We start from the raw sequence: 115343 nt of genomic DNA on the forward strand, positions 1-115343 counted from the left end.
GCCACGAGGCAAACCGATTACTTCTCAAACCGCATTAGCGCCTTAGAAGGGAGACTGGAACAGGCTCCAAGTAATAAGCAACTGCTAACACGTCTGTTATATTTCAATTTAGTAGAAAAACTCTGTTGAAGATATTAACAAATAAACCTCTTTTAAATTCTTGAAAATAAAAAAGGAGACCCTCCGAAAAGAATCTCCTTTTTTATTATTCTATTCGCTAAATCTACATAGAAACTTGCTTTTTCAATAGCGTAATTTCCTGATTTAATTCGGCCACCCGATTAGACTCGGTTTGCAGGTCGCGTTTAATTTTGAGTTCTCTTTCGCGGGCGCTTTGTTTATGCACCGTAAACTCCTGGCTTACTTCTTCAAAGGCTTTAATTTTTTCGTCGGTAATAATTTTACTCTTTTTATACAAATAAGAAAATACCAATGCCATAACCAGTAAGCCTATAATAATAACCCAGCTGAGTATTACATATAACTGCTTATCCATATCTAAACCAAATACCGAAAGGCTGGCAACTTCGTGCGCGTTTTGCTGAATTTGTTGTTCTTTGCGCAAATTGGCCTGCTTTAAACTTTGCAGTTCTGCTTTATGTTGGGCTAACTCTTGTTGGGTTTTCTTGAGGGCCTGCTCGGTAGCTTTGCCTGCTTTCCGAACAGTAGATTCGCGGGCTCGTAGGCTATCCTGCACATTTTTCCAAAAAGCATCCAGGCGTTTTACCTGTACTACCTTAAAATCTTGATTATACTCTTTATACGAAGTAGAGCGGCTTTTTAAAGCATTAAACTGATTTTGTAAAGCATTATAGGTTGGTTTAACGGGAGCTGGTTGTTGGGCCCGGACTCCTGTAATCAACATAAAAATGGTTGCGATAAAAAGAGCGATTACCTTCATAAAACAAAAATAAAGTTCAACAATTTTACCTGGATGAATAAAAGTAGTAATTTTTAACTATCCTGAAAAGGGAAATTTACCTAAACCTTCCGAATCGGATAAAGAAAAGTCTTACTTGCAGAGTACCTGGCCGTTATTTTTTTAATCTATCCCACCAACCGCCGAACCATCACCTCTGCCGCAAACAGATTACTCGCCGCATCTTTAACTTTACGCTTTTTTTCTCTAACGAAGCTTTCCGATGAACCAGTACTGCGCCGGCAACCAGTTAAAATTTATCTTTCATACTTGTTAAGAAAATTCCGGAAAATAAAAAAACCGTTCCCCAACTATAAATAGGATGGGAAACGGCTAAAATAAAAGGTTTTAAGTAGCAAACCGACTTACCGCAACGATAGAATGTATTGCGCCATTGCTTTAGCATCAGCCGGCGGAAGAGTTGGATGCGGGCTCATGGGCACATCGCCCCAAACTCCGGCCCCGCCTTTAATAATCTTATTGGTGAGGTAAGTAATATTTTTATCGTTGGCTTCGTACTTTTTAGCCACATCCTGGTAGGCCGGTCCCACTACTTTCTGGTCTACTTTATGGCAAGCCAAACAGTCGGATTTTGCCAGCAGCGCTTTGCCTTTTTCAAAATTACCGCCCGTTGCAGCCGGTTTGGTTTGGGTCGGGGCGGCCCCGCTATTACCCTCCGTGGGAGTAGTTCCCGCAATTTTGCCGGGCGCACTGGCCTGCGATTTATCGGCTTGGGCGGCCGGTGCTTCGGAAGCAGCCGAATGCGTACTGGCATTTGGCCCAAACTTCTCGGAGTTAGTATCGCGGGTAGCGGGCTGCGCTTGCGCTACGGGTTGGTTTTTCTGGTTTTCTTCGTAAGCACTATCGGCTTTGGCGCGGTAATCCGGGTCGTAAAACTCTTCCCCCGGTTGCTTGGTTTGGCTACCGCAGCCGGTTAAAAAAGTAAAACTAAAGGCAGCCGCTAAAAGAATAACTTGTTTGTTCATCATGGCAGAAATAAGAACGTGTAAATAAATTTAATTTTTTGATTATAATTTTTTAAACCGAGTGGCAAGATTTAACTTTTTCCGGGTTTTACCAATCAGTTTTTCCGATAAAGCTTTATTTCTTTTCAGGTACGTACCGGAAGGGATTCCTGTTACCGTTACCTGCATCGGTATCTTTATAAACACTTTATATGGTGAGGTGTGCAGCCAATCTTTATGAAAATAGCACCTCGATTTCACTCTTGGTTTATCCGGCGTAAAAACTAAATTGTTCATTTTCTGAGCTATAACCGGGAAGAACAACCAGCCGGTTTGGCAGCCGTAAAACCGGCATTACCCCAAATTATCCTAAACTACAATGACGATATCTTTTTACGGCGCGGCGCAAACAGTAACGGGCAGCAAGCATTTAGTAACTCTGGAAAATGGTACGCGCATTTTGCTCGATTGCGGTTTATTGCAAGGCAAAGGCGAAAAGACCGATGATTATAACCGCGAATTTGATTTTGAACCGGAAAATATTAACTATTTAATTCTTTCGCACGCGCACATCGACCATTCGGGCTTAATACCTCGCTTAGTGAAAATGGGCTTTTCCGGTCCTGTTTTCTGTACACCGCCTACTCTCGAACTATGCGAATTATTGCTCCGCGACAGTGCCCGCATTCAGGAAAACAATAGCAGCCATGGTACAACCACTACTCCCTTGTACACCGAAGCCGATGTAGAAAGCGCCTTACAGCTTTTTAAAACCGTACCTTACGACCAACCTTATCGCATTGACGATAGGATTGAATTACTTTTTACCGATACCGGCCACGTGCTGGGCAGCGCCGCCATAAATTTAAAATTGCAGGACGAAGAACAGGAACGTACCCTTTGTTTTAGCGGCGATATCGGCCGATTTGCCAACCGCATTTTAAAAGAGCCGCAGCCATTTCCGGCCGCTGAAATTATTTTGTGCGAATCTACGTACGGCGATAAAATACACGATAGCCTGGAACATACCGAAGAGCGCCTGGAGCAAATTGTACAAACCGTTTGCGTAGAACGCCAGGGCAAACTGCTTATTCCAGCCTTTAGCATTGGCCGCACCCAGGAACTTATTTACTCCCTTAACTACCTCGCCGAAGAAGGTCGCCTGCCCGAAAACGTGAAAGTATTTGTGGATAGCCCGCTTTCGGTTTACGCTACCGATATTTTACGAAGCAACCCGGACTATTTTAACGATACCATGCAGGAATACCTTAAAATTGACTCCGACCCGTTTGGCTTTCCGCAACTCCATTATATTATCGAAGCCGAAGATTCGAAAGAGTTAAATAACTTTATGGAGCCTTGCGTTATTATTTCCTCGTCCGGGATGATGGAAGCGGGCCGGATTCAGCACCATTTGAAAAACAATTTATCGGATCCGAACAGTGCCGTGCTTATTACCGGTTATTGCGAACCCAGTACTTTGGGCGGACAATTGCTGAAAGGCGCCGAAACTGTACGCATTTTAGGCGAAGAAGTAGCGGTAAAAGCGGAAATGATCGTGATGAAAGAATACAGCGCACACGCGGATTACAGCGATATTGCCAAATTTCTGATTTGCCAGGATAAAGAAAAATTGCAGAAAATATTTCAGGTGCACGGTGAAAAACCGGTAATGGTGCAATTAAAAGAAGATTTAACCGAGTTAGGTTACTCAAACATCGAAATTACTGATTTTCGTTTGTCGTACGTAGTCTGATCGATTCAAAACGAAATTATTACATCTAATGAAAGAGGAAAGTAATTTCCTCTTTTACTAAAACCTTATTTCTGCTTTAGGATATATTATTCGCGTTGTAACTTGTCTCGCTTACGGGCAGCGCCCTTTATTTTCATGCGATTATTTTTACCCATTTTACTACTATTTATCTTTTTGCTGGCGTTAAGTACTTCACCGGTTTACGCCCAAATTGTGAATATTGAAGAAGGACGAACCGGCGCAGATTCTACGAATAGTTTTTCCGGTAAAGCAGGTCTCAACTTTTCTATTTATAACCAAAATGCGGGTAAAAACCGACCGAATAATTACCTGCAGCTTACTTTGAACGGCGATGTAACCTACCAATCGCGGCTACATACTTATTTGTGGGTCAATTACCTGAATTACTTGCTGGTAAATTATAACAATAAAGAACAACGCAATACCGTAGCCCAGCAAGGCTATTCTCATGTCCGGGTAAACTGGTTTTGGGCGCGGCAATTGTCTTACGAGCTTTTCACGCAAATACAAACCGATAAAGCGCGAGGTTTGCAGTGGCGTACTTTAGGCGGGGGTTATTTGCGTTACCGGTTAATGCCCGACGAAGATAAAAAGATACATGTATTTCTGGGAACGGGACTGATGCACGAGCACGAAGAATGGGAAAACCCGGAACAGTTCGATCGCTTACAAGTTTCTAATTTACTCAAATCTACCAGTTACGTCAGCGCCAAAATGAAAGTGAGAGAAAACCTGGAGATAAACGCGATTACGTATTACCAGGTAGGATACAGCCGTTTAATTGACCGGTTCCGCAATCGAATAAGTGGCGACATAAGCATTGGGGTAAATATTACCAAGGTGTTTGCTCTAAAAACTAAATTTAATTGCACCTACGAAGATCAACCCATTGTGCCGGTTACCAAATTTGTTTACACCGTTGTCAACGGAATAGAAGTGCATTTTTAGTTTTCCAGGTATTACTTATTGTTAGCTAAACATAGGAAACCGGTTCATAATTAAAAGCTGTCAGCGACAAAATAGAAAACTTACGTCAGTTAAAATAATGCATCTGGCATTTTAATTACTACTTTTATTTTAAAGTTTTAAAGAAAAAGATCCATCCCATTTGGTGCATTTTCTAAGAAGTTCTTGCGGCAAAGCGTAACTCCAACATCTCATGAAAATAAATTTAATTTCTACTATTTTCCGACGAGTAGTACTTTTAATCCTGGCAACTTTGCCCTTTAGCCAAGTATGGGCGCAGCAAAAACCAACTTTTACCCGCCAGGATACTTTACGCGGTTCCATTACGCCGGAAAGAGCCTGGTGGGATTTAACGCACTATCACTTGGATATCCGGGTAAATCCTACTGAAAAATCTATAAAAGGAGTAAACACTATTTCGTACCGGGTGGTGCAGCCTCAAAAAACCATGCAAATCGATTTGCAGCCGCCTTTAAACATTGAGAAAATTATTCAAAATAATAAATCGTTGACCTTCCGGCGCGACGGCAATGCTTTTTTTGTTACTTTAACCGAACCTCAGCAAGCCGGTACTCTGCATAAGCTAGCGGTTTATTATGGGGGTATTCCGCAAGTAAGCAGCAATCCGCCGTGGAGTGGCGGCGTAACCTGGCAGAAAGATAAGAACAGCAATCCGTTTGTGGCTACTTCGTGCCAGGGCGATGGGGCCAGTTTGTGGTGGCCCTGCAAAGACCACATGTACGACGAACCCGATAGCATGCAAATAAGCGTAACGGTACCTCAAAAATTAATGGATGTTTCGAACGGCCGTTTACGAAAAGTAGTGCAAAATGCCGATGGTACTAAAACTTTTCACTGGTTTGTTACCAATCCAATTAATAATTACGGCGTGAACGTAAACATTGGTGATTATGTAAATTTCTCCGAAAAATTCCGCGGCGAAAAAGGTATTTTGGATTGTGATTATTACGTGCTGCGCGATGATGTAGAAAAAGCTCAAAAACAATTTAAAGAAGTACCGCGCATGTTGCAGGCCTTTGAACATTGGTTTGGCCCTTATCCTTTTTACGCAGATAGTTACAAGCTGGTACAAGTGCCTTACCTGGGCATGGAGCACCAAAGCTCGGTTACTTACGGCAACAAATTCGCGAATGGTTATTTAGGTAAAGATTTAAGCGGCTCGGGTTGGGGACTCAAATTTGATTTTATTATTGTGCACGAATCGGGACACGAGTGGTTTGCCAACAACATTACCTATAAAGATATTGCCGATATGTGGATTCACGAGAGCTTCACCGCTTACTCCGAGAACTTGTTTCTGGATTATCATTTCGGCAAAAAGGCCAGCAGCGAATACGTAATTGGTACCCGCAAAAATATTAAAAACGACCGGCCTATTGTCGGCGTTTACGAGGTGAATTACAGCGGCTCCGGCGATATGTATTACAAAGGCGCTAACATGCTGCATACCTTACGCCAGGTGGTAAATAACGACGAAAAATGGCGTACCATCCTGCGCGGTCTTAACAAAGAATTTTATCACCAAACGGTTACCGCCGCCCAAATAGAAAATTATCTGAGTCAGCAAATTGGCCGGGATTTATCGTCTTTCTTTGGACAATATTTACGCGATGTGCGCATTCCGCAGCTCGAATACCAACTCCGGAACAATAAGCTGGCGTATCGCTGGACCAATTGCGTAGCTAATTTTAAGCTACCAGTAAAAGTTTACCTGAACAACCAGGAAAAATGGCTGGAACCAAATACCGCTTGGCAGGAATTACCCAACGTGCCGGCGAACACCACTGTACAAGTAGATACTAATTTTTACGTAACTGCTGCCCAAAGTAGCGGCAGCTAATTTACAAATCACGCTATTAAAATACATTCTAATTCTTATGATTCAAGTAAACGAATATTTCGACGGAGCTGTAAAATCGTTAGCCTATCACACGCCGATGGGTAAATCTTCGGTAGGCGTTATAAACCCCGGAACTTATGCATTCGGTACCGCACAACCTGAAATTATGACTATTATTGAAGGTAGTTTAGAAGTTTTGTTATCCGGAGCGGATAACTGGCAAACGTATACTTCCGGGCAATTTTTTGAAGTACCCGGCAACTCGTCGTTTCAGGTGAAAACAGAAGAACAAGCCGCTTATTTGTGTCAGTACCGGTAAATAGTAAGGTTATCAGGTATTGTTGCGTTTTTAGTTGTCCACTACTAAAAATGGTATGAATAGTCAGCTTAAATCCATTACTAAACTTTGGTTTAAATAATTTTCCCCTCTTCTATCGGCCATAGTTTTTTTCTTGCGTAAAAGGAAAAACTTAAATTTATTTCACGTAACCAATGGAATTATCAGGGAATACGGTATTAATTACCGGTGGCGCATCGGGTATTGGCCTGGCTTTGGCCGGACGTTTTTTGGAGGCAGGCAGCACCGTTATTGTTTGCGGGCGCCGCGAAGATAAGCTGCAGGAAGCCCAACAAAAGCATCCGGAACTACATACCCGCGTGTGCGACGTAGCGAAAGAAGCCGACCGGCAAGATTTATTTAACTGGGTTACCCAGTCTTTTCCGGAGGTGAATGTACTGTTAAATAATGCTGGTATCCAGAACCGGCAACCACTAGTAGGAAACTCCCAACCCTGGTCTTTTCACCAGGCCGAGATTGTTATTAATTTGGAAGCGCCGCTTCATTTAACGCTGTTATTTATTCCGCATCTGCAGCAAAAAGCTAAAAGTTATATTATAAACGTAACCTCCGGCTTAGCGTTTGCGCCTTTAGCCCAGGCGGCTATTTACAGTGCTACTAAAGCTGCTTTGCATTCCTTCACCTTATCGTTACGCCGGCAGCTACGCGATACTACCGTTAAAGTGCTGGAAATTGTACCGCCCGCTGTGCAAACGGATTTAGGCGGAGCCGGTTTGCATACTTTTGGCGCACCGTTAAACGATTTTGCCGATGGCATTATGGCTGGCTTAGCCCGGGGCGAAGAAGAAGTAGGATATGGCACCTCCGAAATTAACCGTAAAGCTTCCCGCGAACAGTTAAACGAAATTTTCAACCGCATGAATGGATAATCTATCCGCAGAAATAGAGTGCTGGTTAAGCAAAATGTGAAATAATGTACCTTGTTTAACTTCTGAAAAAGGTTTCTGTGCGGTGTCTGGCTTGTACTTCTCTTAAATTTAACTTTAATTTTACCTAAATAAGCCCAATCGTTTGTTATTTAGCGGGTATACCAGTAGTAAAAAGTATTAATGAAAAAAGTAATCAGTTTATTCCTTTTATTTCCTTTTCTTATCAGCCAGGTGTTTGCTTACGGCCAAACGGGGCACCGGGTGGTAGGTTTAATAGCCGAGCAGCATTTAAATAAAAAAGCTCGCAAGAAAGTGCGGCAGCTACTAGGCAACAACTCTCTGGCCGAAGTAGCCAATTACATGGACGATGTAAAATCGGACCCGGCTTACAATTATACCCACGACTGGCATTGGGTTACCATTCCGGACGGTATGAAGTACGAGCAAACGCAGAAAAATCCCAACGGCGACCTGATCATGAAAATGGAAGAATTGGTGCAAACTTTAAAAGCGCACAATTTATCGCCGGCTCAGGAACAAGAAAATTTAAAATTCTTAATTCATTTAGTGGGCGATTTGCACCAACCACTGCACGTTGGCGGTCAGGACGATTCGGGTGGCAATACTGTAAAGCTACAATGGTTTGGTCAGCCTTCTAATTTGCACCGGGTTTGGGACAGCGATATAATTGAGGGAAAAGAATTAAGTTATACCGAGTTAGCTTCTTTTTTAGATAAGCCGGATATAGCGCAGATAAAAAACTGGCAAAGCACCAGCGTTAGAGATTGGGCCTATGGCATGATGCCATTGCGGTCCCAGGTATACGCTATTCCTGCCGACGGCAAATTAGGTTACCGGTACTCGTACGATAATTTTGGTACTATTCAGAAACTACTCATGCAAGGGGGAATTAGGCTAGCTGGTTTGTTAAATCAAATATATGGGTAGTTAAATTACTTATTGCTAAAAACAAAATAGCACCTGTTAGATAAATTTAAACAGGTGCTATTTTGTTTTAACAACTATTGTTTTGCGTTAAAATTTATCTTTCAATCGCTCTTCCAATTGAGCTAGCAGATGCAAAAAATGTTCAGATTTCTTTTCGATAACTTTCAGGCCATCGTAAGCCTGGTCGATTTTGCCAAATTTATAGAGCTGAAATAAATTACTAGCCGTGGAACTTAGGTCTTGGTGTACGCGTGCGAGTTCGGTCATTTCTACCTCCTGCCGATACTTAATCATCCCGACGCTACTAAACCAGGTGCTTACCGGTCCGGCAGGCGAAAAAAAAGCCTCATCGAACGAACCACCAAATAGTACCGAGCGGACTTTTGATTTGTATAAAATATGCTTAATCCGAAGTTGCTGAAAGTCTACTTGTGCGGCATTCATGCGTACCTGCTATTCATTTTAATTTGAGCTGTCATTCTTCTTATTTAGCTGCTTCGTTAACGGAACGACCTGACTCCTGCAGTTGCTTTCTTAATTTAATTACTTCGTTTACTTCAAACCCAAAAACCAAAATTCCTGATACTTTTTCGGTTTCATCCAGTATAGGCTGATACAAGAAATTTACGTAAACGTCGTCTAATTTACCTATATCGTGCTGGTCTAGCTTTACCAAAATTTCTTTTGCTTCGTACGATTTGCCCGTTTGATAAACGGAATCTAATAACTGAACAAAGCCTTGCTCTACTACTTCGGGTAAAGCTTCGGCTACAGGTTTGTGTAACAACTCCCGGTTAGGAAAAAGTTTCTGGTAATGCGCATTTACCAGTTCGAAACGGTGTTCGGGACCTTCTAAGATGCAAAAGAAAGCGGGCGCTTCCATAATAAAGCGTTCCAGAATTTTCCGTTCCGCTTCGGCCTTCTGGTAAGCTATCTGCACCTGATCGGCTAGAAGCGCCATTTGCTCGTTAGTCGTTACTAGTTCCTGTACCAGCAACCGGGTATCATGAATATCAGTGGAAGAGCCCAGCCACATAGTTATATTGCCGTCTTCGCCCCGCATGGGCAAAATACGGCACAAATGCCAGCGGTAATTACCTTCTTTATCGCGTTTGCGCAACTCCACCTGCATTTCGGTTTTAGTAGCAAAAGCTTCTGTACCGCGCTTTTCCACTTCGGGTAAATCTTCGGGATGAATAATTTGCTGCCAGCCCGTAGCCAGTAATTTGTCTATAGAAATGTTACTATAAACCGACCAACGTTGGTTCAGATACGTCAATTTTCCTTCCGGATCAGTAGTAAAAACCAGCTGCGGCATAGCATCGGCCATAAACCGGAACTTGTTTTCGCTCTCGCGTTGGGCTTGCTTCGCCAGTTCCCGGGCGGTAACATCCATTGTTTTTTGAATAACGTATTTTACCTCCCCTGCTTCATCCAGTACCGGCGTATGCGAAGCTTCCCAATACCGTACTTCGAAGCCGCCACCTTCGGTTTCTGGTTTCGGTAAATCATAGCGTAATACGTCCAGGTAATCTACTTGTTTGGTGGCTATTGCTTTAACTAAAGATATACGCACCGGATTTTGTTCGTAAGAAATTGCCGGGTCCGGAAATGCTTCCAGTATAAAAGATAGCCCCACAATTTCTTCCCGTTTCCGCATCGTAACCTGTAGGTAAGCATTGGTGCAGGTAATTATTTTAAAATCAGGCTCCGGCGCTACTACCACAATGGCATCCGGAAGGTGAATAAATAATTCAGAAAAGTCCATAAAAATGAGAAATACCGCTTATAACGGTTAAAAATACCATGGGTTTAAAAGTTAACTAAATTATTAGGCGGAATATTAAATAAATATTTGCTTTTAAATAGCAAGTAAGCTTCTTAATTAAAAGATGGGCAAAGTACCTGTTTTGGCCGGCATAAAGATAATAAAAAAAGCGCAGGCGCTGCTTTTCTTCAGAACCGGCGCTTTCCAGCAATTAATTTTTTAGCGAACTATTTACCTAACAGTTTAATACCTAAACTAACAATTATTTGTTGGTTTTTTAAATCGAAGGAAGCGTTTTGGTTGGTATAATCTCGTTTCACGTTTTCGTACCGAACATCAAAAGTAAGATTACTAATATCGAATCCCGCTCCCACCTGAAAACCCCAATCTGTTTTATTTAGGTAATCTTTCACACGTTGGTCGCCAATTTTACTGCCTACTAGCACCGAAGCTACCGGCCCGGCCTGCACCCGGGCAATTTTTAAAAAATTAACTCCTACTAGTAAAGGCACATCTAAACGGGTAAAGCGGGCTTTTACCTCGTCTATCGTATTATTCTGAACATCGGTTTGCTGGAGTTTGCCCCCGGAAGTAGCAAAGTAAGCTTCTGGCTGCAGAAAAATATTAGATACCTTAATTCGGGTAAAAGCGCCCAAATGATAGCCGGTAATATTATCCGAATCTTTTAACTGATTAATTGTATTTTTTGCATTTTTTACATCTATCCCGGAGGAACTTAATCCACCTTTTATACCAACAGTAAATTGAGCATGGGCAGCGAATTCTGCACTAACAAGTAATACTAAAAGCAATACTAACTTTTTCATAGAAAATCAAATTAGGGAGTAATACATATAAAAAGTCTAATAAATAAGCGAAATAGTTAAATTAACCTATAAATACTAACGCAAAATGCAAGCCATATTATGCTGTAGCTATTGGTCTTTTTAATAAGCCAACTGATTGATGTGCTATACCTTTCTGGTTGAAATACTTACTTATTCAATCCTTGTAAATAAAAAATTAAATGGTAAACGTATTTGTTGTCTGAAAAAAAATGCTGGAAATCGGCACCCTGGTTAGTTCTTTTCTGCCACTTTCAATTGCCTTAACTGGATGCAGGATACATAGCTTTTACACACACACGAAAAATTATTTTTTGCATTTAGGTGCTAACAGCAAAAACGACGGAGTAATCTGAGATGGAAAATAAGAAAGGGTTTTACAGTACCGGTTGATAACTACGCCCTTCTATTCAGGCAAAGAATTGAGAGTCTGAATTTTTAGCTTTAAACCGATTGAATTTGTTTTAACCTTTGACGCGCCATTATTCGTAAAACCCTAAAAACGGCATTATGAAAGAAACCAGTGACGTATACCAACCCGTAGACACATCCTTTCGGGAAGAGTTATTGACTTACGCCAAAAAACGGAAATACGTGAGCATACAATACTTAACCGATATTCGTGAATACATGTCTGCCCGGGCTATAATTAAAGAAATTCGGGCCGATGAAGGGGCGGAACTCCTGCTTTTAAATACCGGCGAAGAAATCCGCCTCGACCGGATTATACGCGTAGAAGGCAAACCGGCCCCCGGCTTTGAGGATTATTTTGCCTGCGCTTGCTAAATACAAAAGCATTCTTAGTGCGTAGATTAATGAAAATTTTACGCATGAAAAAAATAAAATTAGCTAGTTGGTTAACGCTGATAGTGGTATGTTTAGCCTGTAACAACAAAGATTCCTTTATGTACCAGGAACCAGCTTCCCCAACTATAGCGGCAAAATATACTTATTTAGCGCTCGGCGACTCTTATACCATTGGCGAAAGTGTTGCTACGGAAAACCGCTGGACTTATTATTTAGTTGCTTACTTGCGGCAGTCTGGTATAGCCATAAATTATCCAGTAACAATAGCCCGTACCGGTTGGACAACGGCAGAGTTACAAGAAGGCATTCGCGCGAATAATATTACTACTACTTATGATTTAGTAACCTTACTGATTGGGGTAAATAATCAATATCGGGGTCAGAGCCTGGAAACGTACCGGACGGAGTTCCGGGAATTAATAAGTACTTCCGTAAAATTTGCGGCCAATCAGCCTACCCACGTTTTGGTTCTTTCTATTCCGGATTGGGGAGTTACGCCTTTTGCCGAAGGCCGGGACCGAGCTAAAATAACCCAGGAAATTATAGCTTTTAATTTAGTAGCAAAAGAAGAATGCCAGCAGGCTGGTGTTGGATTTGTAGATATTACCCCGGCCTCCTATAAAGCTATCCAAGACGAATCTTACGTAGCTACGGACAAGCTGCATTTTTCCGGCAAAATGTACAACGAATGGGCTGCTTTAGCTTTACCTGCCGCCAGAGCTGTTTTTGGCAAGTAGTTATAGTCCATAGTCCATGGTCGATAGTCCACGGTACATAGATTGTTGAATTGCTAGATGGTTGAATTGTTCTTAGTTCAAAGACTTTATAGTCCCTAGTCGATGGTCCATAGTTTTAACATGGAATGGTGAAAAATTGGCTGGTTTAGGAAAACGTATGATGTAAAACTAAAATAACTTGCAACCTGCAACTTAACTTTTCAACCTTCCAACTTTCTAAGCCTCCAACTTGCAACTTATAACTGGCCATTTTAAAACAAAACCGAAACCTGCATGCGGCCCGAGTGAAAAGCGCGTAAACTGCTGGGCTTACGGCCATCGTAATTAAATGACAAGTTTAGGCCGTTACTGAGGCGTTGTTGCAGGTTCAGATTCCAAGTAAAATTATTGCCGGGCCGCAGCGCATTTAACATTTCGTAACCCACCGGGCTATTTACTTCACCTTTAAAAAATACGTGCGTGTAGTGCAACTGCCCCGAGAAAGTACGTTTATTTACCTGGCTTAAGCGGCTTTCTACTCCTAAATCGTTAAAAACAGCTTTCTCCGAATCTTCTACCCGGTAAATATTTTTTTTGGCGGCGTATTGATAGGTGCTGGTAAATCTAAGTTTATTATTGGGCTGAAAAGCAAACTCCGGTAGGGCTTCGTAGGATTGAATCTGGTAATTACGGGTATTTAAATAATTAGAATTATTGCCGCGCTCGGTACGATTTATTTGCAACTTAGAAGTAAAATATTCATTTAAGTTATACCGGCCGCTGATGGAATGAACGAGCAAGTTTCGGGTGTCGGTACCATTCGTTAGTAATATTTTTTGCTGATTTTGCTGCAAAGTAAATTCCAGGCCAAATTTTGAATTACTGCGGTTATAAAAAATAGTATTCCGGAAGGAATTAAGCATGGAAAGCAGCAAGCTATCTTCGATATTCTGGCTGAACGGATTAAAACGGGTAATCAAATTTGGATCGGTTGTTTTCCGGTCCATGGTTAAAGTAGTTAAGGCAGTAAGACGAGAAGCAAATTTTTGGATGGCCGAAGGTGCTTCTTGCCAAGCTCGCGGCAAACTCGAATTTAAGCGGTAGTTCAACCGGTTGGTATAAGCAATAATATATTGATCGGTCGGTAAAAAAACTTTTATGTACGTGCGGTACTGGGCATCCGGCGTTTGGGCTTCGTAGTAATCGTTTAAATCGCGCGGATTGCCGCCGGGCATTAAATAATGAGTACCCTGCCCAGGTACCGTTTGGATAAACTCATATTCGCGTTTTACTTCCCGACCAGTTGCTACGGTATAGCTTAACTCCGAACGCAGGTGCCGCTGCAATAAATCGCCATTCCAATTAATACTGGATAAAACAGTGGCTTTATTTAAACTATCTACGCTGTTTACTTCTCGGTAAGTAAGCTGGGCTTGAATGTCCTGGGTGCCTCCTACCCGGGTTTGCAGATAACCATTGTAGGTTTGAGCGGTTTCGGGCTGGCTTAACTCGCCTTGCCGAGGCCGGCGATCCTGCCGGTAACCATAACTTAAACCGTAGCGGGTGGTGGCACTATCTTTACTGCGTACAAAAAATAGGTGCTCATCAAAGTAAATAGCCGAACTAGCCAGCGAATCCGGATTTAAAACGGAATCTTCCCGGTTTTTATCAAAACGATAGGTATAACCCGGTACAATTTTTTTGGTGGGATAAGTTATTTCCGCTAAGCCACGTACCCAGGCCGATTTAATTTTATTTAACCGGGTACTACTCAGAGTAAAAAGATTGCCTTTTAAGGATAAGCCTTTAAACGTTTGCACCACATCTACATAATGCTGTACCCCATCTACTTCGTGGGGGCGGTAACGGCGGCTGATACGGTAATTAATAGCGTGGGTATTATCTTTTACTACTCCCACCGAAAAGTTTACAATATTATCGCTCTGGCGGGATTCGGCCGTAACTCCGTTGCTCCAGTCGCGGTCAAATTCAATGTCGCGGTAACGATCAATGGGAACAAAGTTGCGGTCGGTAAATTCGTAATTAAACGTACTTTGTAATTTATATTTCCCTAAAATGGGCAAGGATTTTTCCCGAACCGTGTAGCCAACCTTAATAGCTTTACCATTATCATCCTGAGAGCCTTTTTCCGAAAAGCGATTTACGTCGTATTTTGAGGCGGCTGCTTCTAAGTAAATACTGGTTTCTTTATTTGCCTGGTAGGCTGCCCCCACTGTAGCCATTTGCTTTCGGATAGGGGTAGGTAAAATTCGTACCGGTAAATACCTACCTTGGGGTCGCCCGTCCACGGGAGCTACCCATTTAAAGGACCGGCCGTTTACCGAAGTAGTTATGGGTACGTAATCGCCCTTTCCCTGACCCACATCGGTAAAGCGCAGCGAATAATAAGCTGATAAAGTAGAATCTTCGGTGTACACGTAAATCTGCTTGGCCAGGCCATTCACCAGGGCCGTAGAGTCTTTGTATAAGACTTGCTGCGGATCGTAAGGAATTATTTCTACGCCCGGAGTATACGCCAATTGCAAGCTATCGCCTATCTCGCGCAATAATTGTTTGTCGCTCGGCTTTAAATCCAGGTTCAGTAAATTATTGGGGTTGTCCGATTCGTTGTAAATATTGGCGTGGATACTTACTTTTTTAAATTCCTGGTAATGACTGGCTTGGTAAATGGCGCGGTTGTAGTTCCGGTCGGAGTATTCAAAATCAACGCGGATGCGGGAAGTGCGAATAATAACGTTACGGGTGGTAAACGTGATTTCGGCCTGGTTATAATCGATCACGTAATCGTAGTTGAAGCCCCGGGTAAGGAGTTTCCCATCCAAGTAAACTCTTTCCGAATTTGCCAGCACAATAATGTATTTTTCCGATGCCGGTCCCGTTAACCGGTAAGGACCTTGCACATTTTCGATGGGCCTGATTTGAATAGAAGAAAATTTACCTTTTGCCACCGAGGCTACCGCCGAAGTACTGGCTTTTTGGTTTGGTTTAGGAGAATAATTTACTTCAAAAGCCGCGCCCTGTACGTTTTTATAATACCGTAAAAAGTAATCGGGTTTGTTGCGCAATACAATATCGCCAGCTGTTACATTCCAGAGCCGATGTTGCAGGGTAATAAAAATACGGTCAAATTCCTGCAGTTGCTGCGTGTTGCCCTGGGGCTGAAAAGGTACATTTTGGTCAGAGATAGAAGCCGTTATGCCAATCTCTTCGGATAATTTTCCTTCTAACTGTAAATTTAGAGCCGAGTTAACAAATACATTCTGAGTATTTCCGAAAGAAATGCCGCGGGTAATAGCTCCGTTTTTACTTAAACCCGGCGTGCGGAATAATTCTTCTTTTTTAATGGCAATTTCTTCGGTGTAGATTTTGGTACCCGGTAAGTAAACCGAATCAGTAGCGGTTATTTTCCGGCGGTACCGGGCCATGGCCAGGTTAAACGGCAACACCCGGTAACACACCAATACCGAGTCGCGGGTGGTATTTTTTCTGGCCGCAATTCCACCTAAACTATCTAACCGGATAGCAGGCACCGGCGGGCGGATTACCTGAAATTGATTTAGCGAGGGATTGTATAAAAACTTGAGCGTATCGGATGCAGGGCCTTGCAGCGTAATAGAACCGGGCAAAATAGTAAGTGAATCCAGTTGAACAGGCGCATCGGAAAGATTTACCCATTTACACCGTTGATTGGAATATTGGGCCTGGGCCGACCAGGAAAGAATTACCCATAAAACTCCCGCCAACCACCATTTAATCATCTGCCACCGCCGGTAATTGAATAAAGAAGGTGGTACCCTCATCTTCGGTAGTATGGAACCATATCCGGCCGCCAGCACTTTCAATGCCCCGCTTCGCCACAGCTAAGCCAATTCCCGACCCGGAGAATTTAGTGCTGAAATTCGGGATAAATACTTTGTGCGTAATATCAGCCGGAATACCAGTGCCGTTATCCTGCACCGAAATAAGCACTTTGTCGGGTGAGGTTTTCTGCAATGAAACCAAAATGCAAGGTGTGCGGCCCGCCGGAATGGCTTGTAAAGCATTAATAAATAAGTTATTAAAAGTTCGCACCATCAGGCTTTCGTCGGCCAATACATGGTAGTCGCCCGCCGGAATATGAATTTGAATGCGATTGTTCGCGTCTTGGTGCAACTCCGCACATTGCTGTAAAATACCCGCAATATTTATTTTTTCGGGTTTTAAATCCGGGAGGGTAGTAAAACTGGAAAAAGAAGTGGCAATATCACTCAAGGTATTGATTTGGGTAATTAAAGTACCGGAAATTTTACTGATTAAGGCTTCGGTATTTTCCCGCTTTTCGGCAATAGCTTTCTGCAAGTACTGCAAGGAGAGCTTCATGGGCGTTAGCGGATTTTTAATTTCGTGCGCTACTTGCCGGGCCATTTCGCGCCAGGCGGCTTCTTTCTCCCGGGTAGCCAGTTCTTTTTTACTTTCTTCCAGCTTCAGCAGCATATTGTTGTATTCACTTACCAGCAGGCCAATCTCATCCGCCGAATGATAATCTAACTTTTCGTTCTGGCCGGTCAGCGTCGTTTGTTTCAACTTCTGCGTAACTAACTTTAAAGGCACCGTTAATGCGCGCGAGGCTATGTAAGTAAGTACCATAAATACAATGAACATAGAAGTGAAAATGTTCATTATAGTGGTAAAAAGCTCGATTAGCTTGGAATCAAGCTCTTTTTCTGAATCGAAAAATGGCAACCCAATAAAAGCTTTCACGACATCTTTGTGCCCATCGGCGTAAAGCGGCAAATACAAAGCATTAAAACGGATATTACCGGCTTGTTCCTGTAATAAAACTTTACGGGCCTGGGCTTCCTCAATGCTCACAAAGGCTTCCGGATTAATGTAGCGCGACAAAAGTCCGGCATCAAAAATCAAAGGCTGGCTGGAGTACAGTAGTTTACCCTGATTATCATATAAATTAATATCCGTTTCGGATAAGTCGGCGAGTTGCCGAACCTGATCGCCTAATCGCTCTTGATTGTTGCGGTCGCCTTTTCTGGTAATGGTATTTAAGAAGTTCTCCTGAATCAGTTTACCGCGTTTATTATACGTGTCTTCTAAATCGCGGCGGTAAGAACCCGTAACTAAACTGGCAGTAGCAATACTTATTAATACCAGCGGAATGAGGATGCCAAAATTAAGGTATAACTGAATTTTAGTACTGAAATTGGTGCTGAATTCCCGAATGTAACGAGCCCGCATGAGTAAAAACAGCAGCATGTACAGCAGCAAACAAAGGGTATGCACCAGAAATAAGGCCGAAAAGTTAGAGGCCACATCGCGCAACGAATAATGCGCCGTTGTTACCACCAGTATTTTACCGTCTTTCGTCGGGAAACCTAAATGATGGTAACCATTTACCTGCAAACCATTGCCTTTTAATTCCGGATTGTCGAGGATGGCCGGCGAAAAGAACCGGGTATAGTTATAATCGCCTTCGTTGTAAGTGAGTCGTTTATTTTGATAAAAGGCATAACTAAAATCCCGGTTATATAAGGGCTGAAAGAATTTTTGATCGACTAATAACTCCGGAATAACGCTGTAAGGCGTTAACTTTTTTAAATTAAGCTCCAGCACAATGGTAGCCAGCGTTTTATGCACGGTTCGCAGCCGGATGAACTGAATGTATTTACGCGAATTCTGTTCTTCTTCTTCTTTTATGAGAAATAATCCTTCGTGTTCCGTAGGAACCGCCTTCTCCAGAAAATATTTAACATAAAGTGGCAAAGTAATATTATCATCTTCTTCGTCTATTTCTAAGCCTTTAGTATCCAGGGTTAAGCCGTTCGCATCAAATAGCCGGACGTTTACTTCGTACTTATCAAAATAATCGCGTAAATAATACCGCTCTATTTTTTGCTTCACAAAGTCAACGTTTACGAACGGGTCTAAAATAAATTTATTCCGGATGGAAGGATCGGCCTGTACTTTCAGGGATATGTCGTTTAATAAATACTCGCCTTGGATATCATTGTCCAGTAAAATACCCGAAGCAAACTTTTGTTTATTTACCAGCAGCAAATTTTGATAATGCACGTACATGGCCAGGCTGCCCGCTACGGAACTCATGCCAATAATCCAGAAAATAAATAAATAGGTTTGGTACGGATTAGCCGTGATGTTCCGGCGAAAGCGAACGTAAATAACGGCCACAAAAAACAGGAGACTCAAACCAAATAAAATAACATCGGCTTTGTTGCTGAAAGCTCCCAGAATAACCCCAATTCCCCCGGAGCCAGTTAACAGGTAATACCAGTAAGGAGCCGTATTATCGGGTTGAACCGCATGAAAAATTTGGGTGAGCAAATGCACAAAGATAAAAAAGATAGCCGTGTGCAGAATAAAAGCCGTATAGAGCAAAAATTTATAAAAAGAAAAATCCAGGCTTTGCGATACATCCAGGACTAGTAAGGAGTTCGTGAAGGAATCCAGGTAAAATTCATAAAGCCCGTGGAGCATAATGTAAAAAGCTACTCCACAACCCACTTTAACTAAAACCCGACCCGTCCGGGTTAGTTTTCTAAGGTAGCTGGTTATTTGCAGATGCCGGAAAATATAGGCTATGTTAAAAGTAAGCACCGCCAATAACACGGCGTTCAAGAGCAAATCCCCAATGGACGGCGACCAAAAGGAAGCCGCGTATAGTTTAGGATTGAAAACTTCCAATTCTAACACTGAAAATGGGAAGTTAAAATATAGCAGTACCAGCCTTAAAATAAATAAAGGTACTATGAGAATGGTTAAGCCTTTTAAATAACTTCCCCGGCGTAAGTACGACCGACTAACAAATACTAAGCAGTACACCAAAAAACCAATTCCCAGCGTAATAACGGCTATGGCCGCCTGGCTACTCTTGCGAACATCCGTTTCCACTAATTGCTGTAAGGAGAACAAATAAGTGCCCTCTGAGGTGCGTAATTTGGGAAAGGCGGAGTTAGGATCTATAATTATCCGGGCTTGCATGCTCCCAAAAATAGCTTCGTTTAAGCCTGATTGCAGATACGTGTTATTGATGCCAAAACTAACTTCGAGCGGAATATATAGCAGAATAGTAAAATTCTGGTAGTTCTCCTTATTGACCAGGTATTTTCCGTGCTTAGATTCTACTACACTAAACTCATCTTTTATAGCCGCATTATCAAAATCAGTAACCGTGGTATGATCCGACCAGAAAATAAGCTGATCTCCTTTCATAATAAAACACGGATATTGTGTTTTACCAAGTAACTTGGAGAATAGAACCGTGTCTTCCCGCAAATAAGTTTTGGCTACAATTACATCTTGCTCAGCAGCATTTATGGCTTTAGTAATGTTGTCTGCAACAAAAGAAATGTTTTTATCCGTCGAAGACTGCGAAAAATAAGTATACAGGTTAAGCAAGGCGGCAGCAGCAAAACAAAGTACCGCGGCAATTAAATGAATATATGGGAAAGATCGGGATTTCAATTTTTAAAGGAATGGTTACGCAAATTTATTCAAAAATTGTGCTAAGTCCCACATAATTTAAAAGTAATCCGGGCGCAGTAATGTTGTAACTCAAATTGTCAGAAGTAGTAATAAATAGATTTTGTTATTGCATCTTACTCGTGCTCCATTAACTGAAAATAGCGGTTTGTTACCTTTGAAATATGCTAATTTACAACAAATTATGACTATGAACTATTGTCTGACGACTATGGACTAAACACTAGATTCATTATCCTATGAGTACGCTTATAACTCCCCTGCAAGAAAAAGATTGGCCCGTTGTGGCAGCTATTTACCGGGAAGGAATATTAACCGGCCATGCTACCTTCCAGAAAGAGATTCCTGACTGGCTGGATTGGAATAAAGCGCACGTGCCCGCTTGCCGCTTTGTGGCTAAAATTAATGATGGAATTGTAGGCTGGGCCGCTCTGGCTCCAATTTCGGTGCGCGAGGTGTACCGCGGGGTAGCCGAGGTAAGTATTTACATTAAACAAAATAATCGGGGCCAACGCCTCGGCGAAAACTTGTTAAAACATTTAGTAACCGCCAGTGAACTGGCAGGTTTCTGGACCCTGCAAGCAGTTATTTTCCCCGAGAATGTGGCTAGTATAAAAATTCACGAAAAGGCTGGTTTTAGAATTGTGGGCCGACGGGAGAAAATCGGGAAAATGGATACTAGCTGGCGCGATACCTTACTCCTGGAAAGGCGCAGTGTAATCGTTGGTGTAGATTAACAACCTTTATGAGGAATGATTTGCCCGATTATTTTGCTTACGAATTACTTTTATTGAGACCAAAAAGCTTTTATTTCTACTTTTAGAAGGCGAAAGTCGGGCTTAGCTTTAACTGGCTAAAAAGAAATCCAGGTACTTTTACAAAATACTAAAAGGTGTGTTTATCTACGCAGTTCGTAACATGCCGGCAAATTCATTCGGTAATGGGCTGTTTTCGATGGCTGCAGCCGCTTTTTCTACATCGTAGGCAATCCGCACAAATTGCACTTGAATACTTTCCGGATTAGTTAATGTACTCTCAGGGGTTAATTCCAAGATAACATAGCAGCTCCGCGAGTCGCTGTCTTTGGGTTTGCCCACCGAACCAATATTAACAGCGTGCCGGTAACGGGTTTGTCCTTCGTGTTCATAAGGCAGTACCCGGTGGTAAGGTTTGTGCGTATGACCGAAAAACAGTAAATCTGCTTGGGCTTCTTCCATCATCCGCAGAAAGCTTTTTTCCGGCCGGTCTTCAAACAAGTATTCATTAGTTTTCCGCGGGCTGCCGTGGACTAGTAGCATTTCTATTTTATTGGCTTCATCCGAGTTATCCATAAAGGTTACCCGCAGATGCCGGGGCAGCATCCGCAGGTAATTCTGGGTTTCTTCCGTTACTACTAAATTGGTATAATCAATGGACTGTTGACCTAAAGTTTGTTCCGTATCTGTCTTGTAGGCGCAACCACAGTTCGGGCTACTTAATCCTACTCCTTCATCGTAATTGCCGGCAATGGTAGGAATTTTTCTTTTCCGGATTTCGGTTACTACTTCGTTGGGCCAGGTGGCATAACCTACCAGGTCGCCTAAGCAATAAATAGCATCTAAATTCTGCTTATCCATATCGGCAAAAACTGCTTCTAAAGCGGGTAAATTGGCATGGATATCACTAAAAAGAGCTATTCTCATGTTTTACTAGTTTCTGAGAGAAAGATTAGCAGCAGCCGGAACTGGGAGAGCAGCAAGTAGAATCGGGTTTTTCGGCGTATACGGTAATACTGTAAATACCGGTTCCGCTGGCTTTGTAGGTTTTTAATTCAGCATCAGAAAGGTAATTAGAGAGTAAATCATCCGGTAGAGTAATAAGCCGTTTCTTCTGGACTTGCACATTTTCAAAACCTGTTTCTTTAATCAGGCGCAAATAGTCCTCCTGTTGGATAGCTCCGGAAACACAGCCGGCATACATTTCCGCCGCTTTTTGTAAACCGACGGGTAACTCGCCTTTCAATACCACATCCGAAATACTGAAATGGCCCTTTGGCTTTAACACTCTATAGGTTTCTTTAAAAGCTTGCTCTTTGTTGGGTACTAAGTTTAATACGCAATTGCTCACCACTACATCTACCCGGTTGGCAGCCAGGGGCAAATCTTCAATTTCACCTAACCGAAACTCTACGTTGGTAAATCCTAATTTTTGCGCGTTGGCTTTTGCTTTTTGAATCATGGCTTCGGTCATATCTACGCCAATAACTTTACCGGATTCACCTACAACAGACCGGGCCACAAAGCAATCGTTACCCGCGCCGGAACCCAAGTCCAATACGGTATCGCCTGCTTTCATGCGCGCGTACTCGGTAGGTAATCCGCAGCCCAGGCCTAAATCAGCGTCTGTTTGGTAACCAGCAAGCTTTGAATAATCTTCGGCCATAAGGGTGATATCCGTAGCGCAACCACCAGTAGCTCCGCAGCAGGAAGTTTCGTTTTGCTCTTTGCTTTGTAAAGCGATTTCGCTGTACTTTTCTTTTACAATTTGTTTAAGTTCTTCGGCGGTTGGCATAATATTAATTTTTATCGGTTTATAGTAATATTGCGATGAATAAAAAGCCAATTTTTAATCTATTTTCTGATACATAATGGTAGCAGACGAAGGACACACGGAGCTAAACTGGGCGGTACCTTGAATAGTTGCCGGTACCCTGGAACGTTCGACGGGAGTAAAACCTAATTTAGTAAAGAAGACTGCTGCCGTATTCGTGATCAGAAAAACTTCTTTCACATTCTTTTCCTTCGCTAAGTGTAATGCCGCCGCATAAAGAGCGTTTCCCAAGCCTTTACCTTCAAAGTCGGCCGAAACGGCTAAAGACCTAAGCAAAGCAATGGCATCATATATTTCCAATCCGCAGGTGCCCATTAGCGAATCCGCATTTTTGATAACGACAAAATTTTCCAGAGTTGGCGGTAAATCAATAGTTGGCAGATTACAGGAACTCAACAAATGCACGATGGCGGCTCGGTCGGTAGTGCGTGCTCGTTCTACTAGGGCTTTCATGGGTGAATTAACAGCAGTTTTTAGTAGCAATAGGTAAGGTAAACAAATTAAGGAGGATATCTTTCGCCTGTTCCCACACCGGCTCGTTGATACAATAGCAGACACTGGTTCCTTCTATTTCGCCTTTAATTAAACCTACGGCTTTTAATTCTTTTAAGTGCTGCGAAATAGTGGCTTGCGCTAAGGGTAGTTCTTCCACCAGGTTGCTGCAAATACAAGTCTGTTGCTTTAACAAATACTGCAAAATAGCTACCCGGGCCGGATGCGCAATGGCTTTGGCGTAAGCAGCCAGTTGATTTTGCGTATCGGTAAAGTTTTGGGTTTTCGTCACTCCCATATTGATTTCTTACGTTATATCGTAATGTTACGATGATAACTGGTATTTAACAAGTCTTGTTTAAAGAAATTTACCATACGTAGCTCCTAATTGCGCTAAAATGTTTACTTACGCTTTTCCTTAACTGATGAAACCATGGAAAGTTGGTATGCCAGTACAATTGAAGCGCTTTTAGTTCAGCTGAATACTTCCACCTTAGGTGTTTCGGAGGAAGAAGCCAGGCTTCGTTTGCAAAAATACGGCGCTAATAAACTAGCGGATAAAAAGCAAAAAAGCCCGTTTAAAATGCTTATGCAGCAGTTTACCGAGGTAATGGTATTGCTATTAATTGCCGCTGCCCTGCTATCCGCTTTTCTGGGAAAAACTACGGAAGCCATAGCTATTTTAGCTATTGTTCTGTTATTTGGTTTCCTTGGTTTCTTCCAGGAATATCGGGCCGAGAATGCCATGACTGCCTTAAATCAACTGGTAGTTCCTATGGTTAGAGTACGCCGGAACGGAGTAGTAAAAGAACTGCCGGCCAGCGACCTGGTTCCCGGGGATATAGTAGAGTTTGAAGCAGGCAATGTTATTCCGGCCGATCTACGCCTATTGGAATCGTTTAATTTAAAAATCCAGGAAGCCACTTTAACCGGGGAATCGGAACCGGTTGATAAAATTATTGAGCCAATTTTTAAAGAAAACCTGCCCTTAGGCGACCGCAAAAATATGGCTTATATGGGTACCATGGTATCTTACGGGAGAGGTTCCGGAATAACGGTGGCAACCGGAATGGCCACGGAACTAGGGAAAATTGCCAACCTGATTGGGGCCGTTGAAACCACAAAAACGCCCTTACAAGAAAAACTAGATAAATTAGGGAAGCTTTTAGCCCTGGTAGGAGTGATAGCGGCCGCCATCATTTTTGTAGCCGGAATAATTAAAGGCGAGGCCTGGCCGGAAATGTTCCTGACGGCGGTAAGTGTGGCTGTGGCCGTAATTCCGGAAGGTTTACCGGCAGTAGTAACGATTACCCTGGCTATTGGCGGCCAAAGAATGCTGAAACGAAATGCTTTAATTCGCAAACTCCCGGCCGTTGAAACTCTGGGTTCAGTTACCGTTATCTGCTCGGATAAAACCGGCACGCTTACCCAAAATAAAATGACGGTAATAGTAGTTGACTTACCGGAATCTACAATTAAATTTAAAGCGTCGGGTTTAACGCTGGAAAATGAGGAAACCGCTAACGCCCTGGATTTTGCGCTCACCGTCTCCGTTTTGTGTAATGATGCTCTGCTGGAATTAGATGATACTACTACCGGACCCGAAAAGGTAATTGGTGATCCTACCGAAACGGCCTTACTGGTAGCGGGTGCCCAGAGGCACATCTATAAACAAGAATTATCTAAAGCTTTTCCGCGGGTGAATGAAATACCTTTCGATAGTGTCCGAAAAAGAATGTCTACTATTCACCGCATGGCCGGTGATTTACCGGGATACATAAATTTAATACCTGATGCTTCCAGAATACTGCTTACCAAAGGCGCTCCCGATTCGGTAGTAACTATTTGTACCCACGTTTTGGTGCGAAATAAACGGATTTTGTTGAAGGAAGAATGGCAGGAAAAAATTGTAAAAGCAAACACCCGCTTGGCGCAGCAAGGAATCCGGGTTCTGGGAATTGCTTACCGGATACTCAATGAGGAAAATACTAATTTCCATCCGGAAAAAGAGTTGACATTTATTGGTTTAATCGGAATGATGGACCCGCCCCGGCTGGAAGTGAAAGCGGCCGTTGCTAAGTGCAAAGGCGCAGGTATCCGACCCATTATGATTACGGGCGACCATCCTTTAACCGCCGCCGCAATTGCTACTACCTTAGAAATTGCTTATCAGCCGGAAGCTGTTTCGGGCGATAGGCTGCACGAAATAAGCGAAAACGAATTACAAGCTTTAGCCGCCACCACGGCTGTTTACGCGCGGGTTTCTCCGGAAGATAAGTTAAGAATTGTAGATGCGCTGCAAAAAACCGGGCACGTAGTAGCTATGACCGGCGACGGAGTGAATGATTCCCCGGCCTTAAAGAAAGCCGACATTGGGGTTGCCATGGGAATAACCGGAACGGACGTAGCCAAAGAAGCCGCCGATATGGTTTTATTAGACGATAATTTTTCTACCATTGTGGCGGCAGTGGAGGAAGGTAGAGTAATTTTTACGAACCTGCGCCGCTTTATTAAATTCTCCCTGGCCAGAAATATTGGAAAAGTAATTATCATGTTGCTGGCGCCCTTCTTCGGCATGACCATAGCCCTGCGGCCTTTGCAACTTTTATGGCTAAATTTATTAACGGATGGTTTACTGGGCCTGGGTTTAGGAACCGAGCCCGCGGAAGAAGGTATTATGAACCGGCCGCCCCGTAACCCGGAAAAAGGAGCGCTTAGTAAAAGAGATTTTCTGCAACTAAGTACCGTCGGAATTATTATTGGGGCGATTGCGCTCGTCTTAGCCATAATTTATTATAACCCGCAGAATCCCGACGATTTAACCTGGCAGACCATGATTTTTGCTACGGTGGGTTTTGCTCAAATTTTTCAGACCATTGCGCTACGGTCTTCCGCACATTCCCCTTTTGCCTTGTTTACCAATCCTTTAATGACGGTAGTAGTTATGAGTACCCTCTTATTGCAGGGCGCAGTAATTTACATTCCTTTTATGAAAAGCTTTTTTGGGCTGGTACCTTTACCCGTTTCTGATTTGTTTATTTCGGTGGCGGCAAGCAGTATTGTTTTCTTTGTGATTCTACTGGATAGAAAACGCCATAAAAGATCCGCTTCAAAATATAAAGACAATTACAGTACTAGCTGATTTCTGAACGAAAAATACCTTCTCCTTAACGGGTTGTGTTATTACGGGAATGGGTTTAGGGTTGAAAGAACGGGGAGGTGCCTAATAAAACGAAGTATATTTTTGTGTGGGTGTGCCAAAATTTTAACCTTATTCTGTTTATGTAAAACATTAGAAAAGAAAAAGCACTCAGCAGAATTTTATAGCTGCCGGGTGCTTGGGAATTGACATTATTAAAAGACTTTAAATCAGGAAGTTTATTCCTGCTACTTGTGTCTAACGGTTAAGTCTTCTTTTTTTGGGCGTTTTGGGCACTGGCTTTAGAACCTTTGGGTAACGTAATCTTCCAGATATTAGCTTCCGACTGGCCGGCATATTCCATAATGTAAACTTCGTTCCCAACCATTACCGCATCTACCGGCGCGTTAAAATTATCGACCAAACGGTACGTTTTAACAAAGTAATTATCTGTGGCTGGGTCGTAAGTTAATTTTAGATGCAGCAAATCTCTTCCTTCTTTCCGGAGTGGGTTATTAGCGCCCGCTCTGCCGCCACCCGTGTAACGCATTACAAATCCATCTCCTTTAAATTCATCGGAAAGTACTTTTTTGGTATCAAATAATATGGCGAGGGGAGAGGAATGGGCATTAAAAGTACTAACAGCCTGACCGGTTATATTGCCATCGGTAACTTTGCCGGAAGCAATATCGCGGTATTCGTTCGCATCTGGTCCTAAGTTTTGTACGCCGGGCGTAAATTTTACGCCGGCCGGCGGTTTCGGGAAATTAGGGTCGTCGTGGAAATATTTTACAATCCAGGCGTGAGCAGTTTTGCTGATGAAAGGGTCAGTTTCGGGGCTAGGATTCCAACCGGGATATTGCTGCGGATTATCGATGCCGCCAAATATCCACGGGAAACCATAATGGCGACCTTGCCGGAGCCAGAACATATCTTCGGGCGCATCATAATCCGGCGAATTAGACACCCCGAATAAATTACCGTTGGGGTCAAATGCCATGTCAAATACATTCCGCACTCCTTCGGCAAAAAGATACCCCTCGGCTTTTAACTTTTGTACATCGTCCGGCAGTAACAGGTTTTTTGCGTCTACCGGGAAGCGGTAAATTTTAGCGGTTAAAGCATTATCGCGGGCGTTCGGGTAGGCGCCCCGGTTATCCTGTACTTCGCCGTGGTCGGTGCGGGCGCCGGTATTTACGTAAATATATTTCCCATCCGGACTTACTTCCAGCGCATTCCAGCCGTGGTCGAAAGTAGTGGCATTGGTGCCGTATTCTACGGTGTTAAATACTTCTGTTAAAGTAGGTTTGCCACTGGCATTTAAATCGAAGCGTACCATACGGCCAGTGGTGCCTTTGCCATTATTTACGCTGGTATTGCCGCACAAAAACAAACTGTTATGATGAAAAACGGCTCCTTGCAAACGCGTTATGCCATGGTCTGCCGCCGAAAATATTTTCTGGTAACGGGCATCTTTTTTATCGATGTTGCTGATTTTGTACACGTCGCCTTCAAAAGTATTATACCAGAATTCGCCGGTTTGCGGATGCCGGAACAAACGAATGGCCGAAGGACCAATCTTCATCACGTGTGAAACTTTAATATCCGGCCGTAAAGCCGTAGGAGTCTTAATTTCTGGTCCAGCTTTCTGCGCTTCAGCGGCGGGCGTATTCGCCGTGGAAGCGGGCGGAGTGGCGGGGGCAATATTTTGGTTCGGTTCCGGTGATTTAGCCGGGGCAGCGGCAGTTTTTGTTTCTTTAGGATTCGTAGAGCTTGAAGCTGGTTTTGTGGCCGGTTTAGAGGCAGAAGTAGTAGCAGGAGTAGCAGCTGTGGCGGAATTATCTACCGTTTCGCCTAATTTCCGGAGGTAAGCTACTAATTGCCATCTTTGCTCTTCCGATAAAGATTCTTTAAAAGGAGGCATGTTGCCCCGGCCTTCCGATAATTTCCAAAAAAGAGCGCCATCGCTTTGCTTTTGCACCACCGGCGAATGGAAATTGGCCGGCTTTATTCCCATGGCACCCCCAGCAGCGCCATCGCCGTAGCCATTTTCGCCGTGGCAAGGAGAACAATACAGCACAAAAAGCTCTTCGCCCTGCGTTAAGGTAAGGGGCTCCACCGGATAAGGATTTTTTATTTTATCGGCGGTAGGTGGTGCTACCCACCGGCCGCCATCCTGAAAGAGGGAAGAAGGATCCGTAACCGAAATGTAGGACGACAGACCCCCCATACAAATACTGGCAGCTAATAAATACTTGGTTAAGGTTGGTTTAAGCATTTATACGATCAAAGTTTGTAACTCTTGCTATTTTTTAATTCTGGCAACTACCCATGTAAGGTTTATAAAACAAACACCGGCCCATTCATGAGGGATGGTCTAATTTATCCTATGTACTTCGACGAAAGTAATTTAGACTACTATTTAAAGTAGCTTACTGATTACCAAATAATTATTAGTTGAGCAACGAACAACTAATAACTACTTATATTCCGGTACTTACTCTATCGTTTTCTCATTTACAAAAAGAAAGTCCCCTGTAATTGCTAGCTGGATAATGGCGGCCCAATAGGTACGAATATGGTCTGGTGCGAATCCGGGTAAACGTATTTCTTGGCGGTAAATTTCGCCGTTAAATATTCGCCCATGTGGATGTCGCCGGACATGGTATCGCCGGAAACGGTACCGGAAAAAGTAAAGTTGATGCCATCACCGGGCGCCTGGTACACGCTCCGAAATTTTATTTGATCACCTTCAATAGAACCCGATAAATTGCGTACATCAAAGTCTCCTTTGTGCGAACCTTGCAGCCAGTTGCCATCCTGTTTTTCAATAAACAAAGTATGCTGGCTCTGGCTGGTAAAAAAGTTAATGGTAGCATCCCAACGACCGGTAAGATTGGTGCTCGGCGCTTTCATGGTAGTAATTCGCGGCGGGCGCTTCCGGGAAAGTACGTCGTAAATCCGATCGGCCACAATTTTATCGTTGCCGGGTTGCATCATCCAGGAACTAATGGAAAGACCCGTTACATTCGGATCGGGAACGCCATTGCGGTTACCGTTATAGGTACTCAGGGCAATGCGAGGTTTGGTGCTGGATAGTTCGTTCGCTAGTTCTATCCCGATAAGGTTTAATTTAGCCGGATCCCAGGAAATAATTAGGGTAGGCGTGCGGTTAGCTAAGCCGGTTGGTTCTTTCACGGTGGTCTGAACCCCCTCAATTTTTTTAACCCGATTGGCAATAGTATCTAAATAACCCATCCAGGTTTTGTATTCTTTTTCGTGGTCGCGTTTTACCCAAGTTTCCACGGCGGCTAACATGCCCATCACTTCTTCGCGACCCACTTTATTATCGCGGCCCGGTCCGTGGTGCGGCGCGCTGGCTTGCCAGGCAGCCATTAAGATATCTTTTTTACCCAGCAGTAAACCGGCGCATTGCGGCCCTCGAATCCCTTTTCCGCCGCTGTACGCTACCACCGAAGCGCCTTTCTGCAAGTGTACATTCGGAATAGTCAGAATCTCCGCGGCTGCATCTACCAGAATCGGAACATTTTTAGGTTTGGCAATCGCCGCAATACTTTCCAGCGAAAGCGGTCCGGAAGCCGGTAAGCCATCGGCATTCGCGTAAATCATGGCAGTACGCGGGCTAATGGCGCTACGCAGTTCATCCTCCGAATCTACCATTATAATTGTTACCCCAATATTGCGGATTGCGTGGTCGTACACGTTCCGGGAATCTTTCGGGATAATTACTTCGGTCTTGTCGAAACCGGCTAAATTGGGAATCCGGATTAGTTTTTCCGGATTGCCACCGGTTACACACGCCGCCGTAACGTGTTTCATACCGGCCGCACAACCCGACGAAACCATCCCCCATTCGGCCCCGGTAATTTCGGCAAGCCGCTTTCCTACGCCCAAGGCTAGTTCATCTAATTGTACAAAATAACGACAAGCATATTCCATGGCTTCCCGTACTTCGGGCAACTCTACCGAAGCGCCAATAATAGTGAAGGTACCACGGCAATTAATAATCGGTTCCACTCCAATAGATTGGTAAATATTGGTTCCGGCTTTTAGCGGTCCCATTACTTCCGGACTTTCGGTACTTTTCATGTAATCTAGTAAATCAAATTCGGTTGGCGTAGCCGAATGCGCCATAGCCGATTGTCCGGCGGCTACTACGCCGCTAATCGGAAGAACGGATAAGCCTTTTAAAATATCTCTGCGTTTCATATAATCATTTAAGATGAGGCAATTTTCTGATTTAAGTATGGGGACTGTAAGTTACGGGACACAAGTATCAAGAGAGTAGGTAGTATTTTCTTAAGCTAAGCAACTGAATAGTAATAATTTCTTGCAATAATAGTGGTATTGAGTATAGTAAATTGTTTTACCTGGGTACTTATTTAAAAGAGAAAAATACTTTGCTCGCTGATTCGTAGCTTAAAGCAAAATACAAAATTTAATGGATAAACAAATGCCCGATTCAATAAAGAAAGTATCGGAGTTCCTGCTACTAAGTAAAGAGACACAAGTATCAAGATATTAGATATTAGACTTTTTAATAATTAACCCATTAATTAGGAACAGTTTATTTCAGCAATCTCGACAGCAGGTATATTTAATGGATTTTGTCCTGTGACTTATTCATTTAATTTATATACTCCTGTTGTTTGCACGCACCCGCTTGGTAATTGCTTTTAAATTAGTTGTAGGTAAAAGTCCAAAAAATCAATTTTGCAGGTACCTACTATTTTTATTGTTCGGTAAGCAGCTATTTGACTTTGCAGGTAATTACTTCTCTTTTGAGTAACAACTATTCTAGCTTATTCTAATTTTTTACTCAGCTGAAAGCCGGTGCCTTTTAATTCAATAATTCTAACTTCTTTCTATATGGAGACACCTAAGGATGCAGTTCGGGTGAAAGGAAATTTAAATTATTTGATAAAAAGGAAATCTGCGCGGTTTAATGAATAGGACCAATTTATTGTATGTGGCAGGATGGTAATTAAATTTAAAGATAGAGGCGGCACAAACCAGCACAAAAAGGTGAAGTCTATTGGTATTTATAATTTAAAAATAACAGAATAATGGAACATGATTTATTCTTATTCCGGTAAATTAAAATTCAGAAATTTACCAGAAAATCCTCTTATCTGTTTTGTGTTACATCCAATAAATAGTTTTTAGCAGAACGGATTATCCAACAGCAGGAAGGCTAATAAAGTAAAAGTTTCCGGATTGAGGCGCAGGCGGAGTAATTGCATGGCCCGTTGTTTTTGCGTTTTAACGGTATTAATAGAAATGCCCAAGGTAGCCGCAATTTCGTGGTTTTTCATGCCTTCCAGGTAGCCCATCCGGGAAATGCGCTGGCAACTTTCGGGCAGCGTTTGAATGGCCTGGTGAATTTCCGCTAATACTTCTGATTGAATAATGTAATTAATGACAGTAGTTTCTTCTACTTCAGAAGGGGCAAAATTAAATTTGTATTTTTCTACTACCTTCTCGTGACGAACGATGTTTAAGCTGGAGTTTTTAACAATGGAGTATAGGTAGTTTTTGATAGCAACTGAGTTTAAAGTAATTTCTTCTTTATGGTCCCAGAATTTAATAAATGCTTCCTGTACAATATCCTCGGCTTTTGGTTTGTCCGCTAAAATCTGAAAAGCAAAATAAACCAACCTGGGATAAAAGCTTTTAAAAAATTGCTCGAAAACTTCTTCTTTGGATAATTCTGCCAGGTTAGCTTCAGATTTTAGACTTAGTTTCATAACCTTTTAAAATGAGGTAAGTTAAAATTTTTAGGTGTTTAGTTTAAAACTATAACTTTTATCTAAATATAAGGGATAATATTAATGTATTTTGCAATAAAACAAACTTTTTTCTAGAACGACGCTTTTAAATAGAAGCCATGTATCAGAAATAGTAGTTTAGAAACTAAAGAATCTTAAGCACCGCCTAACCAAGTTAAGATTACTCGTAATTTATTAAATTACCATTAAATTAAGAAATGCCTTCTTGAAATTAATTTTATAAGGGGTGAAACTTTTAAAAAAATTTATCAAAAGTTAATAGTTGACTCATTAACAAGCAAACTGCTTACTAGATTAAAAGGATATTTATTAAAATTCAGATTAAGGACAATGCAGGTACAAGTTTTAAGAGACACTGAAAAATATACCTTTAGAAAAGCTAAACTTTTAAGCATAAAAATCCCAGATGATACCCAATATAAGTGGGGTATTATCTGGGATAAGGATTTAAAATTACTAACTATTTAAAGGTTCCTATTCAGAATAAAAGCCTAGAATTTAGGTTAGGAATTCATTTTTTAAGAAAACGAATAATCTATTTCGACTTTACAAACTCCGTTATCTTAGCTTTCGAATCTTTGGGCAAATTTATTTTCCATAGATTAGCTTTATTCCGGCCACTGTATTCAATTACGTATACCTCATTGCCCACTAGTACAGCATCCGTCGCTTCTTTAAATCCGTCTACTAAGCGGGTCGTTTTTACATAATAGTTGTCGGCCGTTTTATTATAGGCTAAATCCAGGTGCAATAAATCAGCTCCTTCCTCGGTGAAGGGTTTCATTAAACTGGAGCGGGCACCTAAAGTATACCGAATAACAAAGCCATCGCCTTTTAAATCAGTGGCTAATACTTTCTTTTTGTCAAAAAACAAACCTAACGGCGAAGCATGCGGGGTAAAGGTGCTGATAGTTACTCCGGTTTGGTCGCCGTCTACTATTTTACCGGCGTTGGTCCGGTACTCGTTGGCCGCTGGCCCTACGTTTTGTACGCCCGGGGTAAATTTTATGCCTTCCGGTCTTTTTGGAAAATCGGGGTCATTGTGAAAGTAGCGCACCTGCCAGGCGTGGGCAAATTTGTTAATGAAAGGATCGGTTTCCGGGCTGGGCTGCCAATCAGGATATTGCTGCGGGTTTTCGATGCCGCCCATCACCCACGGAAAACCGTAATGGTGCCCTTCCCGGATCCAGAACATATCTTCGGGCATGTCATAATCCGGCGAATTAGAAACCCCGAATAAGTTGCCTTCGCCATCGAAAGCTAAATCGTACGCGTTGCGAATACCTTCGGCGTAGAGGTAGCCATCAGCCTTTAACTTGGCGGCATCGTTGGGTAAAACTAAATCATGGGCATTAACGGGAAAACGAAAAATATTGGCAGTTAGAGCACCGTTGCGGGCATTCGGGTAAAGTCCGCCGTTATCCTGTACTTCGCCGTGGTCGGTACGGGCTCCACTGTTAACGTAGATGTATTTTCCATCCGGGCTAATTTCCAAAGCGTTCCAGCCGTGGTCGAAAACGGTTTTGTTAGTGCCGTATTCCACGGTATTAAATACTTCCGTCATTTTTGGTTTGCCAGCAGGCGAAATATCCAACCGTACCATTCTGCCTTTTGTGCCTTTATTATCATTAACGCTGATATTGCCGCATAAAAACAAACTATTATTTAAAAAAATGGCTCCTTGTAAACGAGTAATGGCGTGGTCGGCCACCGAAAATACTTTCTGACTGGTAGGAGTAGTTCCTTTGTTGTTTTTTATTTGGTACACATCGCCTTCAAAAGTAGTATACCATAAATCCCCGGTATTAGCATGATAGAGTAAACGCACAGCTTGAGGTTCTACTAGCATCACGTGCGTTATTTGTATGTCCGGCCGCAAAGCCCGCAATGATTTTACGGCCGGAGCTTTGCCGTCCTGAATATTAGGAGTTGTTCTTGCGGGACTGGAGGGTTTAATATCCTGGGCAATTGCCCAAACGGGTAAAGCCCACACGGCCCCGAAAAAACAAACTCTGGTTAATAAAGTAGAAAAAAGAGTCATAGAATGATGAAGGGGATTTTCTAAACTTCGCGCGTAAACCATTTCATTCAATACCAGATTAAGCAATTTTTTTAAATTCTTTCGTTGGGAAAGCTTTGCATTCCGCTTACTACTTAAAAAATTCGCTTCCTAAAATTGCTAGTGGAGCAATCCACCATTCTAATGCGTAGCGGGTCGGGAAGTGGTAGCCGTACGCGGTAAAACCACGGGAGTAGTAATGCCATTTAAATTATAAACGACTTTACCGTCCCGGATAGTCAATTCGCACTCCAGTTTTTTATCCGTGTCAATTTTATAGCCGGTATAGTCAAACAATCCAAATTTACCTTTCCGCACGCCTAGTACCGCCAAATCGGCAGGAGCGCCAACCGATAAATGACCTAGTTCTTCGTGTTTAATTACTTGGGCGGGAGTCCAGGAACTGGCTTTGATTACGCTTTGTAAGTCCATGCCCATCGCTAGAAACTTAGACATGGTAGTGAGCATATCTTTCATGGACTCGTTCATGCTGCCAATATGAATATCGGTGCTGATAGTGTTGGGGTAAAATTTGCTGGCTAAGGCCGGTACCGCTTGAGAAAAGGCAAAGCTAATCCCACCGTAACCCACGTCAAACACAATTCCGCGCTTTTGCGCTTCCCACACGAAAGGCTTTACTTTTTTAGTGTTGATATCCACAATAGCTTCGCGGCTGGCCAATTGGCCAAAAGCATGGGTAAAAATATCGCCCGGCCGAAGGTGCTTAAAAAATAATTCTTCGATAGATAGGGGTGGGTTGCTACCGCCAAAATCAATCATTACCGGGAGTCCGCCCGCTAACTTACCCGCTTCCACGGCCCGGTCTACCGGGGTCCAATCCGGACCTTCGAAGTGCGCTACTTTGAAGCCTACAATGTAATCTTTGTACTGGCGGGCGGTATTCGCCGATAATTTAGAATCCATGTCGTTGGTATTTTGCTCGTAATTGCCGCCCCGCATGCCTTCGCCGGAAATATTTAAAAACGCCAGTACCCGCGTTTTAGAAGCATCAATGGTTTGTCTTTTATAAATAGGAAAAGTGCGCCAACCCGGACTGCCCGCATCTACCACCGTCGTTACGCCGTTCCGAAAAGTAAAGCCGTCCGGGGGAAAAGCGTTAGGACCATTCATATACGTCTGGTCCATGTTGGTGCCGTAAAAATGATGGGTATGAATATCAATCAAGCCTGGGGTCACGTATAATCCTTTTGCATCCACTACCTGAAGGCCTTGCTTCGGATCGATGTTTTTCGCTACCAGGGCTATTTTACCTTCTTTAATGGCCACATCCATCGGGCCATCAATATTATTCTTCGGATCAATTACATGGCCGCCTTTTATAACCAAGTTATAAGGTTGATTCTGAGCCAATAAAAGAATGTGTGCTAGTAGTAAAAAGGTTGTAAATAAAGTTTTTAACATAAGTTCAAAGTTAAATTTTAAATTATAGTCAACCGATCCTTGAGGGGAAGTTAAAAATAAGGATTGTGGTAGCCTTAACTCTTAAATAATCTAACTTGCGAAAGATAAATTGTAAGAGGACTAATTGCTTCTAATAACTGGGTGAGTAAATTCTAATAGAGAGGGTGAATCAGGCACAGACAATTATTCCAGCGGAAAATCAATCACCCTTTTCCTTCCTAAGCTTAGTTTGCCATTAGGATATATCTCTTTTCCCCTTTTTCCAGTTTTCAACTTGGAACTCCCTATAGAGCCGCCAGTTTAAAACTGGCGTGTCAGAAAGAAGAAAATCCACCAAGTTTCGCCAGTTAGAAACTGGCTGGATAAATTGCTCCCAGTTCCAAACTGGAAGCAGGGGAATTCACACAAATGTTTATTTTTATTAAGTATCCTAATCGTAAAGAACAAAAACCGTAACAATGAAACAACCTAGCTATAATCAAAGCAGAAGCAGCAGCTAGTGCAACAGCTTAGCCTACTAATAAACCTGGTCTTTCTGTTGCCCAAAAGCTTCACTCATTCACGTACTCGAAGCGAAGAACAAAGCTTTCGGGCAACAGGAAAATAAAATTTAACATCTACACGTAGGCAATGCAATCCATTTCCACGAGCGAATCGCCGGGTACCCCGCCGTAGGTGGCAACAGTAGTCCGTACCGGAGGTTTGCTGCCAAAACGACCTTTGTACACTTCATTCATGGCTTTGTAATCGTTTAAATCCGCGAGGTAAACGTTTACTTTTAATACCTTCTGCATCGAAGAACCTGCTTTGGTTAACTCGGTTTCCAGTTCTTTTAATACGTGTTCGGTATGCGCTTTAATATCACCCTCGAAGTGCGCTCCTTTACCCGCTACAAAAATTAAATTACCGTGCTTGGTAGAACCGGAAAATAAGGGAACATCCTGGAAAGTGGTGATATTAAAGGCTTCTTTTTCTTCACTTTCTAACTCTTTGGCTTTGGCAACTAAACCAAACCCGCTAATACCAGCCACCGAGGCAAGTAATTTTTTTAAGATGGATCTTCTAGGCGTCTTGTTCATTTTAATAATTTTAAGTTAATTTTTATCTGAAATGTACTAAATGCTTTTCTATTTATCCCACCAAATCCGGGTTAAAAAGGTGTTGCCGCCTAACCGGGTAATTGCTTCCTGCAAATTTTCCGGATTTAAGCTTTCCTCGATGGAAGGATATAACATGCGCCGGAAAATAGTGCCGTTGGTGGCATTACCCGGAACGTTGTTCGGAATTAATATTGGATAACCGGTACGCCGCCAGTTCGAAAATACTTCCTGCGAATCGGGGTACAGGGAAGCCCAGAACTGCGTATGAATTTGCTCCATTTGCTGTTCTATAGTGCCGGCAGCATTAAAAGGATGGGCGGCTAAATACGTATTGATGCGGGTATCGGAAATAACCCCGGTACTTCCCCAGGCGCTCCATTGTTTCATGGCGGAGCGTACGCCGTTGTTATATAACTGCTCCGTGGTTTCGCCGGTATACCAGCCGCGTAAAGAAGCTTCGGCGAGTAAAAAATTTACTTCGGCGCTGGTCATTAATAATACCGGCGTATCTAAGCGCAGCAAAGTGGCTGGGTTTGGCTCGGAATACGTGACAAAATCGGCGGGTTTGGTCTGGAAATTCTGCGGCATGCCTTTTTGAATAGCGGCGGTGGTATCGGCTTTGCCGTTTTGCCAGACTACCGAAAGTACTCCCAGGCGCGGATCGTTATTATTTTTTAGAAAATTTATAAAAGTATTGGCGTATTTGCCGCCCTCGCGGTTGGTGCTGCCATTCGCCGAAGAATAATCGCTGGATAGGTAAGCGTTAGCCAAGGGGTTTTGATTAATGGCCTGACCACCGGCCACAAACATGATCTGGGCAATATCGGCATCCGTGGTAATTACGCCGCCCGCAATGGCTTTTTTTACCCAGGTTTCGGCCAAGGCTGCATCTACTTTGGTCAGGCGCATTCCCAGGCGCAGCATCAGAGAATAGGCGAATTTTTTCCATTTTTCCATATTGCCACCGTAAATAACATCGGCGGCGCCGAAAGTTGGTTTAGCCGCATCGAACTGGCTGGTAGCTTCTTCAAGTTCTTTGAGCAGGTCTTTGTAAATATCTTCTTGCTTATCGTATTTGGGTTTTAGAATGCCTTCGCGGTAACCTAAACCCGCCTGACTGTACGGAATATCACCGTATAAATCGGTAACGCGGTGGTAGCTGTAAGCCCGCCAGATACGCGCGGTAGCTAATTTATTCGCGTTAATCGGGTCGTCCTGAATACTTAAAATAACATCGGTAATTTCCTGAATTTCGTTGGTGTAGGCGCTGGTAAATACTCCGTACGGAGCCGAACCTTGCAGGAAAATGTATTTAGAACCAAACCCGGCCACTTCGTTAAAACTGGTCGTGTACTGCATGGCCCCATCGGCTCCGCCCAAGCGGTTGCGGGCGCCATCGTATAAAGCCTTGCTGAACATAAATTCCGGAACTACTTTTTCGTAAGCGTTGGGGTTCACGTTCATTTCTTCAAAGCCATCGTCGCAGGCCGTAACCATGCACAAAGAAGTAAAGAGGGTAATGCTGGATATAATTGAGGATAATTTGCTATTTATTTTCATGATTCGTGTTCCTCCTGATTAAAATTTAACCATAAAATTTAAACCCATGGTGCGCGTGCGGGGCAAACCAAACGATTCAAAACCTTGGGCATTGCCGTTGGTAAAGCTGGCTTCCGGGTCAAAATTGTCGGTTTTCCGGTACAGAATGGCTAGGTTACGCGCCACAAAAGAGATAGAAGCACCTTGTAACTTGATAAATGGAATTTTAGCAGCCGGAATATTATAAGTGAAAATAACCTGACGCAGCTTTACAAAACTGCCGTCGTGTAAAAACACATCGGAGTAGTTCTTGTAGTTATCGTACCATACCCGTAAATCCTTTACGGCTACCGTACGGGAATAAGGAGCGCCTTCCGGCGTTACGCCACTAACCTCCAAGCCATTTTCCCGGCCGGGTAAAGTCATTTTAAGCAAACCCATCCGGATGCCGTACACTTCCATCATCGAGAAAACTTTATTGCCGAATTTCCCGTCGAGCAAAACATTTAAGGAGAAATTTTTATAGGTAAACTCGTTGGTTAAGCCCATGGTAAGCGGGGCGACGCCGTTGCCCAATTGTTTTAAAGGCGAGCGCACCGGAAAGCCGGATTTAGGATCGAAAATGATATTGCCGTTAGCATCGCGGGCCATGGTATAACCGGTAATTACCCCGTAAGGCTGACCTACGGTACTGTTTACGTTGGCGTAGTTGTTCACCGTAGTAGCCATCTGAATAGTATTTAAACCTTCGGCTAAGCTTACTACCTCGTTTTTATTGTAAGCAAAATTGTAGCTGGTATTCCAGGCGAAGTTGTTGGTTTTAACGGGGGTGCCGGTTAGTAAAGTCTCAATTCCTTTATTGTACATTTCGCCCACGTTTAAAATTATGTTCTCAAAACCGGAAGTAGGGCTAATAGCGGTAGATACTATATCATTGGTGGTTTTGCGGTTGTAAAGCGTGAGGTCTAAACCTAAGCGGCGGTTAAAGAATTGTAAATCCAAGCCTACTTCGGCGGTGGTAGAGGTTAAAGGACCTAAAACGGGATTAGAAATAGTAGTGCTGGTTACGTCCTGCAACGGCACGGTACTACTGGGCACCATGCTGTACGATAAATTAATCTGGTACGGATTAGGTCCGCCACCGCCTACCTGGGCCCACGAAGCCCGTATCTTGGCTAAGCTAATAACCCGCGGTAATTGCAAGGCTTGCGATAAAATAAAGCTACCACCAACCGACGGATAAAAAATACTGTTGTTCTTCGGGCTTAAAGTCGAAAACCAATCGTTACGGCCGGTAAAAGTTAAGTAAGCAAAGCCTTTGTAATCTAAATCGACGGAGCCGAAAAGGGAGTTAGTAGCGGTTTCGGAGTAGCTCTGCGATTGTGTGGTATTGGTTAAGTTAGAGAAAGTATAGAAAAAAGGAATAATAAACTGATTACCGGCTAAATTATAGCTCCGGATGTAATTGTTACGGCGGTTGGCACCCGCTAATACATTCAGGCCAAAGTTTTCGCTAAGGTTGGTGTTGTAATTGGCGGTAACCATGGCGTTGGTTTCGCTGGATTCGTTCGTGAACTGGCTCATTTCGCCTTTGCTGCCCGTGGTGTAAATAGTACCGGTAGGAATAACCGACTCGAAATTGTAATTACTAAAATCGCGGGCTACCTGGCCTTTAATGTATAAGTTGTCGAGCAAATTAAACTGAATGCTGGCCTGCCCGATAAAGCGATTTTTGGTATCGTTATTCTTAAATTTATTTACCACAAAATAAGCGTTGGTAGCTACCCCGGCATCGTTCCAGGGAGTTTCCATGCCTGCCTCGTTGTAACCGGGGCTTAACCAGCGCATATCTACAGTATTGGCAATCATGTAAGGCGTCCAGTTGGGATTACCCGTTGCATCACCAGCACTCGGGCGGTTATGCGCTTTTTCGTTGTTGTACTGAGCTAAACCTTCAATGCTGATTCTTTTACCAATTTTGCTGTTCAGGCTTAAAGTAGCGTTTTTGCGGTCGTAAGTAGAGTTAGGTAAAATGGCTTTGCTGTCGAGGTTAGATAAAGAAAGCCGGAAATTCAAAGCTTCGGTGCCGCCGTTAAAAGCCAAGGTATTGGTAAAGGTTTTACCGGTCTGGTAGAAATTTTTAATGTTATTCTTCTGCGCCACGTAGGGGTGGGTTTTGCCATCGGCGGCAATAAACTCCGAACCATCCATCTTCGCTCCCCAGGACCAACGGCCGGTTTGTACGGCTTGTGAGGCATCGGCGGGTTTACGGCCTTCCAAACCCTGACCATATTCGTATTGCCAGTCCGGAAAAACAGCCACGTTTTCGGCGGTAAAAGTCGAGTTGTATTGTACGCCAATGCCTTGCTGCGCCCGGCCTTTTTTAGTGGTAATTAAAATCACCCCGTTCGCTGCCCGGGAACCGTACAAGGCCGCCGCGGTACCGCCTTTTAACACGGAAATACTCTCAATATCGTCGGGGTTAATACCGGCAATGCCATCGCCGCGGTCCACGTTATTGCCCCCGCCGTTGGTAGTAGCGCTACCGCCCGGGGTAGAGTTATCCAGGGGCATTCCGTTAATGACGTATAAAGGCGTGTTAGAACCCGCCAAAGAACCATTACCCCGGATAATTACTCGGCTAGAACCTCCCGGACCGGTAGATAAACCCGTGGCATTTACGCCGGCAATTTTACCGGTTAACGCATTGGCAATGTTGTTTTCGCGGGCTTGAGTAAATTCATCACCTTTTACTTCCGAAACGGAATAAGCCAAGGCTTTCTTTTCCCGGGAAATACCTAAGGCAGTTACCACTACTTCGTTTAACACCTTTTCATCGGCAGCCATGGTAATAGTAATTTCGGCCCGGCCATTTACCGCTACCGTTTGATTCGCATAACCAATGTAGGAAAAAATGAGACTGGCATTTTCGGGAGCGTTAATCGAAAAATTACCCGTGGCATCGGTAACCGTACCTTGCGTAGTTCCGCTTACTTGGATGCTTACCCCCGGCAAGGGCTCGCCTTTCTCGTCCTGCACTTTTCCTTTTACATCCATATTTAATAGAGCCGCTTTGGGGGAGCATTTCTAGGTTTGATAATAATAGTTTTATCCAGCAAGGTATAGGTGAGAGGTTGTCCTTCCAGGATAGTGTTTAAAGCTTGTTTCAGCGATACGGCTTTTAAATGTAAACTTACCGGTTTGGCCGTTTTTAATAATTCGTTGTTGTAGATAAATAAATAGCCGCTTTGCTGATGAATTATTTCAAAAACTTTTTCCAGGGAGGTGTTTTTTTTCGTAATGGAAATACTTTGAGAAGAGGCTTTGGCACTTACTTGCAGAAAGGCTACGGTGAGCAGCATTACTATTAGTTTCATAAGTAGAAGCTTTTTGAAAGAGTGCACATAGGGATTTTGTCTGCTCTTGCAGGGTAATTTTACTTTCATAAATTTGCATTAGGATGAATGGATTTAGTACTGGGAATTATTAAGTCTACTGGATTAGTCCTGTTTATACCAGTAGCGTTGGCGCGCTACTGGTCTTTTTTTAAGCTAATCTTTTTAAATGTTATCTGGTTGAATAATTACTTTTTTACCCTCCGTTTTAAAGTGAATATCGCCGGATAGCTCCAGCATTTTTAAGATTTTGGCCACTTCGGTTTTCCGGGAAATAATGCCGGTAAAATGTTGATTCTGCAGGCGACCGGGATTTACAAACTCTACTCCGTACCATCTTTCCAGTTGCCGCATAATAATTTTCAGCTCCGCATTCTGAAAATGGAAAAAGCCATTTTTCCAGGCTACGGCCGCGTTCACATCTACTTTTTCTACCTCAATGGTTGTACCGGCTTTGGCCTGGAAACCGGGTTGTAAAATTTTATGGCTGCTGGTGTTGCTAACTTTAACCGAACCTTCCAGTAAGGTAGTGTTGATGGAATTTTCCTCGGGATAAGCCATTACGTTAAAATGCGTTCCCAGTACTTCCACGGTGGTGCCCTTGGCTTTTACCAGAAAAGGTTGGTGTTTATTCTTTGCTACTTCAAAATAAGCTTCGCCGGTTAACGCTACCACGCGCTTCTTTTCCGTGGAAAAATCGGAAAAACTTAAAGTAGATGCCGCGTTTAACCACACCTGGCTGCCATCGGGTAAAGTAATTTTATATTGACTGCCGGTTGGGATAGTTAAAGTAGTAAGGCCTTTTCTATCCGTATTGTGGCTGGCCTCAGGCGAAAATGAAAAATGTAATTCTTTGTCCTGCTTCGTAATCCAGGTACCGTTTTTATGCCAGATAGTGCCATTTTTTTGATTATCTAAATCGATAACCGAACCGTTAGATAAAGTAAGCTGGGCTTTATTTCTATCAACCTTACTAGCGGGTATTATAGCCTTTGGTTGATGGCTAGCCATCGGGGTGGCTGGATTTCCGGCATTTTGGGTTAAACTAATTTTATAAGCGAATCCTCCCGCCAGGCAAACCAGTAAAAGAACTGCCGCGTATTTCAGGTATTCAGAATTTTGCCAAAAGCTAATTTTCTTTCTTGGATTCTGAATTTTGGGCGCTACTTTTTGCCAGGCGGCTTCTGTATCCACCGAAGCAAGAAAGTCTAAGGGCTCTTGTATTTGGTCTTCCTCTTTTAAGCTTTCGGCAAATTGTTGGTTCGTTTCATCTTCGGCTAACCATTGCTCTACTTTTTCTCTTTCCTGGGTAGTTAATTCTCCTTGGTAGTAGCGCAAAATCAGGTTTGCTTTTTCAAAAATGCGCGGATCCAATGGTTGTTCCGTATTTTCCATAATTCCTCTTCTGTTTGTAAAGACACGCCACTGACTGATTAGGGTGAAATGCTCTATAATTTATTTTTTAGCTTGAGTTTTAAGTGTTGGTTCGGCAGGTAAAGTAGAAGGCAGAGCCTAATTCTGTTGGATTAACTTATTCTCTCGCGAGCGTCCCGCTCGTGAGTAGTTTCGTCCGGCCTCTGGCCGGTAGTAAATTAATGCTGATTTGCTTTTAAGGAAAGGTATATCGGATAGCCCAGCCAGAGGCCTACCAAATAGTTAGACACGAGGCTAGAGCCGCGCGCTAATCAAATTACCGGAGAAGGTAAGCGGTATAAGGTGCTAGAGGTAGAGGCGTTCAGGATAAACTATTGTTTATTCCATTAGTCAGATTTATTTCGGGTAGCTTCAGAATTTGCACAAATTTGGGCTTTAGCTTAGCGGGCGTTGACTTAAAATAATTTTTTTCCGTAACAATAACCCTAGCCTAATTCAATCTAATACGCTTATCACCTGTTAATTAAAAATGCAAAAGTTTTTACTCCTGTTATTTTGTGGCTGTTTTAGTGTTTTTCAAGCTTACTCTCAACGTCTGGCGGTTTTTGGCTCGGTGCAAAGTGCCGCCGATAAAAGTGCGCTGCCCGGCGCTACCGTAATTATCACCAAAGAAACCGACTCGGTACCTATCGCAGGCGGCACTTCTGATGTGGAAGGAAAATTCAGGTTAGAACCCGTATTACCCGGTAAGTACATGCTGCGCGTGCAGTTTATTGGCTATTACCCTTTAGCTAAACCCATCGAAATTGGGCAAACTTCTTTAAACGTTGGAACCTTGGCTATTCAGGAGGAAGCGGTTACTTTGAGCGCCGTGGAAATTGTGGGCCGCACTCCCCCGGGCGAGTTAAAAGGCGATACCGCCCAGTTTAACGCGGCGGCCTTTAAAACCGCGGCCGATGCTAATGCCCAGGATTTGGTGCAGAAAATGCCCGGTATCATGATTCAGGATGGGGCTATTCAGGCGCAGGGCGAAAATGTGCAGCAAATCTTAATTGACGGCAAGCCTTTTTTTGGTACTGATGTCAATACCGCTTTGCAGAATTTACCCGCCGATGTAATTGCCAATATTCAAGTATTCGATAAGAAAAGCGATAAAGCCGAGTTAAGCGGCTTCGACGACGGCGAAAGAATTAAAACCATTAATATCGTTACCAAACCTACCCGCAAAATAGGTCGGTTTGGCCGGGTATCGGGCGGATATGGTTCCAATAACCGGTATTTGGCCGGCGCTAGCGTTAACTTTTTCAGCGACGACCGGCGCATTACCGTTACCGGGTTGGGCAACAATATTAATACCTTAAATTTTTCCGCGGATCCTAATTCCGGGGATCAAAGACCCCAGAACGGCATTATTAATACTAACGCTATTGGGTTGAACTACGCCAACAAATGGGGGAAAAAGATAGACGTTTCGGGAAGTTACTTTTACAATAACCGCCGCAATCTTACCACGCAAAGCCGCTACCGCGATTATATTATTCCGTCGGACGTAGAACAAGCCAACGCCGATTCGGGGCAGGTATATACCGAAAATAGCCGTTCCACGAACGTAGATGCCAATCACCGTTTTGCCATGCGATTTGAATATAAAATAGATGACCGTAACCGCATTCTTTTCCGGCCCAACCTGAATCTACAAAATTATGATTTTGACTCGTATTTTCTGGGCCGCACCGATTACGATTTAGGAAGTTTAAATCAAACCGAAAACCGGTCTAATGGCGACCAGTTAAATGGTGATTTTGATAATACCTTTTTGTATAGCCACCGTTTTTTAAAGGAAGGCCGGAGCATTAGTTTTAATTTAAGAAGCGGCTACCATACCGATGGCGGCGATAGTTACCGCTTAGCTACGAATTTGTTTTATAATCCCGATAGCAGCCAGACTTTAAATCAATATACCAACCTGGATCGGAAAGGGTATAACTGGGAAGGCGAAGTTTCCTTTACTGAGCCCGTTGGTAAGAACGGACAGGTAGAGCTGGAGTACGAAATTGGTAACCGAATAAACGATTCCGATAAACGTACTTACGATTACCTCGAGCAAATGGGCGATTATACCTTGCTTAGCCCGGGTTTGAGTAATACCTTTAACAATGCTTATTTAACCCAGGAAGCCGAAGCCGGTTACCGCTATAATACCGAAAAAATTAGGTTGCAGGTCGAGGCTTCGTACCAGCAGGCTACCCTGCAAAACGAGCAGGAATACCCGAGCAATTACAATATCAACCGTACTTTTGAAAGTATTTTGCCTAATGCCCGCTTGGAATACCGGTTTTCTAAATCCAACAACATTCAATTAAATTACCGGGCTTCTACCAGCGCTCCTTCTATCAACCAGTTGCAGGATGTAATTGATTACTCGAACCCCTTGCAGGTAAGAAGGGGCAATACGGAGCTGCAGCAATCTTACCAGAACTGGGCCAGGTTAGAATACCGGGCGCATAACCCGGAAACCAACAAGTCTTTTTACGCGAATGTGTCCGGTACTTTTATTCAGGATTATATTACCAATAGCACTTTAATTGTACGAGAACCCTTGCAACTAAACGAAAGCGTAACTTTGGGCCGGGGCGCTCAACTTATCCGGCCGGTTAACTTAAACGGGTACTACGAAGTTCGTTCTTATTTCAGCTACGGGCAGCCGATTAATTTTATTTCGTCTAACGTTAATTTTAATGGTTCGGTGGGGCATACCCGGCGGCCCGGGTTGATTGATAACGAGCTAAACCTAGCCAACTCCAGCAATTTCCGTTTAGGTTTATCGGTGAGTAGTAATATCAGCGAAAATGTAGATTTTACCGTTTCTACCAACTCCCGGTACAACATTGTAAAAAACACGCTGCGCCCGAACATGAATAATAATTATTTCATGCAGAATACCCGCATGCGGTTTAACTGGTTGTTCTGGAAAGGCTTTGTTTACCGCACCGATTTAAGTCACCAGGCCAACGTAGGCCTTTCAAATATCAGCAACAATTTCTTGCTCTGGAACATGAGTGTAGGTAAAAAAGTATTCCAGAATAAACGCGGCGAAATAAACTTAAGCGTGTATGATTTATTAAAGCAAAACAACAGTATCTGGCGCAACATTTCCGATGCGTACGTGGAAGACATCCAAACCAACGTGCTGCAGCGGTATTTTATGCTCACCTTTACCTACAATATCCGCTATTTTGGCGTAGGCGCCAGCGCTAAAGATTTTGAGAATAACAACAACGGTAATAACCCCAACCGGAATTAAGCAATAATAATTTTATTCCTGTAAAGTGTATTGGGACGAACAGGTACCCTGATGCACTTTTTATTTCTAAATAAAAGAGCTACTAGTTGGGCTATAAGCCGGCGGGCATTAGAAGCTACCACTTGTTAGTCGAAGGTAAATTTTTTAATAAGAATAAAATGAGAAATAACTTTTCTATTCTTCAAAATTGCATATACCGGACTGGGCTAAAAACGCTTTAGTGTTTTTTAGGTGTGGTTGGGTAGGGTATTTTTTATTACAATTCAAATAGAGTTTTTAGTTTAGTCTCTATTTCTGCCTGCTGATTTGCAGGAAAAACACCTAATTGTCTTTTGATTAAGCTTTTTGGTATGGTTACCAGTCGATGAAGTTTTATAACTGAATCAACTGAAAGTCCGGTTGCTTTAAAAGCTTGGCCTTTCATTTCGATAAGTAAGTCCGATTCTTCAAGTGAAGGAGGGATTCGACAACTAATAAAGGCAATTACCACATGATTGTAAAAGCCTATTTCATTGGTTAAACAAATAGCTGGTCTTACTTTGGTTCCACTAAAGTTATCAAATGGAAAAGGAACCAGAATAATTTTCCCTTTAGTCATGGAAAGGTTGTCCGTCTGTCAGTTTATAAATATTCTCTTGGTCGTCACCTAAAAATTCAAAAGCTGGATTATTGGTCATAGATTTTAGCCATAGCTTTTCTTCTATTTCTTCCTCTTCTTCTGATAGGAGAATTATTACTTTTACTTTCTTTTCTCTCATTATTAAAGGATTATCTAACTTTAGCATTCCTTTTTTGTCAATCTTTCCGGTAACTTCAATTGCTCTCATAGTATATTCTATCTTTTTATGAAGATACGTAACTTCTCTTTAAATATTTTATTTCCTTATATACCACCCAACGAGCCGCGTGTATGCTAAGCCCGCAGGGTTTAGTATACACGCGGCTCGTTGATGGTTGTTATTTTTCGCTTTCTTTTCTTGTTATACTGTCTTTATCTATAATCACTTTGCCCTTCTTTTGGAAAAAAGTAGTATCGCCAGGTCCTTTGGTTATAGTTAATGTGCCTGGTTTCTCTCCAACAATTAAGTATTCAGAATCATTATTGCTTAAATTACTTTTATATTTACTTTGTATTATTACTACAGCAATGAAAATCCCTGAGCTACCTAAAATAAGTGCGTGAACTAAAATTGACCCTTTTTCTCTGTTTCTGTTGGAAGCATTTTTTAATAGGAGTAAATTAAACAAAAGCAGTAAAATTCCACCTATTAAGAATAATGCAGCAACCAAGAAAGGAGGTCCTGGAGCATGAGCATACTCATTCTTCCATATTAATGTGGTGATAATGGCTAAAGCAAGACCAACCCCATAATAAATGGATGATGTTAGTATACCTGTCTTAAAATCTTTTGTCAAATTTTAATTTAGTAATTACCACTAACGGGCCGCGTGTATGCTAAGCCCGCAGGGTTTAGTATACATTGGGTTATGGCTAGTTATTTATATATTCCTTTAGAAGCTTACTGCCTAATGGATTACTGCCCCAAACTTCAATTCTGTAGAAATCATTTCCTTCGTCACCTTCTACACTTGCCAGATTTGAAGAATATACCCGAATTCTATAGTTCTCAGGAGTGATTTGCTTTTCAAATTCCACTGTGCCATTTGGACAATCTTGAATTTGTAAAATTCCTGAAGTTACATTTAAATCCCCTTCCACTACATGGTCGAATTTAGTAAAATCAACATTATTAGGTGCTTTTATTAAAAAGTCAATTTCTCCTTTTACAGGCCCATAACACTCTGTACGAACTCCTAAAACTCCGATTTCTTTAGCTAATCTTATCCTATGAGCTTCTTCATGCCAGAATTCACCTTCTGTTGCCATTGGTGAATTTTTATCACAGATGTAAAATTGTCCGTATTAAGTATAAAAGTTGATTTTTGTTAAACCCGTAGTTTTAATTGTCACTTGACCTTTTTGATTACAAGATACTAAGAACAGGAAAATTATAATTAGTATTCTCATTTCTATAATTAGCCATAACTACCCATAACTACCCGATATACGAAACAACATACGCTTATCGGCATTATGACCGAAGTAATCTTAGCTTCTTTTTTAAGTTGAAATAGTTGGGTTTTCAAGGCTGCTGCTCCGTATTTTATGTTCTAAACAATGTATATAATTTACTCAATACCTAGCGATCCGGCAAACTTCTTTTAAAACACTTCAAACAGGTAAGATTTGCCATCTACCAGTAAAGTATGTTTCCCGTTTTCGCTTACCAACTTCGGCAAAGGTAGCGCCGACCTGCTGTTTCGGTTACGGCTTCCGGATTGCGCATCTGCTGTTAAATAATTAATGAAAAGAAGAAAGAGGAATGTTACTTTAAAAGTAGTTCTTAGCATATGTACAGCCTGAAAGCCGGGAAAAAGCTTTCAAAAATTTACTATTCTAAAGTCTAGTCGAAATATTGTTTTATTTTATCAGCAATACTCTTTGCGAAAGCACGAACGCTAAAGGTTTTCTTACTTTTTGCCGGTGTAGGTAATCCGGTAAATCGTGCCTTTTAAATCATCCGACACATACAAAGCGCCATCCGGGCCTTGGGCCAGACCACAGGGGCGGTGTTGAATGGGGCCGGTGGGCTGCACTAAATCTACCCCGGCAAAATTATCGGCAAAAATTTCCCAATCGCCGGCGGATTTACCGTTTTTAAAGGGCACAAATGCTACCATATACCCTTTTTGCAGTTCCGTTGATTTACCGTGAAAGGCAATGAAAGCGCCATTTTTATAACGGGCCGGAAACATAGTACCCGTGTAAAATAACAAACCATTCGGACCCAAGTGGGCCGGGAAAGCTATAACTGGGTCCAAAGTTTTTTCGCCGCCCGTTTTTTTGCCGTCGCCGCCGTATTCCGGGGTTAGCATTTTCTTCTTTTGCTGGTGGTCGTAATAAACATAAGGCCAGCCGGCATCGGCACCGGGAGCTTTTAGTTCAAACATGGTTTCGGCCGGTAGTTGCGTAGATTGCTCCGGGGTATAATATTGCGGAAACTTATCGTGAAATTGCCCGCGGCCGTGCATCATGGCAAATAAAGAATTGGTTTGGGTATTCCAGTCCAGGCCTACCACATTTTTTAAACCGGTAGCGTAATGCACGGCAGTGCCGTAGGTCTGGCTTTTTTGGTTGGTTTTGAACTGCCAGATGCCCCCTACCGAATCCAGCAGCGGACAGGGCATTATACCTTTGCCACTTTCATCGCGACAGGTCTCATCCGGAGAACCCACGGTAACGTACAAATTTCCTTTATTATCTACCGCTATCGATTTAGATACATCGCGGGTTTTCGCTACCAGGCCTTTTACAATTTCTTCGGGTTGCTCCGGCTGCATTACCTCGTCTTTGGCGTTGAGCTGGTACCGGTAAACGCCCGTATTAGAAGCCGAATACAAATAATTGTTTTTTAGCGCAATGCCGGTACCCGGGTAATTACCAATACCGGTTTGCTGGTCTAAAAAGCCATCCTTATTAGTGTCGCGTAAATGATACAAGCCGCTGCCGTTCTTTAGTTTGGACAGTTTAACGTAAATATCGCCTGTTTTACTTACTACCAAATGCCGGGCCGACACCAGGCTGTCGGCTACAATAGTAGCTTTAAAGCCGGTTGGGAGTTTTAAATTCGCGGGTTCAGCCAGTTTCTTCGTATTTTTAATGGGAGGGGTTTCGGAGTGGTAAGCCGATAAGCAGGTAATTCCAGCTAAAAAAGTGAAAAAGTAAGTAGCGCGTAAAAAGAGTTTTTTCATGAATCTTCTGTAAAAGATAAGTTTTCAAGCTTTTAAATTTTTAGCTAATAAATGCTGCTCAAAGCCAAGTGAGTATTTATCCGTGTACGCAATATATTATTTTACCCGCTGAATACTTTTATTATCCCGCAGAATTCCGGAGAAATTATGCTCGGGAGTTGAACCAGAGGCAGAAGAAAGTTATGCGGAAATTATAGGAGGAAAGGCTTAACAGCAGATAAAGCTATTATGGGCCATAATATACAAGCTGCAACTAGAGGGAGTGAATGGCTAAAATAAGCTCTTTATCCAAAATCACAAGTCTTTTTAAGAGCCTGGTTTGTACAGCGAGTAATTTAACTAGTATATCTAAACTTGCTCCATTTTCTAGTTGCTCATTCACCGCAAAAAAAGAAGCTATTACGTCTTTTCTGTTTAGCTGCGTTGTTTCCAGATTCATTATTAAATAGCAGGTTAATTTATTCATACACTTCATGTGTACGGTTAGTTTAAATATCTAAGAATGGTACAAATACGGATTTTACAGGATTAATGCGTATAAAAATAATTATTGACCTGTTTTTTTGGTAAAGTAGCTAGATAAGACGTTTATTTTAAAAAATATACGTATAAGCACCAAGTGATGTAAGTATTTATACTTATTAAGTTGAATAATGATAAAGCATCAGGTTTGATTTAAGTTATAATTTGTCCGAAAGATTATGAAACAGGCGCCTTTTAACCAATAAAATGGAACAACTAAATAAAGTTTTAATAGTAGATGATGACCTGGTTGCCCGTTTTTTGGTGGAAAGAATATTGACCAAGAAGAAAGTTAGTAAACAAATTGTAACGGCTTCTAATGGAGAAGAGGCCTTAGCGGTACTAAACAACATTAATAGTCAAGAAACCTATCCGGATTTAATTTTTCTAGACATTAAAATGCCCGTGATGGACGGCTTTGAATTCTTAGAAGCCTTACAGCATTCGGAATTGAGTAAGCTGCCAATAAAAATAGTTTTATTAACTTCTTCCTTTAATCAGCAGGATGTAGAAAGAGCAAAAAACTATTCAGTAGCCGTCTATCTCATAAAACCACTCATAGGTGAAAATTTAAGCACCATTATGATTTAAAAATTACTTCTCTTTCCCAGGATTTTGTAAGAGTAGAACCATTACAATTGTACAGCTTGGCTAAATATAAATTTTCGGTTAAGAAAGTTGTCTCATTTCTTTCAAAGAAGATTTTTTATTCGGAAAGAATGTCTGACAAAAGAAAAGTAGCGTATACCCTTTTCTTTAGGCACAACTATAATCCCTTTAAGGCTATCCACCCGGCCGCATGAAAAATTACAAAAATTACCTTGTTGATCTTACCAATTGCGATACAGAACCTATTCATATTATTGGTCGCATTCAACCGCACGGTTTTTTACTGGTGATAGATAAAGCTACCCATACGGTAGAGCAGGTTAGCGATAATCTTTCGGCCTATCTTAGCCATGATCCGGAAAATGTAATAAATAGACTCTTGTCAACCTTACTTACTCCGGAGGAATATAGATTTATTACCGAAATAATAAACCAGGAATTGTTTGTCCAACCGCAGATTATATCGTGGCAAGGGCAGCCATTTTTCGGTTTCTTTCACTTTTCTGATGGGAAAATTATTCTGGAATGCGAGCCTTATACCAATCAGAGGGATAATGACCAATTAAAGCATAACAACAGAGTAGCGCTCCTAAGTCAGCAGTTAAACCAAATGGAAGACTTAGCCGATGTAGCGGAGATAGTGGCTATAACTATGGCGAAGGCTCTGGCTTACGACCGGGTTGAAGTAATTCAGTTTGATCCGGAATGGAACTCCGAAGTAATTGGCGAAGCCCATAATGCATCTTTACCGGCTTATTTGGGGCATCATTTCCCCGCCAGTGATATCCCGGCTCCCGCCCGCGAACTTTTGTTGAAAAAACACATCCGCCAAATTCCGGATGTAAATGCCGAAGCAGCCGAAATTATCCCGTACCATAATTCCGTAACCGGAACCCCCACCAATATTCTACTATCGGAGCTGCGTAATCCTTCCGAAATTCACCTGGAATACGTAAAAAATATGGGAGTAGCGGCTACCATTTCGTTTTCTATTTTAGTGAAAGGAAAATTATGGGGCTTAATCTCGTGTCATAACGTAGTGTCGGTTTATTTAAACGTTTGGCAACGACAGGTAGGAGATTTAATTACGAAGACATTTGCCAATGTTATTTTATCACTTCAGGAAAAACGGGATGTAAAACAATGGGCCCGGTACCGGCACAACGAAGAACTGCTTATTAAACAAATAAACCAGAGTAAAGATATTCAGGCGGGATTGCTGCATCAGGATTTAAACTTATTAGCTATCACAGAAAGCACCGGCGCCGCTTTATTTTTAGGTAACAAATTTACTACGTTCGGCCAGGTTCCTACCGAAGAGCAAATGCTTTATTTAATTAATTGGCTTGCTACAAATGAGGTCGAACGGCTATTTTGCACACGCGAATTATCTAAAAGATTTCCGGAAGCAATTGCCTACCGAAACGTGGCTAGTGGATTATTGGCTCTGGAAATATCGCGGTATAACAAAGAGTACCTCTTGTTTTTTAAACCCGAAATGCAAGAAACCCGGATTTGGGCCGGTAATCCGGAACAACCTAAAATGGGTATTGATTTACGCCTGCACCCACGAAAGTCATTTGAGAAGTGGGAAGAAGAAATTCAAGGCAAATCTTTGCCCTGGTCGCTAAACGAACAGGAAATCACGCAAACTTTGCTGAAGGATATTATTGCTATTCAATTAAGAAACCAGGCCACGGAACTGGAAAGCTTAAATAAAGGATTAAATACTGTTGCCGGCAAGCTCCAGGCTAAAAATAACCAACTGGAAGATTTTGCTTTAATAATGTCGCATAATCTAAAGTCGCCTTTAAATAACATTAATGGCTTGCACCAGGTGTACCAGCAAGAACCCAATCCGGAAATGGCGATTATGGTACTAGACCGAATTAAACTGGTGAGCAATAACATGGCCGAAACCATCGACGATTTAAACATTATTTTAAAGAATCGCACGGATAACCAATTGCCGTGGGAAGAAATATACCTGCCGGATCTTATTCAAAAAGAAACGCAGAATTTAGCGGCTGTTATCGAGCAAACCGATGCTGAGGTACAAACCAATTTGCAAGCGCCAGTTATTTACCTGCCTAAAATTTACGCCGAAAGTATCCTGCATAACTTTTTATCGAACGCTTTAAAGTACCGGTCTTCTAATCGAAAACCGTGCATTCAAGTAAAATCGTGGCTTCAAAACGAACACATTTACCTCTCGGTAACAGATAATGGCTTAGGTATGGATTTAAACCGGATGGGGAACAAGCTTTTTGGCCTGTACAAAACATTCCACCGCCACGAACAAGCCAAGGGCTTAGGCTTGTATCTGACTAAAATGCAAATTGAAGCATTAGGCGGCGAAGTACAAGTAACCAGCGAATTAGATAAAGGCACTACGTTTACAGTAAGCTTCAGCACCGTAGGCGATTAATGCGGGACACATTTTATTGAAATTAATTCAATGTTTGATGTATTAGGCCTTTCATGATTAAAATTTGCCGGATTTCGCAAACCTTAAAAGCTTCCATTTATACAAAAATTTACTCCCATAAAAACAAAATACTGATAAAATAAAAGCCAGCCTAGCTGGCTTTTATTTGCTTGTTCCTGGGTCTAAATGCTTAACCGGGTAGTTTTTGGCCTTCTTTAAAGAAATTATTCAGAATGGCAATTACCTGGGCCATTTCCAAAGGCTCGTCAAAAGCTTCGGAGGCAACCGTACCGGCTACGATGCTAGCAATATTTACGTTGGCCTGGGTAGTAGCTTCTTCGCCGGCGTATACTGCCTGGGCAAATTCTGGTAAACCGCCCCGGTTGTTGCCGGTAATCCAGGGTTTGTTTGCTTCCTGGTTCTGGCTCATCCGGCGCATTCGCCGGAAATAAGCCGCATGACGCGCCTCCGCCGAGTGTATTTGCAAGGCCGTTTGCAAAACAGCGTTATTATTCATCAGGGCGGGCTTAGGAGCCTGGCCTTTGTAGGCGCGTACGCCCGTATCTTCAAATGCCTGACCCAACGCCAGAATAGTAGCATAATTGGTAAATGGATCGGGTACTTTACCGCCGGCCGTATAGTCCAGCCGGGCCTCGTCGATGGTAATTGGCGTGCCGCCTAAATCTGTAATAGCTTTTTGTAAAGTAGCTACGTGTCCCTTCTCATTATCAAAAATAATTTGTAAACCCGCTTTGGCTTCGGCGGGTAAATCGGGGCTATTGGCGGCTAAAACTTTACCGTAATAAGTAGAGTCGGTGAGCTCGGCGGTTAAAGCAAAATTTAGTATAGCAATAATATCCGCATTATTACCCGTTTGGCCATAGGCTTTATTAAAAACGGCACCGAAAGCTACGGGTACGGCAGCAGCGGCTAGTTTCTTGCCAAAACCACTCATGTATTTAAAAACCTGGCGGCGGCTGTCGAAACGCTCGTAAACCTCCGGATCTACTTTTTCTATTTCGGAAAATATATTTAAAATATTCATGTCTGATTCTAAATTAACTTAACTGGTTGGCAAACTACTCGCATTAATACTATTTTTAATAAATGGCTTAGCCAGTGTTAGTACTTCGGTTGGCGTTAAGGCCAGGTCTAAGCCCATCATGGTTATAATAGCATCTTCCCCTGGTTTAGGAGTGCCGCCGCGGGCCGCAAAAGTATTAGGCTTCATCATTTCCCGGATTTCGGCGGCGTGGCGTGCTTCCACCGAAACAATTTTACCCGCTAAAGCCAGGTTAGTGGCATCGGTTAGTAATTTACCCGCTCCGTTATAAGCGCCTACTCCTACGTCCTCGAAGGTTTTAGCCGCCATTAAAATAGCGTTCCGGTCGGTCATGTTTACCAAAGAAAAATCGGGCGTTAAAGCCGGAATCGCATTCGTGCCGAGTACCGCTTTAAAGAAATCGCGGTGGGCTACTTCGTGGTCGCGGATATCCGTTAAAACAGAGCGCTCCGTAGCATTAGAAAAAGTAGTAGTAAAAGCGGCATGTTTTACCACCATATCGTAAAAAGCAGCTTCTAGTTGTTCCAGCGCGTACGCATAGTTTAAGATACCTATATCGCCGGAGCCTAAATTAACGGGAGTTGTATTAGGGTTTGGGGGCGGGGTAGGCGGGGTATCTACCACCCCGTTAAATTTACCATCATCGTCGTCGTTACAACCCGAAAGTAAAAGCGTAGATAACGCAGCTCCCGCCCCGGCATATTTCAAAAAAGCTCTTCTTTGTAAAGGCAAAGACGTAATTATAATATTATCCGACTTTTTATCCGGCGGATTTATTTTTTTAGACATAGTTTTATTTTAAGCTTTTAGATTAAACTTTATATTCCAATCGCTAATGAGTAACTATCTGTTAAGGCCTTAAAGCGTACTTTTTGATTGTAGGATACTTACGAAAGTAAAGTGCTAAACGGTTTTAGGTAATTTGTACTTTTTATTATTAGTTGAATTGGTCATTAGAGGTAAATGCGTGAATACAGCGTTTGAAAGCTGTTTTAGGCAGACTAGTAAAAAATACCTAAAATTTTTAATATGATTTTTCCGTATTTATACGCTGCCAAAATATGTATTTATTACCATGCGTTTTAAGTAAATAGTGGATTTGGAAGGTTGAACACACTCCTAAATAATGAGTTTTGATGTTCTGATTTAAATGATAGTTAATAAGTAAAAAGGCGCCAGTATTAAGAGTCTTGACCACTTTCTTAAGAGCTTTTTATATGGTTTACAAGGAGATAGATTTCGTACATTTTCTATCCCTTTAATCTTAAGTTTTTACTTACCAAAATTTCATCTTTCCCACCCTCAGGATTGGTAAGCCAAAACCAGTAAATAAAGGCCAATAACTTTTTATACACGTGCTCGGTTGCGCACAGAGGTAAATCCAATTTGGATTTTACAATCTAAAGTAACAAATTACTCCGTTAAAAAAGGCGGTCCCGGTTTCAACTTAATCGCGAAGGTCTGCTTTGTTTTACTTTTCCACCTGAATGATAAACCCGCAAATTCTACCTTTTATGCGCGTAAACCGGAGAGATTTTTTAAAACAAATAAGTGCTGGAACTGCCGGCCTTAGTCTTATGGCCTGGTTACCCAACCCTTTGCGGGCGTCTACCTTAAAAACAAGTGGGTTGCCTCGCAGCACGCCGGAACAGCAAGGCCTTTCTTCAACGGCTATTTTAGCTTTTATAAAGGCCGTGGAAGAAAAGAACCTGGGTTTACACAGTTTAATGGTGGTACGCAACGGGCAGGTCGTAGCCGAAGGTTGGTGGGCGCCGTACGCGCCCGGGTTAAAGCATACGCTGTTCTCGTTAAGTAAAAGCTTTACTTCTACGGCCATTGGCTTGGCTGTAGCGGAGGGTAAATGTAAAGTAAGCGACAAAGTAATTTCTTTCTTCCCCGATGACCAACCCGCGGAAGTTAGCCCGAACCTGGCCGCCATGCGCGTGAAGGACTTACTCACCATGACTACCGGCCACGAAAAGGATACCATACCGCCTTTGTTACAGGAAAAATCCGGTGGTTGGACGCGTAAATTTTTGTCGTTGCCGGTAGAGCGGGAGCCGGGTACGTATTTCTTGTATAATACCGGGGCTACTTACATGTTATCGGCCATTTTGCAAAAAGTTACCGGCCAAACCGTGCTGGATTATTTAACCCCGCGATTATTTCAGCCACTGGGCATTGAAGGCGCCGATTGGGAGAGCAGCCCCGATGGAATAAATGCGGGTGGTTTTGGCTTGCGCATCCGGACCGAAGATATTGCTAAATTTGGCCAGTTGTACCTGCAAAAAGGCCAGTGGAACAATAAACAAATTATACCGGCCGCCTGGGTAGAAGAAGCGACGAAATACCAGGTTCCGAATGCGGCGAGTACCACGCCCGTACACGACTGGAATCAAGGTTATGGTTACCAATTCTGGCGCAGCCAGCATAACACGTACCGCGGCGATGGCGCTATGGGGCAGTATTGTTTGGTAATGCCGGAGCAAAACACGGTAATAGCCATTACCAGCGAAACCCACGACATGCAAGCTATTCTGACGCAGGTGTGGGATATCCTATTCCCGAATCTAAAACCTGCGGCATTGCCGACCGATAAAAAAGCTCAAACCGAATTAAAACAAAAATTAGCTGCGCTTACCTTGTTGCCAGCTAAAATTAGCGCTGCTTCGCCGCTTAGCGCCACTATTTCGGGTAAAACTTTCCGGGTGCAGGATAATCCGCTCCACGTGGAAACCGTAGCTTTTACGTTCGCAAAAAATGCCTGTACCGTGGAATTAAAAGATACCAAAGAAACTCACCGGATTGTGTGCGGATTGAACAATTGGGTGCAAGGCGAAACCCGGGTTCCCGGCAATCCGCCAGCGTTTGTGGCGATGGAGAAAAAAGAACCGGTGCCCAAAGAAAAAATAGCGGCTTTCGGTACCTGGACTTCCCCGAATACTTTTATCCTAACCTGGGTTTTCAACCAAACGCCTCACTCCGAAACCATCACCTGTAATTTCGAAAATAATTCGGTACGGTTGGAGTTTAAGGACAGCGTTAGTGCTAAAGTACCAAGCCGGAAAAAAGAACAACCAATATTAGTGGGACAGATGATTGGGTAATACGCAATCTTTATTTTTTATGGCGGTTAAAAGTGCCGGTTTTATGGAAGAAAGATGTTTTTAAGGGTAGTATAGCAATCCGGCTACCTACCAACTTTTTTTCCGTTTTCTCCAGTTAGTAGAATGCTAAATTATTTTTAACCGAGTGATGTGTGTCCACAAGTAATGCCCTACAGGTAGCTATACTTGTTGGATTAACGTGTCGAGAGTGACTTCTTCTTCCAAATTAAATTTCTTTCGTAGCCGGTAACGGGCTTTGCGAATGGCACCTACGGAGAGACCTAGCATGTGGGCCATGTCACGAGATGACAGTTGAAGCTTGGTTAAAATCAGAAATCGCGTTTCTGCCGGCGAAAGATCAGGCATTTTCTCTTTTAACCGAAAAATAAAGCCGGGATAGGTTTGGTCAAATAACTGACGAAAATGCCGCCAGTCTTCCTCGGTTAAAATAGTAGTGGATACTAATTGTTCTATCCTGCTAGCCATAGAGGATAAATCAGTCTGGCGGCTATTTTCTCTGAGATGGTGCAGTTCTGCCGTTAAGTCATTAATCAGGTGGGCTTTATCTTTTAAAGTGCTGATATAAGCAACCAGTAAGTTTTCGGCGTGCTGCCATTTTTCTTCGGCCAGCTTTTTCTCTGTGGCTAATAACTTATTTTCTTTTTCGGCCAACTCTGCCTGCCGCCTTTGCCGCATCCGGTAGCGGTTAAAAAGCCAACCAATTACCACGATAATCAAAAGTAAAGCAACAATTATTACGGAAAATTGCCAGCGGCTTAAGTTTTTCTGCGCTTGCAATAATTTAAGCTCCGCCCCGTACCGCACGGCTTCAGCTTTGTTCATGGACCGACTGAGTATTTTGGCATCCAGCAGTTGCTGCAAGCTGTCTTCTGTAATGGCCAGCGAATCGGAAAATAAAAGAGCTTTTTGGTATAATCCGTTTTTTTGGCAAAGTTCTTTTAGTACGCCGAGCCGCCGCCGATTAAATTCCAAACGATCTGCCGGGTCAGTAATGCTTTCCCGCGCCAGGGGTTGGCTCGCTTGCAGGTAAAACTGCGCACTGTCGGTTTGCTGCTGCCGGATAAATACCCGGGCTACAGCCAAAGCCGATTTGGCCGCATCTTCCGGCGCAAGTGGAGCCGCCGCGTTTATTTTGTAATTTTTACGGTGATAAAAAAGAGCAGAATCGTTTTGTCCGGTGGTGAGAAAAACATTTCCCAAATTACCCGAAGCAATACCTAACCAAGCCACATCTTTATAAATCTGCGCTTTTTTAATAGTACGGCGGTAAAAAGAGATGGCTTTTTCCCAGTTTGTTGTGCGCGCGTAAATTAAACCGATGGAATTAAGGGTACTGAGTTCTATCCGGGGAAAGTAAAACGGATACCGGGCTGCCGCCAGAAAGTAAGCCAGGGCTTTATCGTACTCTTCGAAGCGGTAATAGTTCAGGCCTAGGTTGGACAAGTAAATAGCGATCGCCGGCACATTCGGGTAGCCAATTCGCCGGAAAGCCGCGTCGGATTGGAGTAAGTGGTCGAAAGCAAGACCATACTGGGCATTTTGGAAGTATACCTGCCCGATGTAATGCTCACAGGCGGCGGCTATATCGGGGTTATTATTTTTCAAGGCCCAGGCTTGGGCTTTTAAAAATATGGCCATTGGCCTTTGGTAATCGCCGGGTGGATAATATTGTTGGTACCGGTTGGAGAAAAGCAGGCGGTAACAAATCCGGAAATATTGCGCGTAACTTTTTAATTTTTCGTCGTCGAGGCTATCGGCGGTAGTGGTTACCGCATTTAAGAATTGGTGACTAGCCGTAGAGTCCCAGTCTGAAATGGAGTGTTCCGAGCAATATTGCCAGAGCCGGGGTAACCTTTGCGCCGGGGGAACTTGGGTCAGAAAACGGGTTTGCCCAGCGGCGAATAGAGGAACCAGCAGGACGAGTATCACTACCAAAATTCGGTCTAAATACCTGATAAATAGTTGGTTCATACGCTAAAACTCACCGGTTAATATAAGTAAAAACCAGAAGTAAGCAGACATTATGTATTTAACTTTCTTGTTAAATTTTAAGATAAACCCGCTAAAACCCCTTTAAATCTGCTAGCAAAGCCTTTTTGAATTTGTCCCATTTTTGTCCTACGGGTAAAATAGGTTCTTTCTATTTTTTACTTGTATTTTGCTCTGCATAAAAGGTACAAGTAGTGTCCCGGTACTACCATCTGATTTAACATGGGTGTTACGATTAACAGAGATTAACAGAGTTGAGGTTGGGGTAAATGAAAGCAGCCTCAATACCTGTTAATGAGATACCCTTTAATCTTCTAATTGCAGGAGATCTGGCTTAAAGTAACGGCTTATTATTATATCTCAATCCTTAAACCCTTTGCGCTGTATATTATGAATCTGATTTGTACTCACTCGGCTTTTAACTACCCACAAGGTCAGGCTGACTCATCTGCTTCCGGCTATTAGTCGTTGATCTATTCTGCTTGTACCGGCAGCAGCCTACCTACTATGCAAGTGTAAGGGAAGCTAGCCATTTTTATATGCTTACTTACTATTAATCCCTGGTCACTCTCTCTAGAGAAAAGCCAGAACCAGAAAGTTCATCACTAAAAAGTGGTGTTTTCCTATTTGCCACCTTATAAATTTAATATGTACTAATCTAACATTAAAATGAAGAAACTTTTATCTCTCTCTTGGCTACCTTCTATTAGAAGTAGTGTAGCAAAAAAAAGACTGTACCTCAAAAATAAGCCCTTTTTACAAGTGCTCTTACTACTGGTTATCAGTTTATTGATTCAAATCACGGGCAAGGCGCAGTGCCAATATGCAACTCCGGGCCTTTATTCTGTTACCTTGCCCGCGGGCGGTCCCTTTCAGATTAGCACCATCACCCAAGGGGCGGATGGTGGAATTGCGGGAGGGAATGGAGCCCGGGTAGAGGCGACTTTTACCCTTCAAAGCGGCGATCAATTGACCTTTATTGTAGGCCAGGTTGGTCAAATCAATGCTGATTATTCTAGTGGAGGCGGGGGCGGATCGGCCATTGTTCTAACACGCAACAACACCCGGGAACTTTTAGTGGCAGCTGGTGCCGGTGGTGGGGGTAGTACCTTTACCAATTTATTAGGTGGAGGCGGTCAGGGATTGGGACCTAGTACCGGTGGAATAGGTGGTACGGCTGATCCTAATAATGATTACCAAGGCGGTTCGGGCGGCGGCGGCGGTCTGGGTAGTGCTGGTGGTGCGGGTACTGGAACCGGTCCTCGGGGCGACGGGGGCGCTCAGGCTAGTTTAACGGCAATAAGTCCGGGTGGGCAGCCAATAGGTGGGGGAGCTGCCGGAGGGATGGGTTTTGGGGGTGGAGGAGCGGTAGGTGCTACTTCGCAATCCCGCGGCGGTGGGGGGGCGGCTACGGCGGTGGCCGAGGCGGCGATTCCAAAAGTGGAGGTAGCGGAATTGGGGAAGGGGGGTACTCTTTTGTCAGTCTTTTAGCCAGTAGCTCCGTTATTACACCCGGAACCGTTGGGGGTGGCCAGCAACAAAACGGCCTGGTTAGTCTAACCTTTCCCGCCCCCACCATTTCCGAACAGCCAGGTAATACAACAATCGATGCGGGTTCCAATGCCAGCTTCAGCGTTACGGCGAGTTATACTACGGGTTACCAGTGGCAGGTAAACGAGGGTTCCGGCTTTGTTAATCTGAGCAATACCGCTCCGTACAGTGGTGTAACTACCGCTACCTTGGCAATCACCAATGCGCCGGCTAACCTCACTGGCAACCAATACCGGGTTATTGTGAGTGGACTTTGTGATGAGGTTACTTCTGAGGCAGCTACTTTGACGGTTAATCCAGAAGAGAAGGTCGAACTTACCTGCCCAACCATCCCCGTGCAATGCTACCGCTTTGATTGCCAGTATACCTTGCCCGAGTTAAAAGCCAGTAATCCGGATTTAGTAGAAAGTATTAGTTATACCATTACCGGAGCCACCAAACGCAGCGGCACGGGCTATAATGCCAGCGGCAAGTTAAACCCCGGTACCAGCACCATCACCTGGAAAGTAAAAGATAAATCCGGCAATGAAAGCACTTGCCAGAGTACGGTAACGGTGAACAAACCGCTGCTCGCTTACATTGCCGATGCGAAAGCAAACTGTAAGGGAGTAGAGGAAAACACGGTGTATAAGGGTTACGACCCGGCGAGTTCCCTGACTTTAAAAGTGAGCGTTCTGGGTGGCACGGCTCCGTACAAATACAAATGGTCCACTGGTGCCACTACGCAATCCATCAAGGTAGGTACCGGCAGCAGTTGTACCTACAAAGTAGTGATTACCGATGCCAAAGGTTGTACTACTATAGCCTTTAAATACGTGAAAGTAATTGACGTGCGCTGCGGACCGAAGAACGACAAAGTAGAAGTGTGTCACAAAGACAACAAAGGCAAACGGAATACTTTGTGCATCAGCAAAAAAGACGTAGCTAGTCATTTAAACCACGGCGATTATTTGGGTGATTGCCCCGGTAAAAATAACAAACGGGTAGCTTCTCCCGAAACAGTGGTTATGGTAGAAGAGCAGCCAGAGCCATTAACCATCCAGGTACTGGGTAATCCCGCGCCAGAATATTTTACCTTAGTACCGCAGGGAGGCAGTAAAGAGAGCTTAATCCTCCGGGTAATCGATGCGAAAGGCCAGGTAATGGAAACCCGAACTAACGTAGCCGCCACTCAAGTAATTGAACTCGGCCGACCTTACCGTTCGGGCATGTATTTGGTAGAAGTGGTACAAGGCCAGCAACGGTTTACCCTGAAGCTGGTGAAAAGCGGTTACTAGCAGCCGGCGACTTACCTAAACTAAAAGGCCGTACCATTTGGTACGGCCTTTTAGTTTAGGTAATTTCTTACTTTTTAGTTCATCTAAAATTTCCTTTAAAGTTTTATTCTCCCGAGCGTTTCTTTAATCCAGGCTATTAATTATTTGGGCAAATTTCCGGATGCCTTTTTCAATTTGTTCTTCGGTAAAAGCCGAGTAACCCAGAATCAACGCCGGGCCTTTAACGTGGGTAATGGTATAATCGGATAAAGGCGGTGCAATAATCCCTGCCTGCAAGAGTAGCTGCGAAACAACTTTATCGGATAAATGCTCCGGCAACCAAACCAAACTGTGCATCCCGGATTCGTTCATATCCGAAACTCGTAACTGCGGCGCGTATTCGCGCAAGCAGTGGAGCAGCGCATCCTGCCTTTTTTTGTACAATACCCGCATTTTCCGTAAGTGCCGGGTAAAATGACCTTCTTGAATAAAATCCGTTAAAATAAGCTGTTCTAAAAGCGGGTGCTGGCGGTCGAGCATAGATTTATGATACCGGAATTGGTTGGTCAGGGCGATGGTAGGTAAAACCAGGTAAGCAATGCGCAAAGCCGGAAATAAAACTTTACTAAAAGTGCCTAAATAAATAACCCGTTCGCCTTTATCCAGTCCCTGGAGCGAGGCCAATGGTTTACCGGTATATCTAAATTCACTATCGTAATCATCTTCAATCAGCCACATCTGGTTTTTAGTGGCCCAATCGAGTAGTTCCAGACGTTTGCAAACCGGCATGGTACCGCCCGCCGGATATTGGTGCGACGGGGTTAAATACGCCATTTTTGCCCGCGGAAAATTTTCTTTAGCGTATTTCAAATCCAGGCCATCGGGCGGCGTAACGGGAATGGGGCAGCATTTACCACCGGCATTGGTCAGAGCGGCCGTAGCGCCATGATAACCCGGATCTTCGTGCCAGAACTCGGCTCCCCGGGGCAGTAATAACTGAGCAATTAAGTTTAAGCCTTGTTGCGCCCCATTTACAATTATAATTTGCTCGGCCGCGCAGTTTACCGCCCGATGGATGCGTAAATACTGGGCAATGGCTTGTCGGAGCGGTAAATAACCGGCCGCATCGCCGTAACCTAAATGCGCCAAATTAAAATACCGGAGCACCTTGCCCGCAATTTTCGACCAGATGGCAAACGGAAAATCTTCGAAGGAAGGTACCGCATTCTGAAAAGGTTTAATTTCTTCTTTTACGCTGTTACGCCGGACCAGGTCTTCGGCCAAAGGCAAATCGGCTACCCGGGTGGTGAAGCTTTCTTTTAGCTTATTTAAGTTGGGGCGGGTTTCCTGTAGTTTAGTGAGCAGCAGCGTGTCCGGCAAAGTGCTTGCCACGAAGGTGCCGGAACCGGTGCGCCCTACTAAATACCCTTCTAAGGTTAATTGCTCAAAAGCCAGTAAAACAATATTCCGGCTAATACCCAATTCTTCGCAAAAAACGCGACTGGCGGGCATTCTTTCGCCGGCTTTTAACCGACCTTCCAAAATAGCCTGCCGAATGCTTTCGTAAAGCTGCTGGTGCATGGGCGGGTGACTATTCCGGTTAACTTTTATTCCTGCCAACGAAATCTGGTGTGCTATTTTGCTCATAAATTGGCCCTATCACTTTTTATTAATTTGGTGCTTACGACGAGGCCAATTTAAACATAGTTTTGGTGGAAAATAAATAAAAACTCAAAAAATTAAGACAATGAAAAAGCTAGTATTGATTATTCTAGTTTCGCTAAGAGCCAGTTGGCTTATAGCGCAAGAGGCCCCTATCGCCCCGAAAGTACCCACCATCTACGTTAGAAACGAAAATGCCAAGGTCTATAAACAACCCGCTTACCAGGCCGAAGTTCTACAAGTGTTAAAACTAAGCGATCCTATTAAAATGGTGCGCAAGTTTGATGATCGTTGGATTATTGTAAAGGTAAATGGCCAGTCCGGTTACGTGGAGCGCTGGAACATAACCACTAAAAAAAGCCGCCAGAGAAATAAGAATAGCGACGAAGACCTGCCGGTGGCACCAACCGAACAAATAAGTAAGAAAAATTAAAAAAGAAAGCTCCCGGCGAGAACAGGTTAAGGTAACCAAGAAAAAGTTTTCGCCTGGAGCCTTAATAAAAAGGCAAAGCTGTTAAATTATTTCTAGCGCGAGCGTCTTGCTCGGGAGAAGAATCGTCCGGCCTCTGGCCGGTAGATATTTAACTGAATTGCTTTTATCAAAGCGTCTTTCGGTCTGCCCGGCCAGAGGCCTACCCAATAGTCAGACACGAGGCTGGAACCTCGCGCCAGTATAAATTCTGAAGAATTCAGCTGCCTTGTTCTTTAGCAGGGATAGAAAAATAATCAAAAATTGAGCAATTGGAGATTAATAAAGCTTACTCAAGTATAAAATATTACAGTACTAACAAGTGATTCTCCTTCCATATTTTAAATCTTAAAACGCGAAACAGTTTCTCCAACAACTCAGAAAAATCAGAAACCAATTATGGAAACAAATACTTTACCTAAAAGCACCGTTTCTCGCCGCGGTCGCGTTACTCAATACCTGTCGGGCGAAATGCCAGCGGCTCTTGCTTTCTTTTACAATAAATTATGTTTTGAATCAGACCCTTCGGATGTGTTTAACGATCTGCAAGACGGCGTGGAAGATTTTGTGGTAATCGATGCCCGGTCGCGGGAAAGCTTTGCCTTAGAACATGTGCCCGGCGCGCTCAACCTCCCGCACAAAGAAATGAATCTGGAAACCACTGCCTTGTTGCCCCGCGAAAAAATTATGGTCGTGTACTGCGATGGCATTGGTTGCAATGCTTCTACGAAAGGCGCCGCTAAACTGGTATCTCTTGGTTTTAAAGCGAAAGAAATGATGGGCGGTTTAGATTGGTGGAAACGCGATGGCTACCCCGTCGAAAGTGGCCCGGAGTCTACCAACCCCATTGCCTGCGGCTGCGAGTAAGTTGCCGGATACACCAGTAGCAGAATGGATAAGCAAGCGTTTACCGTGCTCAAGATTACTTGAAATTTGGCAAGGTTCCGGTAAGTTTTAAAAGCGGAAATTATTGTTTATTTTGGGAAGGAACCACGAGTTAAAATATGAAATGCCGTCTTTTGAAACTTGCCGGAATACTGGTGTTCAGCTTCCTGTTTTTACCCTCGGCCCGGAGCCAGAATTTTAATTATGCCGATTCCTTGCGTTTCGATGCGAAGTATCCATTAAACCTGCGGGTAATAAAAGACAGCACCGCAACTGCGGTAAGGGTGCAGCAAGTTGAATTTGCTGTGAACAAGCGCTACAACGCTTCGGCGGTAATTACTACCCCCCTGAAAAAAGGCAAGTACCCTTTAATTATATTTCAACCCTGGCCGGGACAAGGCGATGAGTTTATCCCGGAAGCGATTAAATTCTCCCAACACGGCTTTGTTTGCATTTCTATTGATGGCCCTTGGCAATGGCAGGGGTTTAAGGAAAGAAGCAAATTTTTTGAAGATTACCCCGATTTTATCGTTCACAGCATCTGGGCAACTAGCCGGTCGATTGATTATCTTGAGAAACGCCCTGAGGTAAACCCACAAAAAGTATATTACGTCGGACACAGTTACGGTGCTACCCTCGGCGGTTTACTGGTGGGCGTTGAACCACGCATAAAAGCGGCCATATTAATGGCTGGCCTCCCGAATATTTCGCGGTCGATGCAGGAAGACGAACTCGGTTTCTGGAAAAAAGATAAAGAAAAAGACCCGGCATTATTTAATCAGGTAGTACAAAAACTCTCCCAAATGGAGCCGGAGGTTTACCTCCAGAAATCGAAGGCGAAAATATACCACCAAATTGCCAAACAAGACGAATTTGTAACCGCTAAACAATCCCGGGAATACATCGAAGCCACTCCCGAGCCCAAACAAGTTAAATACTACGACACAAAACACACTTTTAACCAAGCCGCCGCCACCGACCGCTTTCAATGGCTCACCCAAATAGCTAAGTAATTAGTTTTATTCTAGCTTATATACCACGCGAACAAATCTTTAGTGTTCCAGTGCTGTTTCCCATTACTAGCAGAAAAATTATTCAAATGCTGTAATATTTTCCTCCCTCTGACAGGCTAGGGCTGTTAAGTTCTCCTGATGAAAGTTGGTATAATGCGCGTGTCCACGCTCGTGTTGGTCATCGTCCGGCTTCTGGCCGGTTAGAATAGTTATATAGTTTCGTGCAAAAGACAATCATTTCGCCCGGCCGGAGGCCTACCACGTTAGACGCGAGCGAAGACGCTCGCGCCAGCAATGATTTTTAGAGCTTAATGACCCTGCCTACAAAGAAGGGACTGGCTTCACTTAATTACTTAGGCCGGAAGATGTAACCAAGCTCTAATGACACACTAAAAAAAATCCAGCAACAATCCAAAAAGTACCTTTTACCACTTCCTCCCTACCATTCGTCAAAAAAAGTTGAGCGGCAAATCTTTTAAGGGCATTATTACCGGAAAAAGAAACTATGGAAACGAATTATCCCCGTCAATCTTACCTCGACTGGTTACGCATCTTGGCTATTGTGGGCGTGCTGTTTTTTCATGCGGCAATGCCTTTTGTACCGGAAGAAGTCTGGCACCTTAAAAACAAAGAAACGAGTAACCTGCTGCTGGAATTTAACTTTTGGCTCAGCCGGTTTAGAATGCCGCTGTTGTTTTTTATCTCCGGTACCGTTACTTTTTTCATGATGAAAAACCGGACTGGCGGCGCTTTTGTGTTGCTGCGTTTAAGAAGATTATTTATTCCGTTACTGTTTGGCATGTTGGTGATAGTGCCCCCGCAAGTTTACCTGGAGCGGTTAACCCAAGGCTTTAAAGGCAATTTTTTCGATTTTTATCCTTCCATTTTTAATTTTGAACCCTATCCAAAAGGCAATTTTAGCTGGCACCACTTATGGTTTATTGCTTATTTGTTTGTGTACGACGTGCTATTAGTGCCACTTTTTGTTTGGTTGAAACAGAAGCGGGGAAAAGCTTTTTTACAAAGAGTAAGCCTGTTAGCGAAAGGAAAAAGAATTTATTGGCTGATGTTGCCGGGAGTAATTGTATTCAGTAGCATGGTTTTAAAATACGACCAAACCAACGACTTATTTCATGATTATTGCTTTTTCCTGTACTGGTTGTGCTTTCTGTTGGGTGGGTATTTTTGCATTGCCAGTCCGGCCTTAATGGACAGCCTGGAACGGAACCGCCGGTTTTCTTTAACTCTGGCTTTTTTAGCGATTGTACTTTTAAATTACTTTCGCTGGAACAGTATGGAACTGCAAACTTTAATCCCGGACTATCAAACCAACTGGCGAACGTATATTTACCTGGCTATTTACCCCTTAAATGCCTGGTTCTGGGTTTTTGCCGCCATTGGCTACGGTAAACGCTATTTAAATAAATTTCACCCGGCAATAAACTATATCAACCAGGCGGTTTATCCTTTTTACATTCTGCACCAAACAATAATTGTTATTATTGTATATTATGTGGTGCAAACCTCCGATACCATAGTAATGAAGTATCTTTTCACGGTATTGGTAACGTTTGCGGTATCCATGTTGCTGTTTCATTTGTTCATAAAAGAGTTTGTACTCACCCGGTTTTTGTTCGGGATGAAACCAAAAGCAGCAAAGAAAGAGCCGGCAGAAACTTTAGATAAAAAGCTAATAATACCCGAAAAACTAACGCCAAGCGCCCCCCTGGTATAAGCAGCATGAACAAAAAATTTAATTATTTCTTTCCGGCTTTTTTTGGCTTGCTCATCTACGCCAGCATCCGGCTGGTGAACGATACCGTAGCCGGCGAGAAGTTTTGGGAACGGCCCTGGCAAACTACTGCCCTGGAAATAGTTTTTGTGGTAGGTTTTGGTTACATCATGCAGTTTCAGCTTAATTACCTTATTCAGAAGTTTAGCTCCGATACCAACCGAGCTATCAACTCTAGGGTAATTTTAAAAGAATTTGCCACCGTATTTATTTCTTGTCTGGTTCTGTTAAATGTATTTTTAATCCCTTTTATGGCTGTAACCGACAATGGCTTGCAAATTCAGGACGTGGTAATCGGGAACATTATTCCCGGTTTGTACCTGTTGCTGTATTTTGCCATTGTGCGGGGTAACCGGTATTTGCAGGCTTTTGTTCAGCAGAAGATAAAGTTAGAGCAAATTGAAAAAGACCAGCTCCAGACCGAACTTAAATTTTTAAAGGCCCAGTATCATCCGCATTTTTTATTTAACGCGCTTAATACCATTTATTTTCAGATGGATGAAGACGTGGAAGCGGCTAAAAAAACGGTGGAAAAATTTTCGGAATTATTGCGGTATCAATTGTACGGCCAAAATCAGACCGTACCCATTAGCCGCGAACTAAGTTATTTGCAAACCTACATCGACTTACAAAAAGCCCGGATGAATGCGCATTTGCAGCTGGAGGTTTGTTTTGACTCGCAGTTAAACGAACAGCCCATTTACCCCATGTTGCTGTTGCCCTTGGTAGAAAATGCTTTTAAATACGTAGGCGGCAATTACTGGATTAAAATAGCGGCGCAACTGCAAGACCACCAGCTTTTCTTCCGGGTAGAAAATGCTGTGCCGGCAAATATGGTAAAATCACCTAAAGACGGAGGCATTGGTTTAGAAAATTTACAACGCCGCTTAAATATGCTGTACCCCAGGCAACACAGTTTAAAACTGGAAAAAACTCTCGCAAGTTACCAGGCCAGTCTAGCGCTACCTCTATGAAAATTCGCTGCGTTATTACCGACGACGAGCCTATGGCCCGCAAAGGCTTGCAAGGCTACGTAGATAAAATTGATTTTCTGGCATTAGTTGGCGTGTGCAGCAGTGCCATTGAATTAAACAATCTGCTCAAATCGAAAGAAGTACATTTACTATTTCTGGACATTGAAATGCCTTATTTATCGGGAATTGAGTTGTTGCAAAACCTGCCGCAGCCGCCCAAAGTAATTTTTACGACTGCTTACGAACAATACGCCCTTAAAGGCTACGATTTAAATATAATCGATTACCTGCTCAAACCTATTTCCTTCGAACGGTTCCTGAAAGCCGTCAACAAAGCGCACGATTTAGTAGCAAACGCTAAAACTCCGACCGCTGATTTTATTTTTGTGAAAAGTAATAATAAGCTGGAAAAAGTCTTTTTTGAGGATATTCTTTTTCTGGAAGCTCTGGAAAATTACGTGATTATACAAACTGCTGGCTCCAAAATAATTACCCATACTACTCTTAAACATCTTTTGGAAAATTTACCCGTTGATAATTTTCTGCAAACACATAAATCCTTTGTGGTGAACATGAACAAAATTAAAACCATTGCAGGCAATACCTTGGGCATCCAGCAATTTACTGCTCCTGTTTCCCGTAATTTAAGAGAGCAGGTTATGGAGAAAATTTTGAAAAACCGTTTTCTGAAGAAATAAAAGTTTTAAGTGCTTTCCTCATAAGTTTAGCTTGTTGTTTTTCGGTTCCTCCATTGCGACTATTCTGATTCTAATATACCAATGAGAAGAATTATTTTATACATTTTAGGAGCGCTTAAAAAATATGTACAACCGAAATTTGCTTATAAAGGTGTATAAAATTTAGCCGCATCCTCCACTTTTATGCCTTACAACGAACAATTAGCCGATAGAGTCCGGCGGGCTTTGGTAGAAGTGCCTAAGCTAGAAGAAAAGAAAATGTTTCGGGGCGTAACTTTTATGGTGAATGATAAAATGTGCGTGCGTGTAAGCGGCGACGAATTAATGTACCGCCTTAACCCGGAACTGCACGAGGCGGCTTTAGAAAACAATTATACGCGCCCGGTAGAAATGAGAGGACGCCCTTACAAAGGTTTTGTTTACGTGGCGGAAGCGGGTTTGAAGACTCAAACCCGCTTCCGATTACTGGCTGAACCTGACCTTAGCCTAAAACGACAAAGCCAAATCTTCAAAAAAAAGAAGCAAAAAATAGTTTTCCGCGGGTATCCGGGTTTTTTATTTTTCTTTTCTTTTTTCTGATTCTATTTAGACCCGGAAAGCAGATTTACGTTACAATTGCTTAAGAACTAAGTTTTTGTACGTCAAAAGCTTGCTGAATCCGCCCTGGTTTTTTATATTTATTCAAACGTGTTGCCAACCGCTATGATGAAACGTTTTACCCTTATTTTGCTATTTTTCTTATTGGTGTGGTTGCCCTCTTTTGCTTCCCGGGTACTCGTTGTGATGGACGAAACCCAGAAAGACCACCTGAAAGCTTATGGTGTAGCTTACTGGGTTTTACAGCACCAGCAGGAAGTAGATTGGCTCCTGAATTACCGGGGCGGTAGTTTTGGTTTCCAGCACGCCCCGGATTTAGAAAACGAACTGCGGATACGCGGGGTTTCTTACGAAGTAATTTCGGATGCGCAGTACAACCGGATTGTTGCTCAAATTGCCGCTCCCGATGCTAATATGGACGTGATAAAACTGGAAAAAGCGCCCAAAATTGCTATTTACTCCCCCAAAATAAAACAACCCTGGGACGATGCCGTGATGCTGGTGCTCACCTACGCCGAAATACCCTACGATATGCTTTTCGACGAAGAAGTATTAGAAGAAAAATTACTCCAATACGACTGGCTGCACCTGCACCACGAAGATTTTACCGGCCAATACGGAAAATCGGGGCGATGGCAATGGAACCAGGATTGGTTTCAGGCGCAGAAACAAGAGTCGGAAGCTTTAGCTAAGAGATATAACTTTGCCAAGGTGCCGCAAATGAAACTAGCGGTAGTGCAAAAAATAAAAGCTTTTGTGGCGGGTGGTGGGTTTATGTTTGCCATGTGCTCGGCTACCGATACCTACGATATTGCCTTGGCGGCGGATGGGATAGATATGGTAGATGCCCTATTTGATGGCGATGGGGTAGACCCCCAAGCGCAGCAAAAACTGAATTTCTCGAAAACTTTTGCTTTTAAAGATTTTACTGTTGTCTCCAGCCCCTACGACGGCGAATTTTCGAGTATTGACAACCAGCGCCGCGAACGGAATGTGTATCAGGATAATGACTTTTTTACGCTGTTTACCTTTTCGGCTAAATGGGACCAGATTCCGACGATGCTCACCCAAAACCACGAAAAAGTAATTAAAGGTTTTATGGGCCAAACCACGGCTTTTAAAAAGCAATATATTAAGTCGGAGGTGATACTAATGGGCGAAAATAAAGTGGCCAACGAAGTGCGTTACATGCACGGTACCGTAGCCAAAGGCACCTGGACTTTTTACGGCGGCCACGACCCCGAAGATTACCAGCACATGCCCGGCGAAGATCCAACGGATTTAGCACTACATCCCAATTCTCCCGGTTATCGCCTTATTTTAAATAATATTCTCTTTCCGGCGGCTAAAAAGAAGAAACCTAAAACCTAGTAGGTTTTACCTCTGTTTTTAAATTTTTACTTTTAAAGGTTAGTCTTTGGAGCCTTTGCCAGTCTCTAAGCAGCGGTGCTGATGTAGTTTAAACGGTGACCTGTTTGCCTCTGGCCGGCGGGCCTCGTTTAGCTCTTCCGGGCGGGTCTAAGCTTCCTTTTCTCCTCACGTCGGAATCCCGACACCTGTCGGGATCAGAACCTTAGAAGGCCCTCCATAGCTAAACTGGTGTCAGTTTCTCTTAACTAACTGTTTATTCTGAATAGTGAATCAGAATAAACAGTTAGTTTGCAGATAGTAGTAATGTAAATCGTACTGCTTTTTTAGCTGCTTTGCGGTTGTTCTATTTCATTTTCTTCTTCCAGCCTTCTTTTAATTTCTTCATTTTGCTCCCGCAGGACAGTATTATGGATCGGACTTTCTTTCGGCCGCTCATCACCGAACAATACCCCCCACTGGTTCATATTTTCGGTTCTATCAAACACAACTTTTAAAATAGCAATTAAGGGCAAAGACAAAAACATGCCGGCTATTCCGGCTATGGCTCCGCCGGTAAAAACGCCCACTAAAGTAGCCAGGGCATTGATTTTAACTTTCGCTCCTACAATCCGGGGCATTAATATGTTATTGTCCAGAAACTGCGCACCCGCGATGGTAATAAGAACGGTAAAAATAGGCCACAAATCCTGCGAAGAGGCTAAGGTTAGCAATACCCCGATAATGTTGCCGATTAAGGCGCCGACATAAGGAATTAAATTTAAAAAGGCGAATAGCACTCCAATCAGTAAAGCGTGTTTAATTCCTATCAGCAATAAGGTACCCCCTACCAGCACCGTCATGTACGAAATCTGAATCAGGAGACCGATCAGGTAACTTTTAATAATTATTTCTGTTTCGGCCATTACCTCTTTTACGTGTTCGTTATTTTCTTTCGGGAACCATAAGAATACAAACCGCAACAGCAGGTTTTTATAATAAAGAATTAAAAAAATATAAAGGGGCAATAGCGCGAAGAAAAGTAAAACCGAAGTGATAGAATTAACCGCTCCCTGGAGCATGGTGCCCGCATAACTTACTAAGCGGTTACTTTGCTGGTTAATAAATTTTACCTGTTCATCCGGGGAAAAATGGGTTTTAGCATTTAGCCAAGCACTCAAAGCAGAAAGGTGATTATTGATATTATCCCGGATAACCGGCAAATCAGTTAACAGGTTGCTGATTTGCGAAGAAAAAAACCAGGTGATAAGCCCAAATACAATAACCAGCACCAAAACGCTGATGGTAATGGACAATACTTCGGGTACGCGTTTTTTCAGGAAAAAGCGGTAAACCGGCAATAGAACCATACTAAGGAAAAAAGCCATGAGCAACGGCGCAATTATTTTTTTGCCCAGAACCAATATCCAAACCAAAAAGAACAGTCCCATTAGTTCTATCGACCGTCGCACGGTAACCGGCATACTTCTCATAAAGGCGCTTATTTATAAATATTATTTTAAATTTTTCCTGGATTTTTGAGGTATTTCACTCCGTTTTACTTTAACGTAAATTCATATACTTAGCTGCTTTATTTTTAACAACTACCTGTAAACCTAAGATTTATATCAAGAAGTCAAGTGATAAAAACTAGAAGTGTTTGGTAATTCAATTCATTTCAATGATAGATAGAAACAAGTTATTACTTGAAACTGATACCCGTTTGGCGATGGAGGGCCTTCTAAGGTGCCGGTGCCGCAGGCATTCCGGGGCAGGAGGAAAAGGTAACAGCTGCCTCTCCTCCCCTGTTGTTAGGGGAGGAGAGGCGGAGGGGGCAAACGAGGCCCGTCGGCCACGAGGCAAATAGGGTACTCATCAAACAAGATAGCACCGCTGCTTGGAGACTGGCAAAGGCTCCATAGATTAACCGCGTATATTATCTTAAACTACGACTTGGTAAATTGGAAGTACCATTAACTTCTCCGTTATTTCACAAAATCCAGATTATAAGCTATTCCTAACCGGAAACCTTGATTGTACTCAAAAACCGGTTTGCCTGAATTAGGATCTGGCGCGGCGTGTTGGGTAATCTGGTACAAGTAGTTTAATTCAAGTTGAAAATTGTCGGTGAACTGGTAGCCAGTACCGCCGGAAATTCGATTCTGATTAAAAATATTCTGGCCTACATTTTTACCAAAACCTATAAATAACTCATCGAAAAAATTTAGGTACCATTCCTGGTTTTCCAGGGTAGTACCTTTTAATGGTATTATAGCGGCTACCTGGTAACGAATGCGATTCTGATATTCCCAACGAGTTACGGTTTTACCGGTATTTTCCTGTAACTGGCCAATCCAGCGTTGCTCCAGCCGGAACCGGTGTTGTAAGAAGATATTTCGGATGGTATCCTTTATTTGTAAGTCTTCGTGGAGCCGTCGTTCCGGGTAAGGCTCGCCCGTATCGGCGGTGGGAAAATCACCGTACGGGAAGGTGATAAAAGAAGTATAACCACCCCCTACTTTAATTTCCGGCAAAACCTGGTAGGCAGCCCCAATCCGGGCTAAAGATTGCTGCCAGTTTTTAATAAATTTCACCCGGCGCCATTGGTATTCTGTGTGCAGTTCCCACCGTTTACTTACCTGATGATCGCCCTCGTATACGTACCAGCCAAGGGAATTATTATCCTTTAGCCGGCCCTCCTGACTAAAAACTGGTCTGGTTAACAAAATAAAAAAGGCGATAAGCAGGAATGTATAGTTCAAAATAAAAGTATACGGTTTGTTAAAGGTTACCCGGTAGTATTTCGGAAATTTTCGGTTACTAATAAAGTGCCATCTGGCAATACGGTAATTCCTGCCGGTTGGTCGTGTACCGCCAATATTATCCGCATCAGAACTGAATTTCAGGCAAAAATCTTTTTCCTGTCTTATATAGTTAATGCCGCAACGTCATGCGGTTGGCACGTTTCTTTTCTTAATTTAGCCAAGCATTAGTCAAACAACGAGCAATTTCGTTTCAAAAGCTGTAAGAATTAAAGTTCCGCCCTTTCATCTTAGGCTCATTGTAGCATGATAAATCCTTTTACCAGATGGAGGCGCGGAATGGAAAGATTTTCATTAAAAAATTGAATTTCTGTTGATTTGGCGAATGCTGTAACCTAAGAATACGCGAAACGGTAAGTCAGCTAATGAAAATCATATTTCCGAAGTTTGATAAGGTGGGCATGCCTTTATTAGGTTTAGCGGCCGCTGCTTTCTTTATCCTTGAATCCCGAAAACAACTACGAAAACGTACTCGCCCTAAAATAGAACGCTTGCTAGAGAACGGCAGCGTGGCGGCGGTTGCGTTACCTGCCTTGCGCCTGCTGTTGGTGCCGGGAATGTACGCCGCCGCCAAGCTCGCGCAGCAGCAGAAATTTGGCTTGTTTCATTGGTTAAAGTTACCCCAATGGTTGCGGTATGGAGCCGGATTTCTGTTGCTCGATTATACCAACTACTTTTGGCACGTGCTGCTGCATAAATCAGATTGGTTGTGGCGCTTCCATAACGTACACCACAGCGACCTGGACCTGGATCTTTCCACTGCCTGGCGGTTTCATATCGGGGAAAATTTTGCCTCTGTACCTTACCGTAGTGCGGCCATAGCCTTATTGGGCGCACCCGCTTCGTTGGTATTATTTTACGAAGTAATTTTTGAAGGTTGCACGGCTTTTCACCATTCTAACATCCGGCTGCCTTTTAAAGCAGAACAACGACTAAATAGAGTATTAGTAACTCCCCGGATGCACGGCATTCATCACTCTATTGTGGCCAGAGAAGCCAATAGTAACTTTTCGGTTATTTTTTCGTGGTGGGATCGCCTGCACCAATCGCTGCGTCTGAATGTACCCCAAGATGAAATAATTATTGGCGTTCCTGCTTATCGGGAGGCGGCCGAACAATCGCCTAAAAATCTTTTTTTAATGCCCTTCGCCCCCCAACGAACCTGGCAACTACCCGATGGTACCGTGCCGGAGCGCGAAAAACGTTATCCGCCGGAACACTTATGCCCCTGAAGTAATAAGATACCTGATCACTTGTAAATTAAAATTTTAGCTTAAAAGAAGAATCGGGCAGAAGTTCAAAAACCAGGAAGCGTAGGCTGGGAAGCCGCATTATTTTGATTATACTAGCGCCGCAAAATAATAAATGGTACATGAACCTGAACGAAGCTTTAACTATTCTTTCGGCTATGATAACGCCGGCTGTGTTGATAGTAGCCAGCGGTTCTTTAATCCTGACTACTTCGCAGCGTTTGAGCCGATCTATGGAACGGGTAAGAAACTTATCGGATCAACTGCGCAAGCTTATTATGCACCCGGAAGAAAGTAACTTGTTTGAAGATGAGCACGGTACTCTGATTGAATTAATCCAGTTCGCCATTAAAAGAAGCCGGCTATTACAACAAGCTCTTACAACCTTATATATTACCTTGGGCACCTTTGTCGCCATCAGCATTACCATTGGCATTCTGGAATTTTCGGGCTTGCAGCACACCTGGGTTCTTACCTTACTTACCATTTTGGGCGCCGGGTTTCTGTTTTATGCCAGCCTTTTACTGATCATAGAATCCCAGATTGCCTTTAGAGCCGTTAATTACGAAATGAATACCGTATTGAACCGGGTGAAAAGGTATAAGAAGCCTTTATAGTTTAAAAAAAGCGCTTTTTAAATACGTAATCTGGGACCTTAAATCTCTTGGAGATCATACTTTTATTTTAAGTAATTAAGGAATAATACTAGATTGAAATATAAAGGACTTATTACCTGTTTGTCTTAGGAGCCGGTTCCCGTTTCCATTCATTGGTGCTGATGCAGTTTGACAAGTCCCTGTTTGCCTCCTGCTCGGCGGGCCTCGTTTGGCTCTTCCGGACGGGTGGGAACGTGCGCAGTACGCCCCTACATGTCGGAATGCTCAAGCACCGGAACGCTAAAAGGGCCCTCTATCGCCAAACGGGTGTCTGTTTCTCTTTGCTCCTGCTTGATTGGAAGAACAGTAGTAAAATAATGAGATATTGCTTATTAATTCCTATTTAGTATAAGCTGATGAAATCCTGAAGTTTAAAACAGATGCAGCAGCTAAAGAGGCCTTAGATAAAGTTGCCGCTTTATTAAATAAGCAAAGCTTTGCGGTATTAAATTATTCCGTTTTATCTAAAGCCAGAAAAAGGTTATTCAGGGATTCGGCGTATAAAGGATGGGCAAACACCATTTCTTTCATTTTTTTATAATCTATCTTGCCCACCATTGCCATCTGGAGCACCGACATGATTTCGCCGCCTTCCTGCCCCACTACAGCCACTCCTAAAATTTGGCCGCTTTCGGCATCTACTATTGCTTTGAGTAAGCCCCGGGTATCGCCGGTTTCTATGGCCCGGGCAACGCTTGTCATCGGCAATTTTGCCACTTTAATGTTCTGGCCCTGCTGCCGGGCTTCTTTCTCCGTTAAACCCACCCGACCTACCTGCGGATCGGTAAATAAGCAATAAGGTACCAGCCTATTTGCAGTGGTTTCATGCTTTTGCTCCAACAGGTTTCGGTACAGAATAACGTAATCGTTATAAGAAATATGGGTGAATTTTGGTCCACCGGTTATATCGCCCAGAGCGTAAATATCAGCGGCAGTTGTTTCCAGTTTTTCATTTACCACGATGTAGCCTTGTTTGTCGGTTTTTACTCCGGCAGCTTCTACATTTAACTTATTTGTATTAGGAATCCGGCCGGCTGCTACTAAAATATGCGAGCAAGCCATTGTACTTTCCTGGCCGGAAGTTTCAAGCGTTATAAGAAGTCCGTTTTGAGTTTTGGTAACTCGCGTAGCGCTTGCCTGGGTAAAAATTTGGATATCTTCGTCCCGGAGAAACTTTTGTACTTCGGCGGCTACATCTTCGTCTTCCCGTTTTAAGAATAATTTGTTATGCTCTAAAATAGTAACCTTACTGCCAAACCGACGGTACATCTGCCCGAACTCCAGGCCAATGTAGTTGCCGCCTAAAATTACCAGGTGCTCCGGTATTTGATTAAAATCCAGGAGAGTAGCAGAGGTAAAATAGCCGGCTTCTGCTAAGCCCGGAATATCCGGTACTCTGGGGCGAGTACCGGCATCAATAAATATTTTATTCGCCGTTATAACTTTAGAACCACCCTTTGTTAAGGTTATTTGGATTTGTTTTTTACCGGTAAAAAATGCTTCTCCGAAAATTAAAGTAAGATTAGCGGTATTTTCTAATCCTAGCTGGGAGCCATTCCGGAATTGGTCTACTACCTGTGTTTTGCGGTGAAGAATAGCGGCCAGATTAACGCGAAAATCCGGAACTTCTACGCCCCATTTAGCGGCCCAGGCTACCGTATAAGCCGCTTTGGCCGAGGCAATCATGGTTTTAGTGGGAGTGCAGCCGTTATTAACACAAGTGCCGCCAACTAATTCTTTCTCAATGAGCGCTGTTTTCCAACCCGCCTGGGCCAGTTTTTTGGCCAAAGGAGTACCTCCTTGCCCGGAACCGATAATAACGGCGTCATAATGTTCCATTTGCTCTTGTTTATTTACTTATTTGGGTATTATTGGGAAAGTGAAATTTGGTTTATGTAGTATCACGCTAGTAGTTCAAAGTAAATCTTTTAATAAGAAGGTAGATTGTTTGAAATTTAGAAATTGAACAACTATCAACGAATAACAAATTATCGTCAAATGCTTATTCCGCGGATTAGTCGGTAAATCAAACCCCTACTTTCTTATTTGTCCGGGCAGCTTCGTAAATAGCCAGTAAAATCCGGACATCGCGCAATCCCATTTCGCCGGGTACCGAGGTAGGCTTGTTGTTCCGAACGCAATTGGCAAAATCATCCATTTGGCGCGCCTGCTGGTTTACTTCCTCGAACTCCATTTTTCCCCGGCTCGTTTCGCCTTTTATGCCCGAATAACTATAGGCCGGATCTAAACGCCACCAACCATCCTGGGCTTCGCCGTATAAAAGTCCGGCTTCGGCGTTGTAGCTGCTGGTGCAATCGGCAATCAGACCGCCTTCAAATTGCATTTGCCAGCTAATGGATTGCTCTACTGTTTTAAAATAATCGGGCCGGGTTTTGTCGCCGTATTTGGCAGTTATAGCAATGGGTGCTCTACCTAACGTGTACAAAACGCCTTGCACGCAATAAATGCCTACGTCCATTAGCGGACCACCGCCGGCCAGTTGCTGGTTTAAGCGCCAGTCGTCGGGTTTTACGTTGATTTTAAAGCCGTTGGTAGCTTTAATAGTTTTTACCGGGCCAAATACTTCTTTCTGCCCTAGTTCCATTACCCGCTGGTTATGCGGCTCGAAGTGCAGGCGGTAACCTACGGAAAGTTGTACGTTGTTTTGTTTACAAGCATCTATCATGGTCTGGCAATCTTCCACGGTGGTAGCCATCGGTTTTTCGCAGATTACGTGTTTTTTGGCCCGGGCCGCCCGCACCACGTATTCTCGGTGCAAGGCATTAGGCGTTACTACGTACACAATATCAATATCCGGGTTATCTTTTATCTGGTCGAAATTTTCGTAACTGTACACGTTTTTGTCCGGAATATCGTATTGGCGCTTCCATTTATCTACTTTATCCGGCGAACCCGTTACAATCCCGGCCAGGTAGCAATTTTCCGTTTCCTGCAAGGCGGGAGCTAATTGCCCTTCGCTGTATTTACCCAGCCCGAGCAAGGCAATGCCTAGTTTTTTGCCGCCCGTGTTTTTACCGGCAGCATTCCTGTTTTGTTCTTTCTCGCTGGATTTGTTCGAATTACAGGAATTCAAGGAGAGCAGCGAAATGCCCGCGGCGGTAAAACCCAGTGCCAGCGATAAATTTTTTAAAAATTCGCGCCGGTTAGCGGCCGAAGACAAATTAAACTTTTTCATAGAGCGGATACGGGATAGTATTTCTTTTAACGAATGCCGGGTTTAATTAAAGGTACTAAATCAAATTTATTTTGCGGATGGGTCAGAAGTAAACGGATAGAGTCCAATAAGTTAAACTAAGTCTTTAACCTTTCCTGTATAAGGTGGTTACTAATTTACTAACAAACCTACTTGTAAAATGGCCAAAAACAGGAACGAACAACAGTACACGAAACCCGAACTGCGGGAGAAAATTAAAGAAGAATTAAAGCAGTCCGATAAAGGCGGCAAAAAAGGGCAATGGAGTGCGCGCAAAAGCCAATTGTTAGCGAAAGAATACGAGGAACAAGGCGGGGGTTACCAAGGCCCGAAGGATGAAAAAGCCAAAGAGCTGGACCAATGGACGAAAGAAGACTGGCAAACCCAGGAAGGAGAAGCAAACGCCCGGCAAAAGAATAAAACCAGCCGGTATTTACCCAAAGGAGTTTGGGATCAATTAAGCCCCGAGGAGAAAAAAGAAGCCGAACAAGCAAAGGTAAAAGGTTCGAAAAGAGGTAAACAGCAGGTTACTTACACGCCCGCGATTAAAAAAGCCCTGCAAAAAGTAAAGTCGGTGGGCACTAGTAAACAAGATTTGCTGGAAAAAGCGAAAAAGTTAAACATTAAAGGCCGCAGCAAAATGAAGAAAGAAGAACTGGAAAAAGCCATAAAGGCGCATCAATAAGTTGTTTTTTAAAATATTGTTATTAGCTGCTTAAGTTCACTGTAATCTTATTTTATCGCACCTTAAGCTAAGTTTTTTATAAAAATCTGGTTTTAACCAAAAAAGTCCTAAACCTAGATAATTGCTTCGGAGTAGAAAGTAGGGCAAATAAATTGATAGTCCTATTTCTTATTTGAGTAATGAAAGATCTAAACAGTGTTACGAATTCCCCAATGGAGGGAGAAGGGGAGTACACCCGACGCGATTTTCTCACCCATGCGGGTAAAGGTATTTTAGCGGCCACGGTTCTGAGTGGTATTGCTTCCTGTACCGCCGATGCCCAGCAAGGAGGAAGTAAAAGCCCCACGGATAAAGATATCCACGCGAATTCAGTTACCGAGCCCATCGAATTAAAGCCGCTGGAAGATAAAACGGAGAAACCCCAGGAGCCTTTACCCGCTCCCTTAGAGCCCGGTAAACGGGTGGGTTTTGCGCTGGTAGGTTTAGGAAATCTGACCTTGGCGGAACTGCTGCCGGCTTTTAGTAATTGCCAGTATGCCAAAGTAGCGGCCCTAGTAAGTGGCAATCCGGATAAGGCCAAAAAAGTAGCCCGGCAATACGGCGTCCCGGAAAAAAGCATTTACTCTTACCAGAACTTCGATACTATCAAGAATAATCCGGACGTACAGGTAGTGTATATTGTGCTGCCTAATTCCATGCACGAAGAGTATACTATTCGGTCGGCGAAAGCGGGCAAGCATGTGCTGTGCGAAAAACCCATGTCTACTAATTCGCAGTCGGCGCAGCGGATGATTGAGGCCTGCGAACAAGCCGGTAAAAAATTAATGATTGCCTATCGCATCCAGTACGAGCCGAATAATAAAAAGGCCAAAGAATGGACGCGTAACGAGAAAATGGGCAAAGTAAGAGTTATAGATGCTACCAACACCCAAAACCAGGGTGATCCCGGCCAATGGCGCTTAAAAAAAGCATTAGCGGGCGGCGGTTCCTTACCCGACATTGGTATTTATTGTTTGAATACGATCCGGTATTTGCTCGGCGAAGAACCGATACAGGTGACGGGTACCGTGTTCAGCACGCCCAACGATCCGCGGTTTAAGGAAGTAGAAGAAACGGTATTATTTCAACTGCAATTTCCCAGCGGGGTACTAGCGCATTGCACTACCAGCTACGGCGTGCACAATTCAAAATGGTACCGGTGCTACGCCGACAAAGGCGGTTATTTTGGTTTAGATCCCGCTTTTGCTTACCATGGTTTACAAATGGATGGTTCGCAGGTACAAGACGAAATGGAAGTAAAACTAAAATCCAGTGTCGGAGAGAAAAATCAGTTTGCGCTGGAAATAGATCACATGGCGCAGTGCGTACTTCAAAATAAAAAACCTTTCACGCCCGGCGAAGAAGGCTTGCAAGATCATATTATTATGGAAGCCATTTATGAATCGGCCAAAACGGGTAAACCGGTTAAATTAAAGAAAATAGACAAACAGGATGCTTTCCGCGGCACCCCGCCGGAGGAAGTAAAATTAGCCTGAGTTACCGAATAACTACTTAAGCTTTAGAAATTCAGGTTAGGTAATAATTCTGAAATTTTTGTGTATACCTGTACGGCGGTTGCTACCCAGTCCGGGTTTACTTTGTTAGGGGAAGAAAATAACTACGCTATTCCTAACAAAGCGGCCATTCTTTACTAATCGACTCTAAAAACTGCTCCGGTTTTAACACTAACACGGGCATTTTTCTTAAATATAAGTATATACGGAACGGCTGATTTCATGAAAAATAAAGTAAGTATTGGTTACCACATTTCGCACGAGCAATTTAAACCCAGTCAGCTATTAACCTTGGCGCAGCAAGCAGAGCGGGCGGGCTTTACGCATGCTTTATCTTCCGATCATTTTTACCCGTGGAGCGAGGCCCAAGGCGAAAGCGGTTTTGCCTGGAGTTGGTTGGGAGCCGCCCTGCAAGCCACTAACCTGGAGTTTGGGATTGTAAATGCTCCCGGGCAACGCTATCATCCCGCCATTATTGCGCAAGCGGTTGCTACTTTATGCGAAATGTTTCCGCAGCGTTTTTGGCTGGCGGCAGGTAGCGGTCAGTTACTGAACGAGCACATTACGGGTAACCAATGGCTAGCCAAAGGAGCCCGCAACAAGCGACTGAAAGAATCTATAGATATTATGCGGGCATTGTGGGCGGGAAATATCGTCAATCACCAAGGCTATGTTACCGTGCAGGAGGCTAAACTGTATACTTTGCCGGCTTACCTGCCGCCCGTTATGGGAGCGGCCATTACCCCTGCCACCGCGGAGTGGGTAGGTAGCTGGGCCGATGGGTTGCTTACTATTTCGAAACCACCCGAAGAATTGCAGGAAGTAGTAGAAGCCTTCCGGCGGGGAGGAGGAGCCGGAAAACCCTTGTACCTGAAAGTGCAGCTTTCTTACGATTCCACTCTGGAAAAAGCCCGGCAAGGAGCGCACGAACAATGGAAGAACAATATTTTCCCTTCGGTATTGCTGGCCGAGGTACCTACTCCCGCTGGTTTCGATGCGGCCGGTACCATGGTAAAACCCGAAGAAATGGAACCGCACGTCCGCATCTCCCCCAAATCGGAAGACCACTTGAAATGGCTGCAACAAGATATAGACCTAGGCTTTACGCGTTTGTACCTGCACAATGTAAACCGGGAACAGGAACAATTTATTCAAACTTTTGGTCAGTACGTTTTACCTGAGTTAGTAAGTAAAGAATAAGTAAAGTAAGCTTTGCTATTGCATAAATCTCAAATTTCTGGTACTACTGCTTTGTAAGTTGCTTGATAGATATTGCTTGTTCACTTAATACCTATTTGAAATAAACAGAACGTATTTATTGGTTTGAATTAGAACCAGCTAGCCAAGAATAGCTGACAGCAGTTTGGCTAGGGAGGGCCTTCTAAGCTTCCGGTGCCGCAGGCATTCCGATGCAAGGAGGAAAGGAAGCTTAGATCCGCCCGAAAGAGCCAAACGGGGCCCGCCGGCCACGAGGCAAACGGGTTGCGGTACAAATAAGATAGCACCGCCGCCTAGAGACGGGAACCGGCTCCAAGTAAAAACAGGATGTGTTTAAATTAAGTAGAAAGTAACCGTATTATTTAAACTTCTGAGAACAGGCAAGCCACTTTACTTCTGGTGAGGTTTCCGGCTTAGCTTCTACTTCCTTTTCTATTAAAAATCCGCAATTATTGTGATTAAGGCTTTTGCCGCAAACCGGCTCTATCCGTTCTTCAGCCTGCTTGTTCAACGGGTAGGATATTAACTTTTTACGTTGCTGGCTAATCTTTTATCAAACTTCCTAAATAGATTAAGAATCAGTTGAACTATTTTGTTTGATATTGTCTTTGTTACAATATCTTATCTGCTAGTAAAGATTTGCTTAAAATAAATACTTTTTCCGATTACCTCCCAGCGCGTCTTTTAATAGACTCTTATTCTTTATTTATTATTCCCTGCAGCTTTTATTGCGTCTGTACTATTCATCAGCTTACAATTTCTATAACTCTTTCTACTGGTTGTTGCGGTAAATTTTATAAGTATTGGGTATGATCGTGTTTGAAAAGAATAATATTGAATTAGAATTACATTTAGAGTTAAAAATTCTGGAGATACGATGGATAGGCGGAATGAATGAAGAGGATTTGAAAGTTTTATTTTATAAAACAGTAGAAACAGCGAACAAGTATGCGGTGGAAAGTATCTTGCTGGATGCCACGTACGTGGAAACGGGTAAAAGCGCCGCTGTATACGATACACGCTTACAGCCGCTTTTTCAACAGAAAATAATGTTGCCCACCGTAAAGAGAATAGCCCGGGTTTCGTCCGGCAATTCTTCTTACGATGAAGCTTTCAACCAACATTATGCTACTTTAATGAAATCTAATCCCGCCGCCTTTGAGTTCCGCAATTTTAACCATCATTACGAAGCTATGGATTGGTTAACGGCGAAGTAAATTTTTGCTTTTCTAATGGAAGGCTTTTTCAAGTATTAAACGGCGAACTACTGGTAATTCTTTTTTAAAATGTAATCCCGGCTCATAGCCAGACTCTCAAAAGGCTCCCGACTTGTTTGGTCTTGTTCGACAAACCAATATTTTAGTCCGGCTACCTGACGCGCCGCAAATATCCGGTCGAAATTAATTACCCCGTGGCCCACTTCGGCAAATTGCTCCGAGCCTCTTTCCATATCTTTTACGTGCCACAACGGAAAACGACCCGGGTGCTTCTGAAAATAAGCTACCGGATCTACGCCGGCTTTGGTTATCCAGAAAAGGTCGGCTTCCATTTTTACTAATTCTTTATCTGTACGTTCCAGAATAAGGTCGTAAGGAACAATGCCGTCAATGGGCGGGAACTCAAAATTATGGCTATGGTAACCCAACTGAATTTTAGCCTGCCGGCAGGCCTCCCCCGCTTTATTTAATTTATCCGTTAGTTCTTTATACAAATCAAGGCTGGTGCGTTCTTCCTTAAACAACCAGGCACATACCATATACGGAATGTTCATGAGAGCGGTATCTTCCACCGCTTTATCCCAACCGTACCACAAAGTGCCTTTGGCTTTATCAATCCGCCCGGTTTCAAAGTGAGCACTAATAATAGTAAAGCCCAGATCCGAACAAATTTTACTGAATTCCTTTGGAGTTTTGCCCCAATAAGTGCCATCGTACCCGAACAGTTCTAATTGATTATAACCTAGTTTTGCGAGTTTGGTTAAAGAACCCGTCAGGTCTTTTTTCAGGTATTCCCGGATGTTCCAGAGTTGCACTCCCAAGGGTTTTTGTGGAGCCGCTACAAGGTCAGGTGTTACAGTAATAGCTGTTGCTCCTAGCACCAGCGATTTTACAAAAGTTCTTCGTTGCATTACCTGTTTTGTTAAATCCGGAAACAATTTCAAGATACTAAAATTAACCTAGTATTGCCAGCGGATTTAAACCAGGAGAAATAGTAAAAAATAAAAGGAGCGCACAATTATAACAGCTTTGGGTAACAGACTAATCTATTCTCCGGCTTGTTTCTGCTTTTTTAAAGTTTCAAGTCTCGGTGATTTCAAGTAAAAGCAAAGTTTTATCCCGTAAGTAGGCCAAAATTAAGTACACTCAGAATATACTGGTAGCTAAGGTAAAGTTGTTAAAAGCCTTTTCTCGCGCTTAATAAATCTTCCTGTTTTCCCGGTCAAAAAGTGTTGTAAATAAATTAGGTGTATAAACGACGTTTATTTAATGCTTGCTTTACGGCTCCAATTTCGTGAGCTATAATATTTCCCGGTTTTTGAACAATAATATAGGTTAAATTACATGTATGAAGTTTGTAAATTTTTATTTCGTTTATTAAAATAATGGTAACATAAACTGCTATTTATTAATGGTCTAAATTATTTAATGTCTTGTTAGTAGATATTTCGTAAACCTGTCAGCTTCCTTAAAAAAACTTGTTGCAAACCTGTAAAACGAAATTTAAATTTGAATACTTTTATAAATGTAATTTTTACACTTAAACTTTATTTTTTGATCTAATGAAGCAAGATGAAAAGTAAAGGGAGGTGAGAAACTAAGTCACTTTAACAAAAAACGCAATGAAAAGAAAATTACTTAGGACGGCGAAGGTCATTTGGATGCTTTCTCTTTTACTTATTTCCTTTACTCAAGCCTGGGCACAACAGCGTACGGTTACAGGTAAAGTTACGGGAGAAAACAATGAGGGGTTGCCAGGAGTAACCATTGTTGTAAAAGGTACCAGCACGGGTACCACCACCGGGACATCTGGTGAATTCACGGTAGATGTTCCCAGTGGGACAAGTACTTTAACGGCTTCTTTTATTGGTTACGCTACCCAGGATGTGCCGGTAAATAACCAAAGCGTCATTAATATCCGGTTAGCCCCAGATACCAAAGCATTAGAAGAAGTGGTGGTGATCGGTTACCAAACAGTCCGGAAGCAAGATTTAACTGGAGCGGCTTCGGTTATAAACCCGGAAGCGGCTACCAAAGTAACGACCAATACGGTGGCTGAAGCTATTCAGGGCTTAGCTCCGGGAGTTACGGTGCGCAATACGGGCCGGCCGGGAGCAGGTGCTTCCATTGACATTCGCGGGGTGGCTAGTTTTACCAACACCAGTCCATTGTACGTGATTGATGGTATGATTGCCGATGCTTCGCCTACCCTCAACACGGATGATATTGAATCCATCCAAATTTTGAAAGATGCTTCTGCCGCAGCTATTTATGGCTCACGTGCCGGCAACGGGGTAGTAATTATAACCACGAAAAAAGGCAAAGAAGGCCCCGCTAAAATTGGCGTATCGGTAAAACATGGTTTGCAGCAATTACCCAAACTCTGGGATGTAATGAACGCCGAAGAATTTGCCGCTACCCAACGTTTACAATACGAAAATTCGGGCGCTACTCCTCCGGCCAGTGTGTCCTTAACGCCACCTACTGGTCCGGGCAGTATCCGGCACTATACCGTTACCAACACCGACTGGCAGAAAGAAGCTACTCAGTTAGGTTCGCTGGCCGATTACAACGTGACTTTATCGGGTGGTTCCCAGAACAGCAGTTATTTAATTTCTGGCTCGTATTTTACCAACGAAGGCGTCGTGATTGGCAACTCTTTCGACCGGGCCAGCTTACGGGTAAATACCCAAGGTTCTAAAGGCAGAATTACTTTCGGGGAAAATCTGGTGCTGACGCATTCCTGGGAAGAAAGACCTTTGCTGGTGAATCCGTTTTACGATATGCCGCAATTGCTGCCAGTGATTCCGGTACAAAGTCCCAGTTTAGTAGATGTGAACGCCAATAACCCCGGTGGCTGGGGGTTAGGCGACCCGGTTACTGCGCCAAGTTATGCCTGGAACTACATCGCCATGACTAAACTGTTTAATACCACGCATAAATACTCCCGCCTGGTAGGTAATGCCTTCGTGGATGTAAAATTATTCGATTGGTTAAGTTATAAGTTTAACGCTGGTTTAGACGGAGGTTTTGATTTTAATCAGAATATCCGGACTCCGGGTAACTGGGTTTTAGGGCAGGCTTTTGAGGCGAGTCACGTTTACCAGAACCGGCAAAACTTTTACACGCTGCTTTTTGAGCACACGCTTAACTTTAATAAAGTATTTAATCGCCATAACTTAAATGGGGTAGTAGGTTACACGCAGCAACGTACTAACCGGGATATAATTGAAGCCCGCCGCAATGATTTACAGAATTTTGGCGGTCAGGATTTAACTACTATTAGTTCCGCCATCGGCGATCAAACTTCTGAAGGAAGAGTTTTAGATGATTACCGCCTGAACGGAGCTTTAGGTCGAATAAACTATACCTACGACGATAAGTATCTTTTAACCCTTACCGGTCGCTACGACGAAGACTCCCGGTTTGGAGCGGATTACCGCAGTAAGTTCTTCCCGTCCGTAGCTGTAGGCTGGAGAATCAGTCAGGAAGATTTTTTACGTCAAGATTGGTTATCTGATTTAAAACTTAGGGCATCATATGGCCAGCTAGGAATTGCTACCGTAGGATCCTGGGATTACATCGGCGTAATTAATAATAACCCGCGGGTTGTTTTTGGAGCGGATAACCAAACGATTGCCGTAGGCGCTTACCAGGCACGGTTAACCAACCCGGACTTACGTTGGGAAACCAGAACATCTAAAAACGTAGGGTTTGATGCTGCTTTCTTAAATAATAAAATTTTAGCCAGCGCCGAATATTATCATTCCTTATCCGAAGATGTTTTGGTACAGTTACCCGTAGCGTATTACCTGGGTAATCTGGGCGGGGATCCTTTCGTGAATGCGGCTTCCATCAGCAACCGGGGCGTGGAGTTCTCGGCCACTTACCGCAGTTCCGAAAATCCTTTTAAATGGGATATAACGGCTAATTTCACTACTATTAAAAACCGGGTAGAAGATTTAGGTAACCAAGGCGAAGGTATTAACTACTTGCAGGTGGGTGCTACCCGCTCACAAATTGGCCGGGGGATTGGTGAATGGTTTGTGGTAGAAACGGATGGCCTTTTCCAGAGTGAGGAAGAAGTGCTGAATCATAAAAATTCGCAAGGCACCGTTATTCAACCATTTTCTAAGCCTGGCGACGTGCGGTTTAAAGATTTAAATGACGACGGTCAGATTAACGACGAAGACCGTACTTTTAAGGGCTCGCCCTGGCCTAAGCTGCAAACCGGCGCTCAATTCAACGCTTCTTACGGCGGCTTTAATTTTAATCTGCAATTAATAGGAGTTTTTGGTCAAACCGTTTTCAACGATGTTAGAAGAATCCTGGATTCTTACGTAAACACCAACTTCCGGAGCGATATAAACCCCTGGACACCTACCAATACAAACACTTCTGACCCCCGGTTAGCCCGTAATACCGAGCTCGGAGTGGAATTTAACAATCGGTACGCGAGTGACCGTTGGCTCGAAAAAGCAGGTTATGTGCGGGTGCGCAACGTAGAAATTGGTTATAATCTGCCCAAAACATTTTTAAGCCGGATGCATATCAACAACGCCCGAATTTATATCAGTGGACAAAACTTACTGACTATTACCAAATATAAAGGCCTAGACCCAGATGTAACCGGAGTAGGTATTCTGGAAAGAGGCGTAGATGCCGGAAACTGGCCAGCGAGCCGGGTATATTCAGTGGGTTTAAATTTTGAGTTTTAATTTGCAAGCAGCTATTTATATGAAAAAGATATTGTGTTTATGGATGACTGTCGGTCTTTTAGTAACCGGTTGTCAGCAAGACTTAGATGTAGTTAATCCGAATGCTCCTACCACCGACCTTTTCTGGAAGAATGCTACTGATGCGCAGCAAGGGGTAAATGCCATTTATAGTACTTTACACCGGGGGCCTATTGTTCTTTGGCAATGGTTTTACTACACGGTGCGCTCGGATGAGGCTTTTAGCCAAAGTCCCCGGACCGATATACCCAACAACATGGATAAGTTCCTGATTACCAATTATAATTTCGGAGAAACCAACTGGATTTACGGCGATAATTATATTGGCATTTTCCGGGCAAACCAGGTGCTGGATAACGTGCCGAACATACAAATGGATGAGGCTTTAAAATCTCGTTTAATGGGCGAAGCTAAATTTTTCAGGGGATTTTTCTATTACAACTTAGCCAGTTTATACGGTAACGTGCCTCTTATTCTGGCTACTTCTAAACCTACTGATTTACCAGCGAATGCCACCCGGCAGGAAGTTTGGGCCCAGGTAGTAAAAGATTTAACCGAAGCTTCCGGTGTTTTACCAACTAAATACTCTGGTACAGATGTGGGCCGCATTACCAAAGGAGCCGCATATGCATTGTTAGCCAAAGCTTACCTGCAGCAAAGGCAATACGACCAGGCTCTTACTCCTTTGCAATGGCTCGTGGAAGGCGAAGGGAAAGATATTTATAGCTTAATGCCTAATTATCGAGATAACTTTTTGAGTACCACCGAAAATAATGCCGAGTCGGTATTTGAATGGCAATTTGCTACTAACCCATCCGAATTTACGGATAATGATGTGCAAACGCCTAACCAAAACTACGGCTCGCCACTCGCTCAATTTGTGGCTCCGTTAAATGTAGGATTCTCTGATGCCGAAATGCAACGTTGGGTAGTAAATGAGTTTCATCAAGACAAAACTACGGCCGGTGAAAGAGATCCTCGTTTAGCGGCTTCTTTACTTTACGATTCAACGGATGTACGCGGGCCGGAATTTACGCAGATATATGGTCAGACTTTTGCGCAGCGCTACGGTACTACCGGTAATAACCGCGGAAGAGTTTGGTTACGCAAATTCCAGAACGATGCAGAGCCCGGCCGGGCTAACGAAGGATTCCGTTCGGCTAATAACTACCGCTTTATCCGCTACTCGGATGTGTTGTTACTATACGCCGAAACTTTAAATGAATTAAACCGCACTGCCGAAGCCTACCCATACGTAGACCGGGTACGGCAAAGAGCGGGGTTACCAGCCTTAACGCAAGCTAAACCAGGCTTGGACCAGACGCAATTCCGGGCGCAAATCATGCACGAACGTGTAACCGAACTTGCCGGCGAAGGACATCGCTGGAACGATTTAGACCGTTGGGGTTACTTTGAATCGCAGGAAAAAATAAATGAACTAGCGCAACGTGACCCTGCTTTTACTACTTTTATTGTGGGCCGGCATCGCTTGTTGCCCTTACCGCAACGTGACGTGGATATTAATCCTAATTTGCAACAGAATCCTAATTATTAATTCTTGTTCCGTAACTGCCTTCTGTACTTTTAGGCAAGCGGAAGGCAGTTATTAAATTAATGCCGCCGCGCTCCTTTTTGCGAATGCTTCTGAATTTACGAATTGTCTAGTAAGAAATTTCAGTGGAAGTTAAAGCAGTTAAATACTGATAAAATTTAAGAATTAGTAATTTTTAAAGTTTAGGCACAAGCAATCAAATTTTACAATCGGCATTTTCGATTGTGTGTGTAGTCAGGAAATTAAAAACAGTTAAAATTTATAACCCTATCCGAATGAATAAAATAAGACTAAGCTTACTAATGCTGCTGAGTTACTTTTCAGCTAATGCCCAAAATACTGTTAAAATCAATGCAGCAGGCACAGGCAATTCTGAAGTAAAAATTAGCAAACACATTTACGGCCACTTTGCCGAGCATTTGGGTGCTTGTATTTACGGCGGTTTTTACGTGGGCGAAGATTCTAAAATACCCAATACCAATGGGGTCCGGAACGACGTGGTGGCGGCACTGAAAACATTAAAAGTGCCTAATTTGCGTTGGCCGGGTGGTTGTTTTGCCGATACTTACCACTGGAAAGATGGTATTGGGCCGAAAGACAAACGTCCGTCCATGGTGAATACCTGGTGGGGCGGGGTTACGGAAAATAACAGCTTTGGTACCCATGATTTTTTAAATATGTGCGAACTTATTGGCACCGAACCTTATTTGGCCGGTAACATTGGCAGTGGCAGTGTACAGGAACTCGCCGATTGGGTGCAGTACGTAAATTTCGACGGCGAAAGCCCTATGTCGAAGCTGCGTCGCCAGAACGGGCGCGACAAACCCTGGAAAGTTAAATTCTGGGGCATTGGTAACGAAGCCTGGGGCTGCGGTGGTAACATGACGGCTGATTATTATGCCAACGAATATCGTAAATACGCCACTTTCGTCTCTGACTGGACCAATACGGGAGCCTTGTTCCGGATTGCTTCCGGCGCCAACTCCGCCGATTATAACTGGACCGAAACCTTAATGAAAAATATTCCGGGCAATATGCTGAGTGGCGTAGCGCTGCACCATTATTCGGTAATCGACTGGAATAAAAAAGGCCCTTCTACCGATTTTAACGAGCAGCAGTATTTCACCACCATGCAGCGGGCATTACAAATGGAAGAATTGGTAACCAAACATTCCGCTATCATGGATAAATACGACCCCCAGAAGAAAATAGCCTTGGTAGTAGATGAGTGGGGCGGCTGGTACGAAGTAGAACCCGGCACCAATCCTGGCTTTTTATATCAGCAAAATACCATGCGCGACGCGATGATTGCAGGCGTAACTTTAAATATATTTAATAATCACAGCGACCGTGTCCGGATGGCGAATTTGGCTCAGGCTATAAATGTGTTGCAGGCCGTTATCTTAACCAAAGACGAAAAAATGGTGTTGACACCCACCTACCACGTAATGGAAATGTACAACGTACATCAGGATGCTACTTTATTGCCGGTAGAAGTGAAGAGCAAAGATTATGTAGTGAATAATCAGAAATTACCGGCAGTTTCGGCTTCTGCTTCCCGCGATGCCAAAGGATTAACGCATATATCGCTGGTAAATATTGATAGTAAAAATGCCCAGGAAATTAGTCTTGATTTGCCGGGTACAAAAAGTGGAGGCGTAACGGGCCGGATTTTAGCTTCCTCGAAATTGCAGGATTTTAATTCCTTTGAGAATCCTAAAAAAATTCAGCCGGCTGCTTTTAAAGACGCGAAGTTAAATGCGGGCAAATTAACCGTGAAAGTGCCGCCTTTTTCGGTGGTAGTGTTGGAAGTGAAGTAGGCCGTAATTGAAATCATGCAAAAGTATTTATCAAAAGGTATTTCGGGAGTCGTCTTATTTCTGTTGGGAGCAAGTTTGGTAGCTTGCTCTCCAAACGAGGAAGTAGCGCCTAATCCGCTGGTAGTGAACCCGCCGGTAGAAGTACCTTTTGATATTAACACCCTTAGCGACACCTACGCAGCCATTGCTCCATATGAATTCCGGTTTAAATGGGGACCATATAACACCCACGACCCTTCCATTATAAAAGAAGGCAGTTATTTCTACTGCTATAGCACCGATGCCGGCTTTGGGACCACTGTTCCGGCAGGTATTCAGGTTCGAAAGTCAAAGGATTTAATTAATTGGGAATACGTGGGTACGGCTTTCAATGACTTGCCTCAACAAGGCGCTGATTTTATTAAACAAAACGGCGGTACTCCGTTTAATTCTTTGTGGGCGCCTTATATTCTAAAAGTTAATAATGAGTTTCGCCTGTATTATTCTTTGTCGTCACCTACGCCCCGGCTAAGTGTTATTGGTTTAGCTACTGCCGCTTCCCCGGAAGGCCCGTGGACCGAAAAAGGTTTGGTAGTTACCTCGTTAAATAATTCTATCATCCAAACGAATGCTATTGACCCAACGGTAGTGGTGGATAATTCTGGTAATCATACTTTTTATTATGGCTCCGCCTGGGATGGTATCTATACTTTAAAACTCAATCCGGCTACTGGTTTAGCGGCTTTGCACAATGATAAAGGCACCCGGGTAGCGCAACGTGGTTTTACGGGTAATAAAATAAATGGGAATATCGAAGGCCCGGAAATTATCTATCAGCCGGAATTAAAAAAATACTACTTGTTTATTTCCTACGATTGGCTGGAGACCAAATACAACGTGCGGGTAGGCCGCTCCGACTTCCCCGAAGGACCATTTTACGATTTTAATGGCAAAGACATCAACTCCACTGAGGACCACGGGCCGATGATTCTGGCGCCCTACCAATTTGCCGGACACAGTGGCTGGCAAGGAGTAGCGCATCCTGCGGTTTTTGCCGATAATGGTCAGTATTATATGGCGCACCAGGGGCGGCCCGGTGAGAATAAATTCTTTATGGTATTGCACGTCCGGAAAATATACTGGACCAAAGATGGCTGGCCAATTGTGTCGCCGGAGCGTTTTTCGGGTACGGAACAAACCACTATTCCTGACTCCGAATTAGTCGGTATTTGGGAACAAATTACTTTAAGCTACCAAGTAGTACCAGGCTACGCCGAAGAGCAGGTATCGCCGGATTTCCAAACTTCGATTCCTTTGGAGCTAAAAGCCGATGGCACTCTTAATAATGATGCTGCCAGTAAATGGACGTACAAGGCTCCCTGGCTGGAATTGAATTGGAGCAATGGGAAAACCGATAACGTGTACGTAGAACGGGGGAGAGATTGGGAAAATAAAAAGCCTTGTTTAGTGTTTACCGGGCTAAATACGGCCGGCACAGCCATCTGGGGTAGGAAATAATTGAAAATTTGAATAATTCAACAAATTGAAAAGATTAATGATGCGAAAAAATGTATTTCTAGCTTGCGTAATTGCCGCCGGATTTTTTGCTGGATTGCCAGAAAGTAACGCCCAAACTAAAACATTTACAGTTAAAGCAAATGAGGTAAAAGCTTCCGTTTCGCCTACCTTATGGGGCGTTTTTTTTGAAGATATTAACTTGGGTGCCGACGGCGGTATTTACGCCGAATTAGTAAAGAATCGTTCTTTTGAGTTTGATACGCCTTTAATGGGCTGGAAATTACTACAGCAAGGAGAAGAACAGGGTAGTTTGCTGGTAAATAACCGTGGCGAACTAAATGGCGCTAACTCCCGGTTTATTCGGGTTACTTCTAAAACTCCTACTGGTAATTTCGGCTTTTCGAACGAAGGTTTCCGGGGTATGGGCATTAAAAAAGGCAACCAGTACGATTTCTCTGTTTTAGCTAGTCAGCAAGAAGGTACTGTTTCTTTGGTAGTAGAATTAACCAACAGTAAGGGAGAAAAATTAGGGTCCACTACCATTACTCCTACCGGAAAACCCTGGAAGAAATACAACGCCAGCTTCACCGCCACCGCTACCGAGCCAAAAGCCATGTTAAACATTTACATGAAAGGCCAGGGAATAGTGGATCTGGACATGATTTCTTTGTTCCCGAAAGATACTTGGAAAAACCGACCAAACGGGATGCGCGCCGACTTAGTACAACTGCTAGCCGATATGAAACCAGGTTTTATCCGTTTTCCGGGTGGCTGCATTGTAGAAGGCCGGACTTTAGATGAACGTTTTCAGTGGAAAAAAACCATTGGGCCCGTGGAAGACCGGGGTTATTTAATTAACCGCTGGAACACAGAATTTAAACACCGGCTTACCACCGATTATTACCAGTCGTTTGGTTTAGGTTTTTACGAGTATTTTCAATTAGCCGAAGACATTGGGGCCGAGCCGTTGCCCATTTTAAATTGCGGCATGGCCTGCCAGTTTAATACCGCCGAAGTAGTGCCGCTGGAAAGTTTAGACCCTTACGTACAGGATGCCTTGGATTTAATTGAATTTGCGAACGGCTCCGCTGATACAAAATGGGGTAAAATGCGGGCTGACATGGGCCATCCAGCACCCTTTAATTTAAAAATGATGGGCGTTGGTAACGAAAACTGGGGGCCGCAATACATCGACCGGTTAAAGATTTTTACTCAAGCAATTAAAGCCAAATACCCCAATATTCAACTGGTGAACAGCTCCGGTACCGACCCGAGCGGCGAACGTTTTGATTATTTAAACGGTGAACTACGGAAGATGAATGCCGATATAATCGACGAGCATTATTACCGGGCGCCCCAATGGTTTTTAGATAATGCCAAACGTTACGATAACTACGACCGCAAAGGGCCCAAAGTATTTGCCGGCGAATACGCCGCGCAAAGTGTAGCCATTGCCAGCCCCGATAATAAAAACAATTGGCAATGTGCCCTATCCGAAGCGGCTTTTATGACGGGTTTGGAGCGCAACGCCGATGTGGTTGCCATGGCTTCGTACGCTCCTTTGTTTGCGCACGCCGAAGGCTGGCAATGGACGCCCGATATGATTTGGGTAGATAATTTAAAATCTTATGGTACGCCTAATTACCACGTTCAGAAATTGTTTTCGACTAACAAAGGAACCAATGTAGTGCCCTTACTGCTGAACAACGAGGTGGCAACTGGTCAGGATGGTTATTATGCTTCAGCCGTACTGGATAAAAATAAAAAGGAGTTAATCCTAAAAGTAGTAAATGCTTCAAATAAAACCCAGGAAACAGATTTTGTAATTGATGGCTTAAGTAAAATTGCCGCCAAAGGTACATTAACCGTACTTCGCAGCGACAAACTGGACCAGGTAAATTCTTTTGAAAATCCAACGGCTATTAGCCCGGCAGTGAAAGATATAACGGTAAAAGATAAAAAAGTGAAATTACCGTTGCAACCTTATTCGGTAAATGTGATTAAGCTAAAGTTTTCATGATAAAACTTTTAAGTTTCATTTTCAACTGGAGCTACCATTAGCACCTAAGAAAATAGATAAACCAGAAGGAGAAGCCAGAAAAGCAGGAGCGAAGAGGAAAAGACAGCAGTCGGGGCAACGAGGGCCTTCTAAGGTTCCGGTGTCGACGCAGGAGACATTCCACAGACGGAGTCGAGGAAAGGAAGCTTAGACCACCCGTGTGTCCCGACGAGGCCCGCCGGCCAGGAGGCAAACACGGACTTGTCAAACTAGATAGCACCGTAGCTTGGAGACGGGAATCGGCTCCAAAGATAAACAGTTGATTTTAGCAATACCTCTTCTAGGATGCATGGAGAGAAGCCGATTAAAGTGTCAAAACGAAAATGAAATCATTATTTAAATTTTTGCCTTTTGTGGTGGTGTTATCTGGACCAAGCTTGGCTCAAAATTCCGCTTACAAAGATTACCCGATTTCGGCAGTCGAAATAAACAAAGTAGAGTTAACCGACAATTTCTGGCTACCCAAAATCAAAACGGTACAAAATACTACCATCCAGTTTGGTTTTAAGAAATGTGAGGAAGAAGGCCGGTTAGAGAACTTCCTGATTGCGGGTGGTAAAATGACCGGTAAAACCCGGGGTAAAATGCCTTTTGATGATACCGATGTTTATAAATTAATTGAAGGTGCTTCCAATTCTTTAATCAGTGCTCCAAATAAAAAACTGGATGCCTACCTGGATTCAGTTATTGCCATTATAAAAGTAGGCCAGCAACCCGATGGTTACCTTACCACCTGGCATACTATTGACCAGAATCATCCGCCGGCTCCTTGGGTAAAACCAGGTCCACGGTGGAAAAGCGAGGCCATGAGCCATGAGTTGTATAATGCCGGTCATTTGTACGAGGCCGCGGCTACGCATTATATCGCCACGGGTAAGCGCAACTTTTTAGAAATAGCCCTCCGAAATGCCGATTTACTCGTTAAAACTTTCGGTCCGGAACCAGATAAATTACAAATCCCGCCGGGGCACCAGATTGTCGAAACGGGTTTAGTTAAATTGTACCGGATAACCGGAAAAGAAGATTATTTAAAACTTGCTAAATTTTTCCTGGACCAGCGGGGCGTAAAATCTAACGGACGGGAACTCTACGGACCTTACAGCCAAGACCATTTACCAGTAACTCAACAAACCGAAGCGGTGGGCCATGCGGTTCGGGCGGTGTACCTATTCGCCGGTATGACCGATGTAGCCGCTATCTACGATAATAAAGCTTATTTAAACGCAGTGCAAACCATTTGGGAAAACATGGTGAGCAAGAAAATGTATCTTACCGGAGGAATAGGAGCATTGCACGAAGGAGAGGCTTTCGGGAAAAATTACGAATTACCTAACAAAACCGCTTACGGGGAAACCTGTGCCGCAATCGGTGATGTGTATTTTAACCACCGTTTGTTTTTACTAACTGGTGATAGCAAATACTACGATATAATCGAACGTACGCTTTACAACGGCTTAATATCCGGCATTTCTTTATCCGGCGACAAGTTCTTTTACCCAAATCCGCTGGAATCGGATGGCAAATACGCGTTTAATTTTGGTTCCTGTACCCGCCAGCCTTGGTTTGAGAGTTCTTGCTGCCCCACTAATCTGGTCCGGTTCGTGCCGGCTATGCCCAGCTTAATCTACGCTACCCAAGCCGATAATTTGTTTATTAATTTATTTGCCGCAAATAAAGCCCAAGTTAAAGTCAACAATACCAATGTTGCCGTAGCTCAGCAAACGGAATATCCTTGGCAAGGTAAAATTACCGTAGCAGTTAACCCGGAAAAAGCAATTAATTTTAATTTAAAAATCAGAATTCCGGGTTGGGCCCGCAACGAAGTTGCGCCGGGTAATTTGTACGCGTATGCCGATAAAAAGCAAGGCGAAGTTACCGTAAAAGTAAATGGGCAAAAGGTAAATATTTCTCCCGACCAAGGCTACGCCGTAATTGCCCGCCAATGGCAGAAAGGCGATAAAGTGGAGGTAATGCTTCCCATGAACATCCGTCAGGTAATTACCAGCAATCAGGTAAAAGAAAATCAAAACCACGTTGCTTTAGAATATGGACCCTTGGTTTATTGTGCCGAAGCAATAGATAACAACGGTAGCTTGACAGGAATCAAAGTACCCAATATTGCACCTTTAAAAGTAGAGAGAAGGCCTGATTTGCTGCAAGGAGTGAGTGTTATCTCGGGGCAGTTAGCTGGTAAAAAGTTTGTGGCTATTCCTTATTATGCTTGGTCGAACCGGGGAGTGAATGAGATGAAAGTATGGTTGCCCAAGGCTGATCCGGATAGTAAAAATTAAATAGCTGAAACTTCATTAATAGGTTTTATCCTAAAGTTATTCTATCCTTATTTGGAAATGTAGAGTTGTTGAATTTTTATCTGTCGCGAGCGTCTTCGCTCGTGATGTTTATCGTCCGGCCTCTGGCCGGTAGGGATTTAGCTTAGTTGCTTTAATGGAACGTCTAGCACTATGCCCGGCCAGAGGCCTATCAGATGGTTAGACACGAGCGAGGACGCTCGCGCCAATTTTAATAATAAGTAACTTAAAAGCCTTTCCTCTCAAGGAAAAACTGCTCCATGTTCAGCGTAACAGTAATTAAAAATTAAATATTAGCTTTAAAGATTTTCCATTTGCCAAAGATTAAATCAAATAAAGCATTAGTAAATATAAGGATGCGTTTTATAGCCTTGGTATTAAGTTTTTTTCTGTGTTTCCTAAACTTAGGGCTTTTGCAAGCCCAGGTTACGGCTCCACAGTCAGAAGCGAATCAAAGCCAGGAGTTGCAGAAAAATATTCCGGTACACGACCCGGTAATGATGAGGCAAGGTGATACGTATTACTTGTTTGCTACTGGCCGGGGAATAGCCGTTTGGTCATCGAAAGATAGGCAGCAATGGAAGCGCGAAGAACTTGTGTTTTCAACGGCTCCGGAATGGGCAGTACAAGCTATCCCAACTTTTAAAAACCATATCTGGGCACCCGATATCAGCTACCACAAAGGCACCTATTACCTGTATTATTCCGTTTCAGCTTTCGGCAAAAACACTTCCGCTATCGGGCTTGCTACAAATACTACTCTAAACCCGATGGATAAAAATTTTAAATGGGTAGATCACGGTAAAGTAATTCAATCCGAACCTGGAAAAACTAACTGGAATGCCATTGACCCTAATTTAATTACCGATAAAGCAGGTAATCCTTACTTGGCATTTGGTTCTTTCTGGGAAGGTTTGAAACTGGTGAAATTGAATAAAGACCGTAAAAGTTTAGCTCAAAGCATTCAAAGTTTGCCTACTATTGCCAGCCGCAAAACGGAGGTAGCCGCTTCCAGCAATTTGCCAGCTACCACCAACAGCCCGGCAGATGCGGGAGATAATGCCATTGAAGCGCCCTTTATATTTAAAAAGCACGGATATTATTATCTTTTCGCTTCTATTGATTATTGTTGTAAAGGAGTAAACAGCACCTATAAAATTATTGTAGGCCGCGCTAAAGACGTGCAAGGTCCTTACCTGGATAAAGCGGGTAAATCAATGGTTCAGGGAGGCGGCACTTTGGTGCTGGCGGGCAATAACAACTGGTACGGCGTTGGACACAGCGCTACTTACACTTTTGATAATCAGGATTACTTGATTTTTCACGGGTATGATGCCGCTGATAAAGGTAAATCTAAATTGCGGATAGAGCTTTTAACCTGGGATGAACAAGAGTGGCCAATAGTATCTGGTAACGCTGGCGGTAAATAGGCCGAAATAGTTGATGAAAACGATAAGTAAATTAGTAAATAATAAACCTAAACTTTAAATCTTTCACCTTCATACGCAAAACGATAAAATGAACTTTCAACTAAGATTGCCTCTCTCTATTCTGGGAATTTTTTTACTAGCCTTGGGTGGCTGTAACAGTGGTAGTAAAAACCAATCCGCCGAAACAACTAACAGCCAGGCGACTGATTCTACAGCTACTGCTTCGCAGGAAGTAAGTTTGCCTGCTAAAGCTGATTTTCAGAACACCATTTCCGGAAAGAAAACCGATTTATATGTGCTGAAGAACAAAAATAACGTACAGGCTGCCATCACGAATTACGGAGGACGTTTAGTAAGCTTGCTGGTGCCGGATAAAGCTGGTAAAATGACCGACGTAATTGTGGGTTTCGATAAATTACAGCCTTTTACTGAAGGTGCAGACACGTATTTCGGGGCGTTAATTGGTCGGTACGGCAACCGGATTGCCAAAGGCAAATTTACCCTCGACGGTAAAACGTATACGCTGGCAACGAACAATGGACCAAACCATTTACACGGCGGCAAAGTAGGCTTTTCCCGGGTAATATGGGATGCTAACCAAACCAACGACAGCACCCTGGTTTTAACCTATGTATCTAAAGATGGGGAAGAAGGCTATCCGGGCACTTTAACTTCTAAAGTTACTTATACCCTGAGCAGCGCGAACGAGTTGAAAATTGCTTACGAAGCTACTACGGATAAAAAGACAGTGTTAAACCTGACTAATCATTCTTACTTTAACTTAAACGGAGCAGGAAGTGGTACCATCCTTGACCACCAATTACAAATTAATGCCGACCGGTACACGCCCGTTGATTCTACTTTAATTCCTACAGGTAAAATAGAAGCTCTAGCCGGCACACCGCTTAACTTTAAAAAAGCTACTATTATTGGTGACCGTATTAACGACACGCATCAGCAAATAAAATTTGGTAAAGGGTACGACCATAATTACGTATTGGCTACACAAAGAAGCGCTACGTTAAAACCTGCCGCCGCCGTACTGGGTGATAAAAGCGGTATATACATGGAAGTATCCACCCAAGAGCCAGGTATCCAGTTTTACAGCGGTAACTTTATGACCGGTAGTAATCAAATTAAAGGTGGCAAAAAAGACGAATACCGCTCGGCCTTTTGCCTCGAGACCCAGCACTTCCCCGATTCACCTAACCAGCGTAATTTCCCTTCTACAGTGTTAGCACCCGGCCAAACGTATAAAACTTCTTCGGTTTATAAGTTTTCGGTGAAGCAGTAGTAAGAAAATTAAGTGCTATACCTAAAAACGTAGCGCATAGGAATTAGCACCTGCTTAGGAACCTGCCGCAGCATGTTCCTAAGCAGGTGCTAATTCCGAACAGAAATAATCCGAACAGAAGTAAAAAATTTGATTTTCTACGGAGGATAATTTATTCATCCTCCCATATAGTTTAAGCTGCATGATTAAGTACATAGGTCAGACCCGGATATTAGTCGCGGTAGATTGTATAATATTCGGTTTTGATGGTTCAGATTTTAAATTATTACTGATTCAGCGGGGCTTTGCGCCGGAGAAAAAAAGATGGAGCTTAATGGGCGGATTTATTCAGCCGGAAGAAACCTTAGAAGTAGCCGCAAATCGCGTACTGAAGCAATTAACCGGCTTAGAAGATGTTTACCTGGAACAATTACAAGCTTTCAGCGGACCGGACCGCGACCCCGTAGAAAGAACAATTGCTGTCGCTTACTTTGCTTTAATTGATATTCACAAATACGAAAAGCAAATCAGCCACGAGTACCACGCCGAATGGTTTTTATTAAAAGATATGCCGCAATTAATTTTCGACCATGGACAAATGGTGGAGTTGGCTAAAAAAAGACTACGGTACAAAGCCGCATTACACCCTGTTTTATTTGAGTTATTACCCGAAAGATTTACCATTCCACAGTTACAGGCTCTGTACGAAGGTCTATACGAAACCGAATTTGATAAACGAAATTTTAGCCGGAAAATTCTTTCTACCGGTTTGCTGGTAAAGCAAAACGAAAAAGACAAAGAAAACTCCCGCAAAGGTGCTTTTTATTATAAACTGGATAAAAGAAAGTACTCGGAGAACTTTCAAGCCTTCCTGAAGTTTATTCCCAATCCGGATAAATTTCTGGTATAAGAAATAAATTTTAAAAATAATTTTTTGTTTAAGTGTTGTTTAGACAATTAAATCAGTAAATTTAAAACATCATTAATTTATAATTCCGATTTTCTTTCTCTTCAGCAAAGAATTAAGCCTAGTAACAGCAAAGCATTGCCATAAATTTTGCGAATAGTAATAAACAGGTTTAGGAAAGAACCGTAAGTTTTTACAAGGTCAATAACATTTTACATTCACTATTTCGGTAAGCTATGAAGAAATTACTCTTGATATTTGGATTAATAGGAAGTACCTGGTTATCTGCTTGTTCCAACGAAAAGTCTGGGGCAAATAATGCTGCTGCTGAATCTGGAACTACGGCTGAAAATGACTCGAGTACTACTAACCCAATAAATTCTGAATACGGAACTCCAAATGCTTCCGAAAACCCGGTAGATTCTGCCCAAAGCGCCAAGCAGGATAGTACCCGTAAATAATCTGTTTTCTTTAAAAATAATCCGTCGAAATAAGTCGAAAAGAACCGGAATATTCTTTTCTAAAAGTAAGAAGCGTTAATTTGACATTTTAATTTATTATGGAAAAAGAGGTATATGTAATTGGAGTAGATTATGGAACAGATTCGGTACGCTCTGTAATTGTGAACGCGCTTAACGGTCAGGAAGTAGCAGCTGCTGTGTACCCGTATCCGCGGTGGCAACAAGGCTTGTATTGTATTCCCGCCGAAAACCAGTTTCGGCAGCATCCATTGGATTATATCGAAGGTTTGGAGTATACCATTAAAGCGTGTCTGGAGCAAGCCGGTCCCGAAGTGGCAGCCGCGGTAAAGGGTATTGCGGTAGATACGACGGGTTCCACGCCGGTAGCCGTTGATAAATCGGGGACTCCGCTGGCCTTATTGCCGGGTTTTGAGGAAAATCCGCATGCCATGTTTGTGCTCTGGAAAGACCATACTTCCGTAAACGAAGCTGCCGAAATAAACGAACATGCTAAAAAGTTCGAAACCAACTACCTGCAATACGTAGGCGGAATTTACTCCTCGGAGTGGTTCTGGGCCAAATTGCTTCGGACATTACGCACCGATGAACAAGTACGGGCCGCTACCTATTCCTGGGTTGAGCATTGCGACTGGGTGCCTTTTCTCCTAACGGGAGGTACCGAAGTGCAACAGATGAAACGCAGTGTGTGCGCGGCCGGACATAAATCGTTATGGGCAGTTGAATTTAATGGTTTGCCACCCGAAGAGTTCTTCTCCTCCTTAGACCCCTTGCTGGCAAATTTCCGTTCCCGATTATTTACGGATGCCTATTCTTCGGATAAGCCTGCCGGCAACCTTAGCCCGGAATGGGCCGAACGTTTAGGACTTTCTACGGATGTAGTGGTAGGAGTAGGAGCTTTTGATGCACACATGGGCGCGGTGGGTGGCCAGGTAGAGCCTTACCACCTGAGCAAAGTAATGGGTACTTCTACCTGCGATATGCTGGTAGCACCCTTAGATGAGGTAAAAGACACACTCGTGAACGGTATTTGCGGTCAGGTTCCGGGTTCCGTTATTCCAGGAATGATGGGTATGGAGGCCGGTCAGTCGGCTTTTGGGGATACGTATGCCTGGTTTAAAAAAGTTTTACTCTGGCCGTTGCAGCATTTGCTTTCTCAATCGCAGATAATTGATGCCGAAACTGCCAAAGCCTTATTAGAAGAAATATCCGCTAGAATAATTCCGGAACTTAGCCTGGAAGCAAATAAATTACCGGTATCTGAGAACCTGGAATACGCTATTGACTGGTTGAATGGCCGGCGCACTCCGGATGCGAACCAGCTTTTAAAAGGCGCCATATCTGGCTTAGGATTAGGCAGCGATGCTCCCCGCATATTCCGGGCCTTGGTAGAGGCAACTTGTTTTGGTGCTAAAAAAATTGTAGACCGCTTTAATGAACAAGGCGTACCCGTGAAAGGTTTAATTGGCTTGGGTGGGGTAGCGAAGAAGTCTCCTTTTATTATGCAAATGATGGCCGATGTCATGAATATGCCCATCCGGATTCATAAATCGGAACAAACCTGCGCAATTGGCGCCGCCATGTTTGCCGCTACCGCTGCCGGTATTTACTCCCGCGTAGAAGATGCCATGGCGGCTATGGGCCAAGGTTTTGACGCTGAGTATTTCCCTGATGCGGAGCGAGCCAAAGTATATGCCAAACGTTACGTAAAATACACCGAACTAGGAGGTTTCATTGAAGGCCAACTGAGTACTGTAAAATCACCTTTAATATCGGACTTACCCGAAACGGGCACCAAGGCGCAGGAACCACACACCGACGAGGAAAAGCAAAAAGAAGATGCTCTGGAAACGGCCTCAACCAATAATAATTAATACTAAGTACTTCGACGAAATTAGTTTAAAGGATATTTTTATAATGATTAGCTGATCGTTAATCTTATTAGTCGAACAACGAACAACTAATAACCAACAACTACTTACATGAGTACCTACGCCCACATTCAGGAAGAGGCCTATCGGGCCAATATGCAATTACCTAAATTAGGATTAGTATTATTCACTTTTGGCAACGTAAGTGCCGCCGACCGCGAGCAGGGTGTTTTTGCCATTAAACCCAGCGGTGTTCCCTATGAAGACCTGACTCCTGAAAAAATGGTAATCGTAGATTTTGACGGTAATACTGTAAAAGGAAAATTGCGACCTTCTTCTGATACCAAAACCCACGCGGTGTTGTACAAACATTGGGAAAAAATCGGCGGCATTGTACACACGCATTCTACCTACGCTACAGCTTGGGCCCAGGCACAGCGCGATATTCCCATTTATGGCACCACCCATGCCGACCATAATACGGTAGATATTCCGTGTGCCCCACCCATGAGCGATGAAATGATTCAGGGGGATTATGAGTATCAGACTGGTTTCCAGATAATGAATTACCTGCAGGAGAAAAACATGAGCTACGAAGAAGTAGAAATGGTACTGGTGGGCAATCACGCTCCCTTTACCTGGGGCAAAACCGCCGATAAAGCCGTTTACAACAGTGCCGTTGTCGAAGAAATAGCCCGTATGGCTTACTTAACCGAGCAAATCCGAACCGACGTCCCCCGCTTGCAAAATTCATTGATCAAAAAGCATTTCGAGCGCAAACACGGCCCAAATTCTTATTACGGGCAGTAATTTAGACCATAGTCCATGGTCGATAGACCACAGACAAAGGCATTTGGAAGCTAATTTTGAAAACGGTTTATTTTAGATAGCTCAAGAACGAACTTGACAAGAATTTTTAAATTTTTAATCTCATCCATGGACTATGGTCTATGGTCCATCGACTAAAATACATGATAAACTTAAAAGAATTGGAGGTCTGGTTTATTACCGGCAGTCAGCATTTATACGGCGAAGAAACTTTAAATCAGGTAGCGGAACATTCGCAGCAAATAGCCAAAGCCTTAGACCAGGCAGAGCAGGTTCCGGTTAGAGTTGTTTTTAAACCTACTGTTAAAACTACCGAAGAAATATTCCGCATTTGCCAGGAAGCGAACGTAGCTGAAAAATGCATTGGCGTTATTACCTGGATGCATACTTTTTCGCCGGCTAAAATGTGGATTACCGGCTTAAAGATATTACAAAAACCTTTGCTGCATCTGCACACGCAGTTTAATCGTGATATTCCGTGGAATTCTATTGATATGAATTTCATGAACCTGAACCAAAGCGCCCACGGCGACCGGGAGTTTGGTTTTATGGTATCGCGCATGCGCATTAACCGCAAGGTGGTAGTAGGTCACTGGCAAGACCCGGAAGTTTTAGACCAGATAAGTGGCTGGAGCCGGGCAGCGGCTGGTTGGTATGATTGGCAAGGCGCTAAATTCGTGCGTTTCGGTGATAATATGCGCTATGTAGCCGTTACCGAAGGCGACAAAGTTGAAGCAGAAATGCAGTTTGGTTTTTCGGTAAATACCCACGGCATCGGCGATTTGGTAAAAGTAATTAACGAGGTTAGCGATTCGGCTATCGAACAGCTTATTCAGGAATACGAAGAAAGTTACACCCTAACCGAAGCTTTACGAAAAGGAGGAACCCAATATACTTCGTTATGGGAAGCGGCCAAAATTGAAATAGGGTTACGTACTTTTTTAGAGGAAGGTAATTACAAAGGCTTTTCCGATACTTTCGAAGATTTACACGGCATGGTGCAGTTGCCGGGCATTGCGGCCCAGCGTTTAATGGCTGAAGGTTACGGTTTTGCCGGCGAAGGCGATTGGAAAACGGCCGCTTTGGTTCGGGCCATGAAAGTAATGGGCAGCGGCCTACCAGGAGGTAATGCCTTTATGGAAGATTATACTTATCATTTCGATCCGAATAATGCTTTGGTTTTAGGTTCGCACATGCTGGAGGTAGATGAGTCCATTGCCACGGGCAAACCTTCCTGCGAAGTGCACCCCTTAGGTATTGGAGGCAAAGCCGACCCGGTACGATTAGTATTTAACGTAGCCGGCGGCCCTGCTTTAAATGCCTCCGTTATTGATATGGGGAACCGTTTCCGGTTAATTGTAAACGAAGTAGAAGCCATCGCGCCGCAGTACGATTTACCAAAACTACCAGTGGCCCGGGTTCTTTGGAAACCTTATCCGGATATGAAAACCGGTTGTGCCGCCTGGATTTTGGCCGGTGGAGCGCACCATACCTGCTATAGTCAAAATTTAAGCTCTGAAATACTGCAAGACTTTGCCGAAATGGCCGGTATTGAATGCGTACTGATTGATAAAGATACCAAATTGAATCAATTACGAAACGAGCTGCGCTGGAGCGAAGTGTACTACCAGGTAAATAAGAAATTTTAATTTTTTAATGCGGGCGGTTGCTCCTTATCAACTGCCTGCATTATTTAAAAACACCCTCAAAATTTTATTTTCTTAAGCTTTTAAATACTCCGACAGATTTTGTTTTATATTTAAGATGATGAAATAGAGCCGAATAGTTTAGGCTCAAGGCATAAATGAAAGCATTTGGGTGGAAACGGTAGCCATTCATAACAAGCCTTTTCCAGTTTAATTAAAAAAGCAAATTCATTCATCTTACATAAACGATTAAGCAATAAGCTAATAGAAAGAAATTTTATTTTGTCTTACCATTCTAAATAATCCGGCATGAGCAAATTCGCTACTATTGATTACGTTATTTTTATTGTTTACTTTATTGTGGTATCCAGCTACGGCTACTGGGTTTACCGGCGCGACCGCAACGTAAACGCCGACAGTAAAGATTACTTTCTGGCCGAAGGAACCCTGACCTGGTGGGCCATTGGCGCTTCTTTAATTGCTTCTAACATTTCGGCGGAGCAATTTATTGGCATGAGTGGTAACGGTTTTGTGGTGGGCGTGGCAGTAGCTGCTTACGAATGGATTGCGGCCATTGCGCTTATTATTGTAGCCGTTTGGTTTATTCCGGTTTACCTTAAGAACCGGATTTTTACCATGCCTCAGTTCTTGCAAACCCGCTACAACACTACGGTAGCCTTAATTATGGCTATTTTCTGGCTTTTTCTGTACGTATTCGTAAACCTAACCTCTATTTTATACCTGGGGGCTCTAGCCATTAATAACCTGGCGGGAGGAGCAAATTTCCACTTGATTGTGATTGCTTTAGCGATTTTTGCTATTATTATTACTCTGGGCGGAATGAATGTGATTGGCTACACCGATGTCATTCAGGTAACGGTATTAATCTTGGGCGGTTTGGCAACTACTTACACCGCTTTAACCCTGGTGAGCGAAAAGTTTGGTTTAGGGAGCGATGTTATTGCTGGTTTTAACGCCCTCCTCCGAGATTCGCCGGATCATTTTCGAATGATTATTGACCGACCCGGACCGAATGCGCCGCAAGCCGAAATTAACAAATACTTGATGTTACCCGGTATTGCGATGTATTTCGCCGGTATCTGGATTGTAAACCTAAACTACTGGGGCTGCAACCAATACATAACCCAACGTGCTTTGGGCGCAAACCTGGAAACAGCCCGTACCGGTATTTTATTTGCCGGTTTAATGAAATTAATGATGCCCGTAATTGTAATGCTGCCAGGTATTGCGGCTTACGTGCTGTATAAAAATGGTTCTTTGCAGGAAGAAATGGCTCCCGGAGGTGTTTTTAACGCGGATAATGCTTACTCCGCTATTCTGGGTTTTTTACCTACCGGTATGAAAGGCTTGTCTTTAGCTGCTCTTACAGCGGCCATTGTGGCTTCGTTGGCGGGTAAGGCCAATAGTATCTCCACCATTTTTACCCTGGATATTTACAAAAAGTATATCAACCCAAATTCCGACGAAAAAAACTTAATCCGGATAGGTAAAATCACCATTATAGGGGCTATGCTATTTTCTATCTTCTTAACCTGGAACGATTTATTAGGTATTGGCGGAGAAGGTGGCTTTACTTTTATTCAGAAATATACCGGTTTTATTAGTCCAGGGGTATTTGCCATGTTTTTACTGGGTATGTTCTGGAAACGTACCACTGGCACAGCGGCCGTAGCTGGTTTATTAACCGGTTTTATTCTGTCGGTAATCTTTAATAATTATGCTCCGGCCTGGTTTGGTAACGAAACTTTCCTGTATACGGCTTACCCCAATGGCAAAGGCGGCTACGAAATTCCTTTCCAAATTTGTATGGGCATTGCTTTTCTATTTACTATGATTGTCATGATTGCTCTTAGTCTGGCTGGCCCTAAAATAAATCCGAAAGCTTTTGTACTGGATAAAACCATGTTCCGGGTTTCTAATGCAACTTTGGCTTTAATTGTTATTACCATGTTGCTCATTACCGCTCTGTACGTGCGTTTCTGGTAAGAAATAAAGTGAAATTTTAGAAAAAAGCGGGCTAACGGGCTCGCTTTTTTTAATTAAAGTGTCCCGTCCTAGAATAAGTTGATACCCCAGTTGACTTATTATGAAAAAAGATAAAAAGAAATTTATTCGGCGCAGTCAGCGCGATTACAGCCTTGCCTTTAAGTTGCAGGTAGTGCCGCAGGTAGAAAAAGGCGAACTGACTTATAAAAAGGCTCAAAAAAAAGGCTCAAAAGTATTATGGCATTCAAGATAATTAACCAATCTTCGTTATAAGAAAGTTTTCGCCAATAAAAAGGACAGCTACAACATTTTATCGCAACTGCCTGATATCAAAAAGGACAATATTGGAATCAGTCTAGCTACACATGGATATTCAGTTTTAAGCGGAAATTGATTGTTCTACTCGCTAGGACAGCTTTCAATAATTGTGCGATCAATGTGCGACCATAAAAATTTCTTAAAAATAAAAAGCCCCTTAAAAGGGGCTTCTCAGTGTACCAGGGGCGGGACTGCCATACTTCTTTAATCTATTTGAATCCTTTTAAATTTCATGCATTTAAGCCATATTTGAGGGGTTCTTAAGCTCACTTCAGTGAGCTTAAGTCATTTTTAATAATAAAAATGACACCAAATCTGCCACCTATTTTGATTTTTTAAAACCAATTACACAATACTTACCTTTCATCAAAATAGTGCAGGTGGTCTTTTTTTTAACCTTTAATAACCTCTTCCCCAACTATGGCAAGTATTAACTTTACCCTTAACCACCAGAAGAAAGACTCTAAAGGTCTTATCCCGGTTTGGATGGTTTTAAATTTTAATGGCATTCGGATACGGAAAGCAACGAAGGCGAAGCTTAAGGAAAAATACTGGGCAGAAAAGACCCAAAGGATAAAACCACCATTAAAAGGTGAATCTTATAATAATCACGCTGAATTTAATACTATCCTAGATAGTACGGAGAAGAAGGTACAAGACATCTTTAATCATGCTTTACTAAATGGCATACCATTAACCAAAGAATATGTAGAAAGCCAGCTAAACAACAAGTTTAGCGCACAACCAAAGGCTAAGGATTTTTTTACTTGTTTTGAGGAGTTCATTGAGGCGAACAAGCCCCTTAAAGCCAAAAGAACTATAATGGGCTATGTTACTACCGTTAACTTTCTGAAGGGCTTTCAGAATGATTCAAACCTTCCAATCCGGTTCGATACTATATCCCTTGACTGGTTCGATAAATTACGGGCGTATGCCTTTAAGGAAAAGCAAGTAAAGGATAACTACTTTTCTACCTTAATTAATAGGTTAAAAGCATTTTTAGGATGGGCTGCTGATAGAGGGTATAACGAAAACCAAGCTTATAAGAAATTTTCAACTATTGAACGTGAAGGAGATATTATTTGCCTTTACGAAAAAGAACTATTTCAGCTTTATGAGTCCGAATTTAATAGTAAAAGACTTGACCAGGTTAGAGACGTTTATTGCTTTGGTTGCTTTACCGGTTTAAGGTTCTCCGATTTATTCGATTTAGGAAGAGAACATATTAAAAATGGAGAAATCCAGAAAACTATAGTTAAAACAAGGCAATTTCAAAAAATACCTTTAAATGATTTTGCTTTAGCGATCCTGAACAAATAGCAGGATTACCCTAATCCACTCCCTTTAATATCCGCTCAGAAATTTAACTCTTATATAAAAGAAGCTTGTCAACTTGCTGGAATAAATGAATTAATAACAGTTACTTCCTACTCTGGAGGAAAATCAATTGAGAAAACCGTTCCTAAATACGAGCTTATTACCTCTCATACTGCAAGAAAAACGTTTACTACTAATTCTCTTATTTTTGGATTGAATGAATCTATAGTAAAAAAAATTACTGGACATAAAAAAGATAAAAATTTCCAGAGGTATGTAAAATTGGCAGATGAGTACTTAAAGGAAGAATCTAATAGTGCATGGAATAAACGCAAATAATAAACTTTTAATAGTTTGAAACCCGATGTTGGTGTTCTTCTGTTAAGAATAATATTTCTTTAATTGCTTCATCAGTACTCATATCGTCTTTCTTCTCAATTACTCCTTTCTTAATTAAGCGATACTTTAATTGAGCTGACATAATTTTAGCCCCATTTGCATTGGAGGCTGCCCTATTAGCTTCCTTCAAACTCATGAAGCTAATGAAGCACGTTACAATTAATACGAATAAATTAGCTGCTAATAGTCTTACAACTGTTTTTCTGAAAGCTAATTGACTGGGATTTTCTAGATTCATTATAAAAATTGGTTTATCAGTTTTTATATTAAGAATTGCAAATATATTGCCTAAAATCAAAATACTTTCTATTCATAATAGCTTGCATGGAAGAGATTGAAACGAAATTCGGTATTGAAACAGAAGTAATGGAATCTTGGTCAGAATTCATAACCTTCATTGATGTTAATTCCCAGTACCGCCAATTTATCTGGAGAGGCCAAGCTGATTCATCTTGGCTGTTGGAACCTACAATAAGTAGGGTATTAAAGAAATATGGAAAGGTGGATAATGAAAAAACTATTAATACGCATTTGCAAAGATTTAAATATGCTACCAGAGGTAGAAGAGGCCCAACCCCGTCGATATTAGAAAAAGATGATTATTGGTGGGCATTAGGTCAACACCAAGGGTTAAATACTCCTCTTTTAGATTGGTCCAAATCACCTTTTGTAGCAGCGTTTTTTGCATACGAACGCTACGAAGTGAGTTCTACTACACAAAGAACTGTTTATGGAATATCACAAACAGCTATTGCTAGAATGTCCGACATTATAAAAAAACAACATTTAGAAACAACTAGACCTTCAATAATTGAGTTTATTGAACCTTTTTCTGATGATAACGCAAGACTTGTAAACCAGAATGGATTATTTACGAGGAGCCCTTCAGGAATTGATATTGAATCTTGGATAAAATCCAGATATAAAGAGGATGAGGAAAATGTTGTAATGTGGAAGATTTTACTTCCAGATACTGAAAGAGAAAACGCTTTAAGGTCACTTAATAGAATGAATATAAATCATTTAACCTTGTTTCCTGATTTATATGGAGCTTCCAAATTTGCAAACATGAATATTGAAATAAAATCCTACTAGGATTGTCAATTATTTAATACTAATTAAACCTTTCTATGATCAAACGTGCAAAAATAATTGAAGACTTTCTTCATAGTACAAGATCATTCTTTAATTTAGAAGCACTTAAAGGAAAATCTAAAGAAGTACAAGAAACAATAGTTTGGCATTGGGTGAGATATATTGAACATACTTTTTTCTCTAGATATATAGATTACTTCAATAGCTCATTTTATAACATATTAGGAAAAAATCAAAAGAGTCCAGACGAAGTAATTCAGGCTGAGATCTTCTATTTAAAAGAAGCAAATGATTTCCTTACTAAATTAATAAACTTTTCACCTTTTGGGAAGCAAGAAAACGTAAAGCAAAGATGGTTTAACTTGTTAATGCTTAGTTTTTCTAGAAAAGGTACTAGATAGAAGCCATGCCTTTTTTATTGATAACCATTTTAAAAATAATCCCTCGTATGAAGAAAAATATATATCAAGGGATTATCTTTTTGAATACAATCCTAGAAAAAAGCTACTATACTCTGCTGATCCTAAATACTTAATAAATGGTTTCAACCTATTAAAATCAAAAGGGAAAATTGAAATAGGTAGTATTGCAAATTTCGTTTACTCAAATTTTGATTTCTATTCTAATAAAGGATATTCTATACCTCCTTACAAAGATGATTATAGTTTAAAGTGGTTAGGCGTAAAAGGAAGCTTTCCCCAATTATTAGGTCAATTAAAAGAAACTAAGAATATTATAGCTACTCATGAAGAAATAGTTGATTTTGTACTTCAATATATTGTAATGCATAGAAGTAGTGCATTACAATATGCCTCCTTAAAAGAAAAACTTAGCAAAAAAAATATCATTGATATTCAATGGTTTAAGCGGTTATAACACTTACCATTTTTCTTACCCCTCTACTGTTAATCTTTAACTTACTTGACCTTTCGGCTATAATCAAAATTTATAGCTAATGGAACAACTTATTTTAATCCCTTTAAGGCTAAAGGACTTCAAGCAAATAATCAAGGATTGTATTGCTGAAACTAGCTTAAACTTACCTCAGGGTGAGAAAGAAATCACTAATGACAAGCTTACCCAAAAAGAAGCAGCTTCTCTCCTTGGTATAAGTGAGGCTACTTTGATTGATTGGAAAAAGAAAGGTTTGTTACCTTATCACCAATTACCCAACACCAGAAGAGTTTTTTTTCTTAAATCAGAACTTAAACTGGTTACCTCCCAAAATCCCCAACTTCTAAAAGCTGCAAGGAGGTAACGAAATGGAAAGCAATAAAAATGCATCTAAAAAGCCTTGTGCTTCCTCTAAACCTGCTCCGAATGTGATTCCAACTCCAGTAAGCAGAACTGGGTCTAGGGCAGCTTTAAAATCTAATAATCAGGAAAAATGTAAAAGCGCTCCTTCTCCTGATTGTTCCCCTAAAAAGGTTTCTCTTGATAAATTAGAAATAACTTCGGAATTGGGTTCCGAAGTTATTGAGTTTGATAGAAGCTGCGAGTACAATCGTGAGAAACTAACTAAGAGAGCTAGGGCAAAATTTTTTAACAATAATATAGCTATTGCCTTAGCTAACTTAAAAACCTCTTTAAAGGATAAATATTGGGATACCTTTCATTGCTCTCATAGGATTATTGTTAGTGGCACAGAGGCAAAATCCAAATTTTGTAAAAATAGATGGTGCTTAATCTGTAACAGAATCCGAACTGCTCAACTTATCCAGAAATACGGCCTCACCTTAGATTCTTGGAAGGAAAAAGTATTTCTTACGCTTACCGTTAAAAACTGCACTGCCGAAAGGCTGAAAGATACTTTAGATAGAATGCATAAGTACTTTACTGAAATAAAAGATTCAGAAAGAAAAGCAGGCAGAAACTTGATAGGAATTAGAAAGCTGGAGATAACCTATAACAGAGCAGAAAACACCTATCATCCTCATTTTCATTTTGTTCTTGAAAGTGGCTTATCTGCTCAAAGCATAATTGAAAAATGAATTTATAAATTCAATGAAGGAGTTTGTAAGCAAACCTTAAACAGACTGATTACTTCTATCGAGAATAAAGTAAATGGTGGCAGTTCTAAAAGTAAGTATATCCAGTTAGAGGAATTTAAGGAATTTAGAAAGCAATTAAAAGCCGACCCGCAATTTCAGGATTTTAAGAAGGCTGACGAGAAATCGGTAAAAGAGCTTTTTAAGTACTTCACTAAACTTACCTCTAACTCTTCGAAAGATAAATTTATTACTCCTGTAGCTTTAGATACTATTTTTCAAAATCTCACCAATAGAAGAGCGTTTCAGCCGTTTGGGTTTGTTGCTCACCAAGAAATGGAAGCATCTGAAATCAAGAATAATGATAAAACAGAAGCTTGGCTTAATGAAATGGAATACGAATGGATGGAAGAATATTCTAATTGGGTGAATACTCAAACAGGAGACATCCTTTCGGACTTTCAACCTAGTGAAGATGATTTAAAACGGAAAGGAGCCATAAAATAATGGATTCAATATTTGTCTATAAAAACCAGTTAGTATATAACCCTTCTAATCTATTATTTACTATTGTTCAGGATTCTATACGATTTGAGCGATTTAAGCTCCTAGCTATTTACATGGAAGGTGATTACCTTGGAACTTATAGGATTATTGAGAAGAACGTTTTTCCAGTGTATAAGCTTTCCAAAATGCTTTCATTGTTAATATTTGGTTCTATGCTGACTTTAGGAACAAAAGCCTTAAGAACCATGAGGATTAAAGGAAGGATGTCAGATAATACAAAAATGGCATTAATCTGCCTTCAATTCATTGAGTATCAAGAAAAATACACCTAATTAAGCATATCTATTAAAGAAATTAAAA

General features: G+C 42.7%; 92 protein-coding genes. 53 read left to right on the forward strand and 39 right to left on the reverse strand.

The window, feature by feature from the left end; all coding sequences use genetic code 11:
* Window positions 1-223: 223 nt before the first annotated feature.
* The 3 genes from AHMF7605_RS20380 to AHMF7605_RS29505 all read right to left on the reverse strand — a co-directional run bounded on the left by AHMF7605_RS20380 (window position 224) and on the right by AHMF7605_RS29505 (window position 2181).
* Entirely contained in the window at window positions 224-901 is a 678-nt protein-coding gene (locus tag AHMF7605_RS20380) for a hypothetical protein (protein WP_106931870.1), read from the reverse strand.
* Between the two features lie 383 nt (window positions 902-1284).
* Complete coding sequence (locus AHMF7605_RS20385) at window positions 1285-1908, reverse strand: c-type cytochrome (RefSeq protein ID WP_233219199.1); 624 nt, start codon at window positions 1906-1908, stop codon at window positions 1285-1287.
* A gap of 39 nt (window positions 1909-1947) precedes the next feature.
* Window positions 1948-2181 carry a hypothetical protein gene (locus AHMF7605_RS29505; RefSeq protein ID WP_146153627.1) on the reverse strand — a complete coding sequence of 78 codons (234 nt, stop codon included), beginning with the start codon at window positions 2179-2181 and terminating at the stop codon, window positions 1948-1950.
* Window positions 2182-2263: 82 nt separating this feature from the next.
* Here AHMF7605_RS29505 and AHMF7605_RS20390 point away from each other — a divergent pair, with 82 nt between their 5' ends.
* From AHMF7605_RS20390 to AHMF7605_RS20415, 6 genes are all read left to right on the forward strand, one after another.
* Complete coding sequence (locus AHMF7605_RS20390; RefSeq protein ID WP_106931872.1) at window positions 2264-3640, forward strand: MBL fold metallo-hydrolase RNA specificity domain-containing protein; 1377 nt, start codon at window positions 2264-2266, stop codon at window positions 3638-3640.
* A 135-nt stretch (window positions 3641-3775) separates the two neighbouring features.
* The gene (locus AHMF7605_RS20395; protein WP_106931873.1) at window positions 3776-4609 is read left to right on the forward strand and encodes a DUF481 domain-containing protein; all 834 of its coding nucleotides are present in this window, start codon (window positions 3776-3778) and stop codon (window positions 4607-4609) included.
* Window positions 4610-4820: 211 nt separating this feature from the next.
* A complete protein-coding gene (locus tag AHMF7605_RS20400; RefSeq protein WP_106931874.1) occupies window positions 4821-6488 on the forward strand; it encodes a M1 family metallopeptidase in 1668 nt (555 codons plus the stop codon).
* Between the two features lie 37 nt (window positions 6489-6525).
* On the forward strand, window positions 6526-6807 hold the full coding sequence (gene ppnP, locus AHMF7605_RS20405) for a pyrimidine/purine nucleoside phosphorylase (RefSeq protein ID WP_106931875.1): 282 nt from the start codon (window positions 6526-6528) through the stop codon (window positions 6805-6807).
* A gap of 173 nt (window positions 6808-6980) precedes the next feature.
* On the forward strand, window positions 6981-7715 hold the full coding sequence (locus AHMF7605_RS20410) for an SDR family oxidoreductase (RefSeq protein ID WP_106931876.1): 735 nt from the start codon (window positions 6981-6983) through the stop codon (window positions 7713-7715).
* Between the two features lie 180 nt (window positions 7716-7895).
* On the forward strand, window positions 7896-8663 hold the full coding sequence (locus AHMF7605_RS20415; protein ID WP_106931877.1) for a S1/P1 nuclease: 768 nt from the start codon (window positions 7896-7898) through the stop codon (window positions 8661-8663).
* Between the two features lie 87 nt (window positions 8664-8750).
* Here the strand turns inward: AHMF7605_RS20415 and AHMF7605_RS20420 are convergent, their stop codons facing one another.
* From AHMF7605_RS20420 to AHMF7605_RS20430, 3 genes are all read right to left on the reverse strand, one after another.
* Window positions 8751-9107 carry a histidine kinase gene (locus AHMF7605_RS20420; RefSeq protein ID WP_106931878.1) on the reverse strand — a complete coding sequence of 119 codons (357 nt, stop codon included), beginning with the start codon at window positions 9105-9107 and terminating at the stop codon, window positions 8751-8753.
* A 40-nt stretch (window positions 9108-9147) separates the two neighbouring features.
* Window positions 9148-10431, reverse strand: a complete 1284-nt coding sequence (locus AHMF7605_RS20425; RefSeq protein WP_106931879.1) for a PAS domain-containing protein — start codon at window positions 10429-10431, stop codon at window positions 9148-9150.
* Window positions 10432-10658: 227 nt separating this feature from the next.
* Window positions 10659-11258 (reverse strand): porin family protein, encoded by a 600-nt coding sequence (locus AHMF7605_RS20430; RefSeq protein WP_106931880.1) that lies wholly within the window; start codon window positions 11256-11258, stop codon window positions 10659-10661.
* A gap of 528 nt (window positions 11259-11786) precedes the next feature.
* On the opposite strand from AHMF7605_RS20430, the gene AHMF7605_RS20435 reads away from it, so the two are divergent.
* Window positions 11787-12062: a hypothetical protein gene (locus tag AHMF7605_RS20435; protein WP_106931881.1), complete on the forward strand. Its 276-nt coding sequence runs from the start codon at window positions 11787-11789 to the stop codon at window positions 12060-12062.
* A 44-nt stretch (window positions 12063-12106) separates the two neighbouring features.
* Window positions 12107-12820: an SGNH/GDSL hydrolase family protein gene (locus tag AHMF7605_RS20440; protein ID WP_106933552.1), complete on the forward strand. Its 714-nt coding sequence runs from the start codon at window positions 12107-12109 to the stop codon at window positions 12818-12820.
* A 251-nt stretch (window positions 12821-13071) separates the two neighbouring features.
* On the opposite strand, the gene AHMF7605_RS20445 is transcribed toward AHMF7605_RS20440, so the two are convergent.
* Window positions 13072-16620, reverse strand: coding sequence for a hypothetical protein (locus AHMF7605_RS20445; protein WP_146153628.1), 3549 nt, complete (start codon window positions 16618-16620; stop codon window positions 13072-13074).
* Entirely contained in the window at window positions 16571-20293 is a 3723-nt protein-coding gene (locus tag AHMF7605_RS20450; RefSeq protein WP_106931883.1) for a sensor histidine kinase, read from the reverse strand. Before AHMF7605_RS20450 ends, AHMF7605_RS20445 begins: the two co-directional genes overlap by 50 nt.
* A 257-nt stretch (window positions 20294-20550) precedes the next feature.
* Here AHMF7605_RS20450 and AHMF7605_RS20455 point away from each other — a divergent pair, with 257 nt between their 5' ends.
* Window positions 20551-21048, forward strand: coding sequence for a GNAT family N-acetyltransferase (locus AHMF7605_RS20455; RefSeq protein WP_106931884.1), 498 nt, complete (start codon window positions 20551-20553; stop codon window positions 21046-21048).
* Between the two features lie 165 nt (window positions 21049-21213).
* Here AHMF7605_RS20455 and AHMF7605_RS20460 read toward each other — a convergent pair whose 3' ends face one another.
* From AHMF7605_RS20460 to AHMF7605_RS20475, 4 genes are read right to left on the reverse strand one after another with little or no spacing between them, the layout of a single operon-like run.
* Window positions 21214-21993 carry a metallophosphoesterase family protein gene (locus AHMF7605_RS20460; RefSeq protein WP_106931885.1) on the reverse strand — a complete coding sequence of 260 codons (780 nt, stop codon included), beginning with the start codon at window positions 21991-21993 and terminating at the stop codon, window positions 21214-21216.
* Between the two features lie 25 nt (window positions 21994-22018).
* Complete coding sequence (locus tag AHMF7605_RS20465) at window positions 22019-22861, reverse strand: arsenite methyltransferase (RefSeq protein ID WP_106933553.1); 843 nt, start codon at window positions 22859-22861, stop codon at window positions 22019-22021.
* A gap of 54 nt (window positions 22862-22915) precedes the next feature.
* Window positions 22916-23353, reverse strand: coding sequence for an arsenic resistance N-acetyltransferase ArsN2 (gene arsN2 / locus AHMF7605_RS20470; protein ID WP_106931886.1), 438 nt, complete (start codon window positions 23351-23353; stop codon window positions 22916-22918).
* Window positions 23354-23360: 7 nt separating this feature from the next.
* Window positions 23361-23690, reverse strand: coding sequence for an ArsR/SmtB family transcription factor (locus tag AHMF7605_RS20475; protein ID WP_106931887.1), 330 nt, complete (start codon window positions 23688-23690; stop codon window positions 23361-23363).
* A 135-nt stretch (window positions 23691-23825) separates the two neighbouring features.
* On the opposite strand from AHMF7605_RS20475, the gene AHMF7605_RS20480 reads away from it, so the two are divergent.
* Complete coding sequence (locus AHMF7605_RS20480) at window positions 23826-26534, forward strand: cation-translocating P-type ATPase (RefSeq protein ID WP_106931888.1); 2709 nt, start codon at window positions 23826-23828, stop codon at window positions 26532-26534.
* A 262-nt stretch (window positions 26535-26796) separates the two neighbouring features.
* On the opposite strand, the gene AHMF7605_RS30600 is transcribed toward AHMF7605_RS20480, so the two are convergent.
* The 10 genes from AHMF7605_RS30600 to AHMF7605_RS20530 all read right to left on the reverse strand — a co-directional run bounded on the left by AHMF7605_RS30600 (window position 26797) and on the right by AHMF7605_RS20530 (window position 43251).
* On the reverse strand, window positions 26797-28809 hold the full coding sequence (locus AHMF7605_RS30600) for a c-type cytochrome (RefSeq protein WP_233219200.1): 2013 nt from the start codon (window positions 28807-28809) through the stop codon (window positions 26797-26799).
* Window positions 28810-29075: 266 nt separating this feature from the next.
* A complete protein-coding gene (locus AHMF7605_RS20490) occupies window positions 29076-30761 on the reverse strand; it encodes a PLP-dependent transferase (protein ID WP_106931889.1) in 1686 nt (561 codons plus the stop codon).
* 953 nt (window positions 30762-31714) lie between these two features.
* Window positions 31715-32299, reverse strand: coding sequence for an RNA polymerase sigma-70 factor (locus AHMF7605_RS20495; RefSeq protein WP_106931890.1), 585 nt, complete (start codon window positions 32297-32299; stop codon window positions 31715-31717).
* A gap of 577 nt (window positions 32300-32876) precedes the next feature.
* Window positions 32877-34382, reverse strand: a complete 1506-nt coding sequence (locus AHMF7605_RS20500; protein WP_199200275.1) for a PQQ-dependent sugar dehydrogenase — start codon at window positions 34380-34382, stop codon at window positions 32877-32879.
* Between the two features lie 159 nt (window positions 34383-34541).
* Entirely contained in the window at window positions 34542-35822 is a 1281-nt protein-coding gene (locus AHMF7605_RS20505) for an amidohydrolase/deacetylase family metallohydrolase (protein WP_106931891.1), read from the reverse strand.
* Between the two features lie 617 nt (window positions 35823-36439).
* On the reverse strand, window positions 36440-36901 hold the full coding sequence (locus AHMF7605_RS20510) for a RidA family protein (RefSeq protein ID WP_106931892.1): 462 nt from the start codon (window positions 36899-36901) through the stop codon (window positions 36440-36442).
* Window positions 36902-36949: 48 nt separating this feature from the next.
* Window positions 36950-38482 carry a SusD/RagB family nutrient-binding outer membrane lipoprotein gene (locus AHMF7605_RS20515; RefSeq protein ID WP_106931893.1) on the reverse strand — a complete coding sequence of 511 codons (1533 nt, stop codon included), beginning with the start codon at window positions 38480-38482 and terminating at the stop codon, window positions 36950-36952.
* Window positions 38483-38500: 18 nt separating this feature from the next.
* Window positions 38501-41518 carry a SusC/RagA family TonB-linked outer membrane protein gene (locus AHMF7605_RS20520; RefSeq protein ID WP_106931894.1) on the reverse strand — a complete coding sequence of 1006 codons (3018 nt, stop codon included), beginning with the start codon at window positions 41516-41518 and terminating at the stop codon, window positions 38501-38503.
* A 2-nt stretch (window positions 41519-41520) separates the two neighbouring features.
* The gene (locus tag AHMF7605_RS20525; protein WP_158267570.1) at window positions 41521-41838 is read right to left on the reverse strand and encodes an STN domain-containing protein; all 318 of its coding nucleotides are present in this window, start codon (window positions 41836-41838) and stop codon (window positions 41521-41523) included.
* Window positions 41839-42021: 183 nt separating this feature from the next.
* Entirely contained in the window at window positions 42022-43251 is a 1230-nt protein-coding gene (locus AHMF7605_RS20530) for a FecR family protein (RefSeq protein WP_106931896.1), read from the reverse strand.
* Window positions 43252-43759: 508 nt separating this feature from the next.
* On the opposite strand from AHMF7605_RS20530, the gene AHMF7605_RS20535 reads away from it, so the two are divergent.
* Entirely contained in the window at window positions 43760-46534 is a 2775-nt protein-coding gene (locus tag AHMF7605_RS20535) for an outer membrane beta-barrel protein (protein ID WP_106931897.1), read from the forward strand.
* A 256-nt stretch (window positions 46535-46790) separates the two neighbouring features.
* Here AHMF7605_RS20535 and AHMF7605_RS20540 read toward each other — a convergent pair whose 3' ends face one another.
* From AHMF7605_RS20540 to AHMF7605_RS20570, 6 genes are all read right to left on the reverse strand, one after another.
* Complete coding sequence (locus tag AHMF7605_RS20540; RefSeq protein WP_106931898.1) at window positions 46791-47132, reverse strand: type II toxin-antitoxin system PemK/MazF family toxin; 342 nt, start codon at window positions 47130-47132, stop codon at window positions 46791-46793.
* On the reverse strand, window positions 47125-47361 hold the full coding sequence (locus AHMF7605_RS20545; RefSeq protein ID WP_106931899.1) for a hypothetical protein: 237 nt from the start codon (window positions 47359-47361) through the stop codon (window positions 47125-47127). The genes AHMF7605_RS20540 and AHMF7605_RS20545 overlap by 8 nt, the downstream gene beginning before the upstream one ends.
* A gap of 130 nt (window positions 47362-47491) precedes the next feature.
* Entirely contained in the window at window positions 47492-47950 is a 459-nt protein-coding gene (locus AHMF7605_RS20550) for a hypothetical protein (protein ID WP_106931900.1), read from the reverse strand.
* Between the two features lie 76 nt (window positions 47951-48026).
* On the reverse strand, window positions 48027-48422 hold the full coding sequence (locus tag AHMF7605_RS20555) for a hypothetical protein (RefSeq protein WP_106931901.1): 396 nt from the start codon (window positions 48420-48422) through the stop codon (window positions 48027-48029).
* Window positions 48423-49066: 644 nt separating this feature from the next.
* Window positions 49067-50347 carry a PQQ-dependent sugar dehydrogenase gene (locus tag AHMF7605_RS20565; RefSeq protein ID WP_106931903.1) on the reverse strand — a complete coding sequence of 427 codons (1281 nt, stop codon included), beginning with the start codon at window positions 50345-50347 and terminating at the stop codon, window positions 49067-49069.
* Between the two features lie 253 nt (window positions 50348-50600).
* Window positions 50601-50786, reverse strand: a complete 186-nt coding sequence (locus AHMF7605_RS20570) for a hypothetical protein (protein ID WP_146153629.1) — start codon at window positions 50784-50786, stop codon at window positions 50601-50603.
* 290 nt (window positions 50787-51076) lie between these two features.
* Here AHMF7605_RS20570 and AHMF7605_RS20575 point away from each other — a divergent pair, with 290 nt between their 5' ends.
* Both AHMF7605_RS20575 and AHMF7605_RS20580 read left to right on the forward strand, forming a co-directional pair.
* On the forward strand, window positions 51077-51460 hold the full coding sequence (locus AHMF7605_RS20575) for a response regulator (RefSeq protein ID WP_106931905.1): 384 nt from the start codon (window positions 51077-51079) through the stop codon (window positions 51458-51460).
* 208 nt (window positions 51461-51668) lie between these two features.
* The gene (locus AHMF7605_RS20580) at window positions 51669-53906 is read left to right on the forward strand and encodes an ATP-binding protein (RefSeq protein ID WP_106931906.1); all 2238 of its coding nucleotides are present in this window, start codon (window positions 51669-51671) and stop codon (window positions 53904-53906) included.
* Window positions 53907-54096: 190 nt separating this feature from the next.
* Here the strand turns inward: AHMF7605_RS20580 and AHMF7605_RS20585 are convergent, their stop codons facing one another.
* Together AHMF7605_RS20585 and AHMF7605_RS20590 are read right to left on the reverse strand one after the other, a co-directional pair.
* Window positions 54097-54951 (reverse strand): ferritin-like domain-containing protein, encoded by an 855-nt coding sequence (locus AHMF7605_RS20585; RefSeq protein WP_106931907.1) that lies wholly within the window; start codon window positions 54949-54951, stop codon window positions 54097-54099.
* Between the two features lie 18 nt (window positions 54952-54969).
* A complete protein-coding gene (locus tag AHMF7605_RS20590; RefSeq protein WP_106931908.1) occupies window positions 54970-55758 on the reverse strand; it encodes a ferritin-like domain-containing protein in 789 nt (262 codons plus the stop codon).
* Between the two features lie 698 nt (window positions 55759-56456).
* Here AHMF7605_RS20590 and AHMF7605_RS20595 point away from each other — a divergent pair.
* Complete coding sequence (locus tag AHMF7605_RS20595; protein ID WP_233219201.1) at window positions 56457-58076, forward strand: serine hydrolase domain-containing protein; 1620 nt, start codon at window positions 56457-56459, stop codon at window positions 58074-58076.
* A gap of 180 nt (window positions 58077-58256) precedes the next feature.
* Here AHMF7605_RS20595 and AHMF7605_RS20600 read toward each other — a convergent pair whose 3' ends face one another.
* Window positions 58257-60068 carry a tetratricopeptide repeat protein gene (locus tag AHMF7605_RS20600; protein ID WP_106931909.1) on the reverse strand — a complete coding sequence of 604 codons (1812 nt, stop codon included), beginning with the start codon at window positions 60066-60068 and terminating at the stop codon, window positions 58257-58259.
* A 780-nt stretch (window positions 60069-60848) separates the two neighbouring features.
* Between AHMF7605_RS20600 and AHMF7605_RS20605 the strand changes: the two genes are divergently transcribed.
* Complete coding sequence (locus AHMF7605_RS20605; protein ID WP_146153630.1) at window positions 60849-61577, forward strand: hypothetical protein; 729 nt, start codon at window positions 60849-60851, stop codon at window positions 61575-61577.
* 248 nt (window positions 61578-61825) lie between these two features.
* Window positions 61826-62914 (forward strand): T9SS type A sorting domain-containing protein, encoded by a 1089-nt coding sequence (locus tag AHMF7605_RS20615; RefSeq protein WP_146153631.1) that lies wholly within the window; start codon window positions 61826-61828, stop codon window positions 62912-62914.
* Between the two features lie 123 nt (window positions 62915-63037).
* On the opposite strand, the gene pdxR is transcribed toward AHMF7605_RS20615, so the two are convergent.
* Window positions 63038-64540, reverse strand: a complete 1503-nt coding sequence (pdxR, locus tag AHMF7605_RS20620; RefSeq protein ID WP_106931913.1) for a MocR-like pyridoxine biosynthesis transcription factor PdxR — start codon at window positions 64538-64540, stop codon at window positions 63038-63040.
* A gap of 100 nt (window positions 64541-64640) precedes the next feature.
* Here pdxR and AHMF7605_RS20625 point away from each other — a divergent pair, with 100 nt between their 5' ends.
* From AHMF7605_RS20625 to AHMF7605_RS20660, 8 genes are all read left to right on the forward strand, one after another.
* A complete protein-coding gene (locus AHMF7605_RS20625; RefSeq protein WP_106931914.1) occupies window positions 64641-64988 on the forward strand; it encodes an SH3 domain-containing protein in 348 nt (115 codons plus the stop codon).
* A gap of 435 nt (window positions 64989-65423) precedes the next feature.
* Window positions 65424-65891: a rhodanese-like domain-containing protein gene (locus tag AHMF7605_RS20630; RefSeq protein WP_233219202.1), complete on the forward strand. Its 468-nt coding sequence runs from the start codon at window positions 65424-65426 to the stop codon at window positions 65889-65891.
* A 137-nt stretch (window positions 65892-66028) separates the two neighbouring features.
* Window positions 66029-66922: an alpha/beta hydrolase family protein gene (locus AHMF7605_RS20635; RefSeq protein WP_106931915.1), complete on the forward strand. Its 894-nt coding sequence runs from the start codon at window positions 66029-66031 to the stop codon at window positions 66920-66922.
* Between the two features lie 505 nt (window positions 66923-67427).
* Window positions 67428-68657: an acyltransferase family protein gene (locus tag AHMF7605_RS20640; RefSeq protein ID WP_106931916.1), complete on the forward strand. Its 1230-nt coding sequence runs from the start codon at window positions 67428-67430 to the stop codon at window positions 68655-68657.
* A 5-nt stretch (window positions 68658-68662) separates the two neighbouring features.
* Window positions 68663-69688 carry a sensor histidine kinase gene (locus tag AHMF7605_RS20645; protein WP_106931917.1) on the forward strand — a complete coding sequence of 342 codons (1026 nt, stop codon included), beginning with the start codon at window positions 68663-68665 and terminating at the stop codon, window positions 69686-69688.
* On the forward strand, window positions 69685-70386 hold the full coding sequence (locus AHMF7605_RS20650; RefSeq protein ID WP_106931918.1) for a LytR/AlgR family response regulator transcription factor: 702 nt from the start codon (window positions 69685-69687) through the stop codon (window positions 70384-70386). Before AHMF7605_RS20645 ends, AHMF7605_RS20650 begins: the two co-directional genes overlap by 4 nt.
* 183 nt (window positions 70387-70569) lie before the next feature.
* Entirely contained in the window at window positions 70570-70965 is a 396-nt protein-coding gene (locus AHMF7605_RS20655; protein WP_199200276.1) for a TfoX/Sxy family protein, read from the forward strand.
* A gap of 126 nt (window positions 70966-71091) precedes the next feature.
* The gene (locus AHMF7605_RS20660; protein WP_106931919.1) at window positions 71092-72354 is read left to right on the forward strand and encodes an asparagine synthetase B; all 1263 of its coding nucleotides are present in this window, start codon (window positions 71092-71094) and stop codon (window positions 72352-72354) included.
* Window positions 72355-72677: 323 nt separating this feature from the next.
* Here AHMF7605_RS20660 and AHMF7605_RS20665 read toward each other — a convergent pair whose 3' ends face one another.
* The 3 genes from AHMF7605_RS20665 to AHMF7605_RS30605 form a co-directional block, all read right to left on the reverse strand.
* Window positions 72678-73823, reverse strand: coding sequence for an AI-2E family transporter (locus AHMF7605_RS20665; protein WP_106931920.1), 1146 nt, complete (start codon window positions 73821-73823; stop codon window positions 72678-72680).
* Between the two features lie 492 nt (window positions 73824-74315).
* A complete protein-coding gene (locus tag AHMF7605_RS20670; RefSeq protein WP_106931921.1) occupies window positions 74316-75092 on the reverse strand; it encodes a DUF2490 domain-containing protein in 777 nt (258 codons plus the stop codon).
* Between the two features lie 26 nt (window positions 75093-75118).
* Window positions 75119-75220 (reverse strand): PQQ-dependent sugar dehydrogenase, encoded by a 102-nt coding sequence (locus AHMF7605_RS30605; protein ID WP_146153632.1) that lies wholly within the window; start codon window positions 75218-75220, stop codon window positions 75119-75121.
* A 297-nt stretch (window positions 75221-75517) separates the two neighbouring features.
* Between AHMF7605_RS30605 and AHMF7605_RS20675 the strand changes: the two genes are divergently transcribed.
* Window positions 75518-76384, forward strand: a complete 867-nt coding sequence (locus tag AHMF7605_RS20675) for a sterol desaturase family protein (protein WP_233219203.1) — start codon at window positions 75518-75520, stop codon at window positions 76382-76384.
* A gap of 104 nt (window positions 76385-76488) precedes the next feature.
* Window positions 76489-77019 carry a DUF2721 domain-containing protein gene (locus AHMF7605_RS20680; RefSeq protein WP_146153633.1) on the forward strand — a complete coding sequence of 177 codons (531 nt, stop codon included), beginning with the start codon at window positions 76489-76491 and terminating at the stop codon, window positions 77017-77019.
* 489 nt (window positions 77020-77508) lie between these two features.
* On the opposite strand, the gene AHMF7605_RS20685 is transcribed toward AHMF7605_RS20680, so the two are convergent.
* Both AHMF7605_RS20685 and AHMF7605_RS20690 read right to left on the reverse strand, forming a co-directional pair.
* The gene (locus tag AHMF7605_RS20685; protein WP_106931924.1) at window positions 77509-78897 is read right to left on the reverse strand and encodes a mercuric reductase; all 1389 of its coding nucleotides are present in this window, start codon (window positions 78895-78897) and stop codon (window positions 77509-77511) included.
* A 187-nt stretch (window positions 78898-79084) separates the two neighbouring features.
* Complete coding sequence (locus tag AHMF7605_RS20690; RefSeq protein ID WP_106931925.1) at window positions 79085-80254, reverse strand: Gfo/Idh/MocA family protein; 1170 nt, start codon at window positions 80252-80254, stop codon at window positions 79085-79087.
* A 178-nt stretch (window positions 80255-80432) separates the two neighbouring features.
* Between AHMF7605_RS20690 and AHMF7605_RS20695 the strand changes: the two genes are divergently transcribed.
* The 4 genes from AHMF7605_RS20695 (at window position 80433) to AHMF7605_RS20710 (ending at window position 84945) form a co-directional block, all read left to right on the forward strand.
* The gene (locus tag AHMF7605_RS20695) at window positions 80433-80957 is read left to right on the forward strand and encodes a hypothetical protein (RefSeq protein WP_106931926.1); all 525 of its coding nucleotides are present in this window, start codon (window positions 80433-80435) and stop codon (window positions 80955-80957) included.
* A 179-nt stretch (window positions 80958-81136) separates the two neighbouring features.
* Window positions 81137-82492 (forward strand): Gfo/Idh/MocA family protein, encoded by a 1356-nt coding sequence (locus AHMF7605_RS20700; RefSeq protein ID WP_106931927.1) that lies wholly within the window; start codon window positions 81137-81139, stop codon window positions 82490-82492.
* A gap of 240 nt (window positions 82493-82732) precedes the next feature.
* Window positions 82733-83710: a TIGR03885 family FMN-dependent LLM class oxidoreductase gene (locus AHMF7605_RS20705; RefSeq protein ID WP_106931928.1), complete on the forward strand. Its 978-nt coding sequence runs from the start codon at window positions 82733-82735 to the stop codon at window positions 83708-83710.
* Between the two features lie 827 nt (window positions 83711-84537).
* A complete protein-coding gene (locus tag AHMF7605_RS20710; protein WP_106931929.1) occupies window positions 84538-84945 on the forward strand; it encodes a hypothetical protein in 408 nt (135 codons plus the stop codon).
* 47 nt (window positions 84946-84992) lie between these two features.
* On the opposite strand, the gene AHMF7605_RS20715 is transcribed toward AHMF7605_RS20710, so the two are convergent.
* Complete coding sequence (locus AHMF7605_RS20715) at window positions 84993-85856, reverse strand: sugar phosphate isomerase/epimerase family protein (protein WP_106933556.1); 864 nt, start codon at window positions 85854-85856, stop codon at window positions 84993-84995.
* Window positions 85857-86567: 711 nt separating this feature from the next.
* On the opposite strand from AHMF7605_RS20715, the gene AHMF7605_RS20720 reads away from it, so the two are divergent.
* The 17 genes from AHMF7605_RS20720 to AHMF7605_RS31145 all read left to right on the forward strand — a co-directional run bounded on the left by AHMF7605_RS20720 (window position 86568) and on the right by AHMF7605_RS31145 (window position 111333).
* Complete coding sequence (locus tag AHMF7605_RS20720; protein ID WP_106931930.1) at window positions 86568-89663, forward strand: SusC/RagA family TonB-linked outer membrane protein; 3096 nt, start codon at window positions 86568-86570, stop codon at window positions 89661-89663.
* A 19-nt stretch (window positions 89664-89682) separates the two neighbouring features.
* The gene (locus tag AHMF7605_RS20725; RefSeq protein ID WP_106933557.1) at window positions 89683-91236 is read left to right on the forward strand and encodes a RagB/SusD family nutrient uptake outer membrane protein; all 1554 of its coding nucleotides are present in this window, start codon (window positions 89683-89685) and stop codon (window positions 91234-91236) included.
* 272 nt (window positions 91237-91508) lie between these two features.
* The gene (locus AHMF7605_RS20730) at window positions 91509-93053 is read left to right on the forward strand and encodes an alpha-N-arabinofuranosidase (RefSeq protein WP_106931931.1); all 1545 of its coding nucleotides are present in this window, start codon (window positions 91509-91511) and stop codon (window positions 93051-93053) included.
* A 15-nt stretch (window positions 93054-93068) separates the two neighbouring features.
* Entirely contained in the window at window positions 93069-94550 is a 1482-nt protein-coding gene (locus AHMF7605_RS20735; RefSeq protein WP_106931932.1) for an arabinan endo-1,5-alpha-L-arabinosidase, read from the forward strand.
* A 37-nt stretch (window positions 94551-94587) separates the two neighbouring features.
* Window positions 94588-96570 (forward strand): alpha-L-arabinofuranosidase C-terminal domain-containing protein, encoded by a 1983-nt coding sequence (locus AHMF7605_RS20740; protein WP_199200277.1) that lies wholly within the window; start codon window positions 94588-94590, stop codon window positions 96568-96570.
* 362 nt (window positions 96571-96932) lie between these two features.
* Complete coding sequence (locus AHMF7605_RS20745; RefSeq protein WP_106931934.1) at window positions 96933-98900, forward strand: glycoside hydrolase family 127 protein; 1968 nt, start codon at window positions 96933-96935, stop codon at window positions 98898-98900.
* 431 nt (window positions 98901-99331) lie between these two features.
* Window positions 99332-100348 carry an arabinan endo-1,5-alpha-L-arabinosidase gene (locus tag AHMF7605_RS20750; protein WP_233219204.1) on the forward strand — a complete coding sequence of 339 codons (1017 nt, stop codon included), beginning with the start codon at window positions 99332-99334 and terminating at the stop codon, window positions 100346-100348.
* Between the two features lie 88 nt (window positions 100349-100436).
* Complete coding sequence (locus AHMF7605_RS20755; protein WP_106931936.1) at window positions 100437-101642, forward strand: aldose epimerase family protein; 1206 nt, start codon at window positions 100437-100439, stop codon at window positions 101640-101642.
* A gap of 181 nt (window positions 101643-101823) precedes the next feature.
* On the forward strand, window positions 101824-102531 hold the full coding sequence (locus AHMF7605_RS20760) for an NUDIX hydrolase (RefSeq protein WP_106931937.1): 708 nt from the start codon (window positions 101824-101826) through the stop codon (window positions 102529-102531).
* A gap of 233 nt (window positions 102532-102764) precedes the next feature.
* On the forward strand, window positions 102765-102989 hold the full coding sequence (locus AHMF7605_RS20765; protein ID WP_106931938.1) for a hypothetical protein: 225 nt from the start codon (window positions 102765-102767) through the stop codon (window positions 102987-102989).
* A 98-nt stretch (window positions 102990-103087) separates the two neighbouring features.
* Entirely contained in the window at window positions 103088-104881 is a 1794-nt protein-coding gene (locus tag AHMF7605_RS20770) for a ribulokinase (protein WP_106931939.1), read from the forward strand.
* 108 nt (window positions 104882-104989) lie between these two features.
* Complete coding sequence (locus AHMF7605_RS20775) at window positions 104990-105688, forward strand: L-ribulose-5-phosphate 4-epimerase (RefSeq protein ID WP_106931940.1); 699 nt, start codon at window positions 104990-104992, stop codon at window positions 105686-105688.
* A 161-nt stretch (window positions 105689-105849) separates the two neighbouring features.
* Window positions 105850-107355 (forward strand): L-arabinose isomerase, encoded by a 1506-nt coding sequence (gene araA / locus AHMF7605_RS20780; protein ID WP_106931941.1) that lies wholly within the window; start codon window positions 105850-105852, stop codon window positions 107353-107355.
* 306 nt (window positions 107356-107661) lie between these two features.
* Window positions 107662-109359, forward strand: a complete 1698-nt coding sequence (locus AHMF7605_RS20785; protein ID WP_106931942.1) for a sodium:solute symporter family transporter — start codon at window positions 107662-107664, stop codon at window positions 109357-109359.
* A gap of 100 nt (window positions 109360-109459) precedes the next feature.
* The gene (locus AHMF7605_RS29855) at window positions 109460-109612 is read left to right on the forward strand and encodes a hypothetical protein (protein WP_158267571.1); all 153 of its coding nucleotides are present in this window, start codon (window positions 109460-109462) and stop codon (window positions 109610-109612) included.
* A 485-nt stretch (window positions 109613-110097) separates the two neighbouring features.
* Window positions 110098-110997 carry a phage integrase SAM-like domain-containing protein gene (locus AHMF7605_RS20790; protein ID WP_106931943.1) on the forward strand — a complete coding sequence of 300 codons (900 nt, stop codon included), beginning with the start codon at window positions 110098-110100 and terminating at the stop codon, window positions 110995-110997.
* A gap of 27 nt (window positions 110998-111024) precedes the next feature.
* Window positions 111025-111333 (forward strand): tyrosine-type recombinase/integrase, encoded by a 309-nt coding sequence (locus AHMF7605_RS31145; protein WP_106931944.1) that lies wholly within the window; start codon window positions 111025-111027, stop codon window positions 111331-111333.
* 7 nt (window positions 111334-111340) lie between these two features.
* Here AHMF7605_RS31145 and AHMF7605_RS20800 read toward each other — a convergent pair whose 3' ends face one another.
* Window positions 111341-111631 (reverse strand): RNA-binding protein, encoded by a 291-nt coding sequence (locus AHMF7605_RS20800; protein ID WP_106931945.1) that lies wholly within the window; start codon window positions 111629-111631, stop codon window positions 111341-111343.
* A gap of 86 nt (window positions 111632-111717) precedes the next feature.
* Here AHMF7605_RS20800 and AHMF7605_RS20805 point away from each other — a divergent pair, with 86 nt between their 5' ends.
* The 6 genes from AHMF7605_RS20805 (at window position 111718) to AHMF7605_RS20825 (ending at window position 115315) form a co-directional block, all read left to right on the forward strand.
* Complete coding sequence (locus tag AHMF7605_RS20805) at window positions 111718-112488, forward strand: FRG domain-containing protein (protein WP_106931946.1); 771 nt, start codon at window positions 111718-111720, stop codon at window positions 112486-112488.
* A 35-nt stretch (window positions 112489-112523) separates the two neighbouring features.
* The gene (locus AHMF7605_RS20810) at window positions 112524-112889 is read left to right on the forward strand and encodes a hypothetical protein (RefSeq protein ID WP_106931947.1); all 366 of its coding nucleotides are present in this window, start codon (window positions 112524-112526) and stop codon (window positions 112887-112889) included.
* A 554-nt stretch (window positions 112890-113443) separates the two neighbouring features.
* Window positions 113444-113746, forward strand: a complete 303-nt coding sequence (locus AHMF7605_RS20815; RefSeq protein ID WP_106931948.1) for a helix-turn-helix domain-containing protein — start codon at window positions 113444-113446, stop codon at window positions 113744-113746.
* 4 nt (window positions 113747-113750) lie between these two features.
* Window positions 113751-114479 carry a protein rep gene (locus AHMF7605_RS20820; protein WP_106931949.1) on the forward strand — a complete coding sequence of 243 codons (729 nt, stop codon included), beginning with the start codon at window positions 113751-113753 and terminating at the stop codon, window positions 114477-114479.
* A gap of 333 nt (window positions 114480-114812) precedes the next feature.
* Complete coding sequence (locus AHMF7605_RS29860) at window positions 114813-114983, forward strand: hypothetical protein (RefSeq protein ID WP_158267572.1); 171 nt, start codon at window positions 114813-114815, stop codon at window positions 114981-114983.
* Window positions 114983-115315 (forward strand): hypothetical protein, encoded by a 333-nt coding sequence (locus tag AHMF7605_RS20825; protein ID WP_106931950.1) that lies wholly within the window; start codon window positions 114983-114985, stop codon window positions 115313-115315. The genes AHMF7605_RS29860 and AHMF7605_RS20825 overlap by 1 nt, the downstream gene beginning before the upstream one ends.
* Window positions 115316-115343: the final 28 nt, after the last annotated feature.

This window comes from Adhaeribacter arboris (assembly GCF_003023845.1).
Lineage (GTDB): Bacteria > Bacteroidota > Bacteroidia > Cytophagales > Hymenobacteraceae > Adhaeribacter > Adhaeribacter arboris.

What these genes read in the sequence shown, in the direction of transcription:
- AHMF7605_RS20380 (WP_106931870.1), bottom strand. Translation starts at nt 901, where the DNA reads ATGAAGGTAATCGCTCTTTTTATCGCAACCATTTTTATGTTGATTACA.
- AHMF7605_RS20385 (WP_233219199.1), bottom strand. Translation starts at nt 1,908, where the DNA reads ATGATGAACAAACAAGTTATTCTTTTAGCGGCTGCCTTTAGTTTTACT.
- AHMF7605_RS29505 (WP_146153627.1), bottom strand. Translation starts at nt 2,181, where the DNA reads ATGAACAATTTAGTTTTTACGCCGGATAAACCAAGAGTGAAATCGAGG.
- AHMF7605_RS20390 (WP_106931872.1), top strand. Translation starts at nt 2,264, where the DNA reads ATGACGATATCTTTTTACGGCGCGGCGCAAACAGTAACGGGCAGCAAG.
- AHMF7605_RS20395 (WP_106931873.1), top strand. Translation starts at nt 3,776, where the DNA reads ATGCGATTATTTTTACCCATTTTACTACTATTTATCTTTTTGCTGGCG.
- AHMF7605_RS20400 (WP_106931874.1), top strand. Translation starts at nt 4,821, where the DNA reads ATGAAAATAAATTTAATTTCTACTATTTTCCGACGAGTAGTACTTTTA.
- ppnP (WP_106931875.1), top strand. Translation starts at nt 6,526, where the DNA reads ATGATTCAAGTAAACGAATATTTCGACGGAGCTGTAAAATCGTTAGCC.
- AHMF7605_RS20410 (WP_106931876.1), top strand. Translation starts at nt 6,981, where the DNA reads ATGGAATTATCAGGGAATACGGTATTAATTACCGGTGGCGCATCGGGT.
- AHMF7605_RS20415 (WP_106931877.1), top strand. Translation starts at nt 7,896, where the DNA reads ATGAAAAAAGTAATCAGTTTATTCCTTTTATTTCCTTTTCTTATCAGC.
- AHMF7605_RS20420 (WP_106931878.1), bottom strand. Translation starts at nt 9,107, where the DNA reads ATGAATGCCGCACAAGTAGACTTTCAGCAACTTCGGATTAAGCATATT.
- AHMF7605_RS20425 (WP_106931879.1), bottom strand. Translation starts at nt 10,431, where the DNA reads ATGGACTTTTCTGAATTATTTATTCACCTTCCGGATGCCATTGTGGTA.
- AHMF7605_RS20430 (WP_106931880.1), bottom strand. Translation starts at nt 11,258, where the DNA reads ATGAAAAAGTTAGTATTGCTTTTAGTATTACTTGTTAGTGCAGAATTC.
- AHMF7605_RS20435 (WP_106931881.1), top strand. Translation starts at nt 11,787, where the DNA reads ATGAAAGAAACCAGTGACGTATACCAACCCGTAGACACATCCTTTCGG.
- AHMF7605_RS20440 (WP_106933552.1), top strand. Translation starts at nt 12,107, where the DNA reads ATGAAAAAAATAAAATTAGCTAGTTGGTTAACGCTGATAGTGGTATGT.
- AHMF7605_RS20445 (WP_146153628.1), bottom strand. Translation starts at nt 16,620, where the DNA reads ATGAGGGTACCACCTTCTTTATTCAATTACCGGCGGTGGCAGATGATT.
- AHMF7605_RS20455 (WP_106931884.1), top strand. Translation starts at nt 20,551, where the DNA reads ATGAGTACGCTTATAACTCCCCTGCAAGAAAAAGATTGGCCCGTTGTG.
- AHMF7605_RS20460 (WP_106931885.1), bottom strand. Translation starts at nt 21,993, where the DNA reads ATGAGAATAGCTCTTTTTAGTGATATCCATGCCAATTTACCCGCTTTA.
- AHMF7605_RS20465 (WP_106933553.1), bottom strand. Translation starts at nt 22,861, where the DNA reads ATGCCAACCGCCGAAGAACTTAAACAAATTGTAAAAGAAAAGTACAGC.
- arsN2 (WP_106931886.1), bottom strand. Translation starts at nt 23,353, where the DNA reads ATGAAAGCCCTAGTAGAACGAGCACGCACTACCGACCGAGCCGCCATC.
- AHMF7605_RS20475 (WP_106931887.1), bottom strand. Translation starts at nt 23,690, where the DNA reads ATGGGAGTGACGAAAACCCAAAACTTTACCGATACGCAAAATCAACTG.
- AHMF7605_RS20480 (WP_106931888.1), top strand. Translation starts at nt 23,826, where the DNA reads ATGGAAAGTTGGTATGCCAGTACAATTGAAGCGCTTTTAGTTCAGCTG.
- AHMF7605_RS30600 (WP_233219200.1), bottom strand. Translation starts at nt 28,809, where the DNA reads ATGCTTAAACCAACCTTAACCAAGTATTTATTAGCTGCCAGTATTTGT.
- AHMF7605_RS20490 (WP_106931889.1), bottom strand. Translation starts at nt 30,761, where the DNA reads ATGAAACGCAGAGATATTTTAAAAGGCTTATCCGTTCTTCCGATTAGC.
- AHMF7605_RS20495 (WP_106931890.1), bottom strand. Translation starts at nt 32,299, where the DNA reads ATGAAACTAAGTCTAAAATCTGAAGCTAACCTGGCAGAATTATCCAAA.
- AHMF7605_RS20500 (WP_199200275.1), bottom strand. Translation starts at nt 34,382, where the DNA reads ATGACTCTTTTTTCTACTTTATTAACCAGAGTTTGTTTTTTCGGGGCC.
- AHMF7605_RS20505 (WP_106931891.1), bottom strand. Translation starts at nt 35,822, where the DNA reads ATGTTAAAAACTTTATTTACAACCTTTTTACTACTAGCACACATTCTT.
- AHMF7605_RS20510 (WP_106931892.1), bottom strand. Translation starts at nt 36,901, where the DNA reads ATGAACAAGACGCCTAGAAGATCCATCTTAAAAAAATTACTTGCCTCG.
- AHMF7605_RS20515 (WP_106931893.1), bottom strand. Translation starts at nt 38,482, where the DNA reads ATGAAAATAAATAGCAAATTATCCTCAATTATATCCAGCATTACCCTC.
- AHMF7605_RS20520 (WP_106931894.1), bottom strand. Translation starts at nt 41,518, where the DNA reads ATGGATGTAAAAGGAAAAGTGCAGGACGAGAAAGGCGAGCCCTTGCCG.
- AHMF7605_RS20525 (WP_158267570.1), bottom strand. Translation starts at nt 41,838, where the DNA reads ATGAAACTAATAGTAATGCTGCTCACCGTAGCCTTTCTGCAAGTAAGT.
- AHMF7605_RS20530 (WP_106931896.1), bottom strand. Translation starts at nt 43,251, where the DNA reads ATGGAAAATACGGAACAACCATTGGATCCGCGCATTTTTGAAAAAGCA.
- AHMF7605_RS20535 (WP_106931897.1), top strand. Translation starts at nt 43,760, where the DNA reads ATGCAAAAGTTTTTACTCCTGTTATTTTGTGGCTGTTTTAGTGTTTTT.
- AHMF7605_RS20540 (WP_106931898.1), bottom strand. Translation starts at nt 47,132, where the DNA reads ATGACTAAAGGGAAAATTATTCTGGTTCCTTTTCCATTTGATAACTTT.
- AHMF7605_RS20545 (WP_106931899.1), bottom strand. Translation starts at nt 47,361, where the DNA reads ATGAGAGCAATTGAAGTTACCGGAAAGATTGACAAAAAAGGAATGCTA.
- AHMF7605_RS20555 (WP_106931901.1), bottom strand. Translation starts at nt 48,422, where the DNA reads ATGGCAACAGAAGGTGAATTCTGGCATGAAGAAGCTCATAGGATAAGA.
- AHMF7605_RS20565 (WP_106931903.1), bottom strand. Translation starts at nt 50,347, where the DNA reads ATGAAAAAACTCTTTTTACGCGCTACTTACTTTTTCACTTTTTTAGCT.
- AHMF7605_RS20570 (WP_146153629.1), bottom strand. Translation starts at nt 50,786, where the DNA reads ATGAATCTGGAAACAACGCAGCTAAACAGAAAAGACGTAATAGCTTCT.
- AHMF7605_RS20575 (WP_106931905.1), top strand. Translation starts at nt 51,077, where the DNA reads ATGGAACAACTAAATAAAGTTTTAATAGTAGATGATGACCTGGTTGCC.
- AHMF7605_RS20580 (WP_106931906.1), top strand. Translation starts at nt 51,669, where the DNA reads ATGAAAAATTACAAAAATTACCTTGTTGATCTTACCAATTGCGATACA.
- AHMF7605_RS20585 (WP_106931907.1), bottom strand. Translation starts at nt 54,951, where the DNA reads ATGAATATTTTAAATATATTTTCCGAAATAGAAAAAGTAGATCCGGAG.
- AHMF7605_RS20590 (WP_106931908.1), bottom strand. Translation starts at nt 55,758, where the DNA reads ATGTCTAAAAAAATAAATCCGCCGGATAAAAAGTCGGATAATATTATA.
- AHMF7605_RS20595 (WP_233219201.1), top strand. Translation starts at nt 56,457, where the DNA reads ATGATAAACCCGCAAATTCTACCTTTTATGCGCGTAAACCGGAGAGAT.
- AHMF7605_RS20600 (WP_106931909.1), bottom strand. Translation starts at nt 60,068, where the DNA reads ATGAACCAACTATTTATCAGGTATTTAGACCGAATTTTGGTAGTGATA.
- pdxR (WP_106931913.1), bottom strand. Translation starts at nt 64,540, where the DNA reads ATGAGCAAAATAGCACACCAGATTTCGTTGGCAGGAATAAAAGTTAAC.
- AHMF7605_RS20625 (WP_106931914.1), top strand. Translation starts at nt 64,641, where the DNA reads ATGAAAAAGCTAGTATTGATTATTCTAGTTTCGCTAAGAGCCAGTTGG.
- AHMF7605_RS20630 (WP_233219202.1), top strand. Translation starts at nt 65,424, where the DNA reads ATGGAAACAAATACTTTACCTAAAAGCACCGTTTCTCGCCGCGGTCGC.
- AHMF7605_RS20635 (WP_106931915.1), top strand. Translation starts at nt 66,029, where the DNA reads ATGAAATGCCGTCTTTTGAAACTTGCCGGAATACTGGTGTTCAGCTTC.
- AHMF7605_RS20640 (WP_106931916.1), top strand. Translation starts at nt 67,428, where the DNA reads ATGGAAACGAATTATCCCCGTCAATCTTACCTCGACTGGTTACGCATC.
- AHMF7605_RS20645 (WP_106931917.1), top strand. Translation starts at nt 68,663, where the DNA reads ATGAACAAAAAATTTAATTATTTCTTTCCGGCTTTTTTTGGCTTGCTC.
- AHMF7605_RS20650 (WP_106931918.1), top strand. Translation starts at nt 69,685, where the DNA reads ATGAAAATTCGCTGCGTTATTACCGACGACGAGCCTATGGCCCGCAAA.
- AHMF7605_RS20655 (WP_199200276.1), top strand. Translation starts at nt 70,570, where the DNA reads ATGCCTTACAACGAACAATTAGCCGATAGAGTCCGGCGGGCTTTGGTA.
- AHMF7605_RS20660 (WP_106931919.1), top strand. Translation starts at nt 71,092, where the DNA reads ATGAAACGTTTTACCCTTATTTTGCTATTTTTCTTATTGGTGTGGTTG.
- AHMF7605_RS20665 (WP_106931920.1), bottom strand. Translation starts at nt 73,823, where the DNA reads ATGAGAAGTATGCCGGTTACCGTGCGACGGTCGATAGAACTAATGGGA.
- AHMF7605_RS30605 (WP_146153632.1), bottom strand. Translation starts at nt 75,220, where the DNA reads ATGCGGATAATATTGGCGGTACACGACCAACCGGCAGGAATTACCGTA.
- AHMF7605_RS20675 (WP_233219203.1), top strand. Translation starts at nt 75,518, where the DNA reads ATGAAAATCATATTTCCGAAGTTTGATAAGGTGGGCATGCCTTTATTA.
- AHMF7605_RS20685 (WP_106931924.1), bottom strand. Translation starts at nt 78,897, where the DNA reads ATGGAACATTATGACGCCGTTATTATCGGTTCCGGGCAAGGAGGTACT.
- AHMF7605_RS20690 (WP_106931925.1), bottom strand. Translation starts at nt 80,254, where the DNA reads ATGAAAAAGTTTAATTTGTCTTCGGCCGCTAACCGGCGCGAATTTTTA.
- AHMF7605_RS20695 (WP_106931926.1), top strand. Translation starts at nt 80,433, where the DNA reads ATGGCCAAAAACAGGAACGAACAACAGTACACGAAACCCGAACTGCGG.
- AHMF7605_RS20700 (WP_106931927.1), top strand. Translation starts at nt 81,137, where the DNA reads ATGAAAGATCTAAACAGTGTTACGAATTCCCCAATGGAGGGAGAAGGG.
- AHMF7605_RS20705 (WP_106931928.1), top strand. Translation starts at nt 82,733, where the DNA reads ATGAAAAATAAAGTAAGTATTGGTTACCACATTTCGCACGAGCAATTT.
- AHMF7605_RS20710 (WP_106931929.1), top strand. Translation starts at nt 84,538, where the DNA reads ATGATCGTGTTTGAAAAGAATAATATTGAATTAGAATTACATTTAGAG.
- AHMF7605_RS20715 (WP_106933556.1), bottom strand. Translation starts at nt 85,856, where the DNA reads ATGCAACGAAGAACTTTTGTAAAATCGCTGGTGCTAGGAGCAACAGCT.
- AHMF7605_RS20720 (WP_106931930.1), top strand. Translation starts at nt 86,568, where the DNA reads ATGAAAAGAAAATTACTTAGGACGGCGAAGGTCATTTGGATGCTTTCT.
- AHMF7605_RS20725 (WP_106933557.1), top strand. Translation starts at nt 89,683, where the DNA reads ATGAAAAAGATATTGTGTTTATGGATGACTGTCGGTCTTTTAGTAACC.
- AHMF7605_RS20730 (WP_106931931.1), top strand. Translation starts at nt 91,509, where the DNA reads ATGAATAAAATAAGACTAAGCTTACTAATGCTGCTGAGTTACTTTTCA.
- AHMF7605_RS20735 (WP_106931932.1), top strand. Translation starts at nt 93,069, where the DNA reads ATGCAAAAGTATTTATCAAAAGGTATTTCGGGAGTCGTCTTATTTCTG.
- AHMF7605_RS20740 (WP_199200277.1), top strand. Translation starts at nt 94,588, where the DNA reads ATGATGCGAAAAAATGTATTTCTAGCTTGCGTAATTGCCGCCGGATTT.
- AHMF7605_RS20745 (WP_106931934.1), top strand. Translation starts at nt 96,933, where the DNA reads ATGAAATCATTATTTAAATTTTTGCCTTTTGTGGTGGTGTTATCTGGA.
- AHMF7605_RS20755 (WP_106931936.1), top strand. Translation starts at nt 100,437, where the DNA reads ATGAACTTTCAACTAAGATTGCCTCTCTCTATTCTGGGAATTTTTTTA.
- AHMF7605_RS20760 (WP_106931937.1), top strand. Translation starts at nt 101,824, where the DNA reads ATGATTAAGTACATAGGTCAGACCCGGATATTAGTCGCGGTAGATTGT.
- AHMF7605_RS20765 (WP_106931938.1), top strand. Translation starts at nt 102,765, where the DNA reads ATGAAGAAATTACTCTTGATATTTGGATTAATAGGAAGTACCTGGTTA.
- AHMF7605_RS20770 (WP_106931939.1), top strand. Translation starts at nt 103,088, where the DNA reads ATGGAAAAAGAGGTATATGTAATTGGAGTAGATTATGGAACAGATTCG.
- AHMF7605_RS20775 (WP_106931940.1), top strand. Translation starts at nt 104,990, where the DNA reads ATGAGTACCTACGCCCACATTCAGGAAGAGGCCTATCGGGCCAATATG.
- araA (WP_106931941.1), top strand. Translation starts at nt 105,850, where the DNA reads ATGATAAACTTAAAAGAATTGGAGGTCTGGTTTATTACCGGCAGTCAG.
- AHMF7605_RS20785 (WP_106931942.1), top strand. Translation starts at nt 107,662, where the DNA reads ATGAGCAAATTCGCTACTATTGATTACGTTATTTTTATTGTTTACTTT.
- AHMF7605_RS29855 (WP_158267571.1), top strand. Translation starts at nt 109,460, where the DNA reads ATGAAAAAAGATAAAAAGAAATTTATTCGGCGCAGTCAGCGCGATTAC.
- AHMF7605_RS20790 (WP_106931943.1), top strand. Translation starts at nt 110,098, where the DNA reads ATGGCAAGTATTAACTTTACCCTTAACCACCAGAAGAAAGACTCTAAA.
- AHMF7605_RS20800 (WP_106931945.1), bottom strand. Translation starts at nt 111,631, where the DNA reads ATGAATCTAGAAAATCCCAGTCAATTAGCTTTCAGAAAAACAGTTGTA.
- AHMF7605_RS20805 (WP_106931946.1), top strand. Translation starts at nt 111,718, where the DNA reads ATGGAAGAGATTGAAACGAAATTCGGTATTGAAACAGAAGTAATGGAA.
- AHMF7605_RS20810 (WP_106931947.1), top strand. Translation starts at nt 112,524, where the DNA reads ATGATCAAACGTGCAAAAATAATTGAAGACTTTCTTCATAGTACAAGA.
- AHMF7605_RS20815 (WP_106931948.1), top strand. Translation starts at nt 113,444, where the DNA reads ATGGAACAACTTATTTTAATCCCTTTAAGGCTAAAGGACTTCAAGCAA.
- AHMF7605_RS20820 (WP_106931949.1), top strand. Translation starts at nt 113,751, where the DNA reads ATGGAAAGCAATAAAAATGCATCTAAAAAGCCTTGTGCTTCCTCTAAA.
- AHMF7605_RS29860 (WP_158267572.1), top strand. Translation starts at nt 114,813, where the DNA reads ATGGAAGCATCTGAAATCAAGAATAATGATAAAACAGAAGCTTGGCTT.
- AHMF7605_RS20825 (WP_106931950.1), top strand. Translation starts at nt 114,983, where the DNA reads ATGGATTCAATATTTGTCTATAAAAACCAGTTAGTATATAACCCTTCT.